96 protein-coding genes (2 of these 96 cut by a window edge) are annotated in these 115,343 nt (G+C 64.0%); 49 read left to right on the forward strand and 47 right to left on the reverse strand.

Annotated elements, in window-relative coordinates; all coding sequences use genetic code 11:
- The 4 genes from mdh to IPF85_RS01865 form a co-directional block, all read left to right on the forward strand.
- Positions 1-310, forward strand: partial view of a malate dehydrogenase gene (gene mdh / locus IPF85_RS01850; RefSeq protein ID WP_343406358.1) — the 3' end only. It extends 626 nt beyond the left edge of the window; the window shows 310 of its 936 coding nt (coding positions 627-936); the start codon falls outside the window, past its left edge; its stop codon occupies positions 308-310.
- Between the two features lie 214 nt (positions 311-524).
- Entirely contained in the window at positions 525-1,292 is a 768-nt protein-coding gene (locus IPF85_RS01855) for an SDR family oxidoreductase (RefSeq protein WP_343406359.1), read from the forward strand.
- Positions 1,293-1,427: 135 nt separating this feature from the next.
- On the forward strand, positions 1,428-1,685 hold the full coding sequence (locus tag IPF85_RS01860; protein ID WP_343406360.1) for a hypothetical protein: 258 nt from the start codon (positions 1,428-1,430) through the stop codon (positions 1,683-1,685).
- The gene (locus IPF85_RS01865; protein WP_343406361.1) at positions 1,682-2,191 is read left to right on the forward strand and encodes a dual specificity protein phosphatase family protein; all 510 of its coding nucleotides are present in this window, start codon (positions 1,682-1,684) and stop codon (positions 2,189-2,191) included. Before IPF85_RS01860 ends, IPF85_RS01865 begins: the two co-directional genes overlap by 4 nt.
- A gap of 1 nt (position 2,192) precedes the next feature.
- On the opposite strand, the gene argH is transcribed toward IPF85_RS01865, so the two are convergent.
- The 4 genes from argH to IPF85_RS01885 all read right to left on the reverse strand — a co-directional run bounded on the left by argH (position 2,193) and on the right by IPF85_RS01885 (position 7,269).
- Complete coding sequence (argH, locus tag IPF85_RS01870; RefSeq protein WP_343406362.1) at positions 2,193-3,605, reverse strand: argininosuccinate lyase; 1,413 nt, start codon at positions 3,603-3,605, stop codon at positions 2,193-2,195.
- Positions 3,602-4,636, reverse strand: coding sequence for an aldo/keto reductase (locus IPF85_RS01875; protein ID WP_343406363.1), 1,035 nt, complete (start codon positions 4,634-4,636; stop codon positions 3,602-3,604). Before IPF85_RS01875 ends, argH begins: the two co-directional genes overlap by 4 nt.
- Positions 4,637-4,681: 45 nt before the next feature.
- A complete protein-coding gene (argJ, locus tag IPF85_RS01880; RefSeq protein ID WP_343406364.1) occupies positions 4,682-5,899 on the reverse strand; it encodes a bifunctional glutamate N-acetyltransferase/amino-acid acetyltransferase ArgJ in 1,218 nt (405 codons plus the stop codon).
- A 104-nt stretch (positions 5,900-6,003) separates the two neighbouring features.
- Entirely contained in the window at positions 6,004-7,269 is a 1,266-nt protein-coding gene (locus tag IPF85_RS01885; protein WP_343406365.1) for an argininosuccinate synthase, read from the reverse strand.
- 390 nt (positions 7,270-7,659) lie between these two features.
- On the opposite strand from IPF85_RS01885, the gene IPF85_RS01890 reads away from it, so the two are divergent.
- The 7 genes from IPF85_RS01890 (at position 7,660) to IPF85_RS01920 (ending at position 13,757) form a co-directional block, all read left to right on the forward strand.
- Positions 7,660-7,800: a hypothetical protein gene (locus IPF85_RS01890; RefSeq protein WP_343406366.1), complete on the forward strand. Its 141-nt coding sequence runs from the start codon at positions 7,660-7,662 to the stop codon at positions 7,798-7,800.
- Between the two features lie 73 nt (positions 7,801-7,873).
- Positions 7,874-8,632, forward strand: a complete 759-nt coding sequence (locus IPF85_RS01895; protein ID WP_343406367.1) for a hypothetical protein — start codon at positions 7,874-7,876, stop codon at positions 8,630-8,632.
- 43 nt (positions 8,633-8,675) lie between these two features.
- The gene (locus IPF85_RS01900) at positions 8,676-8,891 is read left to right on the forward strand and encodes a hypothetical protein (RefSeq protein WP_343406368.1); all 216 of its coding nucleotides are present in this window, start codon (positions 8,676-8,678) and stop codon (positions 8,889-8,891) included.
- On the forward strand, positions 8,888-9,133 hold the full coding sequence (locus tag IPF85_RS01905; protein WP_343406369.1) for a PIN domain-containing protein: 246 nt from the start codon (positions 8,888-8,890) through the stop codon (positions 9,131-9,133). The genes IPF85_RS01900 and IPF85_RS01905 overlap by 4 nt, the downstream gene beginning before the upstream one ends.
- 501 nt (positions 9,134-9,634) lie before the next feature.
- A complete protein-coding gene (locus IPF85_RS01910; RefSeq protein WP_343406370.1) occupies positions 9,635-10,972 on the forward strand; it encodes an AAA family ATPase in 1,338 nt (445 codons plus the stop codon).
- A gap of 386 nt (positions 10,973-11,358) precedes the next feature.
- Positions 11,359-12,585, forward strand: coding sequence for an NAD(P)/FAD-dependent oxidoreductase (locus IPF85_RS01915; protein WP_343406371.1), 1,227 nt, complete (start codon positions 11,359-11,361; stop codon positions 12,583-12,585).
- 68 nt (positions 12,586-12,653) lie between these two features.
- On the forward strand, positions 12,654-13,757 hold the full coding sequence (locus IPF85_RS01920; RefSeq protein ID WP_343406372.1) for an LLM class flavin-dependent oxidoreductase: 1,104 nt from the start codon (positions 12,654-12,656) through the stop codon (positions 13,755-13,757).
- A gap of 33 nt (positions 13,758-13,790) precedes the next feature.
- On the opposite strand, the gene IPF85_RS01925 is transcribed toward IPF85_RS01920, so the two are convergent.
- Positions 13,791-14,198: a hypothetical protein gene (locus IPF85_RS01925; protein WP_343406373.1), complete on the reverse strand. Its 408-nt coding sequence runs from the start codon at positions 14,196-14,198 to the stop codon at positions 13,791-13,793.
- A gap of 270 nt (positions 14,199-14,468) precedes the next feature.
- Between IPF85_RS01925 and IPF85_RS01930 the strand changes: the two genes are divergently transcribed.
- The 5 genes from IPF85_RS01930 (at position 14,469) to IPF85_RS01950 (ending at position 18,569) form a co-directional block, all read left to right on the forward strand.
- Positions 14,469-14,699, forward strand: coding sequence for a DUF2249 domain-containing protein (locus IPF85_RS01930; protein ID WP_343406374.1), 231 nt, complete (start codon positions 14,469-14,471; stop codon positions 14,697-14,699).
- A 106-nt stretch (positions 14,700-14,805) separates the two neighbouring features.
- On the forward strand, positions 14,806-15,846 hold the full coding sequence (locus IPF85_RS01935; protein ID WP_343406375.1) for a hypothetical protein: 1,041 nt from the start codon (positions 14,806-14,808) through the stop codon (positions 15,844-15,846).
- On the forward strand, positions 15,755-16,735 hold the full coding sequence (locus IPF85_RS01940) for a hypothetical protein (RefSeq protein WP_343406376.1): 981 nt from the start codon (positions 15,755-15,757) through the stop codon (positions 16,733-16,735). Before IPF85_RS01935 ends, IPF85_RS01940 begins: the two co-directional genes overlap by 92 nt.
- A 7-nt stretch (positions 16,736-16,742) precedes the next feature.
- Positions 16,743-16,958 (forward strand): hypothetical protein, encoded by a 216-nt coding sequence (locus tag IPF85_RS01945; RefSeq protein WP_343406377.1) that lies wholly within the window; start codon positions 16,743-16,745, stop codon positions 16,956-16,958.
- Between the two features lie 240 nt (positions 16,959-17,198).
- Positions 17,199-18,569 (forward strand): DNRLRE domain-containing protein, encoded by a 1,371-nt coding sequence (locus tag IPF85_RS01950; RefSeq protein ID WP_343406378.1) that lies wholly within the window; start codon positions 17,199-17,201, stop codon positions 18,567-18,569.
- 733 nt (positions 18,570-19,302) lie between these two features.
- On the opposite strand, the gene IPF85_RS01955 is transcribed toward IPF85_RS01950, so the two are convergent.
- From IPF85_RS01955 to IPF85_RS01985, 7 genes are all read right to left on the reverse strand, one after another.
- Positions 19,303-20,541: a hypothetical protein gene (locus IPF85_RS01955; protein ID WP_343406379.1), complete on the reverse strand. Its 1,239-nt coding sequence runs from the start codon at positions 20,539-20,541 to the stop codon at positions 19,303-19,305.
- Between the two features lie 18 nt (positions 20,542-20,559).
- Positions 20,560-21,369 carry a cytochrome c gene (locus tag IPF85_RS01960; RefSeq protein ID WP_343406380.1) on the reverse strand — a complete coding sequence of 270 codons (810 nt, stop codon included), beginning with the start codon at positions 21,367-21,369 and terminating at the stop codon, positions 20,560-20,562.
- Between the two features lie 441 nt (positions 21,370-21,810).
- A complete protein-coding gene (locus IPF85_RS01965; RefSeq protein ID WP_343406381.1) occupies positions 21,811-22,119 on the reverse strand; it encodes a cupin domain-containing protein in 309 nt (102 codons plus the stop codon).
- A 190-nt stretch (positions 22,120-22,309) separates the two neighbouring features.
- Positions 22,310-22,993: a Crp/Fnr family transcriptional regulator gene (locus tag IPF85_RS01970; protein ID WP_343406382.1), complete on the reverse strand. Its 684-nt coding sequence runs from the start codon at positions 22,991-22,993 to the stop codon at positions 22,310-22,312.
- The gene (locus IPF85_RS01975; protein ID WP_343406383.1) at positions 22,963-23,271 is read right to left on the reverse strand and encodes a hypothetical protein; all 309 of its coding nucleotides are present in this window, start codon (positions 23,269-23,271) and stop codon (positions 22,963-22,965) included. Before IPF85_RS01975 ends, IPF85_RS01970 begins: the two co-directional genes overlap by 31 nt.
- A 39-nt stretch (positions 23,272-23,310) precedes the next feature.
- Positions 23,311-24,513, reverse strand: a complete 1,203-nt coding sequence (locus IPF85_RS01980) for an alanine--glyoxylate aminotransferase family protein (protein ID WP_343406384.1) — start codon at positions 24,511-24,513, stop codon at positions 23,311-23,313.
- 33 nt (positions 24,514-24,546) lie between these two features.
- Positions 24,547-25,938 carry a pitrilysin family protein gene (locus IPF85_RS01985; RefSeq protein WP_343406385.1) on the reverse strand — a complete coding sequence of 464 codons (1,392 nt, stop codon included), beginning with the start codon at positions 25,936-25,938 and terminating at the stop codon, positions 24,547-24,549.
- 277 nt (positions 25,939-26,215) lie between these two features.
- On the opposite strand from IPF85_RS01985, the gene IPF85_RS01990 reads away from it, so the two are divergent.
- Positions 26,216-27,484, forward strand: a complete 1,269-nt coding sequence (locus tag IPF85_RS01990; RefSeq protein WP_343406386.1) for an MFS transporter — start codon at positions 26,216-26,218, stop codon at positions 27,482-27,484.
- Positions 27,481-27,654 (forward strand): hypothetical protein, encoded by a 174-nt coding sequence (locus tag IPF85_RS01995; RefSeq protein ID WP_343406387.1) that lies wholly within the window; start codon positions 27,481-27,483, stop codon positions 27,652-27,654. Before IPF85_RS01990 ends, IPF85_RS01995 begins: the two co-directional genes overlap by 4 nt.
- A gap of 50 nt (positions 27,655-27,704) precedes the next feature.
- On the opposite strand, the gene IPF85_RS02000 is transcribed toward IPF85_RS01995, so the two are convergent.
- Positions 27,705-28,622 (reverse strand): LysR family transcriptional regulator, encoded by a 918-nt coding sequence (locus IPF85_RS02000; RefSeq protein WP_343406388.1) that lies wholly within the window; start codon positions 28,620-28,622, stop codon positions 27,705-27,707.
- Positions 28,623-28,734: 112 nt separating this feature from the next.
- On the opposite strand from IPF85_RS02000, the gene selD reads away from it, so the two are divergent.
- The 4 genes from selD (at position 28,735) to IPF85_RS02020 (ending at position 32,321) form a co-directional block, all read left to right on the forward strand.
- On the forward strand, positions 28,735-29,784 hold the full coding sequence (selD, locus tag IPF85_RS02005) for a selenide, water dikinase SelD (protein WP_343406389.1): 1,050 nt from the start codon (positions 28,735-28,737) through the stop codon (positions 29,782-29,784).
- A 42-nt stretch (positions 29,785-29,826) separates the two neighbouring features.
- Positions 29,827-30,072 carry a DsrE family protein gene (locus IPF85_RS02010; RefSeq protein WP_343406390.1) on the forward strand — a complete coding sequence of 82 codons (246 nt, stop codon included), beginning with the start codon at positions 29,827-29,829 and terminating at the stop codon, positions 30,070-30,072.
- Positions 30,073-30,211: 139 nt separating this feature from the next.
- Complete coding sequence (locus tag IPF85_RS02015; RefSeq protein ID WP_343406391.1) at positions 30,212-31,072, forward strand: nucleoside phosphorylase; 861 nt, start codon at positions 30,212-30,214, stop codon at positions 31,070-31,072.
- Positions 31,073-31,082: 10 nt separating this feature from the next.
- On the forward strand, positions 31,083-32,321 hold the full coding sequence (locus IPF85_RS02020) for an FAD/NAD(P)-binding oxidoreductase (protein ID WP_343406392.1): 1,239 nt from the start codon (positions 31,083-31,085) through the stop codon (positions 32,319-32,321).
- Between the two features lie 33 nt (positions 32,322-32,354).
- On the opposite strand, the gene IPF85_RS02025 is transcribed toward IPF85_RS02020, so the two are convergent.
- Positions 32,355-32,993 carry an NAD(P)-binding domain-containing protein gene (locus IPF85_RS02025; RefSeq protein WP_343406393.1) on the reverse strand — a complete coding sequence of 213 codons (639 nt, stop codon included), beginning with the start codon at positions 32,991-32,993 and terminating at the stop codon, positions 32,355-32,357.
- A 42-nt stretch (positions 32,994-33,035) separates the two neighbouring features.
- The gene (locus IPF85_RS02030; RefSeq protein ID WP_343406394.1) at positions 33,036-41,966 is read right to left on the reverse strand and encodes an isopeptide-forming domain-containing fimbrial protein; all 8,931 of its coding nucleotides are present in this window, start codon (positions 41,964-41,966) and stop codon (positions 33,036-33,038) included.
- Positions 41,967-42,293: 327 nt separating this feature from the next.
- On the opposite strand from IPF85_RS02030, the gene IPF85_RS02035 reads away from it, so the two are divergent.
- Positions 42,294-43,418, forward strand: coding sequence for a hypothetical protein (locus IPF85_RS02035; protein WP_343406395.1), 1,125 nt, complete (start codon positions 42,294-42,296; stop codon positions 43,416-43,418).
- Between the two features lie 226 nt (positions 43,419-43,644).
- Here the strand turns inward: IPF85_RS02035 and IPF85_RS02040 are convergent, their stop codons facing one another.
- Complete coding sequence (locus IPF85_RS02040; RefSeq protein ID WP_343406396.1) at positions 43,645-44,313, reverse strand: O-methyltransferase; 669 nt, start codon at positions 44,311-44,313, stop codon at positions 43,645-43,647.
- Between the two features lie 208 nt (positions 44,314-44,521).
- On the opposite strand from IPF85_RS02040, the gene IPF85_RS02045 reads away from it, so the two are divergent.
- Complete coding sequence (locus tag IPF85_RS02045) at positions 44,522-45,790, forward strand: ATP-grasp domain-containing protein (RefSeq protein ID WP_343406397.1); 1,269 nt, start codon at positions 44,522-44,524, stop codon at positions 45,788-45,790.
- 71 nt (positions 45,791-45,861) lie between these two features.
- Here the strand turns inward: IPF85_RS02045 and IPF85_RS02050 are convergent, their stop codons facing one another.
- Positions 45,862-46,206, reverse strand: coding sequence for an oxidative damage protection protein (locus tag IPF85_RS02050; RefSeq protein WP_343406398.1), 345 nt, complete (start codon positions 46,204-46,206; stop codon positions 45,862-45,864).
- Positions 46,207-46,252: 46 nt separating this feature from the next.
- Here IPF85_RS02050 and IPF85_RS02055 point away from each other — a divergent pair, with 46 nt between their 5' ends.
- Positions 46,253-47,140 (forward strand): methionyl-tRNA formyltransferase, encoded by an 888-nt coding sequence (locus tag IPF85_RS02055; RefSeq protein WP_343406399.1) that lies wholly within the window; start codon positions 46,253-46,255, stop codon positions 47,138-47,140.
- A 46-nt stretch (positions 47,141-47,186) separates the two neighbouring features.
- On the opposite strand, the gene IPF85_RS02060 is transcribed toward IPF85_RS02055, so the two are convergent.
- A complete protein-coding gene (locus tag IPF85_RS02060; protein WP_343406400.1) occupies positions 47,187-48,773 on the reverse strand; it encodes an alkaline phosphatase family protein in 1,587 nt (528 codons plus the stop codon).
- Positions 48,774-48,959: 186 nt separating this feature from the next.
- Here IPF85_RS02060 and IPF85_RS02065 point away from each other — a divergent pair, with 186 nt between their 5' ends.
- A complete protein-coding gene (locus tag IPF85_RS02065; RefSeq protein ID WP_343406401.1) occupies positions 48,960-49,913 on the forward strand; it encodes an aldo/keto reductase in 954 nt (317 codons plus the stop codon).
- Here IPF85_RS02065 and IPF85_RS02070 read toward each other — a convergent pair.
- Positions 49,879-50,298: an OsmC family protein gene (locus IPF85_RS02070; RefSeq protein WP_343406402.1), complete on the reverse strand. Its 420-nt coding sequence runs from the start codon at positions 50,296-50,298 to the stop codon at positions 49,879-49,881. The two genes, IPF85_RS02065 and IPF85_RS02070, sit on opposite strands and share 35 nt — an antisense overlap.
- Before the next feature lie 278 nt (positions 50,299-50,576).
- Here IPF85_RS02070 and IPF85_RS02075 point away from each other — a divergent pair, with 278 nt between their 5' ends.
- Positions 50,577-50,864 carry an AbrB/MazE/SpoVT family DNA-binding domain-containing protein gene (locus tag IPF85_RS02075; protein WP_343406403.1) on the forward strand — a complete coding sequence of 96 codons (288 nt, stop codon included), beginning with the start codon at positions 50,577-50,579 and terminating at the stop codon, positions 50,862-50,864.
- On the forward strand, positions 50,857-51,312 hold the full coding sequence (locus IPF85_RS02080) for a PIN domain-containing protein (protein WP_343406404.1): 456 nt from the start codon (positions 50,857-50,859) through the stop codon (positions 51,310-51,312). Before IPF85_RS02075 ends, IPF85_RS02080 begins: the two co-directional genes overlap by 8 nt.
- On the opposite strand, the gene IPF85_RS02085 is transcribed toward IPF85_RS02080, so the two are convergent.
- Entirely contained in the window at positions 51,304-52,914 is a 1,611-nt protein-coding gene (locus tag IPF85_RS02085; RefSeq protein ID WP_343406405.1) for a molybdopterin cofactor-binding domain-containing protein, read from the reverse strand. The genes IPF85_RS02080 and IPF85_RS02085 overlap by 9 nt on opposite strands.
- Positions 52,824-54,299 (reverse strand): 2Fe-2S iron-sulfur cluster-binding protein, encoded by a 1,476-nt coding sequence (locus tag IPF85_RS02090; RefSeq protein ID WP_343406406.1) that lies wholly within the window; start codon positions 54,297-54,299, stop codon positions 52,824-52,826. The genes IPF85_RS02085 and IPF85_RS02090 overlap by 91 nt, the downstream gene beginning before the upstream one ends.
- Before the next feature lie 203 nt (positions 54,300-54,502).
- Between IPF85_RS02090 and IPF85_RS02095 the strand changes: the two genes are divergently transcribed.
- From IPF85_RS02095 to IPF85_RS02150, 12 genes are all read left to right on the forward strand, one after another.
- A complete protein-coding gene (locus tag IPF85_RS02095) occupies positions 54,503-55,885 on the forward strand; it encodes a winged helix-turn-helix domain-containing protein (protein WP_343406407.1) in 1,383 nt (460 codons plus the stop codon).
- Between the two features lie 161 nt (positions 55,886-56,046).
- Complete coding sequence (locus tag IPF85_RS02100; protein WP_343406408.1) at positions 56,047-56,733, forward strand: PspA/IM30 family protein; 687 nt, start codon at positions 56,047-56,049, stop codon at positions 56,731-56,733.
- Between the two features lie 120 nt (positions 56,734-56,853).
- A complete protein-coding gene (locus IPF85_RS02105) occupies positions 56,854-57,351 on the forward strand; it encodes a hypothetical protein (protein WP_343406409.1) in 498 nt (165 codons plus the stop codon).
- A gap of 27 nt (positions 57,352-57,378) precedes the next feature.
- Positions 57,379-58,644, forward strand: a complete 1,266-nt coding sequence (locus IPF85_RS02110) for a hypothetical protein (RefSeq protein WP_343406410.1) — start codon at positions 57,379-57,381, stop codon at positions 58,642-58,644.
- A gap of 28 nt (positions 58,645-58,672) precedes the next feature.
- A complete protein-coding gene (locus IPF85_RS02115; RefSeq protein ID WP_343406411.1) occupies positions 58,673-60,397 on the forward strand; it encodes a vWA domain-containing protein in 1,725 nt (574 codons plus the stop codon).
- A gap of 15 nt (positions 60,398-60,412) precedes the next feature.
- Positions 60,413-61,291, forward strand: coding sequence for a hypothetical protein (locus tag IPF85_RS02120; RefSeq protein ID WP_343406412.1), 879 nt, complete (start codon positions 60,413-60,415; stop codon positions 61,289-61,291).
- Positions 61,292-61,317: 26 nt separating this feature from the next.
- Positions 61,318-62,448 carry a branched-chain amino acid ABC transporter substrate-binding protein gene (locus IPF85_RS02125; protein WP_343406413.1) on the forward strand — a complete coding sequence of 377 codons (1,131 nt, stop codon included), beginning with the start codon at positions 61,318-61,320 and terminating at the stop codon, positions 62,446-62,448.
- Between the two features lie 37 nt (positions 62,449-62,485).
- Positions 62,486-62,974, forward strand: a complete 489-nt coding sequence (locus IPF85_RS02130) for a hypothetical protein (RefSeq protein WP_343406414.1) — start codon at positions 62,486-62,488, stop codon at positions 62,972-62,974.
- 88 nt (positions 62,975-63,062) lie between these two features.
- On the forward strand, positions 63,063-65,006 hold the full coding sequence (locus IPF85_RS02135; protein WP_343406415.1) for an N-acetylmuramoyl-L-alanine amidase: 1,944 nt from the start codon (positions 63,063-63,065) through the stop codon (positions 65,004-65,006).
- Positions 65,000-65,275 carry a hypothetical protein gene (locus IPF85_RS02140; RefSeq protein ID WP_343406416.1) on the forward strand — a complete coding sequence of 92 codons (276 nt, stop codon included), beginning with the start codon at positions 65,000-65,002 and terminating at the stop codon, positions 65,273-65,275. The genes IPF85_RS02135 and IPF85_RS02140 overlap by 7 nt, the downstream gene beginning before the upstream one ends.
- Positions 65,233-65,700: a peptidoglycan recognition family protein gene (locus tag IPF85_RS02145; protein ID WP_343406417.1), complete on the forward strand. Its 468-nt coding sequence runs from the start codon at positions 65,233-65,235 to the stop codon at positions 65,698-65,700. Before IPF85_RS02140 ends, IPF85_RS02145 begins: the two co-directional genes overlap by 43 nt.
- A gap of 106 nt (positions 65,701-65,806) precedes the next feature.
- Entirely contained in the window at positions 65,807-66,610 is an 804-nt protein-coding gene (locus tag IPF85_RS02150) for a GNAT family N-acetyltransferase (protein WP_343406418.1), read from the forward strand.
- An 87-nt stretch (positions 66,611-66,697) separates the two neighbouring features.
- Here IPF85_RS02150 and IPF85_RS02155 read toward each other — a convergent pair whose 3' ends face one another.
- The 5 genes from IPF85_RS02155 to IPF85_RS02175 form a co-directional block, all read right to left on the reverse strand.
- On the reverse strand, positions 66,698-67,183 hold the full coding sequence (locus tag IPF85_RS02155) for a GNAT family N-acetyltransferase (protein WP_343406419.1): 486 nt from the start codon (positions 67,181-67,183) through the stop codon (positions 66,698-66,700).
- Positions 67,184-67,190: 7 nt separating this feature from the next.
- On the reverse strand, positions 67,191-68,888 hold the full coding sequence (locus IPF85_RS02160) for an AMP-binding protein (protein ID WP_343406420.1): 1,698 nt from the start codon (positions 68,886-68,888) through the stop codon (positions 67,191-67,193).
- A gap of 52 nt (positions 68,889-68,940) precedes the next feature.
- A complete protein-coding gene (locus IPF85_RS02165) occupies positions 68,941-69,522 on the reverse strand; it encodes a pseudouridine synthase (RefSeq protein WP_343406421.1) in 582 nt (193 codons plus the stop codon).
- Complete coding sequence (locus tag IPF85_RS02170) at positions 69,522-69,983, reverse strand: DUF3887 domain-containing protein (RefSeq protein ID WP_343406422.1); 462 nt, start codon at positions 69,981-69,983, stop codon at positions 69,522-69,524. Before IPF85_RS02170 ends, IPF85_RS02165 begins: the two co-directional genes overlap by 1 nt.
- Before the next feature lie 91 nt (positions 69,984-70,074).
- Positions 70,075-70,929 carry a 3-hydroxyacyl-CoA dehydrogenase family protein gene (locus IPF85_RS02175; RefSeq protein ID WP_343406423.1) on the reverse strand — a complete coding sequence of 285 codons (855 nt, stop codon included), beginning with the start codon at positions 70,927-70,929 and terminating at the stop codon, positions 70,075-70,077.
- 393 nt (positions 70,930-71,322) lie between these two features.
- Between IPF85_RS02175 and IPF85_RS02180 the strand changes: the two genes are divergently transcribed.
- A complete protein-coding gene (locus IPF85_RS02180; protein WP_343406424.1) occupies positions 71,323-72,159 on the forward strand; it encodes a YwiC-like family protein in 837 nt (278 codons plus the stop codon).
- Positions 72,160-72,193: 34 nt separating this feature from the next.
- Here the strand turns inward: IPF85_RS02180 and IPF85_RS02185 are convergent, their stop codons facing one another.
- Positions 72,194-73,078 carry a hypothetical protein gene (locus IPF85_RS02185; RefSeq protein WP_343406425.1) on the reverse strand — a complete coding sequence of 295 codons (885 nt, stop codon included), beginning with the start codon at positions 73,076-73,078 and terminating at the stop codon, positions 72,194-72,196.
- 257 nt (positions 73,079-73,335) lie between these two features.
- Here IPF85_RS02185 and IPF85_RS02190 point away from each other — a divergent pair, with 257 nt between their 5' ends.
- Complete coding sequence (locus tag IPF85_RS02190; RefSeq protein ID WP_343406426.1) at positions 73,336-73,755, forward strand: BON domain-containing protein; 420 nt, start codon at positions 73,336-73,338, stop codon at positions 73,753-73,755.
- Positions 73,756-73,812: 57 nt separating this feature from the next.
- Here IPF85_RS02190 and IPF85_RS02195 read toward each other — a convergent pair whose 3' ends face one another.
- Complete coding sequence (locus tag IPF85_RS02195) at positions 73,813-74,085, reverse strand: hypothetical protein (protein WP_343406427.1); 273 nt, start codon at positions 74,083-74,085, stop codon at positions 73,813-73,815.
- Between IPF85_RS02195 and IPF85_RS02200 the strand changes: the two genes are divergently transcribed.
- Positions 74,084-78,301, forward strand: coding sequence for a DNRLRE domain-containing protein (locus IPF85_RS02200; protein WP_343406428.1), 4,218 nt, complete (start codon positions 74,084-74,086; stop codon positions 78,299-78,301). The two genes, IPF85_RS02195 and IPF85_RS02200, sit on opposite strands and share 2 nt — an antisense overlap.
- A 106-nt stretch (positions 78,302-78,407) precedes the next feature.
- Here IPF85_RS02200 and IPF85_RS02205 read toward each other — a convergent pair whose 3' ends face one another.
- The 4 genes from IPF85_RS02205 to IPF85_RS02220 form a co-directional block, all read right to left on the reverse strand.
- Positions 78,408-81,614, reverse strand: coding sequence for a DNRLRE domain-containing protein (locus IPF85_RS02205; protein WP_343406429.1), 3,207 nt, complete (start codon positions 81,612-81,614; stop codon positions 78,408-78,410).
- Positions 81,611-83,770: a hypothetical protein gene (locus IPF85_RS02210; protein ID WP_343406430.1), complete on the reverse strand. Its 2,160-nt coding sequence runs from the start codon at positions 83,768-83,770 to the stop codon at positions 81,611-81,613. Before IPF85_RS02210 ends, IPF85_RS02205 begins: the two co-directional genes overlap by 4 nt.
- A 64-nt stretch (positions 83,771-83,834) precedes the next feature.
- Positions 83,835-84,617 carry a class I SAM-dependent methyltransferase gene (locus IPF85_RS02215; protein ID WP_343406431.1) on the reverse strand — a complete coding sequence of 261 codons (783 nt, stop codon included), beginning with the start codon at positions 84,615-84,617 and terminating at the stop codon, positions 83,835-83,837.
- A 5-nt stretch (positions 84,618-84,622) separates the two neighbouring features.
- Positions 84,623-85,753, reverse strand: coding sequence for a saccharopine dehydrogenase C-terminal domain-containing protein (locus tag IPF85_RS02220; protein WP_343406432.1), 1,131 nt, complete (start codon positions 85,751-85,753; stop codon positions 84,623-84,625).
- A gap of 230 nt (positions 85,754-85,983) precedes the next feature.
- Between IPF85_RS02220 and IPF85_RS02225 the strand changes: the two genes are divergently transcribed.
- Positions 85,984-87,510 (forward strand): AMP-binding protein, encoded by a 1,527-nt coding sequence (locus IPF85_RS02225; RefSeq protein WP_343406433.1) that lies wholly within the window; start codon positions 85,984-85,986, stop codon positions 87,508-87,510.
- On the forward strand, positions 87,510-90,665 hold the full coding sequence (locus IPF85_RS02230) for an AMP-binding protein (protein ID WP_343406582.1): 3,156 nt from the start codon (positions 87,510-87,512) through the stop codon (positions 90,663-90,665). Before IPF85_RS02225 ends, IPF85_RS02230 begins: the two co-directional genes overlap by 1 nt.
- Before the next feature lie 360 nt (positions 90,666-91,025).
- On the opposite strand, the gene IPF85_RS02235 is transcribed toward IPF85_RS02230, so the two are convergent.
- From IPF85_RS02235 to IPF85_RS02250, 4 genes are all read right to left on the reverse strand, one after another.
- Complete coding sequence (locus IPF85_RS02235; RefSeq protein ID WP_343406434.1) at positions 91,026-91,895, reverse strand: DinB family protein; 870 nt, start codon at positions 91,893-91,895, stop codon at positions 91,026-91,028.
- Between the two features lie 19 nt (positions 91,896-91,914).
- A complete protein-coding gene (locus IPF85_RS02240; RefSeq protein ID WP_343406435.1) occupies positions 91,915-93,048 on the reverse strand; it encodes a DNA gyrase C-terminal beta-propeller domain-containing protein in 1,134 nt (377 codons plus the stop codon).
- 117 nt (positions 93,049-93,165) lie between these two features.
- Positions 93,166-94,554 carry a DUF3048 domain-containing protein gene (locus tag IPF85_RS02245; RefSeq protein WP_343406436.1) on the reverse strand — a complete coding sequence of 463 codons (1,389 nt, stop codon included), beginning with the start codon at positions 94,552-94,554 and terminating at the stop codon, positions 93,166-93,168.
- 268 nt (positions 94,555-94,822) lie between these two features.
- Positions 94,823-96,049 (reverse strand): DUF3048 domain-containing protein, encoded by a 1,227-nt coding sequence (locus tag IPF85_RS02250; protein ID WP_343406437.1) that lies wholly within the window; start codon positions 96,047-96,049, stop codon positions 94,823-94,825.
- Positions 96,050-96,651: 602 nt separating this feature from the next.
- Here IPF85_RS02250 and IPF85_RS02255 point away from each other — a divergent pair.
- Positions 96,652-99,141 (forward strand): hypothetical protein, encoded by a 2,490-nt coding sequence (locus IPF85_RS02255; RefSeq protein ID WP_343406438.1) that lies wholly within the window; start codon positions 96,652-96,654, stop codon positions 99,139-99,141.
- Positions 99,142-99,213: 72 nt separating this feature from the next.
- Here IPF85_RS02255 and IPF85_RS02260 read toward each other — a convergent pair whose 3' ends face one another.
- From IPF85_RS02260 to IPF85_RS02280, 5 genes are all read right to left on the reverse strand, one after another.
- Positions 99,214-100,353: an ATP-binding protein gene (locus IPF85_RS02260; protein WP_343406439.1), complete on the reverse strand. Its 1,140-nt coding sequence runs from the start codon at positions 100,351-100,353 to the stop codon at positions 99,214-99,216.
- Positions 100,354-100,438: 85 nt separating this feature from the next.
- Positions 100,439-101,107, reverse strand: a complete 669-nt coding sequence (locus tag IPF85_RS02265) for a hypothetical protein (RefSeq protein WP_343406440.1) — start codon at positions 101,105-101,107, stop codon at positions 100,439-100,441.
- 456 nt (positions 101,108-101,563) lie between these two features.
- The gene (locus IPF85_RS02270; protein ID WP_343406441.1) at positions 101,564-102,013 is read right to left on the reverse strand and encodes an SRPBCC family protein; all 450 of its coding nucleotides are present in this window, start codon (positions 102,011-102,013) and stop codon (positions 101,564-101,566) included.
- A 99-nt stretch (positions 102,014-102,112) separates the two neighbouring features.
- A complete protein-coding gene (locus tag IPF85_RS02275) occupies positions 102,113-104,062 on the reverse strand; it encodes a cohesin domain-containing protein (RefSeq protein ID WP_343406442.1) in 1,950 nt (649 codons plus the stop codon).
- Positions 104,063-104,073: 11 nt separating this feature from the next.
- Positions 104,074-105,966, reverse strand: coding sequence for a hypothetical protein (locus tag IPF85_RS02280; protein WP_343406443.1), 1,893 nt, complete (start codon positions 105,964-105,966; stop codon positions 104,074-104,076).
- A 231-nt stretch (positions 105,967-106,197) separates the two neighbouring features.
- Here IPF85_RS02280 and IPF85_RS02285 point away from each other — a divergent pair, with 231 nt between their 5' ends.
- Positions 106,198-107,793, forward strand: coding sequence for an AAA-like domain-containing protein (locus tag IPF85_RS02285; RefSeq protein WP_343406444.1), 1,596 nt, complete (start codon positions 106,198-106,200; stop codon positions 107,791-107,793).
- A 26-nt stretch (positions 107,794-107,819) separates the two neighbouring features.
- On the opposite strand, the gene IPF85_RS02290 is transcribed toward IPF85_RS02285, so the two are convergent.
- The 6 genes from IPF85_RS02290 to IPF85_RS02315 form a co-directional block, all read right to left on the reverse strand.
- Complete coding sequence (locus IPF85_RS02290; RefSeq protein ID WP_343406445.1) at positions 107,820-108,479, reverse strand: response regulator transcription factor; 660 nt, start codon at positions 108,477-108,479, stop codon at positions 107,820-107,822.
- Complete coding sequence (locus IPF85_RS02295) at positions 108,466-109,524, reverse strand: PAS domain-containing sensor histidine kinase (protein ID WP_343406446.1); 1,059 nt, start codon at positions 109,522-109,524, stop codon at positions 108,466-108,468. The genes IPF85_RS02290 and IPF85_RS02295 overlap by 14 nt, the downstream gene beginning before the upstream one ends.
- Before the next feature lies 1 nt (position 109,525).
- On the reverse strand, positions 109,526-111,118 hold the full coding sequence (locus IPF85_RS02300) for an O-antigen ligase family protein (RefSeq protein ID WP_343406447.1): 1,593 nt from the start codon (positions 111,116-111,118) through the stop codon (positions 109,526-109,528).
- Positions 111,115-112,542: a pyruvate kinase gene (gene pyk / locus IPF85_RS02305; RefSeq protein ID WP_343406448.1), complete on the reverse strand. Its 1,428-nt coding sequence runs from the start codon at positions 112,540-112,542 to the stop codon at positions 111,115-111,117. Before pyk ends, IPF85_RS02300 begins: the two co-directional genes overlap by 4 nt.
- Positions 112,539-113,576 carry a hypothetical protein gene (locus IPF85_RS02310; protein ID WP_343406449.1) on the reverse strand — a complete coding sequence of 346 codons (1,038 nt, stop codon included), beginning with the start codon at positions 113,574-113,576 and terminating at the stop codon, positions 112,539-112,541. The genes pyk and IPF85_RS02310 overlap by 4 nt, the downstream gene beginning before the upstream one ends.
- A 94-nt stretch (positions 113,577-113,670) precedes the next feature.
- Positions 113,671-114,393 (reverse strand): hypothetical protein, encoded by a 723-nt coding sequence (locus tag IPF85_RS02315; protein WP_343406450.1) that lies wholly within the window; start codon positions 114,391-114,393, stop codon positions 113,671-113,673.
- 117 nt (positions 114,394-114,510) lie between these two features.
- On the opposite strand from IPF85_RS02315, the gene IPF85_RS02320 reads away from it, so the two are divergent.
- Positions 114,511-114,744 carry a 4Fe-4S binding protein gene (locus IPF85_RS02320; protein ID WP_343406451.1) on the forward strand — a complete coding sequence of 78 codons (234 nt, stop codon included), beginning with the start codon at positions 114,511-114,513 and terminating at the stop codon, positions 114,742-114,744.
- Positions 114,745-114,876: 132 nt separating this feature from the next.
- Positions 114,877-115,343, forward strand: the beginning of a protein-coding gene (nosZ, locus tag IPF85_RS02325; RefSeq protein ID WP_343406452.1) for a Sec-dependent nitrous-oxide reductase. It continues 1,543 nt past the right edge of the window; the window shows 467 of its 2,010 coding nt (coding positions 1-467); its start codon is at positions 114,877-114,879; its stop codon lies beyond the right edge, outside the window.

A 115,343-nucleotide genomic window follows, 5' to 3' on the forward strand; every position in this document is an offset into this window, starting at 1 on the left:
CCGCACGCGCAAGGGCGGCGGCGAAATCGTCAATCTGCTGAAGACCGGCAGCGCCTATTACGCTCCTGGCGCAGCCGCGGCCGAGATGGTGGAAGCCATTCTCAAGGACAAGAAGCTGATTCGCCCCTGCTCCGCATACCTGGATGGCGAGTACGGCCAGAAGGACATCTACTTCGGCGTGCCGGTCGTCCTGGGCCGCAACGGCGTGGAGAAGATCATCGAAGTGGCCTTGACCGATGATGAGAAGGCGATGCTGCAGAAGTCGGCCGATCTCATCCGCAGCACCATGAGCGTCGTGCCGCCCGCCTGACGCCGCGAACCTGTAGGTCCGGCCTCCTGGCCGGACGACGTTGGACGAGAGAAGCAGGCCCTGCGGCAGAGGGCGTCGTCACGCCGGAGGCGTGACCTACGGGCCGGGGGCTGCTGTAAACAAGAACGAACGAGCCGTGGGGGTCGCAGATGTGACCGCCGCGGCTCGTTTTGCGTCTATCTGGCAAGGCATTGAAGCAGGGAGAGCGAATAGGATGGACATTCAGGGCAAAGTGGCGCTGGTGACTGGCGGCGCGATCCGCGTGGGCAGGGCGATTGCGCTGGGCCTGGCGCAGGCGGGGGCGGATGTGGTCATCGCCTATCACACGTCGGTGACTGAGGCGCAGGCCACGGTGGCCGAGATCCATGCGCTGGGCGTGGCTGGCCTCGCCATCCAGGCCGATGTCTCGGATGTGAGCCAGGTGCAGGCGCTGGTGGAACAGATTGAGGCTGTATTTGGTCGCCTGGACATCGTGGTCAACAGCTCGTCGCGTTTCCAAACCACGCCGGTGATGACCACCACCATCGAGGAGTGGCGCCAGGTGCTTGGCGTTCTCCTGGATGGCCCCTTTTTCCTGGCCCAGGCCGCGGCCCCGCTCATGCAGGCGCAAGGCGCGGGCGTCATCATCAACATCCTGGACCTATCGGCCTTCGAGCCGTGGCCCAACTTCATCGCGCACAGCGTGGGCAAGAGCGGCCTGCTGGCACTGACGCGCGGACTGGCGCTGGAACTGGCGCCGGCGATTCGCGTCAACGCGGTGGCGCCGGGCGCGGTTCTCGCCCCGTCCCATTACGACCCGCAGAAGCTGCAGCAGGTGGCAGACCGCACGCTGCTCAAGCGCTGGGGGTCCCCGCAGGACGTGGCTGATGCCGTCGTCTTCCTGGCCCGCGCAGATTACATCACCGGCGAAACGCTTATCGTGGACGGCGGCGAACAGTGGGGTCGCCCTCACAAAGCGAGCGACTCTCAGCTGAACCAGTAAACGAAGATCGAGGTTTTGAATTTTCCGTACACGGTAGTAGAATCATGACAAGTGCTCTTGCCCTTATGGCACAGAGGGGCTTTCGGGCAGTCCGCGGCATTTCGATCGTGACGAGTGATTAAGGCGATGGGGCGTTTGAGCGACAGGCGTTTGCCTTCATTGCGACCACTGCATCCGGATCATCATCTAGTCGAGCTGAAACTTGATTTGTTTCGGCGCTTGACGACCGATGTGTTGATTGATTCGTTGCGCCCTGGTCAGGCCGGATCACTCAAAACCAGCATGGATGGCACGATTCTGGATGGTCATCATCGTCTAAAAGTGTTGCGTGAGCGAGGTGTTGATGTTGATGTCTTGCCCCGTGAAGTGATTGCCAAAGGTGGTGTTTTATGAATGCGATTTACTGGCTAGATGGTCCCTGGCCCGGTCGTTTGGCGATCGTTGGCCGGCCGCGCGGGGACGACTGGCTGTCCGATGAGATCGGCCACTGGCGACGAAACGGCATTGATGTCGTTGTTTCGCTGCTTACGCCCCATGAAAGCAGCGAATTGGGACTCAGCCAGGAAGCGACCATGAGTTCGCAGCAAGGAATCCAGTTCTTGTCCCTTCCCATTCGCGATCGCGCCGTGCCGTCATCGTTTGGCGAGATGCGGACATTCGTCGAAAGAACCGCCGCGCTGCTGTCCGAGGGCAAAACGGTCGCGATTCACTGCCGTCAGGGGATTGGGCGCTCCGCAGTTTTCGCCGCGAGTTTGTTGGTCAACGCGGGCGTCAATCTCGAGCGCGCCTTCCAGCAGATCGAAAGCGCAAGAGGCGCGGTGGTGCCAGACACGCCAGAACAGCGCCAATGGGTCGAGAAGTTTGCCGGAACGATTCAATCCGCCCTCTCACACCGCTAGATCAGCCGCCTGCCAGAATCTGCCGCGCCTGGCGTAACTGTGTCTCGACCGCGGCGGCGGCGGTGCCGCCGGGCGTGGCGCGCTGCTCCACCGAATGGTTGAAATCCCACAGCGCGGCCACATCCGCGCCAAACTGGGGCGAGATAGCCTGCAGCTCGGCCAGCGGCAGGGTGCTGAGGGTCAGGCCCAACGCCTCGGCCCGGCGCACCGCTTGCCCCACCAGGTGATGCGCCTGGCGAAAGGGCGTCCCCTGGCGCACCAGGTAATCGGCCAGGTCAGTCGCCAGCATGTCGCTGCTCAGCGCGGCCTGCATGCGCGCCGGATTGACCTGCAGGGTGCGCAGGACGCCGGCCGTGACCGGCAGCGCCAGCGTCAGGGTAGTCACCGTGTCGAACAGCGGCTCCTTGTCCTCCTGCAAATCCTTGTTGTAGGTCGAAGGCAGGCCCTTGAGCGTAGTCAGCAGGCTCACCAGGTTGCCCAGCAGGCGGCCGCTCTTGCCACGCACCAGCTCCATCGCGTCAGGATTGCGCTTCTGCGGCATCAAACTGGAACCGGTGCTGTAGGCATCAGCCACGCGCACGAAGCCGAACTGCGGGTTCGACCACAGGATCAGATCTTCGGCCAGACGGCTAAGGTGAATGCCGAGCAGCGCGGCCCAGGCCAGGAATTCCACGACAAAATCACGATCGCTGACCGCGTCCAGGGAGTTGGCGCTGATGGCGTCGAAGCCCAGCTCCGCGGCCAGCGCGACGCGATCCACGTTGAACGGCGTGCCGGCCAGCGCGCCCGAGCCAAGCGGGCAGACGTTGACCCGACGACGCACCTCGGTCAGGCGTTCATGGTCGCGCTGCCACATCCAGAAGAAGCTGAGCGCCCAATGGCTGAAGCGTATCGGCTGCGCGGGCTGCATGTGCGTCGTGCCGGGCATGAGCACAGCGAGATGCGCCTCAGCCAGCGCGATGACGGCCGCCTGCAGGTCGCACAGCGCCGCGGCCAACTGGTCAATTTGATCGCGCAGCCACAGGCGCACATCGGTGGCGACCTGGTCGTTGCGACTGCGGCCGGTGTGCAGTTTGCCCGCGACGCCGCCGATGATCTCGCCCAGGCGCCGTTCGACCGCGGTGTGGATGTCCTCATCGCCGGCATGAGGCGCGAAGACGCCCCGTGCCCACTCCTCCGCCACGGCATCCAGCCCGGCCAGGAGTTGGTCGCGCTCGGCCAGGCTGATCAACCCGGCGCGGGCCAGCGCCCGTGCATAGGCCTGGCTGCCCCGGATGTCCGCCGCCCACAGGGCTTGATCGAACGGCAGCGACGCGTTGAACTGCTCCATCAGGCTGTCAGGCGCAGCGTCGAAGCGGCCGCCCCACAGCTTGGGCGAAGATGCGGCGGGGTCCGGGTTTTGGTTCTCTATCATGTGCATGTCCTTATCAAACCTCCAGCCGGGACGGGCCGCCGCGCACCGTCTGGGAGCCACGCCAGACCCAGAGTTGCCCAGCTCGACAGGTCGTTGAGGCGTTTGATCTCGTCGTCGGCCAGGCCCAAGCCCACCGCACCCAGGCTTTCGTTGAGTTGTTCCACGCTGTTGGCGCCGATGATGGGCGAGGTGATGACCGGCTGCGCCAACTGCCAGGCCAGCGCGATCTGCGACACGGTCCTGCCGTGCGTCCGGGCCAGGCTCTCCATCGCCTCCAGCAAGACCCAGTTACGCTCGGTGAAGTAGCGGCGCACGCTGTTGGCGCGCGCGGACTCGGGCAGCGGCTGATCCTTGCGGTATTTGCCGGTCAGGAAACCGCCGGCCAGCGGGCTATAGGGGATGACGCCAAGCTGCTGCTCGCGGCAGAGATCGGCCATCTCACGCTCGAACTCAGCGCGGTGAACCAGGCTGTAGTGCGGCTGCAGGGCATCATAGCGCGCCAGGCCCAGCTTGTCGCTCTGCCAGAGAGCCGTGGTCAAGCGCCAGGCCGGGAGGTTCGAACAACCGATGTAACGCACCTTGCCAGTACGCACCAGGTCATCCAGGGCGCGTAAGGTTTCTTCGATTGGCGTCTCCGCGTCGTACCAATGAGTCTGATAGAGGTCAATCCAGTCGGTCTGCAGGCGGCGCAGCGAATCTTCACAGGCCTGGATGATGTGCGCCCGGCTCAGGCCTTCACCGTTGGGGCCGTCCCACATGCGCCCGCGCACTTTCGTGGCCAGCACCACCTGCCGCCGGTTGCCGCGCTGTTGTAGCCAGCGGCCGATGATTTCCTCAGAGATGCCGCCGGGATTGCCCGGATGCCAGCGTGAATAGACGTCTGCGGTATCAATGAAGTTGCCGCCGGCCGCCACAAAGGCGTCCATCACCTCGGCCGCCTGGGTTTCATCCGCGGTCCAGCCAAACTGCATCGTGCCCAGGCAAAGAGCCGAAACTTCGAGGCCCGTGCGTCCCAATTTACGATATTCCATGGTTTTTCCTTTCGTCGTTCTCTCTCGCGTCCCCGTCTTGTGATCCTACGTCCGATAATGCCCGTTGATGTCCACATACGCGTGGCTCAGGTCACACGTCCAGACCGTGGCCTGACCTGCGCCAAGCCCCAGCTCGATCAGCACTTCAATTTCTGGCTGCGTAAAGCGCGCCGTGGCTGCGGCTTCGTCATAAGGCAGCGGTTGCCCCGCGGCCACCACTTGCAGCGGCGTCAGGTTGAACGCGGCGCTGCCAAAGTGCAGCGCCACTCGATCGGGGTCAACCTGCGCGCCCGAATAGCCAACGGCGGCCAGGATGCGACCCCAGTTGGCGTCGCCGCCGTAGAGGGCCGTCTTGACCAGCGGTGAATGGGCGACCGCCTTTGCGGCCAGGCGAGCGTCTGCGTCCGAGGCCGCGCCGCTGACGGTGATGGCGGCGAACTTGGTGGCGCCCTCGCCATCGCGCACAATCTGCTGCGCCAGGCTGAGGCAGACGGCGGTCAGCGCCTGCTGAAAGGCCATGAAAGCGGCGGAATCTGGCGTCAAGGAGGCGTTGCCGGCCGCGCCATTGGCCAGCAGCGCCAGCGTGTCGTTGGTGCTCGTATCGCCATCCACCGTGACCGCGTTGAAGCTGCGGTCAACCGCGTGGCGCAGCGCCCGATCGAGCGCCGCCGGCGTGATCGCGGCGTCTGTTAAAACCACGCTGAGCATGGTCGCCATGTTGGGGTGGATCATGCCTGCGCCTTTGGCCATGCCCCAGAGGTGGACGGTTTCACCGCTCGCCAGGGTGAACTGGCCGCGGGCGGTCTTGGGCCGCGTGTCGGTGGTCATAATAGCCAGCGCGGCGCGGTCAAGCCCGTCAGCGGCCAGCGCGTTGACCGCGTCCGGCACGCCGCGCAGTAGTTTTTCCAGGGGCAGTTGCACGCCAATGACGCCGGTGGACATCACCAGGCAGGCCGTGGGCGGCAGTCCCAGCGCCTGCTCGGCCAGCTCGGCCATGCGCCGTGCGTTGGCCAGGCCCTCCACGCCGGTGCAGGCATTGGCGCAGCCGCTGTTGATGAGCACGGCCTGCATCGCGTCGCTGTTGACCGCCAGGATATGCCGGTCATACTCCACCGGCGCCGCGGCGAACTTGTTCTGCGTAAAGACCGCGGCCGCCGCGCACGGCAGTTCGGAAACGATCAACGCCAGATCGAGCGCGCCGGTCCTCTTGATGCCGGCCGCCACGCCGCTCGCCACAAAGCCGGGTATCGTCACATCACTCATCCAATCACCTCCGCGCGGCGCGTTCAGGGTTCGTTAGATTATTACTTCTCATGTTTTTCAGCGTTTTCTCGGCAAAATGCGGGAACTACGTCTTCTACGAACCCTTAGTCGCGCTTGAACTGCGAAAAGTCGGGCTGCCGGTACTTGCTGACGCCGCTGCCCTCGATGTCAATCATGGCCTGCACCTTCAGCGGCAGGCCGAACAGCTTGATGAAGCCTTCGGCATCCTGCTGGTTGTAGACATCGTCCTGATCGAAGGTGGCGTAATCCTCGCGGTAGAGGCTGTGCGGCGACTGGCGGCCGACCAGGATGGCCTGGCCCTTGTAGAGCTTGAAGCGCGCGCGGCCGCTGACGTTGTGCTGCGTGACGTTGACGAACGCGTCCAGCGCCTCGCGCAGCGGGGTGAACCACTGGCCGTTGTAGACCAGGTCCGCATACTTGAGCGCCACCTGCAGCTTGTAGTGCAGCGTCTCGCGGTCGAGCACCAGTTCTTCGATGCCCTGATGGGCCAGGTAGAGCAGAGTACCGCCAGGGGTTTCGTAGACGCCGTGCGACTTGATGCCGACCAGGCGATTCTCCACCAGGTCCACGCGGCCGATGCCGTGGCGGCCGCCGATAGCGTTGAGGGCCTCCATGATGCCGAGCGGGCCGTGCGCCACGCCGTTGACGCGCACCGGCAGCCCTTGCTTGAAGTCAATCTCCAGGTATTCAGGCTGATCGGGCGCCTGCTCTGGCGCGACCGAAAGCTGGTGCATGGCTTCTTCCGGCTCCAGCCAGGGATTTTCGAGCAGGCCGCCCTCATGGCTGATGTGCCAGAAGTTGCGGTCCCGGCTGTAGATGGACTTCTCCGTGGCGGTGACGGGCACGTTGTGCTTGGCCGCGTACTCCAGTGCATCTTTGCGGCTGCGAATCTCCCACTCGCGCCAGGGCGCGATGATGCGCAGCCGCGGGTTGAGCGCCATGACCGTCAGTTCGAAGCGCACCTGGTCATTGCCTTTGCCGGTCGCGCCATGCGCCACCGCGTCAGCGCCCTCCGCTTCGGCTACCTCCACCATGCGCTTGGCGATCAAAGGCCGGGCGAAGGAAGTGCCCAGCAGATATTTGCGTTCATAGATGGCGCCCGCGCGCAGGGTGGGAAAGACGAAATCGTTGAGGAATTCGAGGCGCAAGTCTTCGACATAGCACTTGCTGGCGCCGGAAGCGATGGCTTTGGCCTCCAGACCGCTCAGTTCTTCCGCCTGGCCCAGGTCAGCCGTGAAGCAGACGACTTCGCAGCCGTAATTTTCGCGCAACCAGGGAACGATGACCGACGTGTCAAGGCCGCCGCTGTAGGCCAGCACGCACTTTTTGATTTGGTGACGAACAGACATGATTGGATGAACTCCTTTGCTTGCTTGTATGGCACAAAAAAGCCACGCAGGGGACATTTCCCCTCGTGGCTTGGACGGCTACAGGTCAACGTGACCGCGTTGGTCAACGCCGCAGAGGCGTGCGACCAAACCGGTCATAACCGGCAGCCGTGCGCCTGGGCCTCCTGACGAGTCGAGCAGTCGTGATCGTAAACATGGATGTAATGTACACGAAGAAGGGGAGTTTGTCAAAGAGATGATGAGAGGGAATCCAGGTTTGACAGGGCCAAGGGATGGGCGTACACTTCCTGGAGTGACAGGGCCACAAGGGGTGACGTTTCTAGTGGAACCGATACTGTTTCCTGCTTCAGTAGAGAGGTTCAAATGATGAATTCCAATGGAGACAACACAATGGCGCTCTACGATCTCTCGCTGCTGATCGAAGAGCTGAACGACGGCAACGATTATCGCTATGTGGGCAGCAGTCCTGATCTACCGAACCTCATTGTGGTCGGTGATACTGTTGATGAAGTGCTATCACTGGCCCCTTAGGTGACTGCGGCGCTAATCGCTTCGATGAAAGCAGCGGGCGATCGTTTGTCGAATACCTTACAGAGCAAGAACAATGCCGAAGAAGCGTTTTGTACTTGACACCATGCCACCGCGACTGCTGGAAATCGCCTGGAAAGGTGGATGGTTTCGTGTCGAGTCAGACATCGTAATCAGGTGTGATGGAATCATGGTGGGTAGTAACCTCCAGCCCGATGATCTACTTACCGGCCATGATATTGTCGTTGCTGATGGCACGCCGCTGACGGTGCGTCTGATAGACCACCGAATCCAGGTCTTCTCTAACGAAGCAAGACTGGTAGAAAAGGAATCTCAGTGGGCCTTAGTCATGCTGTTCGGCCCTGGCCTGATCAGTCTCGTCATCGGTCTGCTAGCGATAATTCTTGGGGTTGAACCATTCGCCACGCCTCTCCGCTACCCGTCTTCCATCGCCTGGATCACCGTGCTGACGCAGTTCATGCATGATGGGTACGGTTATGTGCTCTTGGGTATTCTGGTCATTGCGATTGCCTGGCGAAACACTCGCCGGCGCAACGAGAAAATCCTGGCAATCTTCCTGCCATTGATGATCGTTTATGGTGTGATAGACGATGTAATCATTGATTCTCAGCAGAACGGACATCCCAACCTGGTGGGGGTCATTCTCTGGCTGGGGCTGGCCTGTTTTGGCCTGGCTATTTTTGTCAAGACGATCTCGGGGCCGAAAGATCGTCTCGAAGGGCAGCTGAAGCAGGAGGTGCGCGTGTTCAGCACGCAACGGCGCCTTCAGCGGGCGGCCCTGCCTGATCAGCGTTTTCGATCAGGTGGTGACTGACGTCATCTATAACCTGACAAGTTTTGTGAATGCGAGGAGAAACATGCAAACCTACCGTGCTGAGACAACTATTGCTAAAGATGGAACCCTTGCTATCAAGGACCTACCATTCTTGATAGGTGATAAGGTCGAGATTATCGTGCGCAGTTACAAGCGCGAACAAAAACACAGTCCGCGTTATCCTTTGCGTGGTAAACCGATCAAGTATACTGGCCCCTGTTGGAGTGTCGCCGAAGCTGAGTGGGAAATACTGCAATGATTGTCCTGGACACACATATATGGGTGTGGTGGGTACATGGCGATGAACGACTCAGCCAAACGCGAGCGGAGATTATTGAGACTCATGAGGCGGATGTTATTGGGGTCAGTGCCATTTCATGTTGGGAGATAGCGAAACTGGTCGAATATGGGCGGTTGGAACTCCCCTGTGCAGTAGATGAGATGAACAAGTATACTGCAAGCAGGCATGAATTGCGCCTGTTTCCTTGGGCGGAAAAGTGAAGTCTATTCCCACTTGCAGTATATCATCCCGCGCTGTAATGCGCCACGTGTAGGCGGCAATAGGGGCCGGCTCTGCACGGGTGATAGGGGGCCACTCGGGCTTGCCGATGAGGGGCAGTCGTCGAGTCCCTGCACCCTGGCACAACATGCGGATCAAGCCATTCCGTGCAGCCTTTCGCCAGGCTCAGGGAGCGCCGACTGGGGAGAAGCTGGGCTGATTGAGAGCGTTGACGGCCCCGGCGACTGACGGTTGCCGAATAACAAAGGCGCCGGTTGCAGCACGGAGCTGATCGGTGAACCAGACTTGATCCTGCGCTACCGGACAGGAGGTGTCCCAGAACCAACGCAAACGCTGCAGTCCCTTCCCCGAGAGACAGTGGTTGGGGCCGTCAATAGTTGGCAGCGGGTGCGGGCGAGTGGTACAATTTGCTCTCTACGCCCTCCATGTGGTGCATGTGGCGCCGCGCATGACCGAACTTCCCCGGGAGCGCAAACGCGACGATGACGGCCTACTACACCGGACGGCACGAAGACGTGGAAGGTTGGAAGTGGAGGCAAAATGACATGCTGACGCAGGTCACGATATCTGGTTACAAAAGCCTACAGGGTTCGACTGCAAAGTTTACGCCGTTTACTGTGATCGTCGGACGTAACAATACCGGCAAGAGCAACTTGTTCGACGCGCTGCGGCTGCTCTCGCATTTGGCCGAGATGCCAGTAGCAGGCGCCTTCAAACCCGAGCGGCATCGCGGCGACCCTGTGGAATCCTTCTTCACTGAAAGCCAACCACGATTGAGCCTGGTTTGTGAGTTCGACCTGACCGGTACGCCTCACCCGTTCTACGGAGATCAGCCGCTCACCCATCCGAACCTACATTATGAAGTCGAGATCGTCTTCCGCAACGGTCTGCTTGAGGTGGAGACGGAACAGCTCAGAGGCCGCACGGTGTCGGGAATCAAGTACCGTCCTTTCATCACGACAGGGAGAATCGGCAAACACCGCGACGCCAATAGCGGAACCGCGGATCGAGGTGGCAAGCGACAGGTCTCGGTCAATCGCGACACGGCGAAATCAGGCAAGTCTCGCCATTTTCCCTCTCCAGCATCGCGCTCTGTGCTAACAATGATTGATGATGCCGAACTGTATCCACACGTTGTCGCTGTGGCACGCGAATTAAGCTCATGGCGGTTTTTTCACTTCGAGCCGGAAGCCCTGCGAGAACCTTCTCCCGCGATGGATATCCTCGAATTGGAGCCGAGCGGACGTGGACTGTCCGGCTTCTACGATACGCTGAGCAGTCGAGATACGGCGCGCTTCGCGTCGGCTGAGCGTGCCCTCCGACGGGGCATTCCAGAAGCAAAGGGCATCCGTTTACTAGATACAGGCGACCGTCGTCGCCTGTTGGCAGTGATACGCGACGATGGGCGTGAGTTCACCGCCCGAGTGCTTTCGGATGGCACTCTGCGCTTTCTCGCGCTACTGGCATTGGCTTACGCGCCGCAGCCGCCCGGGCTGGTATGCTTCGAGGAACCGGAGAACGGCGTACATCCCGGACGGTTGCCCTTCATCGCAGACACCTTGCGCGGGATCAGTGAACGCGGCATGGACGGCGGCCGGCGCGCGCAAGTGCTGGTCAACTCGCATTCGCCCTACCTCGTTGATCTGCTCGATCCAGCCGAGATACTGCTGGCGTCGCTCACGGAACGCGGGCAGACGAGATTCGCATCAGTCGGCCAAGACCTGTTCACGAGTCATCCGATCCTCAAGAGCATTCTTGAAAGCGGTGAGCAAACACTGGGCGAACTATGGTCTCAGGGGAGCTTCGATGTCGAGTCTTAAGTTGGGCTTCGTGCTGGAGGGCAACAGCGATTATCCCGTCATTCCTTGCCTGGCGCGTCGGGTTGTGGCAGAGAGCTTCCCGGTGATCGCTCTGGCGTCGGATTCGGAAGCAATCCGCCTACCCGTGCTACGGCAGAGATGCCCCCATTTTGATGAGTTTGCGCGCAACTTGATCGTCTGCGTCCGAGAGTGGCAACGACTGCAACTCCAGGGCCTGAGCACCCCATGAATTACCGCATTGGCGATTCCGTTCGCGGCGGCTGGACCGCGGTAACCGTGGCCGTGGCCTGCGGGGGGCGCCCAGCGGCTAATCCGGGTAACAACCGGCACAGGCAAGACAATTCTCCAAGTTTGCGAACATCTCTCGTTGCACTACAATAGCGACCATGAACTCACAGACGAAGGTCGCCATCATCGGTGGCGGGGCCGCGGGGGTCATGGCCGCGATTACCTGCGCGGAGGCGAATCCGCAGGCGCAGGTGACGATCCTGGAAAAGGCCACGCAGCCGCTGGGCAAGGTGCGCATCTCCGGTGGGGGGCGCTGCAATGTCACCCACGCCTGCTTCGACCCGGCGCAACTGGTGACATTTTATCCGAGGGGCGGCAAGGCCTTGCGCGGGCCGTTCACGCGCTTTCAGCCGCGTGACACCATCGCCTGGTTTGCCGCGCGCGGGGCGCCGCTCAAGACCGAAGCGGACGGCCGCGTCTTTCCGGTGACCGATTCTTCCGCGACGATTGTGGCTTGCCTGCTGCACGCCGCGCACGCAGCCGGGGTGACGCTGCGAACCCAGGCGCAGGTGACGCGGGTGAGCCGGCCGGCGGATGGCTTTCAGATTGAGCTGGCGACCGGAGAGACGCTGGCGGCGGATGACGTGCTGCTGGCGACCGGCGCTGAACACCGGGCGTATGCCTGGGCGCAGGGCTTGGGGCACACCATTCAGCCGCCGGCGCCTTCACTGTTCACCTTCACCGTGCGCGACGCGCGGCTGGCCGGCCTGGCCGGGGTGTCGGCGCCGTTGGTGCATCTGCGCCTGGTGGACAGCGGACTCGCGCAATCTGGCCCGCTGCTCATCACGCACTGGGGGCTGAGCGGGCCGGCCGTGCTCAAGCTGTCGGCGTGGGGCGCGCGCGTGCTGCACGATCAGCACTACCAGGCGCAGTTGCGCATCAATTGGCTGCCGGCCTGGACGCGACTGGATGCCCACGATCATCTGCACGCGGTCAGAGTCGCACAGGCGCGCCGGACGCCGGGCAGCCAGGCGCTCTTCGATCTCCCGCTGCGCCTGTGGCAACGGCTGATTCTGGCGGCCGGGGTGAGCGAGGGCCAGCGCTGGGGCGATCTGACCAAGCTGCAACTACAGCGTCTGCTGGATGAGTTGACGGCCGGCGCCTACGCCATCGAGGGCAAGGGCGCGTTCAAGGAAGAATTCGTCACTTGCGGCGGCGTGACCCTGGACGAGGTCAATTTCAAGACCATGCAGAGCCGCCGCTGTCCTGGTCTCTATCTGGCCGGGGAAATCCTGGATGTGGATGGCGTGACCGGCGGCTTCAATTTTCAGAATGCGTGGACCACCGGCTGGCTGGCTGGAAACGCGCTCAGCCGTTGCGGGTAGCCCTGGACAGAGAAGAAAAACACCGAGTCGAGGATCTCACGCAAACAGGAGCAAACAGGAGCAAACATATGGAAGTCCAACTGTCCCCTCAGCCCGCTGCACGCAGCCGTGCGTTCGAACTGGGTATTTATTCTTTCGTTGAGCTGACACCTGACCCGCTCACCGGCGCCAGTGTGAATCCGGCCCAGCGCGTCCACAATCTGCTCGAAACCATTGAATTGGCGGATCAGGTCGGTCTGGACGTCTTTGGGATTGGCGAGCATCACCGGCTCGATTTTGTCTCTTCCTCGCCGGCGACGATTCTGGCTGCCGCGGCTGCGCGCACCAAGCGCATCCGCCTGACCAGCGCGGTCACGGTCCTCAGCTCTGACGACCCGGTGCGTGTCTTTCAGGACTTTGCCACGCTCGATCTGCTCTCCAACGGCCGCGCCGAGATCATGGCCGGCCGCGGTTCGTTCATTGAGTCGTTCCCGCTGTTCGGCTATGACTTGAAAGACTATGACAACCTCTTTAGCGAGAAGCTCGACCTGCTCTTGAGCCTGCGCGCCTCCGAACGCGTCACCTGGTCGGGCGTCCATCGGCCCCCATTGCGCGATCTTGGGGTCTATCCGCGGCCGGTGCAGCAGTCACTGCCGGTCTGGATTGCGGTTGGCGGCACACCGGAGTCCATTGCGCGCGCAGGCCGGCTTGGCTTGCCGGTGGCGCTCGCCATCATTGGCGGCGCGCCCGAACATTTTGTCCCGCTGGTGGAACACTATCGAGAAGCGGGCCGTCGCGCCGGCCATACCCAGCTCAGTCTTAGCATCAATTCGCATGGGTTTCTGGCCGACAACTCGCAACAGGCCGCGGACGATTACTTCCCCAGCTACGCCCTGATGATGAACAGGATCGGACGCGAGCGCGGTTGGGGCAACATCGGTCGCCAGCAATTCGAAGCGTCGCGGCGGCTGCGCGGCGCGGACTTCGTCGGCGCCCCAGAGGAAATCAGCGCGAAAATTCTCTTCCAGCACGAGCTGTTCGGTCATCAGCGGCTGCTCCTGCAGCTTGGCGTGGGGACCATCGCGCATGCAAAGGTGATGCGGGCCATCGAACTGCTCGGTACGCAGGTGGCGCCAGTGGTGCGTGAGGAGATTCAGCGCCGCACCGCGGCGCCGACCGCGATACCAGGTTAGGGCTTCGAGTGTCCTTCCACTTCTTGCGATACATCACTTGCGCTTGCGGCGCCAGATAAAGGCTGCACCCAGCACAGCCGCTGCGGCTGCCGGTAGGGCCGCCAACGGCAGGCCCAGCGGCGCAGGCATCCGATCTACACCGGCCGCCAGATCCGCCAACGTCGCAGCCGTCGGCGACTGCACGGTCACCGTGGCCACATCCGTTGCCGTCACCAGGTTGACCGGGCCGGCGTTATAGGCCGACCAGGTTCCCGTATTGACCGTGGTGACATTGATGATCGTGCTTGTGGTCATGAACGCCGATGCGGTGGGCGACAACGCGAAGGGAAAACCGTTGAGAATCGAACCCAGCTCACTGTCGTCGAGGTCGTGCAGATTGAGTTCCACGGTGCCGGTGTTCTCCACCGTGTAGCAGTAGGTCACCTCAGTGCCGGACGCCACGGTGATTTCATCAGTCAGGGCGCAGGTATTCGGGTCGGCGCCCACCGTCTTGTTCAGGGTGATGGCCGCCTCTTGCTGCCAAATCCAGGCGCAGGCCCCGGCGACTGCAAGTCGCTGCTACGGCTGCGAAGCCCACCTGCGTCGGCTGTGCATCAGGGCTGAAATGCGCGCTCCCGACCTGTAACGCTCTGCTTTGTCTCTACGGCCAAAACGTGTTATTATCTACCCCTACCTGACCCGACATCAACAACCATGAGGAGACAGTGCAACATGAGTAACGAAACCGTCCTGGATATTCGCCCGATTCACCCGGCTCAGCGCCACCCCTTGATCTTCGACCTGTTCGATGGACTGGAAGCGGGCGGAAGTTTTATCTTGGTCAATGACCACAATCCGAAGCCGCTGTACTATCAATTCCAGGCGGAGCTGACCGGTCAGTTCACCTGGGAATACCTGGAAGAAGGCCCCGCCATGTGGCGAGTACGCATCGGCCGCCGTTGAGTTGACGCCATTTACCACGCACCTGCGGCGCGACATGATGGCGCCATGAGGGTGGTGGCACTCGCAGACTGAGGACTGAACCCTAGTCGCTCCAGGAGGACGCCCAATGCAGAACCAACGCCGCTGGCTACCGATCCTGATCCTTATCCTGATCGTTCTGTGTCTTCTGCTCTATTTCCTGCTGCGTCCGCTCATCCCTATCATTCCTGGGACACCCACCCCCACGCCGACGAGCGTGCGTGACCTGCGCACGCCAACCGCCACCGCCACCCGCACACCCACCGCCACCCCCACACGTAACTACATCCTGGTGCGTCGGGATGAGACCGAATACATACCGCCGCCGCCGGCCGGTTTTCCCGCCCTCGCCTCTCACATTGATGTCATCTGGGATGACGTTCATTCCATAAATGGCGAGCTTGATTGGTCCGCAATTGAAACCCAAGTCGCTCAGATTGCGGCCCAGCACGTCACACTGGCTAACGGCACCGCGATTCCGCGTCCGGTCTGGCTGACCCTGCCTGTCTTCTGGACGCAAAGTGATATAGCAGGTGAGTGCGACTACAGCGGACCAGTGGATTATCTTCTGACCGTGGCCCCCCCGCTGGCGCCTGTCGGGCAAAAGGTGCCGGCCTTCAACCACAGCGGCTTCAAGGATCAATATCGCGACTTCGTCCTGGCCGCCGGCCGCCAGTGGAACAACGACCCGCGCATTGCTGGCGTCATCATCGCTGGCGGTTACGACAACGAGACGCAGATCGGCGCCAATTATTGTCATGTACTAGGCAACGACGATGACTTCCCGGTCACTAAGCAACAAATGACCGACTTTGTCACGAACGCTATCCAGGCTTTTCACGACGCCTTCCCTGACAAGCCAGTCTACCTCAACTTCGCGCCGGCGCCGACTGACCAAGCCCGTTGCGACTGGGTCAACCTGATGCTCTCCTACAACCCGCGCCACATCGGCGTTGGCTTCAACGGCATGAAGCCCGATGTGCCTGCCTTTTGTCGAACACCCGCCCGTCCTCACCACCACCCCTACGCCGTCGGGCATGGACTGCGGCTCGCTGGAGTTGATCAAACGCTACGCGGAAATCTTGCCGGTCAAGTTCGAGCCGGTAACGGGTTTCCCCAGCGGCAATAATTCAGAGCTGCAATGGCGCTACTGGTCCTGGCTGCTCGCGCTCAATGCACGCGTGGACTTCGTGGATGTCCAGGACCCCTGGTTCTGCAGCCCGACCGATGGCAACGACATATGCACCACCCCACCCACGCTCACCCTTAACGCCGTGCAAACGCCCAATCCCGCGACGGGCGATGCCGGCTTTCCCGTTCATTTTAGTGACTGGATCGAACGCCAACTCGGCAAGACCGCCGCCACCAATGACCAACTCTGGGTGGTCTTGCGCGAGACGGACCCGATCGTCACCCCCAATCCAACGCGCGATACCTACTGCAACGGTTTCTGCAGCGGCTGGCCCGGCGACTTCGAGCATTACATCAAGGTCATCGCGACATCGCCTGCGCCGCTTCACCTCAGCGCCTTCTGCGGGATCACCCCCACTGCTTCTAATCCTCTGCCCTGCAACACTCCCGGCTTGCCGTTCCCAGTCGCGTCCATCTACTCGCGCCACGCCAAGCAGATGCAGTCCGCGCTGCTGGGATTCGATGTGGTGGACACGGTCCACGCCGGGCGCCAACTGAGCAACGTGACGCTGCGCCTGGCGTATGTGGACAACGACCCTAGCGATTTCTATATCATCTATACGTCCGATGCGGATGGCACGCCCCAGCCGCTGACCATCAACCGTCAAGGCACCGGCGCCTGGCGCTGGTACACCTCGGCGCCGTTGACCCTCTTTGCCGGCAATCGGCTCGACAACGGAGCCGACATCCAGATCAAATACACCGGCTCAGGCGCCAAACCGATCCTGCACATGCTCTGGCTCGACCTGCGCAATGCCGGCACCCCGACCGTGACCCCCACCGCGCCGACGAACACCCCCACCGCGCCGACGCCTACGCGCACCTGACCCCACCATGGCGTACGCCGACCCTGACACCCACATCACGCCCACCGACCCGGACGCCGACCATCACGCCCACGCGCACCTGGACGCCGACTTCGACGGCTACCCCAACGCCGACGCCGACTATCACGCCGACGCGCACCTGACGCCGACTCGACGGCTACCCGGACGCCGACCCACACCACGCCGACGCCCACGACCACACGACACCCCGACCCCGACCTGACCATCACACCGACGCCGACGCACACGCCGACGCGACCGACGCCGACGCCGACAACACGCCACCGGACACCCCGACGCCACCGAACCAACCGTACGCCGACGGCTACGGACACCCCAACCGCAACCGATACGCCAACGGCTACGGACACCCCGACGCCGACCGATACCCCCACGGATACCCCGACGCCGACCGACACACCAACCGCCGACCGACACGCCGACCGCGACCGACACCCCAACCGTGACGCCGACATCCACGGACACCCCGACGGAGACGCCGACCACGGCGCCCACCGGCGTGGTCATCCTGCAGCAGGGGCGCGCCGGTTACGAAGGCAGCAACGATGCGGCCATCAAGGCCGATTCGCCGACAACCAACTTCAGCAAAGAACCGCTGCTGGCCGTGCAGGCTGGTGGCCGCTCGGCCGTGCTGCTGCGCTTTGACCTGTCCGATCTGCAGGGCTTCGCCGCTGTCTCTAAGGCCACGCTGGAGATTCATGCCCGTCAGCGCTCGGCCAGCACGCGCCTCTTCATCGCGGCCTACGAGGTGACGCAGGCCTGGGATCCGGCCACAGTGACCTGGCAGGAGGCGCGGACCGGCGTCGCCTGGAGGACGCCAGGCGGCGACAAACGCCAGGCGCCGGCAGCCACTGGCGTGCTGCTCAGCGACCACATCTGGTACCGCCTGGACATCACGCCGCTCGTGCAGCGTTGGCTCAGCGGGCAGAGGCCCAACTTCGGACTGCTGATCCGGGCCACCAGCGATGCGCCGGTGCGTTTCGATCTCGCCAGCAATGAGATCACCACGGGCGCCTTGCAGCCGCGCCTGGTGCTCAACTACCGCCCGGTGACGCCTACGCCCACACCAACGGATACGGATACGCCAACGCCGACCGACACGGTTACGCCAACGCCGACCGATACGGTTACGCCAACGCCGACGGCAACGGATACGGCCACCCCGACGCCGACCGACACGGCCACGCCTACTCCGACCGCCACGGCCACGCCAACTCCGACGCCGACCGACACGGTCACGCCACGATACAGCCACGCCAACCGCGACCGACACGGCCACGCCGACCGCGACCGACACGGCCACGCCGACGCCGACCGACACGCCTACTCCGACCGCGACCGATACAGCCACGCCAACCGCGACCGACACGGCCACGCCAACCGCGACCGATACCGCCACGCCGACCGCGACCGATACGGCCACGCCGACTGCGACCGAGACGGCCACACCGACGCCGACCGATACGGCTACGCCAACGCCGACCGCTACGGCCACGCCAACGGCGCTGACTCCGACCCCGACGCCGAGCGGGCCGGGTCAACCCACGGCCACGCCGGGCATTATCACCAGGCCAACCGGCACCCCCACTCCCGGCCTATCCCCTGCGCCGACCACCCTTGCGCCCGTGGCGACCACCACGCCCGTCGCCGGGATGCAGGCCAGGATCGAGATCGTGTGGCCGCACAACGGCGCGGCGGTCAGCCAGGCCGATCAAGCCAATGTCACGGCCTATCTGTTTGCGGATGGCAATCTGAACCCGGTGAGTTGCAGCGCCACGCCCACCGTGCGCCTGTGGATGGCGCAGAACAGTGAGCCAGCGACCTTCGTGGGCCGCGGGGACAAGCGCCTGGCCACCGATGCCGGCCGCACCTTCCCGGTGTGGGACTTCAACGATGTGGATGTCAGCGCGGCGCGCAACCCGGCCAACACGCTGCACTTTTTTGTGACCGTGGATGAGGAGAGCGCCGCGCACAACGTCTGGTCGCACGGCAGCAGCCCGCTGACCCGCCCGGCCGCGGTGCGGGCGCCGAGCGGGGCGGCGGCCGGACGGCCGTTGGCCCTCGATGCGCGCATCGTCTCGGTGCAGAGCGCCGGCAACCTGCCGGTGGCGCAGGCCACGCGGGGCATGCTGAGCGTCCATCTGTTCGTAGCCAACAGCCTGCAAGCCGTGGTGGGCGACCGCGCCTGGCAGCCTGACGTGCGCCTGCATTGGGCGGTCAACAGCGGCGTGGATCAAGCGCCGCAGGGCATCGCCGGCGCGCCGCGGCCGCTGACGGTCGGCAACGTCACCTTCACCGCCTGGGACTTCGCCGATTTCGACCTCAGCCTGGCGCGCGACCCGGCCAATCAGATTTACTTCTGGGTGGATGTGCCCGGCGTGCCCACCTTCAGCAACGTCTGGGTCTACGGCACAGACACACGCACCTATCATCCCCTGGCCGATGTGCCCGCAACCAACTGCCGCTGACACGCAAAAATCCCTGCGGGCCGTGACGATACTCACGGCCCGCAGGGACTGGGTTCAAAACGGGGGCAAACGATTCGTTTAGTTTGCGGCGCGGCCGCTTTCGGCAAACGGTGCGACGCTCTGACTTTCCAGGCGTGACCAGCCTTTGCGTGCGATGCGCCACAGATCAAGCACGATGGGAATCAGTGAAGCAGCCCACAGCGCGTAGGCTGTGCCGTGCAGGACCGTATACGAATCGGTGATGAAGATACTGGCCCAAAGAAACACGCCGCCCAGGTGAACGGTGAGCAGAGTAAACCAGTTGCCGCCTAACTTAGCCGGTTCGTTCGGCAAGAAAAAGCGCGTGAAGAGGTAGGGCAGCAGCGCGTAAGCGAACTGCAGCACCCAGCCGTAGATCAAGGCCTGCGGCGCATTCTGTTCGATGCCCGCGCCGGGGAAGCCGGGAACCTTCAGGATGATGAGCGGCGCCACCAGCACTGGCGCAATGATCCACACATAGGATGTGAGCAAGTGCCACAGGCCCGGCCCCCACGCGCTGCGCTCGCCTCTCAGCGGTTTGATCACATTGAGCAGCAGCCAGCCCGTGGCGCTGAGGTGCAGCAGAATGCCTGGCACCGTAAACCAGGTGGATTGCACCCACGGGCCGAGCACAAGGAGCAAGGCGCCCAGGGTCATCATCCAGAAGATCGGCTTGAGCGACTGCGGCCAGGCCAGACTGCGCCCCGCAAAATCGGGGTAGAGATCCACGATCAGCCCGGCGAAGACCAACGCCATGAAGCCCCAGTTGTTGGCGTGAATATGCACCTCGATTGGAACGGCGATGCGCAGCCACTCACCCCAGCCCAGCCACAGGCCGGTGCCAACGATAATTCCCAGCAGGAAATAGCTCAGTCCGGCCAGGTAGAAGATGCGCCCGCTGGGCGCCGTCCTCGCCGGTGTCACGGCCGCGCCGCGCAGTTCATGTACGTGCTGCACCAGCATGGATGTCGCCACAAAAACCAGCGTGCCGCCCACGAAGATCAGCGGGGTGTTGACCAGGGGAATCCCCACGAGCAGGGTAAGCAACCCTGCGTTGAGGATGAGCCAGATGTCCCAACGAATGCTGGGCCGCGGCCGCCCGCTGCGCGTCGCCACCAGGATGGGCAATAGTCCGAAGATGATCTCGGTCAGTGTGCCCAGGGTGATCAGGTGAACCCGCAGCCAGCGCAGGCCGTTGAACCAGGGGAGGAGATTCAGGCTTGCCAACGACGAATCCAACGCCGCCAGGACGGCCAGCATGATGTAGAGCAGGGCGAACAGAAAATAGGGATTCAACATGAGGTCTCTCCGATGCGGCTATTCGATCAAGCCGGCTGCGTGCAGCAGATCGTGCGTCTTGCTGAACATGTCAGCCTGGGCCTGCGTAATCGCGCCATCCTGCACCAGTTCGGCCAGCACCGCGGCCTGGCGTTCAGCCGGATTGCCGCTGCCCGAGTCATGCGGGGATGCAGCCATGTGATCCTCCAGCGCGGCATGCACGATGGTGAAGTTGTCTGCTTGCGCCTGTGTGATCTGGCCTTTGGCCACGGACTGCGCCAGAACCTCGGCGCGCTGCGCCGCCTCGGCCTGTGGATCGTATGCAGCGCCGCCCACTGCCTGGCCCGGCTTCACATCGCCGCGGCCCAGGGCGCGCACGTAGTTGATCACATCCCAGCGCTGCTGCTCAGTCAACGCCTCTTTCCAAACCGGCATGGCCGTGGTAAACGGGACGCCGCCCTCGCTGATGCGCCAGAACAGATAGTCATCGCCCATCATCTGACTGGTGTGGGCAACCGCCGCGGGCACAGGGTTCAGGCTGACGCCGGCCGGGCCATCGCCCATGCCGCCGTCGCCATGACAGGTGGCGCAGTTGGCCGTAAAAACGGCCGCGCCCCGCGTCAGCGATTCCGCATCAGCCTTCACCGGGCTGGATAATCCGGCATACGGCGCCGGAACCTGTGCGCGATGGCGCTCCATCATGCCGCTCGCCATGCCCATCCCCATGCCCATGCCTGCGCTGTTGCCTGGCGTCGAAGCGACCTGGGGCGCCGGCGCGCTGCACGCCGCAAGCAGCAGCAGGCTCAAGACTGATAACAGGGACAACCGAGAAAACGAGATACGATTCATGTTCAACCTCGGCGGAGGGATGGGGGAGGGCAAAGGGGGGGGCCCCCGCCCCCCCCCCGGGCGGGCCCCGGGGGCGGGGGGGGGGCGGGCGGGGGGGGCCCCGGGGGGGGGGGGGGGGGGGGGGGGGGGGGGGGGGCCCCCGCCGGGGGGGGGGGGGGGGGGGGGGGGGCGGGGGGGGGGGGGGGGGGGGGCCCCCCGGGGGGGGGGGGGGCCCCGGGGGGGGGGGGGGGAGCCGGGGGGGAGGGGGGGTGGGGGGGGGGGGCGGGGGGGGGGGGGGGGGGGGCGCGGCGGGGGGGCACCGGTGGGGGGCGCGGCCCCCCCCCCCGCCGCCGGGCCCCGCCGGGGGGGGGGGGCGGGGGGGGGGGGGGGGGGGGGGGGGGGGGGGGAAGAGAGGGTGCAGATTGGTCGGCATTCGAAGACTCCTCAATCCTGTGTGATTTCTTACGCCAGCCGCGTTGCCAGGAAGGCCAGCCGGCTGTCGGCTTCGATGCCGCGCTTCGCGCCTTCCGGGGTGAAAACCGTAGCGCCCGCCGCGACCGCGAAACGCTCATCGTCCACCTGCATCCAGCCGCTGCCGTCGAGGAAGTGATAGATGGCGGTTGCCTCTGGATGCGGGGGAATCTTCTGCCCAGGCTCCAGCCCGGCCATGATCGTCTTGAACTTGGCGCTCTCGGCCACAACCTGCGGCTGTGGGCCGGCCGGCGAGAATATCACCTTTTCCTGCCAATGGGGAACCAATACATGGGTCATGTCAACTCTCCTTGCTTCTGACTCATCGAGATGAGAGCAGGGGATGTCAGAGCATAGCATGGGAGGTCGGCCGTGTCGCCGACAAAAGTCGGTTTCTTGTGACGGGGGGGCGCCGCCGAATGAATTCGGGGCGAAGGGGCGTTCCCGCCGCCATGTCGGCCTGCGCCGACGGGCCTTGCGTCTCGCCTGCTTACGTTGCCAGCTTCTCAAGCGCGGCCCGATCGCAGATGCGAATGCTTTGCCGTTCGACGGCGATGACCCCTTCTGCTTCCAGGTTGCGCATGGCGCGCTGGATCACATCGGGCACCGTGCCCAGGCGCGAGGCGAGTTCGGCCTGGGTGAACCAGCGCGGGCGGTGCAGCGTATCCCCAATGGCCTCATCGAGCAAGAGCCGCGCCAGCCGGCCGGTGACGGGCCGCAGCGACAGGTCAGCCACGAGCGAGACCAGGTCAGCCACGCGACCCGCCATATTCTCCAGCACGCGTTCGGCGAAGTCGGGACGCTCGCTCAGCAGGCGCCGAATAGAATCGCGGCGCAGGAGCCACACCCCCGCCTCTTCGAGGGCAATGGCCGAAGCCGGGTTGGGGCGCCTGGCAAAAACCCCCGCCTCGTTGAAGGTCTCACCGGGGCCGATGAAGCGCAGGACCTGCTCCCGGCCCTCCGGTGATGTCTTGAGCACCTTCAGCCAGCCGCGCTGCAGCACATAGAGGCCCGGGGATGTCTCGCCTTCCAGGAAAACCACCTCGCCTGCCGCGTAGTCGCGCCACAGCGCGTCACGGGCCAGCGCAGCCAGGACCGAGTCGTCCAGGCCGGTCAGGAAGACGACTTTGCGGAGTTGTTCGATCAGGGAGGCAAGCGCGGCGCTAATAGCCATGCAGAATCCTTGTCTTGATAAACGAAGACCGAGTATCCCCGACGCGCGAGTAAATGGAAGGCTTCGGCTCGACGTAACATGGTGTACTCCGCCTCCTGCATCAAGCGCGTGAGTGTATCGTGTTCCGCTGCGGTCAGTGCGCGTTCTTCTTGCAGTTCCGCCAATGCTTCCAGCTCGGCTTGCTGACGTTCATCCATGATGCTGCCAGCCATGCCCCACAAAGCTGCATCACTCAACGATTGCATCCGGCTCAGTTCCCGGCGCCAGCCTGGCGGCATATCAGATTCCAAAGGCGGCATGGTCAGAGTAATGGGATGCTACGCGAACGGCGGATGCCCGGCCTGGCCTTGCATCACCCGCTGGCTGGCGGCCAGCCCGCTGCCGGCGTCGAAGCGATAGCCCACGCCGTGCAGGCCCTGTTCGATGGCGCCGACCGTGGCGAGGACATCCGCCGCGTTGACCGCGCCCATGTGACCGATGCGGAAGTAGCGCGTGCGCAGGGCCGGATGCAACCCGCCGGCCAGGATGACACCGGCCACGTTGATTTTGCCCAGCAGCGCCGCGCCGTCCACGCCTGCGGGGAAATAGGGCGCGCTGAGGGTGTGGGCAGCCACGGCCGGCCGCAGCGGCACCTGGCTCAACCCCAGCGCGGTCAGCGCCGCTTTGATCGCCTCGCTCAGGCGGGCATGGCGAGCGACGCGGGCCTCCATGCCTTCAGCGATGATCTGCGCCAGGCTGACATCCAGCGCCAGCACCAGGTTGACGGCCGGCGTGCCAAAATAGGCCGGCTTGCGCGCCTGATAGGCCTGCATGACCGGCAGCCAGTTGCTCCAGTCAGCGTAGTAGCTGGCGACGGGCCGGGTGCGGCGGCGGAAGGCTTCCAGGGCACGCGGTCGCGCCATGACCAACGCCAGGCCCGGCGGCGCGCCCAGCGCCTTCTGCGACGCGGTCAGCGCCACGTCCACATCCCAGTCGGCCATGGGCAGCGCTTCGCCGGCTACCGAGCAGACGCCATCCACCACGCTGAGCGCGCCGGCGGCGCGCGCCAGTTTCGCCAGGCCGGCCACGTCGGTCAACACCCCGGTGGAAGTGTCCACATGCGTGATGGTCATCAGTGTGAAACGATCTTGCTGCAGTGCCCGCTCCACCTCGGCCAGGCCAGGCGCATCGCCCACCGCAGGCGCGGGCACGTGCGTGACCAGCGCGCCCGAACGCTCGCAGATCGCGGCCATGCGGTCGCTAAAGTAGCCGGTGTTGATTTGCAGCACCCGGTCGCCTGGCTCCAACAGATTGGCGACCGCCGCTTCCATGGCCAGGGTGCCGGAACCGGCCATGACGAACGGCTGGCCGTCGGGCGCCTGAAAAACCGTGCGCAGATTGTCCAGCGCCCGGCCAAACACCTCGATGAAATCCGGCGCCACATGGCTGGGTGTCGGCTCCGCCAGGGCCGCCAGCACCGCCGGCTCGAATTCGATGGGGCCGGGGATCATGAGCAACTTGCGTGCTTTCTGGGTCTGCATGGTGTTCCTTGTCCCACTTTGGAGAAGATAGGCTCAGGCGTCGGGGGTCTGCTGCTTGCGCCGCAGGCGCGTGTAAACCACGGGCGCCAGGGCCAGCAGCGCGCCGCCCACCCCGATGGCCGCGTCGCGCAAGGTGAAGGCGGGGCGCGAGAGGGCCAGATAGCTGTTATCTGGCGTAAAATAGGTGCTTGCCACACGCTGCAGGTCGTGCAGGGTAACGGCTTCGATCTCGGCAAAAAAATCGGGCAGCGACTCGCCAGGGCGCAGGGTCAGCGCCGGCCCGGTAAAAACTTCGGCCAGACGATCATTGCTGTCCATGGAGAGCACATTGCGCCCGCGGATGGCGCGCTTGGCATAGTCCAGATCGGTCTGTTCCAGCGTGCCGCGCTTGACCCCAGCCAAAACCTGATCAATATATTCCAGAATGGCGTCCACCTTGTCGCCATCGGCATCGGTCTCGATGCTGAAGTAGCCGATATCGGTCATGGTATTGTTAGCCGCGCCCAGCCAGTAGACCAGGCCGCGTCGCTCGCGCATCTCCTCGCGCAGGCGGTCGCCGATGATCCAACTGAGCACCAGGATGGACGCCTGGTCCGGGTGATTGAGGCCCACGGTGCGCGCGCCGTACCACAGATAAGCCCGGTCAATCCAGTCGGGCCACTGCATGCGCACCTCCACAAAACGGGACGGGCTTGACCGTGGCCGCGGCAACGCTGGCGGCGTCGGTCCGACCTTGAAGTCGCCAAACCAGCGCGCCGCCTCAGCAAAGGCGGCCGGCGCCTGCACATCGCCCACGATGAGCAGGGTCATGTTGTTGGGAATGTAGAAGCGGTGATAGAAGGCCAACAGATCGGCGCGTGTGATGCGCTGCAGGGTGCGCTCGTAGCCGGTCACCTCACGCTCCAGCGCGGCGCCGGGAAACAACTGGCGCATGAGGCTCTTGTACAAATCGTATTCAATGTGCAGCCGGTCGGCCAGGTCTTCCAGCCAGTTGAAAAAGGCGCCCATGCGGCCGCCGCGCTCCTGGAAGATGACCCCTTTCTCCTTACGCACCTGCTCGTCGCTCAGGTTGCTGCGGAAGACGATCTCTGCCAGCCAGTCCAGCGCCAGGCCCAGGTGTTCGGCCAGCACTTCGACCTCATAGATGGTGCCTTCGTGGCCGGTGTAGCCGTTGAAGCTGCCGCCCACGCGCTCGATGACCTGGCGAATATCCTTCTCTTGCCAGCGCGGGGTGCCGTCGAAGATCAGATGCTCCAAAAAATGGGCGATGCCGTTCTGGCCTTCGGACTCGTAGCGGGCGCCTACGCGCACCACCAGCCGTAGAACCACCGAGCCACTGCCCGGGCGCTGCTTGCACCACAGCGCCAGCCCGTTGGGCAACGTGGTTTGTTCGATCTGTAATAGCGGATGAATCGGATTACTCAATGGTGTCTGGTTAGGAACGAGAATTTTTCATCTGTCTGGTTCAAGGGCCTACGGGTTGGCTACGTTCGGACACTTATTCAATTCTCGTTTCTTAGCTCCCTGATTGGATAGTATTCTGAGGGCTGATTATATCGTAAGACATGCGCTGTGTCTACATTTGATGCTTGTGATGTGATTCTTGCCCACTTGTGCTATCTATGCTAGGATGGGAACCCTAAGGGCCGGCCCGGCTTCGCAGCCAGGCCGGTTTTGTGTGCAAGGTTCATGTGAGAGGCGTATGAGCGTCATTCAATCCATCACCGCGGCCGCGCGGCGTCGCGATTTCAACCTGGGCGTGCTCAACGGTGTTCTGTTCGGCGGCGTTGACACCCTGTTCGATCCGAGTCTGGTGCTGGTGACGTTCGCCAGCTTCCTGACCGATTCGCCCATCCTGTTGGGCCTGGTCTACCCGATGAGCCAGGCGGGTTGGTTCTTGCCCCAACTGTGGGTGTCGGGCTGGTTTCAGAGCAAACCGACGGCGCTGCCCATCTATCGGGTCATGGCCGTCATCCGCACGATCTGCCTGGTCCTGCTGGCACTGACCGCTTACGCGGTCAAGGACAAAGGCTGGCAGTTGCTCCTCTTTTTCACGCTGCTGATGGCGAACCAACTGGCGGCTGGCTTCAGCGGCCTGTCTTTCATGGATGTGGTGGCAAAGGTCGTACCGCCCGGTCAGCGCGGGCTGTTCTTTGCCTGGCGTTTGTCGCTGGGCAGCCTGCTGGGCGTGGGCGCGGGCGTTTGGGTGCGCAGCCTGCTCAGCGAAACCAGCCCTATCCGTTTTCCCAACAATTTTGCGCTGATGTTTGCCGTGGCCAGCGTTCTGGCCGCGGCCGGCATGGCCGCGTTTGCGGCGCTGCGCGAGCCGATCAATCAAGCGTTGGTCCCGCGTGCCAGCTTGATCGGTCAGTTGCGGCGGGCGCGCACCGCCTTGCAGACCGACACGAACTTTCGCGGCTTCCTGGGGCTGCGCCTGGCCTTGATTGGCGGCAGCATGGCTACGCCTTTTTTCACCGTCTTTGCTGCGCAGCGTCTGCAGGTTGCGGCCGGCGCCGTGGGTATTTTCCTGTCGGCCAACATCGCGGCCAGCCTGGTGGCTTACATCGTTTGGGGTCAACTTTCGGCGCGGCGTGGTAATCGTTACGTGCTGCGCATTGGCGCCGGTCTGGGCGTGCTCGTCCTGGCCTTTGCGCTCATGGCCTGGCCGTTGAGCCGTCTCCTCGGCGCGCAGACGCTTATTGTCCTGATTTTCATCCTGGTCGGCGTGCGTGATGCGGCCGTAGGCGTCTCACTTGGCCCCCTGCTTCTCGACATGGCCCCGCCGGCCGCGCGTTCGCTCTACATCGGCTTCACCAACACCCTGGTCGGCATCACCGTCCTGCTGACCGGCATCGGCGGCTTCATCGTGGACGGCGCCGGTTTCCCCGCGCTCTTTGTCATCTCCCTGCTGGCCTACGCCGCAGCCACCTGGGCCATCTGGCGCTTTCGCGAGCAGCCGCTGCCAGGGTGATCAGCGGTATCGTGGCGGACATCGTGGTGTACGCCGCGCTGCCCATCGGCCTGGCCGCGCCACGATCGCTCGGCGTCAGCCTGGCTTTCCTGCCAGGAAACGATAGCAGAACGGGGCCTGGCGACCACGCGCCAAACGATGGCAATCTGCCCGCGCCGAACGGCCTATGAGCCTATCCGAATCATCTGCTTGGGCTGGTCTCCGACCGTGCCCGGCTCGGTCAGGAGACCGGCCGCGGCGGTTTTTCGGCGTGTGCCGTGGCCGCCTCCTGCAAGACCAGCGCCAGAAAGGCGAGGCTGGCTGCTGTGGGGCGCGCATCCTTGCGCGTCAGAGCGCACAGGTGACGGGAGATACGCAGGGTCGGGATGTCCGGCGCGCAGATCAGCCCGTACGCGATTTCCAGCGCAATGGCGCGGCGTGAGATCCACGCGATGCCCAGCCCGGCCGCCACCGCGCGTTTCACCGCTTCACACCCCGGCAACTCCAGCACCCGCTTGGGCCGTAACCCCAGACTTGCAAGGTGCCCCCCGACAAGCTGCCGCGTGCCTGAACCTGCTTCGCGCAGGATCAGGGTGGCTCCGGCGAAAATTTCCGGCGCGAGGGCGCGTTGTTGAACCAGCGCGTGGCCTGGCGGCACGATCAGGATGATCTCATCCTCCGCAAAGGGACGCACTTGCAACCCGGGCGCCGCAGCCGGCGCGCCGACGAAGCCGAGGTCGAACTCGGCATCGAGCACGCGGCGCGCAACATCCGCGCTGTTGGAGATCGCCAATGTGACCTCCACCCCCGGATAGCGCGCCTGGAAGCGGGCCAATATCTCGGGCAGCAGATAGAGCCCCGGCGTCGTGCTCGCCCCCAGCCGCAGATAGCCTCGCTGCAAGCCCGCCATCTCCGCCAGCACGCGCCGCGCCTCCTCCGTGAGCACCGCCACGCGTTCGGCGTAATCGGCCAGGATGCGGCCGGCGTCGGTCAGCTCCACGCGGCTGCCGAGCCGGTGAAAAAGCTGAACGCCCCATTCCGCCTCCAACAGCCGGATGTGCTTGGAGACGGCCGGTTGGCTGAGGTCCAGATCGTCGGCCGCGCGCGAAAAATGTTGACGCCGCGCGACGGCGCGAAAAACGGTGAGTCGGTAGTCCATAGTTATAACCTGAAGTTATCGCTCCGATAGATCATTGACTATTGCATTATCACCTCATCGGGCGTAGACTGTCAACTGTTGTTATCCGCCGTCATCGCATCGGAGTGCCTGCATGTCAACCTATCCTGGCGTCAAACTGACTTCACTTTCACATGGCGCGGGCTGAGCCTGTAAGATCGGCCCGGCCGATCTGGCGCAGGTGCTGCGTCATTTACCGCCCCCCACCGACCCCAATCTATTGAGCGGGTTCGCCCACGGCGCGGATGCCGCCGTCTACCGCTTGAGCGACGAGCTGGCGCTCGTCCAAACGGTGGACACCATCACGCCGATCGTGGACGACCCGTTTGCCTTCGGCGCGATCGCGGCCGCCAATGCGCTGTCCGACATCTACGCGGTCGGGGCCAGGCCCGTGCTGGCGCTCAACCTGGTGGGTTTTCCGGTCAAGACGTTGCCGCTGAGTATGCTCGACGAGATCCTGGCCGGCGGCGCGGCCAAACTGGCGGAGGCCGGCGTCGCCTTGGGCGGCGGTCATTCCATCGAAGACTTCGAGCCGAAGTACGGCCTCTCTGTCACCGGTATCGTGCATCCGGGGCGCATGGTCACGAATGCCGGCGCGCGGCCGGGCGACGTGCTGGTGCTCACCAAGCCGCTGGGTCTGGGCATCATCACGACCGGCATTGATCGGGGTCTCGTCACCGACGGCGCCATCGCGACCGTGATCGCGGTAATGAGCCAGCTCAACCGTGCGGCCAGCGCGGCCATGCTGGCGGTCGGGGTCCACGCCTGCACCGATATCAGCGGTTTTGGCCTGCTCGGCCACCTGCGCGAGATGGTCGAAGCCAGCGGGGTGGGCGCCAGGATCCACGCCGGGCAAGCGCCCGTCCTGCCGGAAGCCTGGGACCTGGCCCGGCAGGGCGCGATCCCGGACGGCTCGCGCAACAACGCCCGGTTCCTGGCCCGCTTCGTAGACTGGGCGCCGGGGATCTCGGCCGAGACGCAGGCCATCCTGTGCGATGCGCAAACCTCCGGCGGGCTGCTGATCGCCGCGCCGGCCGCCAAGAGCGCCGCGCTCCTGGCGCAGTTGCGCCAGGCCGGCATCACAGGATCAGTCATCGGCGAGATCACACCCGGAGCGCCGGGGCGGATCCAGGTCATACCCTGAGCGCGCGACGCGCGCCACACAGACACAAGAGGAGCGCAAACCATGACTGAGGACGGTAAACGGACCTATTTATTCATCATCAACGACGGGCCTTACGGCAACGAGCGTCCCTACAACGCGCTGCGCCTGGCGATGAACCTGGCCAAGCTGCCGGACGCCCACGTGCAGGTGTTCATGCTGGGGGACGGCGTCAACTGCGCGGTGGCCGGCCAGAAGACCCCGAACGGCTACTACAACATCGAGCGCATGCTGCAATCCATCGCCCGCCAGGGCCAGGTCGCCACCTGAGGGACCTGTTCAGAGGCCCGCGGGTTCGGGCCAGAGCGATTCTTCGAAGGTACGCAGCCGGGCAACATGCAGATGTTGGCGGCCTGGACGGCCGCCGCCGACCAGGTGTTGGTTTTCTAATTGCCGGAGGTTCGTAAACATGCAACAGCGCCGCGCGCCGATCCTCGAGCACAAAGCCTATGCTGCGCCTTCGGTCTTCCAGGTTGACAACCTGCTGCGCGAGGCCCGGCGCCAGCGCACAACGCCGGAGGGCGCCATCCCGGCCGTCTGCGTCCTCGACCCGGACGGCGACCTCGCCCAGCATCTCATCGCGACCGGGCAGGCCACGCCACATGCGCACTGGGCGTGCTACCATACCCAGCTCTATGCCTTCACCTGCGCGGGCATCGAGTGCGGCGTCGTGCCCTATGCCGTCGGCGGTTCGTTCGCCGTCCTGGTCGCCGAAGAGTTGTTTGCGTCCGGCTGCCGGTTGCTCATCAGCATCACATCAGCCGGCCAAATCATCCCGGCGGGACAGCCGCCCTATTTCGTACTGATCGAGCGGGCGCTGCGCGATGAAGGGACGAGCTATCACTACCGACCGCCCGCGGCCTACAGCGTCATCAGGCCCGCGCTGGCCGGGCGTTTGCAGGATGCCTTCACGGGCGCAGCGATCCGCGTGCTACGCGGCGCATCCTGGACTACCGATGCCCCTTTCCGCGAAACGGCCGAAGCCATCGAATTTGCCCGCGCCGAAGGCATCGCCGGGGTAGAGATGGAAGCGGCCGCGCTCTATGCCTTCGCCGAGGCCCAGGACAGAGACGTGGTGTGCTTCGCGCACATCACCAACCAGATGGCGGTCGCGGAAGGCGACTTCGAGAAGGGTCTGGATGGGGGCAGCCACGATGCGCTCCAGGTGATCGGCCTGACGGTGAGGGGGTTCATGAGCGGATCGAACCTCGGCCCGCCCGCGGGTGGCGCATGGGTCGAGAACGAAGCAATGGAAGACGACAGAAAGTGAGATGAGTGAGATGAACGGAAAAACGATCCTGATCCTGGGCGGCGGAATCGGCGGGCTGGTGGCCGCCAACGAGTTGCGGCGGCTCCTGCCGCGCGAGCATCGCATCGTGCTGGTCGAAAAGAACGCGCAGCACGCGTTCGCGCCCTCGTTCCTGTGGCTGATGACGGGCGACCGCCGGCCGGAGCAAATCACGCGCGACGTGCGCCAATTGGCGCGGCCCGGCGTCGAAGTCGTGCTGGCCGAGGCGCAAAGCATTGATCTGCCCAATCGCCGCGTGGTCACCACCGCGCAAACGCTGGCCTACGACACCCTGATCATCGCGCTGGGCGCGGAGCTGGCGCCGGAGGCCATCCCCGGCCTGGCCGCAGCGGCGCACACCTTCTACACCTTCGACGGCGCGGCCAGGCTGCGTGATGCGTTGCGGGAGTTCGGCGGCGGGACCGTGGCCGTCGTGGTCAGCGCGTTGCCCTATAAGTGCCCCGGCGCGCCGCACGAGGGGGCGATGCTCATCGCCAACACCCTGCGGCAGCGCGGGCTGCGCAACGTGGACGTTCACCTCTTCACGCCGGAAGCCCAGCCGATGCCGGTGGCCGGCCCGGCGCTCGGTGATGCGGTCAAGCAAATGCTGGAAGGGCAAGGCGTCGCCTTTCACCCGCTGCACAAACTGACGCAGGTGGCGGGGGCAACGCACGAGTTGTCGTTCGAGGGCCGGGACACCGTCAAGTACGATCTGCTGGTCGCCATCCCGCCGCATCGCGGCCCGCGCATCATGCGCGAACTGGGCCTGACCAACGAGGCAGGTTGGGCGCCGGTAGACCGCCACACGCTGGCGACGAAGCACGAGAACGTCTTCGCGTTGGGCGATGTCACGGCGGTCTCGATCCCCGGCCGCTGGAAACCCGACGTACCGATGCTGTTGCCCAAGGCCGGCGTCTTTGCCCACGCCCAAGCCGAGGTCGTCGCGCGCCGCATCGCCGCGGAGATCATGGGGACCGGCGCAGGGGGAACCTTCCCAGGGATCGGCTATTGTATGCTCGAAGCGGGCGAGAGCCTGGCCGGCTATGCGTTTGGCGACTTCTACGCCGAGCCGGCGCCGCAAGTCCAACTGCGCCGGATGGGCAAGACCTGGCACTGGGGCAAGGTGTTGTTCGAGCAGTGGTGGCTGGCGCCGTTTGGGCCGCGACGCGCGGCGTTGCAGTGGGCAATGACGCTGGGCGGCAAGGCGCTCGGCATCCCGGTTATCCTGTGAAAAGCCATGAAACTTCTGATGTTCCTCGCCGGCCTACCTCACGATCTTGAACTGGAAGTTGGCGTGGCCGAACATCATCATCAGGCGGACCCAGACCGGCAGCAGCTCTTCGGTGCCGCGGGCGGTGGTGATGTCGCCCAGGTCAATGATGTCGCGCCAGCCGAACCACTCGGCCAGCAGGCGGCTGACCTCGGCCTTCGCCGCGGCGTCGTTCCCGCTGACGAAAATGGTGTGCTCGCCGCCGCCCAGTCCGCCTGGGTTGACCATCAGGTTGGCGTTGAGGGTGTTGAGAGTCTTGACCACCTTCACCTGTGGGAAGGCCCGCTGAATCTGCTCGCCCAGCGAGTCGGTGTTGGACACCCACAGCGTGGGCGGCATCCCGCGTGAGAAGTCGAGCGGATTGGCGATGTCCATCAGAATTTTGCCGGCCAGATTGGCCTCGCCCGCGGCCCGCAGCGCGTCCACCGACGCATCACCTTTGGTCGCGTTGATCATGATCTCCCCGTGCGCAGCCGTTTCGCTGAGGGAACCGACCTTGACCCCCGCGTCCGCCGCCCACGCGGCTACCTTCTCCGGGCTGCGTGAGCTGACCATCACATCCTGCCCCTGCTCCGTCAGCTTCGCCGCCAACGCCTTCCCCACCATACCCGAACCGAGAATTCCGATCTTCATGTGCTTATCTCCCTTTTTGTGAAATCACTCAACTCGTTCAGTTCAATTTTTCAATTCTACATCAAATCTTTCGATATTGAAAAATACCGACTCGCGGCGATTGACTCCGTGAGTGCCCAGGACGATCGCCAACCCGACTGCAACGGCCAGCAGCGCCGCCAGCAGGGCGGGCTGCGACGTCCCTGCCTGCCACTCCCCAAGCGTCACAGCAGTTGGCTGCTGCAGCGTGGCGCTGACCGGCCCATGCAGCGTGGTGACGCCGCTCACGCTGATGTCCTCCAACCAGTACCAGTAGGTTTGTCCAATCTGTACGTCCAGATCATCGTAGGAGTAGGCGAAGCCCTGGGAGCTGCCAGGTCCCTGCGACGGCACAAAGGCCAACAGGTTCAGGGCGCCCGTCGCGCTGTCGCTGCGATAGAGGTTGAAGCCGATATTGTCCAGCTCGCTCACCGTCTCCCAGATGACCATGATGCGGTCGCCTTGCGCTTCGGCGCTAAAACTGTTCAGCGTTGCGGCCAACGGCGGGAAGGTGACCTGGTAGTCCTCCACCTCGCCGCCCGAGATCAGACCTGTTGGGCCAACCGGGACCGTGCATTGCCCGTTGCCGTCGGTTGGGCTGAGGCGGAAGCGGAAGTAGTAGCTGGTGCTGCCGCCCCCGAGCAGGCTGGTCGGAACAGAGAAAGTCACGTCGGTCACGCCGTTGGTCAGCAACTGGTTCTGCACGATGTGTTCCGAGAAACTCGAATAGGCGTCGTAACCGCCGGTCTTGGTGAAGTTGCCGTCGGCGAAACTGGCGCCAACCCCCGATCCGCTGTCGTTGGTAAAGTCCATCCAGGCGTTGAGGCAGCCAGGGCCGCCGCTGACCGTCACCAGGAAAGCCCCGGTTCCGCCGCCCCAGTTGGCCGAAGGGCTGCTGGCGCTGACGCCGTTCTCGTCCGCGCCGTCGCCGGTTGCGCTGGCGTTCGGCTGGCCGTTGGTTTCCTGGTCAATGCTGCTGCCCAGGGTCAGGCCGTTGGGGAGATGGCGAGCGCCGCCATTGGCGGTCGTCGTCCCGTAACTGTCGGGCAGATCGCCCATGTCCAGCGGCACGCTCAGGTTGCTGCTGCCAACGACTTCATAATCGTTCAGCGCGCCGCTGCCCAGCAGCTCAGCGCCGTCGGGGTTGCCGTCGCCCTCGCCGCGTTCGTCGGTGCTGGCGCCGGGCAGCGTGGTCCAGAGAGCATCGGCGCTATTGGTCACGGTGACATCAGCGTTGCCGTTGACCGTGGCCTGGTATTCGATCACCACGTTGCTGCCATCGTTCGGAATCGCGTCTACGCTGACGTCAATGGCATTGCCTGCCGAGTTGTTGACGGCGCCGGAGGCGCTGCCGTTGAGCGTCACGCTCACCGAACCGAGGTTGAGCGTCAGACCGGCGGGCAAGGCGTCGGTGATGCGCACGTCGTAGGCGGGCGCGGCGCTGCCCGCGCCGTGGGCCACAGTCACGCGGTAGGTGACGACGCTACCGACCTGCGCCGGTGTTGGCGCGACTGAGATCTGCTGCTTGGTCAGGGCCAGGATCGGTTCGACCACGGTGATGGTGGGATCGCCGCCGGTGCTGGTCACGGTGCGGTCGGCGATGGCGGGGTCGTCGAAACGCACGGTAGCGCTGTTCGTCCGGGTGACGCCATTCTGGTTGCCCAGGATGTTCAGAACAGTGGCCGTGACACGCAGGACAAAGGCGTTGTTGCCAGCAACGCCATCAGCGGTAGCGACGCTGTTGCCGAAACTGAAGGAAGCGGCGCCGGCGCCAGTCACAGGTAGGGCCGGGGAGACCGAGGGCGGGTTGTTGGTCAGCGTACCCACGAAGTCCTGGCTGAGCCGGCCGCTGCCGGAGGCCAGGGTGATCACGGCGTAGCTGTCCAGGCGCAAACCGTCGGGCAGTACGTCGCTGACGACCAGATCTGGCGTCGAGCCTTCGGGGAGGGTGACCAGGATGTCAAAAGTCGCCTGTTCTCCGATCGTCAGATTGGCGCCGGTGGTGGCAGCCAGGCTGGTATCGTCGTTGGTCAGAGTGCCGTCCTTGAAGGACTTGCTGACGCTGGGCCGATCGAGCGACGTGATGACGGTGGAGGCTACGCTGTAACTGTTGCGAATGGAGGCGCCGTAGTTAACTAGCGTGTTGTCCGTTGCCGTCACCCCGCTGCCGTTGCGCTCGCCGTACTGGCCGCCGGAAGCGTCCACCGAACTACTGGAAGTCGGATCAGTGCCGGTGGGGTTCGATGCTGTGCCCTTGTCCCCCGGCAGGCCCGTGTAGCTGAGCCGGGCGGTGTTGGCGATCTCCTGGCGGGCGGCAGCGGAGCTGCTGACGATGCCGTTGACGGTGATGGTCACATCCGTGGGCGTGCCGCTGATCTTCGACTCCGGCGCAAGCTTGTCCAGGTTGACGGTGATCGTGCCATTCGTATCAACCGTAGGAACGGTGACCGAGCCGCCGGTGAACGGGCCGCTGGCGGTGAAGGTCTGGCCGGCCGGCAGGTCCGGCGTGACGATGGTGACACTCTGGAACAGCACGCCAGGTGGCAGCGCGTCGGTTAGCACCAGATCGAAGGCGGTAACCTGATCAACGACAGTCCACCCCGGGACACTGCTGTTGATGGTGGTTACCGACACGGTCTGCGCAAACGTCCGGCCGCCGTTGTTGGTCCCCCCCACCACGTAGGTCTGGATTCCGACCGGGAACTCCGCAGCCGTGTCGAAGTCGCTGGCACGATCCCAGTTGTTGGCGTCTACCACCACGTACACCCCGCGCTGGACCTGCGCCGATGGCGCGGTACTGTTCTGGTCCTTGACGAGGATACGCGTGCCTGGAGACAAGGTCACACCGTCAATGGTCGTCGGCGCGGCGGCAGTCCAAGTGAGCCGGCCCGTGCCGCCTGTGCCACCCGTCGCGTTGAAGGTGTACGTGCCGGGCAGTACGCCGGTTGTCGCCGCCTGGACCGCTGGATTGGCGGACACTGCAGAGAAGCTGATCGCACTGGTGTTGATCGTGGTGACGGCAGCATCCAGAGCAAAAGTCCTGCCGCCGTTGGCCGTGCCCGAAGCAACGAAGGCGCGATAGCCGAGATTCATCTCAGCGGCGGCGTCGAAATCCGTTGCGCGATCCCAGATGCCGTTGAGACTGTCCACCACTTTGTAGATGCCGTTCTGACTCGCGCTCGACTGGTTATTGACCAACACGCGGTCGCCCTCGGCCAGCGTCACGCCGTCCACACTGGCGGGCGCGCCGGTGAAGCGACCCGCGCCGCCCATGCCGCCGGTGGGACTGAACGTGGCGCTGAACGCGGCCGTGGTCGCGGCCCGCACCTGCGGGGCGTACTGGGCCGGGTGCGCCGTGTTATTCGAGAACTCGATCTGGTAGGCGATCGGGTCGCCAGCATCCACCTGCGCCGTCGTGATGGCCTTGCTGAGATTGTTGATCTGCGGCTCGACGATGACGACGCGGCTGAAATCGTTGGCTGAGCTGGTGGACCCGACCTGAGTATTGCTTGTGCTGCTGTTGATGGCGGTCTGGAAGGTGTTGTCGAGACTGACGCCGGCCTGTTGAGCGCTGCCGTTGTCGGGTGAAGTGTTGTCGCGGTCGTTTGTGACCAAGGCATTGAACTCGATCACGACATACTCGGCATCGGCATCGTTGTCGCTGTTGACGAGCGTGCCGAGGCGGAAGATCGGATCCGTGCCGTCAATATAGGTATCGGCCGTCACGCGGGCGTCGGTGCGGCTGCTCGACACGGTGGAATCGAAACCCGTGCCTTCGCCGATGGGCAAGCCGTTGACGCTGCCGACGGCAAGGCTGAAGGAAGACACCGTGTCGCCGTTGCCGCTCAGGTTCAACGCCGTGCCGGTGTCGGTGACGGCTGGTACCGTCGCGTTGCCGGTTCCCGCAGTCGTCGAGGCGATGCCGCCGCCGTTGGCGACGAAAGCCACGCGCACGGTGCTGTCGTTGATGAAGCGCATGCCGGGCGGCAGGTTGTCCTGCACCATGAAATCGGGCGAAGTGCCCTCAGGTAATTCGACCGTTAGCCGATACCGCACGATCTCGCCGGGCACGGCCAGCGTGCGCAGGGCGACGATGCGGTCAATGTCCCAGCGGACGGCATTGTTGGCGCTCCCGGCCACTTGGATCGAGACGATCGCTTCGAGGTTGAGCACGCCGTTGCCGCCCGTCGGTGCGGCAGATGGCACCGTGAGGGCCACCGAGGTCAATTGCGTGAAACCGGGAGCGCCAACCGTCAGGCTCGACATGGTGACATCGAAGCGCGCCGTGGTGCCGTCGCTGTCGGTGAGCGTCAGTCGCATCGTGGTGGCGGCATTGCCGGCGGCCGCGCGGACGGCGACGCCGAGCGCGCTGTAGCCACGGAGGTCCTGAGCGGAACCGAAGGTGAGTGTGCCGCTGCCACCCGTGCCCGTGGCCGGGCTGTCGATGCGCACGAACTCCGGCAGAATCGTCTGCGCGGACGCCCAAGTGCCGGCCAAGCTGGTGAAGCCCGTGCCCGTGAAGTCCGCCAACACCTTGTTTTCGAGGGTGTGGCTTTCCGAAGTCGCGACGATCAACTTGCTGAGGATCGGGGCCGACGACACGGCGTTGGCGGAGCCTTTGGCCGCGTAGTCGTTCAACGCTCCGCCCACGCCGTCCGCGCCAGTGCGCTCGGTCGAACTGGCGTTGTGGACCGAACGCTGGGTTGGGGTATCGGCGCTGGACTTGTCGTCGTTGAGCGAAGTCCAGAGAACGGTGGCGATGTTGTCGAGGTTCTGCTGCGGGTTGACGCCGTTGGACAACGTGCCGGAGAGCACCAGTTCGACGGAACTGCCGGCGGGCATGTCGAAGGAAACCCCGGCCTTCGTGCGCAGGACGCCACCGACGATCTCGAAGTCGGCGAAGGTCGGCGCCGGCGTGGCGCCGAAGCCGGCGGTGGTCACAGGGTTGTTGAGTGCCACGGACGCGTAAACGGCCGGCAGCGGGTCGTTGAGCGTGACGTCGAACGCTGTCAGGGCGCCGGAAGTCATGCTGGTCCAGACGACCGCGTCGGTGTTCAGCGTGGCAACCGTGCTGGTCAACTCAAACACTTGTCCGCCGTTGGCCGTGCCGCTGCCGACCTTGACCAGGCGGCTGCGGTACAGTTCGGCGGCGGTGTCTGCGTCGGTGGCGCGGTTGAGCGTGAAGGTGCCGCTGGACGTCGCCGTGATGCTGTAGATGCCGTTCTGGCTGGCAGTGGTTTGGTTCTTCACGAGCACCCGTTGGCCAACGGCCAGCGCCACCCCGTCCATCGGCGATGGCACTGAGGTAAACCGGCCCGGGATCGACCCGCTCGAGGTGAAGTTGGCCAACTCCGCGGTGGTGGCGACGTCCGCGTTCGGGGCGAGCGCGGCGCCGCCGTTGCTAAGGCGAACACGGTAGTAGAGGGGCGCGGAAGCGTCGCCGGTGTTGAGGCTGGCGGACCAGGTTGTGCCGTCGTTCGAAACCTCCTTGCCGGCGAGGACGCGGGGTTCGACCAGGGTGACGTTGGCGGCCGTGGCGGGCAGGCTCGGGCCCGTGTCGTAACTGAACGTGGCGGCGTTGCCGAGCGTCGTGCCCGCTTGATTGCCTGCGAGGTTCAGGACGGCCGCACGGAAGACGATGACGATGGTCTCGGCGACGCCGTTGTCGGTGTTCGCGTTCGTGGTGTTGCCGAAGTTGACGGTGAACGAGCCGCCACCGCCGGCCACGGCGACGTTGGCCGGGTTGGCGCCCGTGCCGATGGCGTTGGCGGTGCTCACTCCCGGGGAGAGCGTGACGCTGGTGATATCGACGAACGCCAAACCGGTGGCGAGGGTGTCGGCGATTTGCGCTGAGGGCGTGACGCCTTCCGGGATCGTGACGGTGAGCTCGTAAGTGATCAGTTCGCCGATCACGGCTTGGGTGGCGCCGTTGTCGCCGTCGGTGACCTCAGTGCCGGTGAGCGCCTTGGCGAATGCCGGCGGCGAAATCTTGACCTGGGCGCTGTCGGTGCGATCGGTGGCGGTGAAATCGGCCCCCCCCTCCTGACCCGCGTACTTGAAGAGGGTGGCGGTGTTGTCTATGGCCTGATTGGGCCGCACCGAGCTGTCCAATTGCAGGTCGAAGGTCAAGATGACGATATTGCGACCATCGGTCACAGTCGTGCCATCGGCCAGTTTGCCGCGGTCGAGAGCGCCGGCCGCCGGGTTGGTCGGCCCGGGGTCAATCAACTCGATGCCTGTGCTCAGGAGGCCGCCGCCCAGGTCGGTGACGCTGAACAGGGCGCCCGTGCCGTCGGTGGCGCACAGATTGATGCCTCCTGCCGGCGCCACAAAACCGGCCGGCAGGTCGTCCTTGATGCGCACATCGAAGGCGCCGTTGGGACCGCGGCCGGTGTTTTCCACGACGATGACAAAGGTCGCCAAGTCGCCGGCATCCAGGCCGCTGAGGTCGCTGGTAAACGTTGTGCCCAGGTTACTTGAAGTGACCGGCAGGCCGCTGCCACTCAGACGCGGGCAGGCGGAACCGGGCGCCGAGACGGAAACGTTGGTAGGTGCAACGGTCGCTGGGCTGAACGTCGCGGTGGCCTTGTCCGTCGCAATGACGCCCTTGCGAATCCCAAGCACCGGCTCGAAGATCTGGAACTGCACGATGGCGTCAGCGGTGCGCACGGTGGTTTGCGTGGTGCCCTCAGTCGAGCGCGCCTGGTTGGTCAGGTACAGCCCGTCGGCGAAAGGATCGCCCTCGATCGTCACCGTGAACAGGATGTCCACAACGCTGGTGGGGTTGGTCGGATCGTCGAAATTGCCGTAAGTAAACTTGACCGTGTTGTTGGCCGCATTAGTGGTCATGGCGGGGGTCACCGCGCCGCTCAGGAGATGATAGGTGTCGGCTGGCCCCAGGCAGGCCGCGCCGGCCGCCGGCGTGCCGCAGACCGTGTTGCTTAAGGAGGTTACCTCTGTGGCGCTGAAGACCGGCAGCGGCACGAAGTCTTCCATGCTGAACTGCTCGAAGTCGCTGGTTGGATGTGTGTACCGCAGGCGATAGGTGATGGTATCGCCCGGCGTCCCCTGGACTGCACTGCACGGCTGCGGCGCACAGGCAACGCCGTTCTTGGCGTAGATCGTCTTTTCCAGGCTGCCCTGGGCGATGTTTAGCCCGGCCGCGCTGGTGTCGGCCTCGCTGTTGCCGGTGGGGATCAGGTTGGCGTTGTTCAACACATCGCCGCTGATGGTCACATCGTTGTTCAGGATATCGCCCTGGTCCACGCTCGGATCGCCGGAGGGGTAGTCGTCGGTGTAGGCGTCCAGGATGACGGTGCGGAATTTGAGCGTAGCTGTCGTCGCGCCGTTGTCGAAGGGATCGCAGTCGTAGTCGCTGCCGCCCGCCGTGGGGACACAGCCGCCCAGTAGCTTGCCATCCGGTCGGCCGCGCGTCACTTCGGCGGAGATGTCGAAGGCGATGGCGGTCGTGCCGTCGTTGGCGGCGCCGTTGTCGCTGTCGCACTCCGCGCCCGGCCCGCCGGTGTAGTTGCAGACGATGTTCACGTTGCCGCCGTCCATGCTCGCCGCGGCCAGCGTGAAGTCGTTGCCGTTTACCTGGAGGGTCGGCGCAAAGCTGGACTGGAAGTGCTGGCCGTCGGAGACCAGATCGTCAATGATGACGTTCTGGAAGGCGAAGAAGTCGGACACCTGGAAGTTGAGAGTGTACTCGAGCACATCGCCGGGCGAGTTGGTGCTGTCGGTGAGGTTGGCCACGCTCTTCTGGATGGCGATAGACTTGCAGCCCAGGATGTGTTCGGGCGGATCGCCGCTGCCGCCCGCTGACGCGTTATCCACTCCCCCCAGGTCGCGCGGATCGAGCGGCGTCCAATCGCCCAGCGCGCCGGCCTGATTGATGCACTGCACATCGTCGCCGGTGCTGGCGTTGATGACTGGATTGCTACCCGCATCGTTGAGAGGCACGTAGAAACGGAAACGCACCGTGGCGTCGGATGTGCCCGTCGTGCCGGTCACCGAAGCGAAGGTGCAAACCAGATTGCCGCCGGGCGTGGTGGTGCTGGGCAGCGTGCCGCAGGTGGCGGTCGGGCTGGTGCTGACCACCTGGACGAACTGTAAGTTGCCGGGCAGGTAGTCACTGATGTCCAGGTTGGTCACCGTTTGCCCATCGGCAATATCCACGGCCACCGTGTACTCGCGCGGGAAGTTGGGGCCGGTGGCGGTCTCATCCTCCGGGCCGTGGTAGGTTTTCATCAGCTTGATCAGGGTGGGCGTGACGTCGGCGCTGGTCAGGCTCGCCTGGATGATGGGCGGGTCGGTGGTTGGGTTGTCCAGCGGATCGGCGCCGTAGCGAAAGCCGCCGCGTGCCTGGATCGGCAGCGCCGTGCTCAGATCGGCGTAATTGCTGAGATTGACGGTCACTGTGATGTCTGCCGCCGGCTGGTCAGCCGCAAAGGAGCCGAAAGGCAGTTCCAGGTTGATAAACTGCCAGGTGAAAGAGGTATCGAAGTTACCCGGCAAGGCCGGGCAGGTCACCGAGAGGCCGGTCAGCGGGTGGGTGAGGGTTCCGTCCGGTGCGCAGGTCTGCGTGACAGAATTCACGGCTATACCCAGGTAGGTCGCGCTGGTGAACGTGACGCCATCGTTCGGCCCGCTGTTGCTGGTGGCGTCCACGCCGCCAATGGGCAGGAACAGGTCCACATAGGGGCCATAGCCAACCTCGGCGCCCGTACCGGTGTTATCGAAGGCGGCCGTGAAGCTGAAGCCTTCACTAATCATCGTGGTGGAGGGAACGGTCAGAGAGGCGGCGGGCGTAACGGCCTGCGGGGCCGCAAAACGTTCGGCGTTGGCAGTCGCCGCGAGGCCCGGTGCAGCCGGCGCGACGAGGGTCAACAAGACAACCAACAAAGACACAAGCACAAGGTAGGCCTGATTGGCCTGCATTCGGCGGTAAAACATTCTGGATGATCTCCTGTCTCTAGCTCAACGACCGAAAACCCGGGCGTCTTCACCAATCGTATCGCTGAGCGACAGTCGGGTAAAAATCGCCAAAAACAACGGACAGGCGTATGATAGCCGGCGTCCTGCTCGTTCTCGACGGCTATCATAGCACAGAGATGCGGGGATTGGCTTTACAGTTGGCTGACAATGTGAGATTGTCGCGCGCCGCGGGGGCCGATTCCAAAAACGACGTGAAGTTGTGCTATAATTCCCGACGATCATGAACAGGCCCTTGTCAAGGCTTTGAGTTTTCCGGACGTAATATGTGAGTCTCAGGAGGACACGATGAATCGTATGTATGTTTCCGTTGGAAGGCGGCTGCGTGCCGCCATCATGCTCTTGGTGGTGATCGCCTTAGGATTTGCTGGCTCTGGCCTGGCGCAGGCTGTGCAAATCGGCGATATTGATGTCTTGGCCACTGTACCCGCAACGCCAGGCTTTCCAGAAGGCGTCGTTGCGCATGGCAGCTCTGTCTTCGTATCAGGCCCGGCGCGCTTCGGCACGGCCGGCACCGGCCCTTCGGCGATCCAGGTCTTCGACCGACGAACGGGTACACTCAAGCAGACTATTCTGGTCACGGGCGAGAACCTGGCGTTCGAACACGCGTTGAGTAACATGGCATGGGGCGGCGCTGGCCGGCTCTTCGCCTTGAGCACGCAGCTTGGCTTGATCTATTTCACCAAGCAGGGCCTGGATTACGCCCAGGTAGGTTATGGCGATCCGGTCCCCGATCTGCCGATCTGCCCGTTCAGCGGCTCCTGTTCGCCGACCGCGTTCGACATGCCGCCCATTGTCAATGACGTTGTCTTCGATCCGCAAGGCTACGCGTACGTGACCGATTCGCTGCAGGCCACCATTTGGCGCTATGCGCCCGGCGGCGGCGCGGCGCAGATCTGGTTCCAGAGCGCGCAGTTCGAGGGCGGCGGCCCCATCCCCTTCGGCGCCAACGGCATCCGCCTGAATCGCGAGCGCACCCATGTCTACGTGGCGATCTCCTCCTCAGCGGCCAATCCAGCCCAGGGCACTATCTACCGGCTGCCGTTGGTGGATCAGCCCACTGAGGCCGACCTGGCAGTCATCCACACCTACATCGCCGGCGAGATGCCCGATCAACTGGCGTTCGACTCCGTGGGCAACCTGTATGTTTCGCTGGCGCTCTCGAATCAGATTTCGGTGCTGGCGGCGAACGGCACGGAGACGGTTCGATATGCCAGCGCGCCGGGCGACGCCATCCCGCTCGACAACCCGGCCGGCATCGCCTTCGACGCACGCACCCGCTCGCTGTTGATCGTCAATCACGCCTTGCTGAGCGGCGACCCCAATCATTTTGCCGTCCTGCGGATGTTCGTTGACGACCCCGGCACACAGCTTTTCGATCCGGATTCGTCTGAGACAGAATTCGGAGAGTAGACGTTTGCCTGCCCCCACGCAGGCATGAAGAAGCCTGGGCTGTATAGGCGACTCTGCCCACGGCCCAGGCTTCCTCTCAGTATGATCTGACCAATTCAATCCCAGGTGAATGCTCATGCCCCCAATCCGTGACGCTCTGGCCTGGCGCAGGCTTCGTAGCCAAAAGTTTTGACATAATGACTATCTCGGGATGAGGCGCAGAGGTCAATTCCTCATTCAGCATTCCTCATTCCCTTCCCCTCACAACCGTCACTGCCAGCCCATCCACGTAAGGCACAACCGTGCTGACGAGGCGTGGATCGGAGGCCAGCATGGTCATCGTACGCTGCATGGCCCGCACGTGCGGTAAATCCTGGGCTGCCTGATCCACCAGCCGGCCATGCAACTCAACGTTATCCAGCACAATCGCCGTTCCGGGTCGTGCCAGACGGATCGCCCACTCCAGGTAGTCAGGATAAGTTTCCTTGTCCGCGTCAATAAAGATCATATCAAAGGGGGCGGCCGGCGTCAGGGTGGGCAGCGTGGCGAGAGCCGGGCCGCTGATCACGGTCGCCGTGGCGCCCAGCCCCAGGCGGTTCCACTGACCCTGGGCAAACGCCGCGTGACGGGGGTTCATCTCCAGACTGATGAGCCGGCCAGCGGCCGGTAGCGCACGAGCGATCCAGGCGCCGCTGTAACCGCCCAGGGTGCCGATTTCCAGCACATGACGCGCGCCGGTCAGGGCCACCAGCAGTTGCAAGAACTTACCCTGCTCGGGGCCAATGCTGATCGCCGGCAGACCGGCCGCCTGCGCCTCGAGCTGCAATTGCACCAGGTCAGCGTCATCTTGATGAAAATGGGTGCGCAGATACCTCTGAAAAGGACTGAGTTGAGTCTCTTGTTCAAGCGTTGACATCGAATCACCTCGCCATAGATTTATGCCGCAAAGGCAGCCGCTATTGTAACACAAGCTTCGGCGCGGCGCCGACCGGTTTTGGCGGGCCGGCTTCTGTATGTTCCCTGCGCTCCTGGTGGTCGAGTGTACGCTGTATGCGGAATTGCTGACCGAGGCTGTCCAACCTTGGCGTGGTAGCCGCGGTTGTGGTAGAATCCGCCCCATCCGTATGGGCAAACAGATTCTTCTTCTCAGCGGCGCGCTTAGCTACCGCAACAACGCCTTCCTCGACGCGGCCGCTCGCCTGGGGCTGGACGTGATCGAGGTGGTTGACCTGCCGCGCGCGCTGGCCGATCTCTGGCACATGCCGTTGGCAGTGCCGTTTAGCCAGCCTGACCTTGCGCTGCCGATCATTGTTGACTATGCGCGCCAGTATCCGGTGCAGGCGGTGCTGGCAACCGATGACACCGGCAGCCTCCTGGCCGCGCAGGTCGCCGCGGCGCTGGGCCTGCAGCACAACTCACCGCAGGCCGCGTTGGCGGCGCGCAACAAACACCTCATGCGCCAACTCTTCGCCGCGGCCGGGACGCCTTCACCCCAGTCGGCGCGCTATGATCTGGACGCCGACCCTGTCGCGTTGGCGGCGCAGCTTCGCTACCCCGTGGTGCTGAAGCCGCTCTTGCTATCAGGCAGCCGGGGTGTCATTCGCGCCAACAACCCGGCCGGGTTTGCGGCAGCCTTTGCGCGTACCGCCGCCATCGTGAGCGACGCGTCGAGTCACGCCGGCGCGGATGGCCATGCGCTGCTCGTGGAAACGTACATTCCTGGCGTGGAAGTGGCGCTCGAAGGCTTGCTCTTCGATGGGCAACTGACCGTGCTGGCGCTGTTTGACAAGCCTGATCCGCTGGAGGGGCCGTTCTTCGAGGAGACAATCTACGTCACGCCGTCGCGACTGCCGTCCGCAGTGCAGGCGCAGATTGCCGAGGTGACTGCACAGGCCGCGGCGGCCCTGGGGCTGCGCGTGGGGCCAGTGCATGCGGAACTGCGCATCGACGCGGATGGCCCGTGGATGGTGGAGATGGCCGGGCGTTCGATCGGCGGCTACTGCTCGCAAACGCTGCGCTTTGACCTCGATCGCAGCCTGGAGGAGTTGATTCTGCGCCAGGCCGCCGGCCTTGACTTGGGACCGCTCAACCCGACCAGCCAGGCCAACGGCGTGATGATGATCCCCATCCCCAAAGCTGGCTTTCTGCGGCATGTCTCTGGCCTGGCGGCGGCGCGAGCCGTTCCTGGTATTGACGAAATCATCATCAGCGCGCCGCTGCACAACCCGATCGTGCCGCTGCCAGAGGGCGCCAGTTACCTCGGCTTCATCTTTGCGCGCGGGCCTGACCCAGCGTTCGTCGAAGGCGCGCTGCGCGCGGCGCACGCGTGCCTGCACTTTGACATCGAGGACGGTTTGCCTATCGCCAAGGGCGAGGCCAGGTTCCAGGGCTGATGGCCTAGTTCGTAGGTGGAGATGAGCAGGATGGATGGTGTTACTACAGGATGCCGCATTCACGCAAAATCCTACTTGCGTGCGGCGCCGCCTTTCTGTTTCTGTCCACCGCCCGGCGTCGTCCATCCCTCGGGCATCTGGCCTTCGTCGCTGAAGAAGAACTGCTCCATCTGCTGCAGAAGAAAATCCTGCGCATTTGGATCACCGAGGCTGAGTCCGTAATGGTTGATGAGCAGCGTCTGGTAAGACGGCCACATCTCCCACGCCTCCCGCGAAATGTCGTTGAAGATGCGCTCGCCCAGCTTGCCCTTGAACGGTGCTTTGTCCAAGCCCGGCAGCAGGCGACCCAGCTTGCGGCACATCACCATGCGCGTGTTGTCGGGGCTGAAACCAATGTTGGCGGCTGGATCGGCCATGTCGAATCTCCTGATCTGAATTTGTGGTGCGGGTGATTGTACACCAATGAGCATTGAGACCCAAAAGCTGCGCGTCGTATTCATGGGCATGGATGGCGTCTTTTCGGCCATTCCCATGCAGTATTTGCTGGCGCACGGCGTGCAGGTCTGCGCGGTGGTGACGCCAGGCTCCGCGCCGGAGGAATCCGCGCTGCTGCTCTCGGTCAACGCACACCCGCCATCCATCGTTGCGCAGGCGGCCGCGGCCGGGCTGCCGGTGATCTACGTCAAGCATCTGCGCGGCACGCCGGTGATTGCGCGTTTGGCCGCGCTGGCCCCTGATGTCATCCTGGTTGCATGTTTTTCGTTGATCTTGCCCGCCGAGCTGCTGCAGGCGCCGCGCCTGGGCTGTTTCAATCTGCACCCGTCGCTGCTGCCCGGCTACCGCGGCCCCGCGCCCCTCTTTTGGCAATGGCGCCTGGGCGAAGAGCAAACCGGCGTCACGCTGCACCGGATGACGCCAGCCGTGGATGCGGGCGAAGTCGTTGCACAGGCCGGCGTACCCTTGCCCGATGGCAGCAGCGGATTGCAGGCCGATGCGCTGATCGCTCAGGCCGGCGCCGCGTTGATGCTGCAAACGCTGACCCGCCTGGTGCAAGGGCCGCTCTCAGTCCGGCCGCAGGACGAGGCGCGCAGCACCTACTTTCCCTGGCCCAGCGATTCTGATTTCAAGCTTAGCCCCACCTGGTCGGCGCGGCGCGCCTTCAACTTCATGCGCGGCACGGCCGCATGGGGCTATCCATACCGGTTGACAGGTCACGACACCACGTTGTGGCTGCAAACCGCGCTCGATTTTGATCTCCAACAACAGCTTGACCGGCCACTGCTGCGAACCGGGCGCGAGGCGCTGATTCAATTTGCCCCCGGCGTCCTGCGTGCCACCGTGTTGTGGTAGAGACGCCGGAGGCGTGCCCTACGGTTGGGGGAGCGTCCTTGTCGGATCAATCTGGGCAGCGCCGCGCGCTCAACAGCAGCGGCGGCAAGGGCGCCTGGCGGAAATCGAAATTTTCCAGCAGGTCATTGGCACGGGCGTCGCGCTCGCTCAAGGGCGCCAGGCCGAAGTTGCGTTCGACAAAAGTAACCAGCGAGGTCAGCTCGGCCTGGTTATGGGAAATGAAACCGGGCCGGGCGTAGGGCGAGATGATGAGCAGCGGCACGCGTGGCCCCAGGCCAAACAGATCCACCTGCGGCGGCGGCAGATGATCGTAGAAGCCGCCGAAATGGCTCCAGACGACAAAAATGACGGTGCTGGCCCACAGGTCACTCTGCATCACGGCGTTGATCTGCTGCACGGTCCAGTTTTCACCCGCGCACAGGCTGGCGGTGGGGCGCTCGCTGAATTCGCCAGGGGGCGCCAGCCAACTGACGGCTGGGAGCTGCCGGCGCAGGACATCTACCAGGAATTGGCCGTCGCTGGTGACGTTGTTGTTCCACAGGTACGAGGTGCGAATCGTCTGAATGGCGTTCAGCACGACATTTTGATAGCCGTCTGCACCGGGCCGCGGCCCGTAGAAACGCCAGGACAGCGGCCGGGCCTGCAGTTGGTCAGGCAGATTGGGGATGTTGAAGCAGGGAAAAACCCATGTCGGATTGTCCGCGACTGGTTCTGTGCGCACACGCGCACCGGCCGGCGCGTCACAGCCCCAGGTGTCGGAGCTTTGCGTGGGGTTATCCGTGACAAGCGCCGACTGTGCAGCCACCAGGTGCAGCAGATTGGGAAAGGCGGGTCCGGCCGCCGCGGAGAAGGTGCGGTCGCTGAGTACGAACGTCTGCGCATAGCGCCAATAGTTGGGAATATCTTCGGGCCAGGCCTGGGTAAAGGGCAGCAGGAAGCCATCCGCCAGGGCCGCGCCCGGAATCAGATCGAACTGATTCATGCGGCCGCCGCCCATCGCGATCTGCGCCGACGCGCGGGACGTATCGGGGCTGCCGCCCAGGCGGTCCCCGGCCCGCGTCAGGTCAATGAGCGTGCCATCAGCCTTTTCCCCGCGCGTCGCGCCTTCCGCGCCCGGAAAGCGGCCAAAGAGCGCATCGAAGCTGCGCCCTTCCTTGATGATGATGACCACGTGCTGGATCGGCGTGCGGGTGATAGGCGTGGGCGTCGGCCCCTGGCTGGAGATGCCGGGGAAAAAGAGCTGGCGCGGCGTCAACGTGGGCAAGGGGACGGGCGTCGGCGGCGCCGTGGGCGTGGGCGCGGGGGTGTCGGTGGCAATGGTTGATGCTGGCGCGGGGGTGTCGGACGCAGGCAGAGTGGTTGGCGCGGCCGTGATCGTCACAGGCCGCACTGTGCCCGGCGCCAGGCCGGTGGCAATGGCGGTGCCAGGCGTGCTGAGCGGCGGCGGCGGCGGTGACGGCAGCGGCGGCAGAGTCGGCGGCGTCAAACTGGCGGCCGGCGTGGGCGTGACCAAGGCAGAGGGTGGGGTAGGCGGCAGCGGCGGTTGCGCGCACGCGGCCAGACCGAGGACCAGCAGCAGGCCCAAAGCCGGCAGAAGATAGCGTTTACTTGCAGGCTGTCGGTGGGGTTTCATGGCGGCGCCGCATGTGCTCCCTGGATTGGACTATTTCAGAAACCCGGTTTCTGTGAGAAACCGGGTTTCTCAACTCCTGACGATTATACACCCGGTAATGACAAAGGTGCGAACTTGACGTTCGCGCGTATGTGGGTTAAAAAGAGAAAGCAAACGAAGACGGAGAAACAAAAGGAATCTATGAACATGCAGACGATTCGAATCGGCGCCAGCGGTGTGGAGGCGCCGGCCCTGGGCGTTGGCACCTGGGCTTGGGGTGACAAGCTGACCTGGCAGTATGGTCGCAGTCACGGCAAAGAGGATGTGGTTGCGGCCTTTCACGCCAGCCTGAGCGCCGGCTTGCGGTTGTTCGATACCGCAGAGGTCTATGGCACCGGCACCTCAGAGCGCCTGCTGGGCGAACTGGTGTCCACGGTGCAAACGCCCATTCTTATCGCCTCCAAGTTTGCGCCGCTGCCCCATCGCTGGACGGCCGGCTCGATCCGGCGTGCCCTGCATGGCAGTCTGCGGCGCCTGCAGGTTGATTGCATTGATCTCTACCAGGTACACTGGTACCTGCCCACCATTCGCATCGAAACCCTGATGAATGTCCTGGCCGACGCGGTGGAGGAGGGCAAAATTCGCGCCATTGGGGTGAGCAACTACCGTGAGTCACGCATGCGCCTGGCGCACGAGGTGTTGGCCAAGCGCGGGCTGGCCCTGGCCTCCAACCAGGTGGAGTATCACCTGCTCAACCGGGAATGTGAACACAATGGCGTCCTCCAGGCCTGCCAGGAACTCGGCATCACCTTGATCGCCTATAGCCCGCTGGGCAAAGGACGACTGACCGGCAAGTACCGGCCCGGCACACCCGTATCAGGCGCGCGGCAGCGACTCAGGACCTTTTCCTCCGAACAATTGGCCGCGGCCATGCCCACGGTTGATCTGCTGACAGAGATCGGCGCTGCGCATGGCAAGACGGCCGGCCAGGTCGCGCTCAACTGGCTCGTGCGCCATCCGGGCGTTTTGCCCATCCCCGGCGCCAAAAACGCCCGTCAAGCGACCGAAAACGCCGGCGCCCTGGGATGGGAGATGACCGCTGAAGAAGCAGACGCGCTCGATCGGGTTAGTATTCCTGCTCGATCTCGTAACGATTCGTGATGTTGGCCGCTTTGCGCAGCATGGCCATGGCCGGGCAGTACCGTTCCTCAGATAGCTGAATCGCCCGTTCGAACGATGCCTGGTCAATGTTGTGGCCGCGCACTCTGTAAACGACCTCGATGTCGGTGTACACCTTGGGGTAATCGGTGGCGCGAGCGCCGTTGACCTCTACCTCGAAGTGAGTCACCTCCTGGCGCTTCTTGCGCAAGATCGAAATGACGTCCATGCCGGTGCAGCCGGCCAGGCCCGCGATCAGCAGGCGCACCGGCTGCGGCCCCGCGTCGATGCCGCCTACCTCGCTGGCTGCATCCACCATGAAATGATGACCGTCTACTTCGATGTCGAAGTGCATCGCATCTACCAGGGTTGCCTTTACTGTATCCATTGATTTACTCCATTTCTTTGTTGACTCAGGCTGAGGATCGTGACCTCATCCCGCAGCGTTGCAGCCGCCCTGGCCGACGACGGCGCCGGGTTAGCGCTACCAGCTCGAAAAAAGCGACGCAATCCAAAACTCATTGTACCTGCTTTCTTCGAGTTTGACGAGTTTGATCACTCAAGAGCCATTCCTGCATTGACACCGTCAATGTTCAATCGTATAATGCGATTGTACGAAAATCAGAATGGTATCCAAAACACGATGACGGAGGCACAGCAATGGACATGATGATGGAAACTGGCACTTACGCGGTACGTCTGCGTGAGCGAGGTCAAATGACCATCCCGCAGCCCCTGCGTACGGCCCTGGCTGCGCGGGATGGCGATATTCTCCTCCTGGTGCAAATTGGGGACATCGTGATGCTCACGCCAAAGCAGCCGCGCGTTCCACAGTTGAGTCAGCAGTTTGTCGCTATGATGCAGCGGGAAGGCGTCACCCTGGCGGACCTGCTAGACGGCTTGAGAGAAGAGAGAGAGTACATCTGGCGCGAGCGGCAACATCGAGATGCGTAGAATCTTCGTTGACGCGAACGTTTTGATCGCTGGCGCGGCCTCACCCACTGGCGCCAGCAACGCTGTCATGAGGATGGCCGAGATCGGGCTGTTCACCCTCGTGGTCTCGCGCCAGGTGCTGGATGAAGTAGAGCGCAACTTACGCAAGAAGCTGCCTCAGGCCCTCCCGACGTTTGCCGCGCTGCTCGCTACCATGCGTCTTGAGGTCGTTGCCGATCCATCGCCTGGCGAGACAGAGCGATGGGAACACCTGATCGAGACCAAAGACGCACCGATTCTGACAGCCGCGGTCAACGCTGCCGTGGATCGTTTTCTAACGCTCAATCCCAAGGACTTCACACCCAATGTGGCCGATCAGAGCGGTCTGCTGATCCAAGCACCGGGCGAGTTTGTAAGCCAGCTACGCGCGTTGATTGATGCCGGGCTGCAAACGCATAGCTCAGGCTGATGCGGCTTGCAGCGCGCGCCACACCCGCTCCGGGGTGCAGGGGAGTTGGCGGATGCGCACGCCGGTGGCGTCGTAAATGGCGTTGGCCAACGCCGGCGCCACGCCATCCTTCGGAATCTCAGCTATCGCTTTGGCGCCGTATGGCCCGCTCGGCTCGTAGGTCTGCACCAGGATGACATCGAGTTGGGGCATCTCGTCGGCCTGGTAGATGCGGTAAGGCCCGAAGCGCGGGTTTAGCAGGCGCCCTTCGTCGTCGTAGACCATCTCCTCGCAGTGGGCATAGCCGAGCGCCTGCACCATGCCGCCTTCCACCTGGCCGGCCGCGGTCAACGGGTTGATCGCCACGCCGCAGTCAACCGCCATCAACAGCCGGTTCACCGTCACCTGACCCGTTTCTGTATCCACATCGGCTTCGACAAACTGCGCGGCGAAGGGCGGCGGACTGACGTAACTCATGTGGCTGGCCGTCGCCATGATTTGATGCTGATCGGCCTGATGCGTGGCGTGCAGGGCTACTTTTTCCAGGCTGACCTTGCGCCCATCTGGCGCGCAGACGTGCTGATCCTCCAGCCACACTCGCTCGGCGTCCGCGCCCGGCAGCAGATGTTTGACCGCGTGCTCGATGATCTGGTCTCTGACCTGCTCGGCCGCCTTGAGCACCGCCCCGCCCGAAATGTAGGTGGTGCTGGACGCGTAGGCGCCGGTATCGAAGGGCGTAAAGTCGGTGTCGGACGAGAAGATGATGATGTCACGCAGCGGCACGCCCAACGTTTCGGCGCAAATTTGGGCCAGGACGGTGTCGGAGCCGGTGCCCAGGTCAGTGGCGCCGACGAGCAGGTTGAAACTGCCGTCGTCGTTGAGCTTGAGGCTGGCTGCGCCCATGTCCAGGCCGGCGATGCCGGTGCCGTGCATACAGAGCGCAACGCCCAGGCCGCGGCGAATGTGAGGACGATCAGGGTACGGGGTGTGGAAGCCCGGCAATGTCTTGCGTTCCCAGTCCATTGCCCGCATGCCCTCTTGCACGCATTCCTCCAGGCCGTTGCTGGTGACCCATTGCGCAAAGCCTTCGCGTCCCTCGCCCATTGCCCGCGCCATCATGATCTCATCGCCGGCGCGCACCCAATTCTTGCGCTTGAACTCGATGGGGTCCCAGCCGATGGCGGCCGCGATTTCCTCCAGGTGGCACTCCAATGCGAATAGGGCCTGCGGCGCGCCATAACCACGGTACGCGCCGGGCGTTGGTTTGTTGGTGTAAACCACGTCACAGTCGAACTCGGCCGCGCCCAGGCGATAGGTGCTGAGGCCGCGGAACCCGCTGACCATCTGTACGGTCAGGCCGTGCGTGCCGTACGCACCGGTGTCGGCCACGGTCTTGATGCGCATGGCGGCCAGGGTGCCATCCCTGCGCACGGCCGTCTTGACGCGGATGATCTGCGGATGGCGTGAGCGGGCGCTGCTGAACTCTTGGGCGCGCGTGTATTCGAAGCGCACCGGCCGGCCGGTGGCAATGGTCAGATGTGCGCAGAGGTCCTCCAGGAGCACTTCCTGTTTGCCGCCGAAGCCACCGCCGATGCGCGGCTTGATGACGCGGATGCGGCGCAAGGGCAGGCCAGCAGCGGCGCGATGATGCGGCGCACATGAAAAGGCACCTGCGTGCTCGTGCGCACCACCAGGCGATCGTCCTCGTCCCAATAGGTGATGCAGGCGTGCGGTTCGATGGCGGCCTGTTGCACCTGATGCACGCGGTATTCGTGCTCGAAGGTCCAGGCAGCTTCGGCAAAGCCTTTTTCCAGATCACCATGCTTGACATGGATGTGATGCGAGCGATTGTGCGCAGCGTCGTGGATGCCCACTGCGTCTGCTTCATCATGAATCTGCGGCGCGCCCTCTTGCATAGCGGCCAGGGGGTCAAGAACGGCCGGCAGCACATCGTAATCCACTTCGATCAACGCCAGCGCGCGCTGGGCGATCTCTGGTGTTTCGGCCGCCACCACCGCCACGCGGTCGCCGACATGACGCACCTTGCTGTCGAGCGACACCTGATCGTAGGGGTGGGGCTGCGGGTAGCTCTGCCCGCCGCTGGCGTACATCACGCGCGACACATCCTGATGGGTCAGCACCGCGTGGACGCCTTCCAACGCGCGCGCCGCGGCCACTTCGATGGAGCGGATACGGGCGTGGGCATGGGGGCTGGTCAGCAGGGCCGCGTGCAGCATCCCCGGCAGGGTCATGTCATCGGTGAAGACCGGACGGCCTTTCGCCAGCTTGACCGCATCCACCTTGGTCTCAGCCTTGTTGACCACGTGCGTTTCGGGCTGGGCAACGACCATCACCGGCAGGCGCGTGCGCGTCAGGGTGTCCACAGGGCGTCCGCCGAAGGAGTCATCCGGGAACTCCGGGGTGTCGTCTGGCGGCGCGTGCGGCTGTTGGTCGGCCAGGCCGCCCACGGTGATTGCGGGCATCTCAACCGGCGGCACAGGCTCACCGCGCAGTTGCGCGGCCGCGCGCAGCACGGCCTGCACGGGACGGGCGTAGCCGGTGCAACGACAGAGCACGCCGGCGATGGCCTCACGCACCTGGGCCTCGTCAGGCTCTGAATTTTGATCGAGCAGGGCCTTGGCGGCCAGCAGTTGGGCCGGGGTACAGAAGCCGCACTGGATGGCGCCTGTTTCAATGAAGGCGCGCTGCAGCGGGTGCAGCGTGGCCTGCGGAGATGGCGCGTGCAGGTCGTTGTCGCGCCGGCCGGGTTGATCAGGCGCCAGGTGTTCCAACGTTTCGATGGCGGCGCCGTGGGCTTGGACGGCCAGGCGGGTGCAGGTGTTGATCAGTTTGCCATCGAGGAGCACGGCGCAGGCGCCGCACTCGCCCGTCTCGCAGCCGTGCTTGACGCTCCACATGCCGGCCCGGCGCAGCGCGGTCAGGAGCAATTCATGGGGCGCCGTGTCCCAGGTCGTCTGTTCGCCATTGAGCGTAAGGTGGATGTGCATCGTTGCCTCCAGAAGATGTTGGTTCCTGGCTGAATTCTAACATACAAGCGCGGACGCTCAAAATGAGTTCAAATGAGTTGGCTGATGCGAACGCCAGGAAGTATAATCGAAGTTGGTCGGGCGGGCCGGATGTGCTACAATACTGTCATCACTGTCATCGGTCCTCGATTCTTCTGAAACCATAGACAAGGACGGGAGCACGTATGCCGGATCGCATGTTGCGTCGTGACGGCGCCTTTCTGCGCCGCGATGAATCACAAGTTGTCTGGCGTTATCTGAATGCCCAGGAATGCTGTTCCGTGGTGGGCATCAGCAACATCGGCAAATCGGCCCTGCTGCGCATGATTTGCCTGCCAGAATCCCAGCAGGGCATGGACGGCCCGGGTCGTGACGCCATTTTCGTCTATGTTGACTGCAATCGGATGCTGGGCCTGAACGACCAGGGTTTCTATGAGCTGGTCCTGCGTTGTCTGCAAGATACCCTGCGCAGACAGGCTGTGCCCGATACACTGCTGCGCACGCTGCGTAATGCATACGAAGCACTCATCAATCCCCACAGCCCGTTTCATGTGCCACTGAGCTTCAACCAGGGGCTGACCGCGGTTCTCGACGGGCTGGGACGCAAGCTGGTGATCGTTTTCGATGAGTTCGACGAAGTCCTGACCCGCGTCGAAGGCCGTGTCTTTCTCAATCTGCGCGCGCTGAAGGATCAATACCGGCGTGGACTGACCTTCATGACGGCCACCAACGAAAGCCTGCCTCTGCTGCGCCGCGACGAGGCGATTGACGAATTCATCGAGTTGTTTACGCATCACACCTACTACTTGCCGCCGCTCAACTCAACTGATGCAGCCGATATGATTCACCAGGTGGCCAAAGAGCTGAACGTGACGTTTAGCGGTCGCGATGTGGATTTCGTCCTCGACTGGGCCGGCGGTCACATCGGTTTGATCGAAGCGACCTGTGGCGTGCTCGGCAGCCTGACCGGCGCGCCCTTGCGCGATGCCAGCCAGGATTGGATCATTCAGCGCGAAGCGGCCCAACGCCTGCCGCGCAACATGACAGTGCAGACCGAGTGCGGCAAAATCTGGGCCGGCCTGAGCGAAATCGAACGTGGTGCGCTGATGGACTTGAGCACTCCAGGTGGAGAGGCGCCGCTGCCCGCGATTGCCGCCCTGCGCAGCAAGCATCTGTTGCTGGGGGACAATGACGAGGCGCCGCGCCCGTTTTGCCGCCTGTTCGGCCAGTTCCTGGCGCAGCAAAGCGCCCTGGTGCGCCCCGGCGCGCAGGGCGTTCGCGTGGACGTGGGAACCGGCGAGGTGACGGTGGATGGTCGCACCACGGAGGCGCTGACCAACCTGGAATATCGCCTGCTGCTCTTGCTCTACGGGCAGTTGGGCAAGATCTGTGACAAGTACCAGGTGGTGGAGGCGGTGTGGGGACAAGATTACATGGATACGGTGGACGATGCGCGTATCGAAAAACTGGTCAGTCGCCTGCGCGCCAAGATCGAACCGGATCCGACGAATCCACGTTACCTGATGACCCTGCGCGGACGCGGTTACAAGCTGGTGGGCGCCGTCTAGCCAAGGAACCCGACAGACCGTCAGTCACACGTCAGCGCGTCGTCTAGCGTAATTTGTAAATTGCGGGTAAAATCAAGCCGCACTTGAGGCTTTGCCGCTGGCCCGGGCAACGGCGAGGCTCACAAAAAACATTTGGACAGCACAAGGGAGGTAACTTACGCATGGCATCGTTGTTAGAAAAAATCGGCACTCTCATTTCGGCTAATTTGCATTACATGGTGGATGAGGCACTAAAATCCAATTCCATCGCCGTCTTCGATCAGTACATTCGCCAGGTTGATAACAACCTGGATGAGTTGGAAGATGCCGCGGCCACGGTGGGCGGCGAGGCGCGCATGTTGCGTCGTAAATACGATGAATTTGCGGCCAAGACTGCGGAACTCGACAGAAACATTGACATCTTCCTCAGCGAGGGTCGCGAGGAACTGGCTGCGGCCGCACAGACCAAATTCAATTCGACCAAGCGCCTGGCCGATTCGTACAAGGATCAGGCCGACCGCCAGCAGTCCGAGTATCAGAAACTGTTGGACGCACGCCTCAAGCTGGAAGCCAAGCTGACCACCGTCAAGCAGGAGCGTGAAGAACTGCAAGCCCTGCTCACTCTGGCCAAGTCCAAAGAGGTCAGCGTCAAGGCGATCAAGTCACTGGACGATTTGGTTGGCTCCGGCGATACCGACGTTGCACGCGTCGCCGATTCCATCCGCGCCCGCCTGGACAAGGCGCAGGCCGAAAGCGACATGGTTACCACCCGCCTCGATCGGCAGATGGACGACGTGCTGGAGCGCGAGACGCTCAATCGCCAGTTGGAAGAACGCAAACGCCGGCTGGGCATGAGCGCCGCGTCATAGCCTGCGGGTCAGGCCCCCGGCCGGACGGTTATCACGCCGTGACGAGACTGTCACACCGGAAGCATGACCGACGGGACTGCCTGTCAATGCCATTGCAGAGGGGGAAATTACACAACGGGTATGAACAACGCGATCATTTTTGAGCCACGCAGCATCAATGGAAAGTTCGCCACGGGTTTTGCCCTGCTGCTGGGCTGTTTCCTGGCCTGGATCAGCGGCCTGATTACCGAAGCGATGGGCATCTTGGTCCTGTCCATCGCGGGCTTCCTCGGTCTGTACGCCATCTTGGATGCCCTCTATGTGTCGAGCCGCAAGGTGATTGTGACCGATCAAGGACTCACCATCAGCAATCCGTTGCGCCTGTGGGGCACGCGGCAGGATTTTGGTTGGGACGAGGTCAAGCAGCTTGAGTTGAGCGTACGCGACGAGCAACGCAGCATGCGCATCAAGGCCGACAAGCTGCCCAATTACTACTATGAAGACGTACCATACGACCCTGAATTGCTGCAGGCTGTCGTCACCCGTGGCAAGCTCAAGCCGGTCAAGGGCGCAGAAGCGCCAACCTTGACCGCCCTACCGAATGAAGGCAAAGCCGTCTATCGGTGGGCCAAGAAGTAACAAAGGTAGCCATAAGAGACAAATCACATGAATCGCACTCGCATTATCTTCATTGCCATCATCGTATTGGCACTGGTGGTCATTGGCGTGTCCTGGGGCCTGGGCTATCTGCAGACCCGACCGCAGCAGCCTCTCGTGGTTGCACCAACCGGCCCAATCCAGATACGCGTCCTGACGGCCTTACCGGTGGAGCCGTGGGTGCGTGACGCCGCCAAACAGTTCAACGATGAAAAACGCAAGCTGACCGGCAGCAACGAGGTCATCCAGGTGGAAGTGATCGCTATGGATGGCCTGACCGCCCTGGGCAAATGGGACCGCGACGACTTTGGCATCCTCGGCGACCGCACGTTGGCTGACCTGACCGACGCCGAAAAGGACAAGCTGACCCAGTTCCCCACGGTTTGGATTCCCGATAGCCGCTACCTGGTGGAACTGGCCAACGTGACCTATAAGGAACGCCTGGGGCGCGATGTCTTCCTGACCGACGGCGAGTACCGGGCGCGGCCTATCGCCATCTCGCTCTTCGCCTGGGGCATCTATCAGACCCGTGCGCAGGTGTTGGAGCAGAAGTTTGGCGACATCAACTGGAAATCTATTCATGACGCGGCCGTCAGCAAAGGCGGCTGGCCGGAATTGGGCGGAGATCCGAGTTGGGGTTTCTTCAAGCTGGTGGTGCCCAACCCGCGCAAGAACGTGGGCGGGCTTGCGGCCATGATCGCCGCAGCCGGCGAGTTCTACAATCGCACCGACATCAGCGTGGCGGACGTCACCAATCCTGAATTTCAGACCTGGCTCAAGGAGCTGATGGGCGCGCTGACCGATGTCAGTGGTTCCAGTGCCTACACCGCCGAAGATTTCGCGCTGTTCGGCTATTCGGTGGGTGATGGCGGGCAGTTGCTGGAAAGCGACCTGCTGACCAATATGGCCGGCATCCAGACACGCTGGGCGGACCCGCTGCTCATCCGCTACCCCAACTATGTCAGTTGGTTCGACTTCCCGTTTACCGTCTGGGTGGGGCCGGAGACCACGGCGTTCGAGAAGAACGCGGCGCTGGAGTTTCAGAAATACCTGCTGTCAGCCGATGTGCAGAAGAAGGCTGTGGCTCGCGGCCTGCGCCCTGCCAATCCTGATGTGCCGGTTGCCCCTGCGGGTGAAGGCGACAGCCTGTTTGCCCGCTGGGAATCACAGGGCGCGCAGGCCATCGTGCCCCGCACCACGGCCATGCGTGCCCCGAATCGTGATGTGCTCCTGGCGCTGCTCCGCTGGTTTGACCTGAATGTCGCCCAGCGCTAAGGCTGACGCGCAAACAAAAGAGGCCACGATGTCAAGACAACGAGAAAAGCAGGGCGGTGTCCCGCCCGCGGCAACGTATACGATTATCGTCGGCGCCCTGGCGTTGCTCCTGTGCTGCGCCCTGGCCGCCATCGCCTGGAACGGCCTGCGGGGGCCGTTGACGCCGCTTGCCCAGCAGGCCGATAACACGGTGGGCTTTCGTAATGCCACCCTGACCCTGGCCTATTCCCCGGAAAAAGGGCAGATGCTGCAGATTCTGGTGGATCAGTTCAATCGCCAGAATCTGCGCACCGCCGACGGCCAGGCGATGCAGGTCAAGCTGGTGGAGATGAACCCGGAAGACATGGTCAGCGCGGCGCTGGAAGATCCAACCTTCCAGGCGCTGACGCCCGACTCCATGCTGTGGCTCGATCAGCTCGACCGCCAGTGGGCTTTGCGCCAACAGGTAGAAGCCGGGCAGATTGCGCCGCGCCGTGTCGGTGAGGCAACCCGTTACGCGGTCAGCCCCATCGTCATTGCCGCGTGGGAAACGGTGGCGCGTGACTTGGGCTGGCCGCAGCCGGTGGGTTGGAACACCATCCAAAAGCGCGCAGCCGACGACGCCAGTTTCAAATGGAACCACGCCTCCACCGGTCATGCCAGCGGTCTGCTGGCGACACTGGCCGAGTTCTATGCAGGCGCAGGCAAGACACGCGGGCTGACGGCCGACGATGCCACCGCGCAGACCACCCTGGACTATGTGCGCAACATCGAGCGCACGGTCAAGTATTACGGTGAAGGCGAGTTGACCGTCATCGAGCGCGCCCAAAAAGAGGGGCGGTCGTTCCTGGATGCCTTTGTGGTGCAGGAACAACTGGTGGTGCGTTTCAACCGTGATCAGCGCGGCGAGAAACTGGTGGCGCTCTACCCAACGGAAGGCACCCTGTGGGCCGATCATCCGTTGGCACTGCTCGAACTACCCAGCCTGGCCGCCAATCAACGCCGCACCTACCAGGCCCTGCGTGAGTTTCTGCTGAATGCAGATTCGCAAAAGCTGGTGCTCAGCTATGGCTATCGTCCGGCTGACCTGAGTATCGCGCTCGATAGCGCGGACTCGCCCTTGACCGCGGCCAATGGCGTTGACCCCAAACAGCCGCAAACCACCTTGCAGATGCCGCCCGCGGCCGTGGTGGAAGTCGTGCAAAACGTCTGGTACTACACCAAGCGCCTGACCAACGTCTTCCTGGTGGTGGACACCTCCGGTTCGATGCGCGGTGAAAAGCTGGATGCGGCCAAAACGGCGCTCGGCGCGTTCCTGGCCCAAATCAAAGGCAGCCAGGAACGGATTGGCCTGGTGGAATTCAGCGGTCAGGTCAACAACGTGATTGAGTTGGAGGAGCTGGGGCGCACGCGCGACACCCTTGACAGCGCCATCGCCGCGCTCAACGCCAACGGCGACACCGCCCTGCTCGATGGAGTGCGCACGGCTTACCAGCGTCTGCAGGAGCGCGGTGACAAAGAGCGCATCAACGCCATTGTGGCGATGACCGATGGCCGTGAAAACGCCTCCAGCGTCAGCCTGAACACCCTGGTGCGCGAGATTCAGCGCGGCAATCAAACCGGCGTACCGGTGGTGATTTTCTGCATCGCCTATGGCAGCGACGCCGACTACGATACGCTGCGCGCCGTGGCCGACGCGTCTGGAGGCCAGGTGCGCGAAGGCACCGAGCAGACGATTCGTGAGTTGTACAAGCTGCTGTCAAGCTATTTCTGAGCGTGTGAAGCCGTTATGCCCGACCAGTCCATTAGTCAGAAAATCGAGCGCCAGGCGCGCCAGGCCATCCTGGAACATGCGCTGTTGCGCGTGGAAAATGCCCTGATCGTGGCCGGCGTCCTGCTCGCCACCTACTTCGCGCCCCAGCCGTTTCCGTGGTGGCCGGCCTGGGGATGGGCGGCCCTGGGCCTCGCCGGCATCGCCGGCCTGGTCGTCAGCAGCCTGACCGACCCCGAGCACAACCGCCAGGTGGTGACGGGCCTGTTCCTGCAGGAATTCACCACGGCAGGCATTACCGACCGTACGATCAAGATGAAGTTGGAGCAGGCCCTCGACTATTTCCGGCGCATTCAGGCCGCTGTGCAGACGCAGAAGGGCGGCGTCATGCAGGACCGTCTGGGCGACACGGTGCAACAGATCAACGATTGGCTGGCGAACATGTTTCAACTGGCCCGCCGCCTGGACGCCTATCGCCGCGACGAGGTCATCAAACGTGACATGAGGTCGGTGCCCACTGAAATCTCCAATTATCGCCAGCGCCTCAACCTGGAGCGCGACGCGTCGGTGCGCCAACAAATGGAAGCCGCCATCAACGCGCGCACCACGCAAGGGGAGGCGCTCGACCGACTGGAAAACATGATGCAAAAGGCCGAGTTCCAGTTGGAGCAATCGTTGGCCGCGCTGGGCACCATCTATCCACAAATACAGTTGATCGGCGCCCGCGATGTGGACAGCAGCCGCACCCAACGCCTGCAGGCTGACATCTCCGGTCAAGTCAGTACCCTGAACGACATGATTACTTCGATCAACGAAGTGTACACGTACGATGCTGAGCATGATGTGGGAACCATGCAACCGCGGCAGCCGGTGCGCAAGACGTCGGCGGCCGGTTAATGGCTATCAGACAACAGGAGTTTGCCATGCGCAACTTGGTCTTGATTTTGTTAATGTTCAGTTTGCTCCTCGCCGGCTGCAACGCCAATCCGCAACCCACCCGTGGGGAGGTGACGGTCTTCGTGGCCGTGCCTTTGTCCGGTTTTCAGGCCAACGGCGGGCAGACCGTGCTGGGCGGTGTGCGCCTGGCGGCCGAAGAAATCAACCGCCAGGGCGGTCTGTTGGGCTACAAGGTCGTCGTCATCGGCCTCGACGATGAGTCTGATTCGGACGTGGCGCTCGCCGGCGCCGAGAAGGTCAAAGAAGCGCTGGCATCCGGTCAAAAGGTGCTCGGCGTCGTCGGTCACCTCAACAGCGGGCAGACCCTGGCCGCCATGGAAGTGTACAAGGACCTGCCGCTCATCATCATCACACCGACATCGTCCGAAACCTCGATCACGCAGAAGGGCTACCGTAACTTCTTTCGCGTCAACGCCAATGACACGGTGCAGGCTGCGGTGGACGCCGGGTTCCTGGTCAACAACCTGAAGGCCAAACGCATCGCCATTGTGCATAACGATACCCCTTATGGTATCGGTCTGCGCAACGAGATGCAGAAGGCGCTGGCTTCTGTCGGCGCCGAGGTGGTCCTGGCTCTGCAGGTCAAGGAAGGTCAGGCCCGCTACCTGGACGAGGTAGCTCAGATCAAGGCCGCCAATCCGGACGCCATCTTCTACGCCGGCTACGAGATCGAAGCGCCCTATCTGCGGGCTGATCTGGTTGAGAATGGTGTGACGACGCCGCTGCTGGCCAGCGATGGCGCCTTCCTGGCCGCGACCATTGACGAGGCCAACGGCACCGCTGAGGGCATGTACGTCAGTGCCTTTGCGCCCAGCCCGCAAGTTGCCGGGCAGCCCTGGATTCAGGCCTATCAGGCGGTGGAATCTCGCAACCCGGACACCTATTCTGTCAATGGCTACAGCGCCATGGCGGTGCTGGCCGAAGGTGTCAAGAAAGCAAACTCGCTCGATGTCACCAAAATATCCGACGCCATGCGTCAGATTGACTTTCGCGGTGTGATGGGCGAGCTGCAATTCGATGTCAATGGCGATGTGAAGAATCCCAAGGTCTTCATCTTCCAGGTCAGGGACAGCCAATTTGTGCAGGTAGCGCCGTAACGCCATCCCCCGGATGGCGCCAGCTCGTAGGAGTGGGATGGATAAGCGATCAGACAAACAGCAAGAAACGCTGGCGGTCGGCCTGACGCCCGTCGAGAAAAGCCTGATGGTCAACCTACGTCAAAAACGCACGCTGCTGACCATTTGCGAATACTATCAGCGCAATGCCGCCGCCGCCGAAGCGGAGATGGCGATCTGGATGGATGAACTGGCTGAGACGCTGCGCTCCGATATGGCGGACATCTCACGCATGCTGCGTCTGTACGATCTGTCTTCAGCCGACGTTTATGCCGTGCGCAGTCAAGTGGACGAGGCGCGTTACGTCAGAAGCCGGGAGGGTCGTCTGGACCTCCTGCGCGGCCGGTCGTATGCCACCATCCGCTGGTATCAGCAGGAGTTAGGCGCGCAACCGCCGGATGACGTAGCCGCACTGTGGAACGCCTTTCTGGCGAGCGAGCAGGAGCGGGTGCAGCAGATCGAACAGATGCTTACTGAGTCCACGAGCGCGACGCCAGCCCAAACATAACGATCAGACAGAAACCGGGTTCACGATGATCTTCGCTTGACGAACTTCTCTCGCTGAAACCCGGTTTCTTTTTTGGGGAGGAATCACCGTGAACAAACTGGGATTTTACATCGAAAACAGCACGGTGCCATTTATCCGTGAGGCATTGGCGTTGATCAAGCCGCCAGTCATTCTGTTTCACGCCGGCGATCGTGGCCTGCTGCGCGAGATTCGCACCAGCCTCTCGCCCGATTCGTTCATCATCGGCCGCCTGTTCGTCACCCTGGACGAGCAGGTGCGCTGGCTGGACGCCAATGATCCTGAGGGCGCCGGCGCCGCCTACGCCGATCGCATTTTGGAGTATGATTTTGGCTACGCCACCGAGCGCGTCAACGGCCGCTTGCTCATCAACGCGTGGATGGGGCCAAATGAAACGCTGCCAGGCCCGGCTTCCTTCAGAAATTACCAGTTAGGCACGCCCCTTGACCGTTACCCGGAGTTTGCCGAGTTTTATCAGCGGCGCAGCCAGGCGCTCGATCGCTTCCAAGCGGCGTTTCGCACGCGCCTGCAGACGGCCGCTATCGAGGCGGTGGCGTTCAACTTTGGCGCCGGCAACTACACAGACGCCTCCCACTACCTGGATTGGTTCCCGCGTACCCTGGAAACCTATCGCTATCTCGGCTTTCATGAGTACGGTTGGCCGGCCCTCATGCCACGCGCCGACACCTCCAGCGCGGCGCTGCTCTACCGCGGCGCGATGCGCGGGATCTGTCAGCGCTACAACAACCGCCACACCGCCATCATCACGGAAGCCGGTCTGGCGCGCATGTACAAAATAGGTGATGGCGGCGATGTGGGCTGGCTCTACTCACCAGACAGCGTGACCCAGGATTCATACTGGGAATCGCTGGACTGGTACAACGACCAGTTGTGCCGCGACACGTACGCGCTGGGCGCCTGTCTGTTCCAGGTGGGCCACGCCGGGCGCTGGGAAACCTTCCGTCACCTGGGCGTGGACAATCAGCAGCGACCGATTACGCTCAGTAACCGGATCGCCACGCTGAAAGACCGCCAGGCGCCGCCGCTCAACCCGGATTGCACAACGCCTGTTGAGTACCCGGCCGACGAATGGCGTCAGGCGCCCGGGTCGGTGACACGACCCGCCTGGACCGATGTTCATGCGTTGCTCCTGCGCAGCCCCACGGTTCGCTACGCCGTGCGTCCGTGGAACACGATCAGGCGTCTCATCATCCACCACACCGTCACCTCTGGCGACATCACGCCCGATCTGATCGCGCGTGCCCAGGTGCAGCAGGGCAAGCCTGGCATCACCTATCATTTCCTGATCCAGGCCAACGGCGCCATCTACCAAACCAACACCCTGCGCACCACGGCCACGCACTGCGGCGCTGACCCTGTCAATGCGGACAGTATCGGCGTCGCGCTGGCCGGCGATTTCAGCGCCGCGCCGCCGCCCGCCCGCCAACTGACCAGCGCCGCCAAACTGTGTGCCTTTCTTCTGCAAGAATTCAACCTGACGACCGACAACATCAACGGACGCAGCGAGGTTGACCCGGGCGTCGCTTCCCCCGGCGCATCATGGCTGCAGGGCGCGGCCTGGAAAAACACGCTGTTCAGCGAGGTGCGCAGCCAGTTCCCGCCGATCGGGCTTACCTGCGATGAGTTGTTGGCCCAGGCGCTCACGGATCTGACGCAGGCGCGTAGCGATTTGACCGCCGCCCTGGAGCGAGCACAGCGCGCCGAAGCCCAGGCCGCGCAGGTGTCCAGCCTCACAGCCGAGGTAACCCGTTTGCAGGCCGATAATCAAAACCTGCGCATGCAACTGACCGATGGCGAGTTGGCCCTGACGCAATATCAGGTGCAGGTTGAAGGTTTGCAGGACCTGACGGGCAATCTGCGCCGCCAGGTGGCAGAACAGCAGACCGCGATCATCGCCCTGCAGGCACAAATTACCGACTTACAGCAGCGGCTGACCGACTGCCTGGCCGGGCAACTCCCGCCAGATGGTGGAGAGCCGCCCAGGCGGTGGTGAGCCGCCAGGCGGTGGTGAGCCGCCAGGCGGTGGTGAGCCGCCAGGCGGTGGTGAGCCGCCAGGCGGTGGTGAGCCGCCAGGCGGTGGTGAGCCGCCAGGCGGTGGTGAGCCGCCAGGCGGTGGTGAGCCGCCAGGCGGTGGTGAGCCGCCAGGCGGTGGTGAGCCGCCAGGTGGTGGTGAGCCGCCAGGCGGCACGCGTCCTGACCTCCGGGATGTCAGCGCGCAGTTGCCCCGCCACGCCACGGCGCGCTATGCCACCCGCAGCCTGAACGCCATCCGGCGCGTGGTGGTACATCATACGGTGACGCGCGACAACGTGACGCCCGAACGCATTGCGCAGGTGCAGATCAGCCAGGGGCGCGCGGGCATCACCTATCACTTCCTGATCACAGGCGATGGTACGATTTTCCAAACGAACGCGCTGGACACCGTGAGCGAGCAGACGGTGACGCCGGCCGTCAACGCAGACGGGGTGGCGGTCGCCTTCGCGGGCAATTTCACCGACGTGCCGCCCACCGCAGCCCAAATCAGCAGCGGCGCGCGCCTGGTGGCCTGGCTGCTGCAAGAACTGAAGCTGACAGCAGACGTTGTCGTGGGCCGCAGTGAACTGGAAAATGTCGGTTCTCCGGGCAGACAGTGGCTTATGGGCGCCCGTTGGAAGGAAATCTTACTGCAAGCGATGCAACAGCTCTGATATACTGGGGTTGCATGACCGCTCACCGGCAACAAATGATTGTTGCGCCGCCCCGCACATGGTTGATGGTGACGAGACGTGCTGACAAACGACGAGGAGCCTGCTCATGCAACCTACCAGCGACGGCGCTATCAACATTCGCCCGATGGGCGACGATCTGGTGACTACGCTCTGTTTGCATCACGGCCCGCTGGCGGCCGCACAGTTGCGTCATTCACCCGACAATGGTGTGGATACGCGCCTGCTGCACCACCCGTGGCCTGATAGCCTGCTCGACGAACTAGCGCCGAGACTGGGCCAGAATTTGGTCTGCCCGCCTGGCGCCTCCAGCGAGCGGCGCGAATTCTTGCGCGAAGTCAACCACCGTTATGGCACCTGTGCCATTCAAGCCTGGCACGACGACAAGATCGTCGGTGTCATTCGTTTCTTTCCCAGCGCACTTTTGCTGCGCATGGGGCGTTATTCGGAAGGCCTACGCCACAGCTGGTTCTGGCCGGCGGTGGAAGCCGATGATCCCGCCAACACCCTCTTCATTCAATGCATCGAGATGGGCGCCCCCACGTTTCAGAGTGGCTTGCTCGCCTTGTCCGACGAAAACAATGAGGATGCCACGGCCTACCAGCGGCGCGGCATCGGCACAGCCTTAGCCCAGGCGCTGGTGACATGGGCCAGAGAACGGGGATGGGCGCGACTGCAAATCGGCGCCGGTCAGGACCTGGACATCATCTATGGCCTGGTAGGAAGCGGTGGACGCACCTTCTGGGAAAAGCTCGGCTTTCGTACACACAAAGAACTGCCGGCGCTGCCGTGGACTACCACGGAGTTGCCGGTGCTCTCGTATCAGGCCAGTAAGGCCCGCATAGGCCTGGACGAGGCCGCACGCCAGTGGTTGATGGTACTGGATCTGTGATTTGAGCAAAAACAAAAGAGGCGGGTCGAGTGACCCGCCTCTTTTTATGACGGTGTTCAGGTGTGCGACCGAGCACCCCGACTGCGGTCAGGAGACCTTGTCGAACGGCGAGTCTCCGTCCCAACGCATGGCCCGGATCGGCACGCCGCTCAGCCAGCGCACCAGGGTGTTGCCCAGGAGCCATTTCAGGCGCAAAACCCATGGGATTTCGCCAAAACCGGCCAGGCGAAAGCCAAAGCGCTCGTAGAAGCTGACCCGGTAGGCCGGGCACTCCAGGAACAGCGGCGGTGTGCCCTGGGCCAACAACGCCCGCATCAAGGCAGCGCCCACGCCGCGCTTACGATACGCCGACCGCACCACCATGCTACCCAATTCACGCAGCCCCGGATAGGGCCGAATCTGACCGCAACCCACCACCTGCCCATCCACCTCAGCCAGCAAGAAGTTCTGCCAGTGCAGATTCGTCGGGTCGAGCCGGGCCTTCGCCACCATGTGGCGGATCAGCGCCTGCTCGTCGGCGCGTGCGGGTCGCACCTGCATGACTGTGACGGACGGTTCGCTGGCGGGTGACATCAGCCGGCTACTTGTTCTTCTGTTTGTACTCTTCCACCAGGCTGCGTCGCAGGACCTTGCCGACCATCGTCTTGGGCAGGGTGTCGCGGAACTCGATGCGCGTAGGCACCTTGTACGCGGCCATGCGCTCCTTGCAGAAGGCCCGTATCTCATCCACGGTGGCGACCATACCGGCCTTGAGCACAATCCACGCGGCTACGGCTTCGCCCTTGTACGCGTCAGGGATACCGGCCACGGCCGCTTCCTGCACGGCCGGATGTTGGCTTAGAACCTCTTCCACCTCACGCGGCCACACCTGGTAGCCACTGGGCTTGATCAGGTCCTTCTTGCGGTCAACGATGAAGACATAGCCGTCCTCATCCAGGTAGCCCAAGTCACCGGTGTGCAGCCAGCGCTCACCGTCGTGCATCTGGATCATCTCGGCAGTGGCATCGGGGCGCCCCCAATAGCCCTTCATGATCTGCGGCGCCTGAAGAATGATCTCACCCACTTCGCCCGTCGGCAGACTGCCCTCGCCCGTCACCCCATCGGCGATGCGGACCGTCATGTCGGGCACTGGCATACCGACCGAGCCGAGCTTGAACTCGCCCTTGTACGGGTTGATGCAGCAGGCCATCATGGCTTCGGTCAGGCTATAGCCCTCGACGATGCGGCCGCCTGTCAGTTTCTCGAAGGCCATCTTGGTTTCGGCCAGCAGGGGCGCCGCGCCAGAGATGCATGCCTTCATCGAGCGGAAGTCAATCTTGCCTTCCTTGACCTCAGGGTTGTTGAGGAGCGCGATATAGAGTGTGGGTACGCCGATGAAGAAGGCCGGCTTGGTCTTGCCAATCGTCTCGGCCAGGTCCTTGACGTCACGCGGGTCGGGGACCAGCGCCAGCGGGAAATGTCCATACAGGCTAGTGCTGAGCGCGCCGCCATTGCCAAAGACATGAAACAGCGGCAACGGCAGGCAGAAGTAGCTATCCCAGTCCACGAGGGCATCCTTGAACCAGGTGCGGATCTGTTTGCCGGCCGCCAACAGGCCACCATGCGTGCCGATTGCCACCTTGGGGATGCCGGTGGTGCCACCGGTGCCCAGGAGCAGCGCGTCGTCATCTGGCGTTATCGGCACGTTCGGTCGCGGCTTGCCGACCTGCGCCGCCAACAATTCGGGAAGGTAGTGGTCGCCGGTTGCCGGTGTCACCTGGTGCCCGGCCTTCTTCTCACGGAGAGCGATGAACAGCAGGCGTAACACAAAGGGCAAATACTCGCGGATGCGGGTGGGAATGACGTATTCCAACTTCGTCTTGGACTGAATCGCCTTGACGCGTGCGTAGAAGGGCGTCAACACCAGCATGACGCGTGCGCCGCTGGTGTTGAGCAGCTCCTCCAGTTCACGTTCGGTGTAGAGTGGGTTCAGGGGTGCATAGACCGCGCCGACCTTCCAACAGCCCAACTGGGCAATGACAGCCTGGGGCGAATTGACGAGCAGTGAAGACACCGGCTCGCCCTTTTTCACGCCCATGGCGATCAGAGCATTGGCAAACTGATTGCTCAACTCGTCCATTTGTCCCCAGCTCAAGGTGGTACCCTTGAACCAGACTGCCGCGGCATCCGGGCGTTGCCTGACCGCCTCATCCAGCTTGTCCAAAAGGGTGCCGGAGTAGGGGGCCGCCGTCGCCGGAATGCCCTCATCATAGTGCGCTAACCAGGGTTTTTCGTTCACGTTGCCTCCTGAAGAAATCGTTCACGTCCAAGCCCCAACAGGGGCGGCGAACTTACACACGACTGCTGAGCAGCAGCCTGACCTGCGCGGGGGGCACTTCCTGCCACTGGCCTGGCTGCAAATCTCCAATTTCGAATGGCCCGATGCTCACGCGCACCAGGCGTAAGGTTGGAAAGCCCACGGCTGCTGTCATCTTGCGCACCTGCCGGTTACGTCCTTCGGTGAGCGTGATACGCAGCCAGGCTGTTGGCACCGACAGCCGAAAACGAATCGGTACGGGGCGTTCCCACAAGATCGGCGCTGCGTCGAGCAATTCCACCTGCGCCGGTTGCGTGCGCCGGCCCTCGATGACAACGCCCTGGCGCAGACTCAGCAGCGCGGCTGCATCGGGAATGCGTTCGACCTGCGCCAGGTAGGTCTTGGGCTGCTTGCACGCGGGCTGCGCCAGGCGATGAATCAGATCGCCATCGTTCGTCAGCAGCAAGAGTCCTTCGCTGTCTGTATCCAGGCGGCCGGCTGCGTACATAGCGGCCACCGGAAACCAATCGGCCAGGGTCGGGCGTCCGGCCGGATCTGTAAACTGACACAGCACGCCATAGGGCTTGTTCAGCAGAAAATAGCGTGCGCCCCTCATCACTTCTGGCGCAGTACCGGCGAATCGAACCACAGTCCGCTGACCAGATGATCGGGTGTGCCGTCGTTGAAAACCACGCGCACGGTCACACCGTCTTCGTTGGCAAAACTGGCCGTATAGGTGACACGGATGAACGCACCGGTATCTTCGACCAGGGCGACTTCCCGCGCCTGATACGCGCCGAGCTTAGCGCCGATGCTGCTAAGTATGCCCTGAAACGCGGCCTCGGTCATCGCCTTCTGCATCGGTTCGTCGAAGTGCCGCGCAAAGCGGGCGTAATCGGCTTCGTTCATGCCGGCCAGCAGGTTGTCGGTCATCGGCTCGCTGTAGGCCAGGACCGCCTCGCGGTCCTGGCCACTCAACGTCACGGTTTGCGCACCGCTGCAGGCGCTCAAACCAATGGCCATCACCAGCGCAAGCACCAGCCATGACCCGTGTCTCTTGCCATTCATGCAATTCATGTGATGTAAATATCCTACCTCCATTCCAGAATCGAATTCCCCGGAATCGCATTCACGTCATCGGAGGTCACCACAAGCCTGGCTTAACCGGCTAGCCGGGGTAGCGATAGAATCCTTCGCCCGACTTGCGTCCCAGCCGGCCGGCCTGCACCATCTTGCGCAGGAGGATGGGGGAGCGATAGCGGGCATCGCGATAGTTGTCATAGAGGGCGTCGAGCACATTCAGCATGACATCCAGGCCCACCAGGTCCGCCAATTCCAGTGGCCCCATCGGAAAGTTGTAACCCAGGCGCATGGCCTTGTCTAACGCGTCGCGTTCGGCCACGCCTTCCTGCAAGGCGAAGATGGCCTCGGCCACGTACATCAGCCCGATACGCGTGGTGATGAAGCCCGGATAGTCCTTGACGATGACCGGGTCTTTGCCGGCCTGGCGTGTGAACGCTTCCACCGCAGCGACAGTAGCCGGTGTCGTGTCCAGGCCGGGGATGATTTCGACGAGGGTCATCAACGGGGCAGGGTTGAAGAAATGAATACCAATGGCCCGGCCAGGATAGCCCAAAACACTCGCGATCTCGGTGATGGGCAGGGAACTCGTATTGCTACCCAAGATGGTTGTTGATGCGACCAGCGTCTCGATCTGACGAAACAACTCCTGTTTGAGGCTGATCTGTTCGGGCGCGGCCTCGATCACCAGATCGGCGCCGCGCGTCGCATCGGCCAATTGGTCATGATAAGACAGGCAGGCCTGGGCCGCGTCAGCCTCGGTCTGGGTCAAACGCTGTTTGGTCAGCGCCCGGCTGAGGGTGTGCGCATGGTAGTTCCGCGCCTTGTGCAGTGCGGAGGCAAACGGATCGTACAGACGCGTGTCTGCGCCGGCCAGGGCACTGACGTAGGCAATGCCGCTGCCCATGGTACCGGCGCCCACCACACTGACGACCTTGATCATCGCCCCGCACCCTTTCTGTCCTACGGACCTCAAACTGACCCCGTGAGGGCCTACCGTGTTCGTTTGATTACTGTAATCTTACTGTAATCTTACTGTAATCTTATTGTACACAGTTTTTTCCAAACAAGCAACCTGTCACGTCACAGCGCGTCATAAGTCAGTATGCTCGTGCAAAGATAACTGCTCAGGCGGCCCCCTGCCCCCCAATCCTGGGGGGGAAAGCGTTCGGCTCCCCCAAAATTGGGGGGCAGGGGGCACTTGCGACGTTGACCGAACGGCGTTCTGCCGGTACAATGCACGGTGCGGCCCTGACCGATGACCCAATGCACGGCGCCCTCGACCGGCGCCCGATGACGTGTGACGAATCAGTACATGCAGAGGAAAAAAGTCGTCTTGAAACAATCGCTGTGGCAAAAGCACATTGCTATCACGCAAGAACATGGTTCGTGGGTATTTCTCTTCAGCCCGCTGCTGATCGGACTGTTTGCCGGCGCCCGCTGGACGGCCGCCTCAGGCTGGCTGATCGTAGCCGCGTTGGCCGTCTTCCTGTTTCGCCAGCCGTTGACGGTCATCGTCAAGGTGTGGAGTAAGCGTCGTGGCCCGCAGGACCTGGCGCCGGCCTGTTTCTGGAGCGCATTCTACGGTTTGCTGGCCTTGATCGGCCTGGCAGGGCTGTGGTGGGAGGGCCAGGCGCAGCTTGCCATCCTGGCCCTGCCGGGTCTGCCTGTCTTTGTGTGGTATCTGTACCTGGTAGCCCGCCGCGCCGAGCGGCGTCAACTCGGCGTCGAGATCGTAGCCAGCGGTGTGCTGGCGCTTGCGGCCCCGGCTGCCTACTGGATTGGCCGCGGGGCGCCGGATCCGATGGGCTGGTGGCTTTGGGCGCTGGCCTGGTTTCAGTCGGCCGCTTCCATCGTCTATGCCGGCCTGCGTCTGGAGCAGCGCCCGTGGAAGACGCTGCCATCCGTGCGCCAGCGCCTGCGTGTGGCCGCTCGCGCCCTGGCCTATACCTGGTTCAACCTGGTGGCCGTGACCGCGCTGGTGCTGACCGACGTGCTCCCGACCTTGCTACCCCTGCCCTTTCTGCTGCAGGCGGTGGAGACCGTCTACGGCACGCTGCGGCCGGCAGCCGGGGTCAAACCGACACGCATCGGTGTGCGCCAGTTGATCGTCAGTACGCTCTTTACCGTGCTCTTCATCGTGGCCTGGCGCCTGTCAGCGGACGCTTCTTGACGCGCTGCCAAACTTCAGGCCACCGGTTGTTTGCCTAGCGGTTCGCGGCCGGTAAATCGCGACGATGTCCCTGCGGCGGTGTATTCAGGCCCTCGACCTGGGTGCTCTCGCCGCTCATCTGAGTGGTGCGGCCCTGCAACGCGCCAAATACATAGTCAAGGCTCTGCGTGGCCGTCGCGGAGTCCATCCCGGTGCGCTGCGCCAGCTCGCTGGCCAGACCAGATCGCTTCAGGTAGCCCGGTTCGATGCGCGTGCCTTGCTGGAACATGTCGCGCAGCGCGCCGCTGTCCGGGCGGGTTTGCTTGCGTGGCCGGCCGGTTTTTGTCTGTGATGCAGCGGCAGCCGCCTGACGTTTGCGTGACGAGGTAGTACTGGTCGCCGTGCTGCTGCCGCCGAGCAGTTTCTCCAGCACGAACGTCACGACCATCTGTGCAACGGCCGGAGGCAAACCGATCTTGGCGGCCAGGCCCTCGATGATGCCCGCAAATTCCCGGTTGCCACCCAGGACCTGAACCAGGACTTGCGCAAGGCCGCCCGCACCCGCACTTCCCGGCGTCTGCGAAACGCCAGGTGTGGCTCCCGCACCACCAAGCAGGCCGCCCAGAATGTCCTCCAGCCCGCCGCTGCCTGGCTGCTGCGCACCGCCCGCGCCGCCGAGCAAGCCGCCGAGAATCCCTGCGAGCGGATCATCACCCGCGGCGCCTGGTTGCTGCGCACCGCCCGCGCCGCCGAGCAAGCCACCGAGAATCCCTGCGAGCGGATCATCACCCGCGGCGCCTGGTTGCTGCGTAGCGCCCGCGCCGCCGAGTAAGCCGTCGAGAATCCCTGCGAGCGGATCATCGTTAGTCCCAGTCCCAGTTCCCGCGGGCTGATTGCCGCGCGGCGCCAACATTGCCTGTAAAAGGTCGTTTATGTTCATGACTCAGTCTCCTTTGATCCAAGTACAAACCATGATACCAGCATAACCTTACAGGTGCAATAACGCGCGACAAGAGATCGCAAATCGAACGCGGCTGAGGATGCAAAAAAAGCGGTTTGGCGCGATAATAAGGAACGAGAATTAAATAAGTGTCCGAACATAGCCACCCCGTGGGCCGTTAAACCAGATAATTGAAAAATTCTCGTTCCTAAGGACAACATTTGGACCACCCCCACACGACCATGAGGAGCAGGGGAATGACATCACCATCCACGATCGAACAGACGGCGGACGCGGTGCGTCGCGCACTGGCGAGCTATCCGCCGTTTCGACATGCGGCCGCGGAGACCGCCGTCAAGACCAGTGCAGACAGAATTGAGTTGTACGGCTTTGTGCGCAGCGAGGCGATTGCGAACAGCGCGCTGGCGCTGGCCCGTGCCACGGCCGGCAATGTCGCGGTGACGAGCAAGCTGATCGTTGACAACGTTCTGGAGATGGAAGCATCTCAGCGCCTGGCCGCCGACAGCCGCACGGCTGCATTTCCGCTGCGTGTCAACGCCTACCTGGGACGCATCACGATTGTGGGCGTCTTACCGGCGGCGGCACGCAAAACAGCTTTAGACATCGTGCAGGGCATCCCCGGGTGCGGGCCGTGGAGGAGGAGGAAATGCCTCTGACCCCGGTCGAACAACCGGTTGCCAGCCTGTTCAGCGCACTGACCTCACCTGCCTGATTCAGCGGGCATGGCCTTGCGCCCGCGCAGCATCAAGGTGACAGCCAAGTAAACAGGGCACAGGCCTGGAACCGATCCAGGTCATCTGTAAGCAAGAATCGAAAACGGAGGGCTGAACGCCCTCCGTTTTCTGTTGTTTTCTGACAGAATTGACACCTTGCCAGACGCCAGGTTCATGCACCCTTAATGTTGACCCGTTATCCTGATTATCTGTCATGGGGTCATCTATGTTGAAGAACAAACTATTCTTATCTTTTCTTGCTGTTTCGTTCATGCTGGCAGCCCTCCTGGCCGGCCTGACGACTTTCCCCAATTCCGTGTTAGCCGGTGCAGCCGCAGCGCATCAGCCGGAAAAAGACGTACTACCAGGCAGGGATGGGCCACAGCCCGCAGCCCATGCCATCTCTCCCGGCATCTACGCGTTCGAGGATTTCGGCCATCTCGATCCACGGCGTTTTCCCATCAAGGGCAGCAACATTATCTTCGAATGGAAATATCTCAACCCGGCGCCGGGCGTCTACGATTGGAGTAGTATTGACAGTTGGCTGCAGACCGAAGCCGGCTGGGGCCTGCCGGGCGGCATGGGCATCACGACCTATTCGGGCATTTGCTGCGGCGGCAACATGGTGCCGCACTGGGTCTATGTCGAACACCCCAGCGCCCGCCTGACCTGCGACCAGGGCTGGACCATTCCCAAGACCTGGGATGCCACCTACCAGGCCGCGTACGGTGAGTTCATCCAGGCGCTGGCCGCACGTTACGACGGCGATCCTCGCCTGGCCTGGGTGGAGATGGGCGTCGGCACGTTCGGTGAAACGCACCCAACCGACGCCGATTTTCAGGCCTGCGCCATCGCCGCCGGGCTGACCTCCGACCTGTGGGTGCATGCGGTTGAATCCATCACGGACCTCTACGCCAACGCCTTTCAGCGCACGCCCCTGCTGCTGCAAATGGCGTCTGTCTTTCAGCACGATACCGAACGACGCCAGTTTGCGGACTACGCGGCCAGCCGGGGCATCGGCCTGAAGCACAACGGCATGCTGCCCGACAACGACGGCGTGGTCTACGATAATCCCGCCTACAGCTTTTATCAGGCCGGCGCGTTCGACCTGATGAATAAATGGGGCGACCGCGTACCGATTGGCTGGGAAAGCTACGATTATCTGATCACCGGCTTGACCGGCACCACCTGGGGCATCTTCAACGGCCTGGACAAGCACGCCGACTACATGGTCCTGGCCAGCGACATCACCACCGACCCCGACCGCCGCGCCATTCTTGACTTCGCCAACGCGCACTTAGGCAGCAGCCTGCTGGATACGCCAGGCGTGTGGGTGGCTCTGCGCGAGACGGAACGAACCTGGTATCCCGATCGCGGCAACTACGAATTCTGGCTGTGGCAGAACGATGAGGCGCCCGGCGGCCGCAGCACGCCGCTTTGGAACAGCGGCCCCGCGCCGCAGGGGCGCTACACGCGGCGCACCGACGCACCGGCCAATCCCTATCTCTACTTCGACATCGCCGATGGCTACGTGGCCCTGCATGACGGCGAGGCGCTGGACATCAGCGTGACCTACCTGGATACGGGCGCCGACACCTGGGAGTTGGAATATCCCACCGCCGCCACCCTCTACCAGGGCGCAGGGCAGGTGCGCAAGACCAACACGGCCACCTGGAAGACCGTCACCTTCACCGCGACCGGCGCCAGATTCAATAATCAGCAGCCGGGCGGCGGCGAGCATCCCGGCAGCGATTTTCGCCTGCACAGCCGCGGCGACGGCAACGAAACCATCCATCTGGTGCAGGTCAAACCGCACAACGCCACAACGCCGCCGCAAACGGTATCGCTCACCTTGCAGCAGGGGCGGGTGTTGGACAACGGGCGGGCGTACGCGGGCAATCGCGACACGGCGCTGAGTGCAGCCTTTGCCACGCGTAACTTTGGCGCCAATGACGTGCTGGGTGTGCGCGGGAACAACGCCGGCGTCGTCCTGCTGGCCTTTGACTTGGAGACGCTGCCCAAAGAGGCGCCGGTGGTCGTGGCGACCCTGCGCCTGGCCGTGGCCGGACGCACAGCGCCGGGCGAAATCACGCTGAGCGCCAGCCGGCTGCTGCGCCCCTGGGCCGACCGCTACGCCACCTGGCAGCAGGCCGCGGCCGGCTCGCCCTGGACTGAGCCGGGCGCCAACGGCCTGGGCAGCGACCGCCGCGCTGCGCCGGAAAGCAGCGGCCCGGCCGGCGATACCGCCACCTGGGTTGAACTGGACGTCACCGCGGCGGTGCGCGCCTGGCAGGCCGATCCGTTGACCAATCGCGGGCTGGCGCTCTTCAGCGCAGACAGCAATGCGACCCAGGTCAATTTTGCCAGCGCCGAATGGCCCCAAATGGAACAGCGCCCGCAGTTGGTCATCCGCTATGTGCTGCCGGATGGGGCGCCTACCCCAACGCCGACGCCGACGGCCAGCCCCACCAGCACTGGCGTGGCGCCAACGGCCACGGCCACCGCCACGCCCACCCCACGCGTGCGCACCTTGCAGCAGGGCCTCAGCGGCTACAGCAGCGTCATTGACACGTACATCAGCAGTTGGAGCCCGAACGGCATTTTCGAGGGGCAAACCAAGCTGGTCGTACGCCATCCTGACGAATTTGCCGCCCTGATCTACTTCGACCTGGCGGGTCAACTGCCGGCCAACGCTCAGATTCGCAAGGCAGAGCTGAAGCTCTTTTCGACCGCGGCCACGGTTGACACCGGATTCTATCTGCGCGCTTATGACCTGTATCGTAACTGGTCAGTCTGGCAGGTCACGTGGCTGCAAGCGCACAGCGGAACGCCCTGGGGACTGCCTGGCGCCAACGACACCATGACCGATCGCTCGCCCGAAGCCGAAGACTGGGGCCACGTCTTCGGCGCCAACACCTGGGCGCGCCTGGAGCTGACCGAGATCGTGCAACGCTGGGCGCAAGATCCCGGCAACAACCGTGGCCTGGTGCTGAAGTCATTTGCCAATCGCAACGTGCAGTATGAATTCGCCAGCAGCGAATGGCCGGATATCACCTATCGCCCCTCGCTGCGTATCGAATACCTGCTGCCGGGCGACATGCCGACCGTGACGGCGACCGCCACGGCCTGTGTGGCCTGCACGCCCACCGCGACCCCAACCGCCACGCGTACCGCCACCCGCACCGTCACCCCGACGCGCACGCCGACGCCTGGCCCGACCGCGACGCCGACCGCCACGCCCACCGTTGGCCCCAGCGCGACGCCAACGCCGACGCCCAGCGTGACGCTGACGCCGACGCGCACACCCACGCCGACGCGGACGCCCACGCCACAACCGACCGCCGCCCCAACCACGGTCACGCTTCAGCAGGGCCTGGAAAACTATGGCGGCGCGGCCGATGCCACGCTGCACAGTTGGTATCCCAGCAGCAACTTTGGCGCGGCGCCGGCCTTGACTTTGCGCACGGGCGATGGCGCACACGCCGCGCTGCGCTTCGATCTCAGCGCCCTGTCCGGGCTGAACGCCGCAGCCGAGATCATCAGCGCCCGCCTGGAGATTTTCGCCAGCAGCCAGAGCAACAGCGCCGCGCAGACATTGACCGCCTACGCGCTTCTACGACCCTGGGACGAGGATGCCGTCACCTGGCTGGCGCCGCGTGCCGGGGAGACCTGGCAGACGTCTGGCGCCAGTGGTGCGGCCGACCGGGGCGTCACGCCGTTGGCCGTGGCGCAGACGGCCGGCGTGGGCGCCTGGGTCAACTTCGACCTGACCGCCGCGGTGGCGCAGTGGGCGGCCAATCCGGCGGGCAACTACGGTGTGCTGATCAGCGCCGGCGGCAGCACGCAGGTGGAGTGGGGCTACGCCAGCGCGCAGGCGGCGTCCGTCGCACAGCGCCCCAAGCTGACGATCACCTACCGCCCGCGGCTGACGGCGCCACAAACGGTCACAATCCAGACCGGCAGCGGCGCCAGTCTCAACCAGTGGTTCCCGGACACCAATTACGCCAGCGATGCCATGCTCAGTCTGCGCGCACCGGCCATCGCCAGCGTGCTCCTGCGCTTCGATCTCGCCGGCGCGCTGCCCGTTGGCAGTACGATTGTCAGCGCCACACTGGCCCTCTACGCGGACAGCAGTACGAACCAGTTTGCCCTGACCGGAGAGGTTTTTCAACTGCTGCGACCGTGGGTGAGCGCCGAGGCTACCTGGAATCGGGCCAGCGCGGCCGCGGCCTGGCAGCTGGCGGGTGCGCAGGGCGCCAGCGATCGCCTGACGCCCGCGCTGGCGAGCGCCGAGGTCAATGGGGTGGCGCGTTGGTTTACCTGGAATGTGACCGGCCTGGTGACCGCCTGGCAGGGGACGCCTGCATCCAACCTGGGACTGCTGCTGGAAGCCAGCGGTCAGGCGCAGGTGCAGTACAATCTCGCCTCGCCTCTGTGGGGCGTGCCGTCGCAGCGGCCCAAACTGACGATCGTGTACCTGGAGCCGTAGAAACCAGGCTGCCGAGGCTTTGCGGTAGATTTTCGCCACGAATTTCACGAATCCTTTGTCCCTGCGGGCCGTGACGATACTCACGGCCCGCAGGGATTTTTGCGTGTCAGCGGCAGCCGCGTGCGGGTACATCGGCCAGGGGATGATAGGTGCGTGTGTCTGTGCCGTAGACCCAGACGTTGCTGAAGGTGGGCACGCCGGGCACATCCACCCAGAAGTAGATCTGATTGGCCGGGTCGCGCGCCAGGCTGAGGTCGAAATCGGCGAAGTCCCAGGCGGTGAAGGTGACGTTGCCCACCGTCAGCGGCCGCGGCGCGCCGGCGATGCCCTGCGGTGCTTGATCCACGCCGCTGTTGACCGCCCAATGCAGGCGCACGTCAGGCTGCCAGGCGCGGTCGCCCACCACGGCTTGCAGGCTGTTGGCGACGAACAGATGGACGCTCAGCGTGCCCCGCGTGGCCTGCGCCACCGGCAGGTTGCCGGCGCTCTGCACCGAGACGATGCGCGCATCGAGGGCCAACGGCCGTCCGGCCGCCACCCCGCTTGGCGCCCGCACCGCGGCCGGGCGGGTCAGCGGGCTGCTGCCATGCGACCAGACGTTGTGCGCGGCGCTCTCCTCATCCACGGTCACAAAAAAGTGCAGCGTGTTGACCGCATTACGCGCCGCGCTGACATCCACATCGTTGAAGTCCCACACCGGGAAGGTGCGGCCGGCATCGGTGGCCAGGCGCTTGTCCCCGCGGCCCACGAAGGTCGCCGGCTCGCTGTTCTGCGCCATCCACAGGCGCACCGTGGGCGTGGCGCTGCAACTCACCGGGTTCAGGCTGCCGTCCGCAAACAGATACGCGGTGACATTGGCTTGATCGGCCTGGCTGACCGCCGCGCCGTTGTGCGGCCACACGATCTCGATCCTGGCCTGCATCCCGGCGACGGGCGCGGTGGTCGCCACGGGCGCAAGGGTGGTCGGCGCCGGGGTTGGGCCGGGAGTGGGCGTGACCGTCGGCAGGGTGATGATGCCCGGCGTGGCCGTGGGTGTGGGAGTGGGCGTCGCCAGCGCAGTTGGCGTAGCCGTGGCGGTCGGCGTCGGCGTGGCCGTATCGGTCGCGGTCGGCGTGGCTGTATCGGTAGCGGTCGGCGTGGCCGTGTCGGTCGCGGTCGGCGTGGCCGTCCCGGTCGGAGTAGGCGTGGCCGTCTCGGTCGGCGTTGGCGTCGCCGTGTCGGTCGGCGTCGGGGTGGCCGTATCCGTTGCGGTCGGCGTTGGCGTAACCGTGTCGGTCCCGGTCGGAGTAGGCGCGTCGGTCGGCGTCGGGGTGGCCGTATCCGTTGCGGTTGGCGTTGGCGTGGCCGTATCGGTCGGCGTTGGCGTAGCCGTATCGGTCGCGGTCGGCGTCGGGGTGGCCGTATCCGTTGCCGTCGGAGTGGGTGTGGCCGTGGCGGTCGGAGTAGGCGTGTCGGTCGGCGTCGAGGTGGCCGTATCCGTTGCCGTCGGCGTAGGCGTCACCGGGCGGTAGTTGAGCACCAGGCGCGGCTGCAAGGCGCCCGTGGTGATCTCGTTGCTGGCGAGATCGAAACGCACCGGGGCATCGCTGGTGGCCCGGATCAACAGCCCGAAGTTGGGCGTCTGCCCGCTGAGCCAACGCTGCACGAGCGGCGTGATGTCCAGGCGGTACCAGATGTGGTCGCTGAGCAGCACGCCGGTGGCTGCCGGCGCCTGGCGTTTGTCGCCGCCGGGCGTTCCCCAGGCGGTGCCCGCGGCCGCCTCCTGCCAGGTCACTGTGGCCGGATCCCAGGCCTGCGTCACCTCGTAGGCCGCGATGAAGAGGCGCGTGCTGGCCGAGCGTTGACGGGCGTGGATCTCCAGCGTGGCCTTCGAGACAGCGGCGAAGCCCTGCAGGTCGGGCAGGTCGAAGCGCAGCAGGACGGCCGAGCGGCCGCCGGACTGCACGGCCAGCAGTGGTTCTTTGCCGAAATTGGCCGTGGGGGCGTCGGCCCGGATAGCCGCATCGCCGCCGCCCTCGTAACCGGCGCGCCCCTGCTGCAGGATCACCACCCCGGTGGGCACCGTGGTCGGCGTTTCGGTGGGGGTGTCCGTAGCCGTCGGCGTAATGGTTGGGGTGTCGGTCGCGGTCGGCGTGTCGGTCGGCGTTGGTGTGTCGGTCGGCGTCGGGGTATCCGTGGGGGTATCGGTCGGCGTCGGGGTGTCCGTAGCCGTTGGCGTATCGGTTGCGGTTGGGGTGTCCGTAGCCGTTGGCGTAACGGTTGGTGTGTCGGTCGGCGTCGGGGTGTCCGTAGCCGTTGGCGTGTTAGTCGGCGTCGGCGTGTCGGTCGCGGTCGGTGTGTTCGTTGGCGTCGCCGTGTTCATCGGGGTATCGGTTGGCGTCGGAGTGTCCGTAGGCGTCGGCGTGTTCGTGGCCGTGGGCGTGTTGGTTGGCGTCGGTGTGCGCGTCCGGGTAGCCGTGGGCGTCGGCGTGTTGGTCGCGGTCGGGGTGCGCGTCGGCGTCGGCGTGTTGGTCGGGGTCGGCGTCCGGGTGTGCGTCGGCGTGATGGTCACAGTCGGCGTCGGTGTGTTGGTCGGGGTCGGCGTCCAGGTGCGCGTGGGCGTGATGGTCACAGTCGGCGTCCGGGTAGCCGTGGGCGTTGGTGTGATGGTCACAGTCGGCGTCGGTGTGTTGGTCGGGGTCGGCGTCCGGGTGTGCGTCGGCGTGATGGTCACAGTCGGCGTCGGGGTGTCCGTAGGCGTCGGCATGTTCGTGGCCGTGGGCGTGTTGGTTGGCGTCGGTGTGCGCGTCCGGGTAGCCGTGGGCGTTGGTGTGATGGTCGGGGTCGGGGTCGGGGTGCGCGTAGGCGTCGGCGTGACGGTCACAGTCGGCGTCCGGGTAGCCGTGAGCGTCGGTGTGATGGTCGGGGTCGGGGTCCAGGTGCGCGTCGGCGTGACGGTCACAGTTGGCGTCGGTGTGTTGGTCGGGGTCGGCGTCCGGGTGCGCGTAGGTGTGATGGTCACAGTCGGCGTCCGGGTAGCCGTGGGCGTCGGTGTGATGGTCGGGGTCGGGGTGTGCGTCGGCGTCGGCGTGATGGTCACAGTCGGCGTCCGGGTAGCCGTCGAAGTCGGCGTCCAGGTGCGCGTCGGCGTGATAGTCGGCGTCCAGGTGCGCGTAGGCGTAGGCGTCGGCGTGATGGTCACAGTCGGCGTCCGGGTAGCCGTCGAAGTCGGCGTCCAGGTGCGCGTAGGCGTAGGCGTCGGCGTGACGGTCACAGTCGGCGTCCGGGTAGCCGTCGAAGTCGGCGTCCAGGTGCGCGTCGGCGTGACGGTCACAGTCGGCGTCCGGGTAGCCGTCGAAGTCGGCGTCCAGGTGCGCGTGGGCGTGATGGTCGGCGTCGGCGTCGCTGTGGGCGTCCAGGTCTGGGGTACGCGTCGGCGTGTTCGTCGGTATAGACGTGGCCGTGGGAGTCCAGGTCGGCGTACGCGTCGGGGTCGGCGTGCGCGTCGGGGTGCGGGTGCGCGTGGGCGTCGACGCGGTGGGGGGTGTCGGTGGGCAGCGGTGGGATGATGACGGTCGGCGTCACTCCACCCGTGGTGACGTTGCGCAGGTCGAGCCAGAGCATGTGCAGGATCGGTTTGATGCCTGAGCCGGTGTATTCGATCTGGATGTCGGCCCCGTTGTCGAGCTGATTGCCGGCAAAGAGGTCCAACCCATCGAAGGTGGCCCAGCGCCAGGCGCCCGTGCCTTGACGGTTGATGGTCAGGCGACGGCGCGTGCCGGCCGCGTCCGACGCGTAGACGACGTCGAAATCGCTGGTGTCCCTGTCCACGTAGGCCAGGCGCAGGGTGACATTGCCCAGTTGGCGCCCGGCGTGGACCGTGTCCATCACGTCGAAGCCCAGCCGCGCGGACTGCATCTGCTTGGCGTGGCGCGAGTAAACAGATTCGATGGGAGACGGCAAGCCGGCCGTGCTGCACGAATTGCCGCCGCAGTAGGCGCTGAGATGAACCGACGCGGGTGAGGTCGCGATAACCTCGATGTAGTGTTCGAAGTCGCCAGGCCAGCCGCTGCAGAAAGATCCGCAGTAGGTGCCGCCAAGCGGGTACTCTGTCTCACGTAGGGCCACCCACAGTTGGTCATTGGTGGCAGCGGTCTTGCCGAGTTGGCGTTCGATCCAGTTGCCAAAATGCACGGGAAAACCGGCGTCGCCCGTGGTCGGATTGGGCGTCTGCACGGCGTTGAGGGTGCTGACGCTGCTGGTACATGCGCCGCTGTTACGATCAGCCGGGCAGAACCAGGCATCCTGCACATCCACAAAGTCGGCGCGGGCGTTGAGTGCGGCCAGCCAGGACCAGTAGCGCCATTGCATGTCCGCTTGATTGCCGCTTGGAAATGGCAATACCGGCTCGAACTTGGTCGGCAAAATCTCAGCGTAGTGCTTGATCAACTCGAGCGAGCCACAGTCAATGCCAGGCGGGGGCGTGGATCTGGGGTTTTCCACAAACTGGGGCACGTCCGGGCTCATGCCATTGAAGCCAACGCCGATGTGGCGCGGGTTGTAGGACATCATCAAGTTGACCCACGTGCAGCGACTCTCATCAGTGGGCGCCGGCGCGAAGTTGAGATAGACCGGCTTGTTGGGGAAGGCGTCGTGAAAGGCCTGGATGGCCCCGGTGACGAAGGCGGTCATTTGCCATTTTCTGACCGGGAAGTTGTCGTCATCGCCGTTGACGTAACACCAATTGGCGCCAATCTGCGTCTCGTTGTCGTAACCACCGGCAATGATGATGCCGGCGATGCGCGGGTCGTTGTTCCACTGGCGGCCGGCATCCATGACAAGGGTGCGATAGGCCGCCAGCAGATCGGGGTCATCGAAGGCCGGTACGTTGACGGTGTAAGGCGTCAGTGGGCGCGGCGGCTCATCCAGCGTCTGCGTGATCTGGATGACATGATCGGGCGCCAGGGCCTTGACTGAGTTGGGAACGTTGTTGTTGCAGAAGCGCTGGCCGCTGCGCTCAAGGCCCTGCGTCCAGAAGACGGGCAGGGTGAGCCAGACAGGACGGGAAATCCGGCGCCCGTCGGACAGGGTGATCTGCTGGGTCGCGATCTGGCTGACTTTGGCCTCGATAGCGGCCCAGTTGAAGGTGCTGCCCGTGGCCGAGATTTGATCCCAGTAGACATCAATGTGAGAGGCCAGGGCAGGAAGACTCGTCGGCAGCGGCGTTGTCGGCTGATAGTCGTCGCGACGCACCAGGATGTAGTTACCCGGCCCCCACACCGGCTTGGGCGCCAGCGTGGGCGTGGCGGTGGGCGTGCGGGTGGCGGTGGCGGTGGGCGTATGCAGGTCACGCACGCTCGTAGGCGTGGAGGTGCGGGTGGCCGTCCCCGGAATGATGGGGAGGAGCGGACGCAGCAGGAAATAGAGCACAAGACACAGAACGATCAGGATGAGGATCAGGATCGGTAGCCAGCGGCGTTGGTTCTGCATTGGGCGTTCTCCTGGCGCGTCTGGGGATGGCCTATTGTATCACATTTTGGAGTAGGGACAAGCGTCACTTGACGCTGGCGACCGCCATGACGGTGCCCATCACCGCGGCCAGGGGGGTTTCGCGCAGGAACGGCTCGACGTGGGCAAAGAAAGCATCCGCAAACCAACGCGGGAACATGGGCAGCGAAACCTCGCTGTTGAGCCACAAACGGGCGTTGGCCTGGAACAGCCCTTGCCCATGCAGACGTTCGATGGTCAGTCCGGCCCGCTCGAAAAAGTGCTTGAACTCCGGCGCCGAATAGTGCCACATGTAGCGCGGGGTGGTGGGCTGCTGCGCCAGGCCCAGCCGGCGGTAGAGCGCGCCGGGCGCTTCGCCCAACGCGTTCAGGCGCCAGCGGTTGGTCATGCTCAGGATGACTTTCCCGCCGGGCCGCGTCACCCGCGCCATCTCGTTCAGCAGACGCTGCGGATGCGGCACATGCATGATCGCTTCCATGCAGAGCGCCACATCGAAGGCCGCGTCAGGGAAAGGCAGTTGCTCGGCATCGGCCTGTAAGAACTGCACGCCCACGCCGTGCTCATCGGCCGCGTGCTGCGCCAGCGCCAGCATCTGCGGCGCAATGTCCAGCGCCGTCACCTCCGCGGCGAGCGCGGCCAGGTTGACGGCAAAACGCCCCTTGCCGGTGCTGATGTCCAGCACGCGCTGATCGCGCCACGTCTGCTGCGCCAGCACCCAGCGCAGTTGTTCGGCAAAATGCGCATAGAGCGGATGGGTGGGGTCTTCCGGAAACCACCAGTGCAGGACGGTGTCCGCCTGGCGAAAATAGGTCTTGGTTGCGTCAGTCATAGCTGTTATATCGTTTTCATGTCCATGCAGTGAACCCCGCGCGCAGCCAGGTGCGCCAGGACGCGCTCGAAACAATCGGCGTCCGCGCCCACGAACTCCGGCGGGCAGATGCCGGTGCGGCGGAAAGTCCCGTCCAGGAGCAGGCGTGCCACGCCGGTGCAGGTGTAGCCGGTGGTGCGGGCCATCGAAGAGGTGCCGCTCACCGCATCGGTTTCATCGTACAGATGGTAGCTGTAGGCGCAGGGCTGATCGTTTTCACGGCCACGAATCTGCACCCGCATGATGGTGAACTCCGGCTCGCCGGGCGTCAAGCGCCACTGCTCGAACAGCAGCGCCGCGGTCACCGCCAGCGGCTGCACCTCCGCGCCGGCAATGCGCCGCGGCGTCGCATCGAAGAAACCGCTCGCCTGCAGCACGCGAATCAGCTCGATGTGGCCGGGATAGCGCAGCGTCCTCTCACGCATGTGGGGCACAGAAACGGTGCGCAGCAGCGTGCGCAGCCCGTCGGTGTTGAAGGCTTCGAGTTCGCCGACCGGCGCCAGCGTCACCAGTTCTGCATCGGAGAGCGCCGGTTTGACCACGATCTCGCCGTTGACCACCAGCCGCGCCGGCCGGGTGTACTCCTCGATCACATCAATGGGCGAAAAGGGCGCTTTGTACTGCCAGGGATAAGGCCGCGCCGTGGGCAAACCGCCCACCATGCACTCGAACGAATCCACCGCCATGCGGCCATAGTGATAACCGAGGATGAGATTGCCCAGGCCCGGCGCCACGCCGCAATCAACCACCGCAGTGACCCCGGCCTGGCGCGCCAGTTCATCCAGGGCAAACGGGTCTTCAGGGAAAAATGAAATGTCCACGACGTTCTTGCCCGCGGCGATGACCGCGGCCAGCACCTGGAAACCCATGAAGCCGGGCACCGCGCCGATGACCAGGTCCGCCGGCGCCACGGCCGCGGCGATGGCCGCCGGCTGCATCAGGTCGGCCTGTTGAAAGGTCAGGCGATGGCGGCCGGCCAGGGCCTCCCCGCGGCCGCGGTCCGCGTCCACCACCACGACCTCGTACTCGGTGCAAAGATCGGCCGCCATGGCCCCGCCCACCATGCCCGCGCCCAAAACAACCACTTTTTTCATCATTCATGCCCCCACATGGTGAGTCATTTTACCACACCACAGAGGGGACTTCCAAGCGGTTGAGGGGCGCGCCAGCATTACGCCCATCACTACTGGCAATCTTGCCGACAGGCAGCCATCACAGTATACTCTGGGTAGTCCCCAAAATGCAGATCTACATTTTCTTACGTTTTCTTACGTTTTCTTACATTGTCTTACTTTGTCTTACTTTTTCTCGAAGGAGGGGCCGTTCCATGCATACGCTCAATGCCGCCATGTTCCTGGAGGACGCCGCACAGCGGGCCGGCGACAAACCTTTTCTGTTGACCGGACAGCAGCCCGTGACCTTTGGCCAGGTCGAAGAAAACGCGCGCCGCGCGGCGCGCATGTTCACCGACCTGGGCATTCAACCCGGCGAACGCATCGCGTTCCTGCTGGGCAATTCGCCCACGTTCATGGCCTGTTACTTCGGCGCGCTCAAGATGGGGGCCGTACCAGTACCCCTCAACCCGCAGTCGCCCGGCCCAGAAGTGGCCTACTATCTGACCGATTCCCATGCCGGCGCGTTCGTGGCCGCCGAGCCTTTCCTGGAAGCGGCCCAGGCCGGTTTTCAGGCGGCCGGCACCTGCCAGCACTTCCTGTTCGACAATCTGCCCGGCAGCACGGCCTGCCCGCCCGCGGCCCAACGCCTGGCGCCGCTGCTGAGCGCCGCCAGCAGCGACTTCACGACCGCGGTCACCCAACCGCAGGACGTAGCCGTCGTGCTTTACACCTCCGGCACCACCGGGCGCCCCAAAGGCGCGATGCTCAGCCATGCCAACCTGCACTTCTTCACCGAACTGCTCGCGCGCGATCAGTGGGAGCTTGGCCCCAGCGACGTCATCCTGATGACCGCGTCGGCCTCGCACATCTTCGGCCAGACCATCCTGCTCGTGGCCTGCGCCACCACCGCCGCGCTGAGCCTGGTCGGCCGCATTGACATCGCCACCCTGGCCGCCAACATCCAGCGCGACCGCGTGACCTACTTCGCGGGTGTGCCCATGCTGGCCAACCTGCTGCTCCACTCTCCGCAAGTGGCCGCCTTCGATCTCAGCTCCCTGCGCAAGGTGATGTTCGGCGGCGCCACCATTTCTTCCGAAGTCATGGCGCAGTTCAAGGCTCGCTTCCAGGTTGAAGTCATCACCGGTTACGGCATGACCGAGGCGGTGCCCCTGACCTTTGCCAACGCGGCCCTGATGCGCAGCGCGCCGCCCGGCTCGGTGGGCAAGCCGGTGTGGGGCACCTCCCTGCGCATCGTGGATGAGACGGACGCCGACATGCCGCCGGGCAGCGCTGGTGAAATTATCGTGCGCGGGCCGCAGGTTTTCAGCGGCTATCAGAATCGGCCAGAGGCCAACGCCGAAGCCCTGCGCGGGGGCTGGTTCCACACCGGGGACGCCGGCTACCTGGACGCCAACGGCTACCTCTTCATCGTAGACCGCCTGCGCGAGATGGTCAAGGTCAGCGGTTTTTCCGTTTTCCCTGCCGAGGTCGAGCGCGTACTGCAAGCGCACCCGGCCGTAGCCGAAGTCGCGGTCATCGGCCTGCAGCGCAAAAACCTGGATGAACGCCTGAAAGCCTTCGTCGTGCTCAAACCGGGCGCCGAAGCCGGCGCGCGCGAGCTGATCGCCTACTGCGAAGCGCAGTTGGCCGAGTACAAATGCCCGCGCCTGATCGAATTCCGCGCCAGCCTGCCCAAAAGCCCCACCGGCAAAATTGATAAAAAGAGCCTGGCCGAGTGATGGCAGCGCCTGAGGCCGACACCCTGGTTGATGTGCTGCGTTGGCGCGCTGCTCGACAGCCAGACCGCCCCGCCTACATCTACCTGACCGATGGCGAGACAGAGGAACAGCGCCTGACCTACAGCCAGTTGGACCGGCAAGCGCGACAGGTGGCGGCGGCGCTGCAGTGCGTGGCCCAACCGGGCGACCGCGTGCTCGTCCCCTTCCCCTCTGACCTGGCGTTCATGGCGGCCTTCCTGGGCTGCCTCTACGCGGGCATGATTGCCGTGCCCGCGCACCCGCCGGCCCTGCAGCGGGCGGGACGGCCGGCCACGCGGCTGCAATGGATCGTGCAGGACGCGGGCGCGACCGTGGCCCTGGCCGCGCCCGAGGTCATCGCCACTCTCGATCGCCGCATCGGCCAGACGCCCGGCCTGGCCGCGCTGCACTGGCTGGACCTCCAGCAGGCGTTGGCCGAACCAGGGCCGCCCTGGCAGCCGCGCCCGCTCACCCCGCAGATGATCGCTTTCTTGCAGTACACCTCCGGCTCCACCACCGACCCCAAAGGCGTGATGATCCCGCACAGCAGCATCCTGGCGAATGCCCGCTGCCTGCAAAGCGTCTGGGAGCAGGATGAAACGACGGTCGTCGTCAACTGGATGCCGCTGCAGCACGACGGCGGCCTGATCGGCATGGCCCTGCAAGCGATCTTCATCGGCGCGCCCTGCGTCCTGCTTTCGCCCACCGATTTTCTGCAAAATCCGGTGCGCTGGCTGCAGGCCATCAGCCGCTTCCGCGGGCACACCAGCGCCGCGCCCAACTTCGCCTACGACCTGTGCGCACAAAAGATCACGCCCGCGCAAAAGGCCGGCCTCGATCTCAGCAGTTGGCAGGTGGCGGTCAACAGCGCAGAACCGGTGCGCGCCGAAACGTTGGCCCGCTTCGACGCCGCGTTCGAGCCGTGCGGCTTTCGGCCGCAGAACTTCTATCACGCCTACGGGCTGGCCGAAGCGACCCTGTTCGTGGCGGGCAGCCGCAAAGCGACGGCGCCGTCCATCTTCACCTTCGACCCGCGCGGCCTAGAGCAGCAGCAGGTGCGCCCGGCCACGGGCGTGGATGGCTACGCCCTGGTGGGCTGTGGACGTCCGCTGAGTGCCCCTGACGTGGAACTGGTCATCGCCCAGCCTGAACAGCGCATCCTCTGCGGCCCCGACACGATCGGCGAAATCTGGTTCCGCAGCCCCAGCGTGGCCGCAGGCTACTGGAATCGCCCGGACGAGACGCAGCACACCTTTGGCGCCACCCTGGCCGACAGCGGCGCCGGCCCCTTCCTGCGCACGGGCGACCTGGGCTTCTGGCATGCAGGTGAGCTGATGATCCTGGGACGCATCAAGGACCTCATCATCGTCCAGGGGCGCAACTTCTACCCGCAGGACATCGAGCTGACCGTCGCGGCCAGTCACGCGGCCCTGCAAACCGATAGCTGTGCGGCCTTTGGCGTCACCGTCGCCGGCCAGGAGCGCCTGGTGATCGTGCAAGAGCTGCGTCGCGAGTTCCGCAAGCGCCAGGATCAGGCCGATGAAATCGTGCGCGCCATTCGCCTGGCCGTGGCGCGGCAGCACGGCATCCTGGCCTACAGTATCGCCCTGATCGCCCCGCTCAGCCTGCCCAAGACGAGCAGTGGCAAGGTGCAGCACCAGACCACCCGCCGCCTGTACCTCGACGGCGCGCTGGAGACCGTGGCCGCATGGACCGCGCCGCCGCCCACGGCCGCGGCCGCGGATCTGTCACGCGCAGCGGTGGAGCTGACGCTGCAGGAGCTTTTCCAGGCCGTCCTGGGCGCGGCCGTGCCCGATCGCAACACCAGTTTCTTCGACCTGGGCGGCGATTCCCTGGCCCTGGTGGAGCTGCACGTGCTGATCGAGGAGCATCTGCAACGCACCGTACCTGCGCAGACGCTCCTGCAGACGCCCAGCGTGGCCGGCATGGCCCAGGCGCTGGTGAGCGCAGAGCCTGGCGAGCCGCCCGCGGCTAAGCCAGTTTTGGAGAAAACCGCCCTTTCTACGCCGCCGCGGCCGCGCGTGCATACCATCCTGGCCCGGCCTGATCTGTCCACCCGCCAGAAGATCAGCGCGCTGGCGCAGGCGCTCATGCGCGGCGGACCGCAGGCCGTGGGCAGCCGGCTGCCCTACGCGACCGGCGCGCGCTTCCTGGCCTGGTTGAGCGGCCAGACCTGGCTGCAGCAGCGCGCGTTCCAGCCGCAGGTGGCCCTGCTGCGCCGCTGCCTGGCGCTGCTCGATCAGCCGGTCGCGGCGAAGGCGGTGATCCGCTTGAGCCTTTGCTCCAACCTGTGGCATGCCTGGCGCCTGGCCGCGCTGGCCCAGGCCACGCCGGCGGTCTTCGACGCGTACGTGCAGGTGCAGGGCCTGGAGATTTTGGCCGCGGCCCAAGCGCAGGGCCGCGGCGTCATCATCCTCAATCGCCATGCCGCCCTCAGCACACTCTCCCTGTTGATCCTGGCCCGCCAGGGTGCAGACGACTTGATGATCGTGGGCCGCGGGGGCGCCAAGCTCGATCTGCTCGGCCTGCACCGCTACAAGGGCCGTTTCCTGGTGGATGATGAGAGTCAGCGGGTGGATGAAAAGGTGGGGTTGGCCGCGCAGATGGTGGTGGGCCTGCAAACCCTGAACCGCGGCGGCGTGCTGAGCATCGCGGCGGATGGCTACCAGGTCAGTCAGGCGCTCACGCTGCCCTTCTACGGTCGCCAACGGCCGTTTGGCGTCGGTTTTGCCGAGCTGGCCGTGCGCAGCGGCGCGGCCGTGATTCCTGTCTTCGTGACGCTGAGCCTGTCCGGTCACGTGCAGATGCAGTGTACCGAGCCGCTGACGCCGCAGGGGCAGATGGCAGACGAACGGGTGCGCAGCCTGGTGCAGCAGTACGCGGCGCAGTACGCCGCCGCCTGGCCGCATGACCTGGGCAACTTCTACTGGGGACACTTGAGCAAGTACCTGGCGCTGCCGGAAATCGCGCTACTGCCCGCTCAAATTGCCTCTATGCAGGATCAAGCAGATGTCATTGCTCGTCGTCTATGCAGCAGTTCCAAATGTAGCCATCCATGTGACTGGCCAGCGCCAGGCCGTCCTGGTGGGCGCGACGCGTCCCGTAGGGACACCTGACCTTAGCCATCATCGCACGAGCCGTATCCGTCCCGTAGGGACGGTTGAATCCATCCCCCGCGGTCGTGGTATAGCGACGGATTGCGCTCGGGGCTCATTCAATCGTCCCTACGGGACGACGGGTGTGGGGGGGCATCGCTAAGGTCAGGGCGTCCCTACGGGACGACGGGTGTGGGGGGCATCGCTCGCTCAAGTCAAGGCGCCCCTACGGGGCGCCGCATTTCCAAATGTAGCTTTCCAACGCCCACAATCCCTCTTGCTGCCCACCTATCTCGGGGATCTTGGGCCAAAACCGCCCAAACGAGGAGCGCAGGCCCATTTACGGGCAGCCATTCCGTTCACATTTGGAATTCCTGTCGTCTATGACTTTAGGATGGCGGCGATCTCATGGGCGCGGCCGGCGATGGCGGCGGCGGTCTGACGGCGCAGATCGAGGCCCACAGCATCCGGCGCGCCGATCAACGCGCCTTCGACCTCGGCCAGTGCAGCGTAGATCAGGCGCAGCAGGCGCCGGGCTTCCGTGAGTTCGTGGCCGAGCGCCAGCAGCGTCTTGTCCACCTGGATGGTGTGCTGGCGCAGATGCGCGTCGAAGCGATGCAGGCGAAAGCGCAGCGGCATGTCGTACCCTTCCCAGTAGCGCGCGGGCCAGGCCAATTCCTCTTCTGTCACGTCGGCCAGTTCGGCCAGGACGCGATCGTGCCAAGCGGCGTCGAAAGCCAAAAGATCCGTAAACTCGCCTTCGAGCTGCGCGTTCAGCGCCTCGAAGCTGACGCCAGCCGTGGACTGCCAAAGCTCATCGGTCATGTCCGGCGGCTCTGCGACGCCGCCGCGCCGGCTGTCCAGCGCGCCGCGCACCACCGCGTAGAAACCGATCGTGGCCTTGGTCATGTGGGCCAGGGTTTGCTGCACGGACCATTCGCCCGCTGCAGGCGCCTGGGCGGCCAGGGCCGGCGACACACCCAGCAGCGCGGCCTGCAGATCACGATGCGCCAGGTGGTAGAGCGCCAGGATGCGCTGACCGGCCGTCGGCGCGCAGCCGGCGGCGCTGCGGGCGGTCAACAGGCGCACTTCCAGCTCTCGCAGTTCCTCGTAGGTGCGAAAGAAGGCAAAGCGCACACCTTCCTCGTCGTATGCACCCCACACCCAGGGACGTTCCAGGTCGGCGGCCGCAGCGCCCTGGGTAACGCGTGCAAACTCCTCCACAGCCTGGACAATGTTGATCTCTCCCATGTTGATTCTCCTTGATTCGTTAGCCCGGCGGCGTACAGACCGTGACCGCCGTGACGCGGTCGCCGCGCAGTTCCATCACATTGACTCCCTGCGCCACGCTGGTGCGGGGCGGCACCTCGGCCGCGTCGAAGCGGATCAGCTTGGCAAACGCGCTGATGCACAACATCTCATCCGCGGCGCGGACCGGCAGCGCGGCCACCAGGGATTCGGTCTTGATGGCGATCTTGCCTTGCCCGCCTGCGGATTTGCTGGCGGCAAAACTCTCCATCGGCCGGAACACCCCCTGTCCATCCGCGCTCACCAGGAGCACGCTGCCGTCAGCGGGCAGCGGCGCCATGCCCACCAGGCGCTCCTGCGGCGTCAGCCTGATGCCGCGGGTGCCTCGGTGCGACACCAGTTTCTCCTCGAAACGGATGCCCAGGCCGGTGTTGCTCGCCAGGAAAAGATCGCCATCGCCGCGGCTCAGACACATCACCGTCGGCGGGCCGCCATCCTTGGGCTCATACAGAATGGTGCCATCGGCCAGATTGGGGCCGACGAAGTTGCGGCGCATGCGGCGCACAGCGCCTGTGGCCGTGCCCAGCAGCACCCAGGGGCGATCGTTTTCATTGGCATCGTTGACGGCCAGCACTGCGCTGATCTTCTCGCCCTCAGTCAGGCGCAGGCGTTCGGCCAGGCCATCGCCCCGGTCACGCACCTCGCCCAGGTGCAGGCTGCTCACCGGTACGCGGTACGCGCGGCAGCGACTGGTGACCACCAGCAGCGTCTCGCTTTCCAACGCAATCAGGAGAAAGGCGGGCGCGTCATCGTCCTTCAGCTTGATGTCGTAAACGCCCATACCGCCCCGGCGCTGTTTGCCATACGCGTTGAGCGGCGTGCGCTTGACCATGCCCTGGCCGCTGATGCTGATGAGCATCGTAGCGGGCGAATACTGGATAGCCGGCAGATTGAGCGGCTCCGGCTCGGCCGCGGACGGCCGGGGAGCGCTGACCCGCGGCGCGGCCGCTCGTTCCACGCGGCGCACGCCCCTGGTCTGTTCCAACTCCGTGCGCAGGCTGCGATTTTCGGCCTGCAACATCTCGATGTACGCGCGCATGGCCGGGGCAAGCGTATTCAGGTCGGGAATAGGGGTGCTGTGAATGTCGTCAGGCATGGACTCTCCGTAGGCTGGTCAGGTTTCAGGCGGCGGGGGTACCCCCGCCGCCGGCTTTTTGCGGGCCCCCCCCGGAATGGCCTTCGGACCGGCCGCCGGGCCACCCCTCCCCCCCCTTTACGCTCGCCCCGGCTTTAACCAGCCCCCCCCGGCGCGGGGGGAGCGCCGGCCGACCGCCCCCCCCCCCCCCCCCCCCCCCGCCCCCGCCCGGGCGCCCCGGCCGCCGCCCGGCCGGGGCGCGGCGGGCCCGGGGCCCCGGCCCCCCTGCCCCCCCCCGGCCCCGCGGGGGCGCGCCTCCCCCCCCGCCCCACGCCCCAAGGCGCCACCCCCCCCCCCCCCCCCCCCTCCCCCCCGGCCCGCGCCTGGGCCGCCGCCCCCCCCCACCCCCCCCCCCCCCCCCCCCGCCCCCCCCCCCCCCGGGGCCGGGGGCCGGGGGGCGGCCGTCCCCCCCCTGTTCCCACTCCGGCACGCCGTCACTGTCATATCGGGCGGCACGAGTTGCATCCAGGTGTTGCCCGGCTTGAGCGGAATGACCTGGCCGTTGGCATCCAGGAAGGTCAAAGGCGATTGGCGCTCTGGCCGCACCCACTTGCCGGGGTAGGCCTTGCCGTCGCGGTAGACAGTCAACGCGCCCTCGCCCCACACCTGAATCTCAATCGAACGATTGATGCCCACATCCACCGTGCCGTGCTCCAAAATGGGCGTCGCCACATGAACGGCCGTGAGCACCACGACATTGGCCGCGCTCAACTGCGTGTTCGTCCCGGCGTCCTTGTGGATGGCGCCGCCCTGCCAGCGCAGCCAACGGCCCGCCTTGGAATCGTAGCGCCATTCGACGCGGTCGCTGCGGGTGGGATAGGGAATCTTGAGGTTGGACGCCGCGCTGCCGCCGGCTGGCGCGGCCGCGTCGAACGTCCAGCCGAGTTTCGGCTCAGGCGCTTTGTTCCAACCGCGCTTCTGCGCGACATTCCACAGAGTGGTCGTGCTGGCATACAAATTGTGTGGCACCGCGCGCTTGGGATCGCGGAAATAGGCCGGGCCGTTGAGCGCCTGCTCCAAAAGCCGCTCCTTGAAGTCCGATTCGTACAGCATCTTGCGCACTTCGGTGGACGCGCCGGAGAAGCAGAGCACAGCATCAAAAATCACCGGCCATTCCATGTCAGGCAGGCGTGCGCTGCGGATCGAACCGACGCGCTCCGCGCCCTGGCTGTGAAAGATGGCCGTCATGCGCGTCAGATTGTACTCGACGCGGTGCTCGATCACCACATCGGCCTTGCTCAAACCGCCTTGCGGCCGCACATTCACCGTATTAGCCACCTTGATCGCCAGCGGCCGCCGCGTCAGAATTTTTGAATCGCGCACCGGCAGCCCGGTAAACGGCGCAACTGCACCATCGGCCGGCGTCGTTCCCGCCGGCGCCGGACTTGCGGCCGCCGGGCTTAGCAAGCCCGTCAACAAAACCACCACCCCCATCAACACCCGCGCTACACCCCAAAGCCGTCGCATCCTCACCTTCCTCCCTCTTCCCCAAGTCAACCTTCTTCCTCAATCAACCTTCTTCCAATCAACACCCTCACCACCCGATCTCCGATCTCCGATCTCCGTTCTCCGTTCTCCGTTCTCCGTTCTCCGTTCTCCGTTCTCCGATCTCCGATCTCCGTTCTCCGTTCTCCGTTCTCTCTCCTCTTTCACCACCCGCTATTCATTGCGCACGAAGGCGTTCTCACTCAACAGGGCGAAGGATACTCTGCACTTTGTACTTTGTACTTTGTACTTACTGCGCCGTCACCGTCATATCGAGCGGCACGAGTTGCATCCAGGTGTTGCCCGGCTTGAGCGGGATCAGATTGCCATTGCCATCCACAAAGCGCAAGGGGTCCTGACGGCCGCCGCGAATCCACTTGCCCTGGTAGGCCTGGCCATCGCGATAGACGGTCACCGGGCCTTCGCCCCACACCTGAATTTCGATCGAGCGGTTGACGCCGCGATCCACGGTGTCGTGCTCCAGGATCAGGGTGGGCACATGATTGGCCGCCATGACCACGATGTTCGCGCTGCTCAACTGCGCGCCGATGCTGGCGTCGTTTTGCGCCACGCCGCCCTGCCAGCGCAGCCAGCGACCGCTGCCCGCGTCGTAGCGCCACTCCACGCGGTCAGTGCCGGTGGGATAGGGAATCTTGATACTGGTCACACTGCGGCCGTTGGCCGGCGGGTTGGCGCTGAAAACCCAGCCCAACGCCGGCTGCGGCCGCTTGTCCCAACCGCGGGCCGCGGTCACGTTCCACAGGGTGGTGGTGCTGGCAAACAGGTTGTTGGGCACCGCGATGTTGGGATCGCGGAAGTAGGCGCTGCCGTTGCGCGCCTGTTCCAGGATGCGGTCGGCAAAATCGGAGGCGTAGAGCTTCTGGCGCACCGGCTCGACGCCGCCGGAGAAGCAGAGCACCGCGTCGAACACCGCCGGCCATTCCAGATCAGGCAAGCGCGCGCTGCGAATCGAGCCGACGCGCTCCGCGCCCTGGCTGTAGTAAATCACCGTGAACCGGGTGAGGTTGTACTCGACGCGCTGCTCGATCACCACATCCGCCTTGCTCAGCCCGTCCTGCGGCCGCACGTTTTCGGTGTTCGCCACCTTGATCGCCAGGGGCCGCCGGTCACGCACGGTCGCGTCGGTCAACGGCAGGCCGGTGAACGGCGCCAGGTTGGGGTCTTTGGCCGGATCGAGATAATTGCCGGGCAGCGGCGCCGGCGTAGGCGTGTCAGTTGGGGCGGGGGTGTCGGCGGGCGGCGCCGGGGTGTCCGTTGCCGGCGGCGCCGGCGTATCGGTCGGCGGGACGGCTTTGGGCGCGTCGGTGGCCTGGGCCGCGGGCGCCTTCGGCGTCTTCGTTGGCGTGGGTGAAGGCGCGGGGGTGGGCTGGCCGCAGCTGGTCAGCAGCAGGATCGCAATCAGCAGCCAGGGTAGACCCCAGGCGCGGCGGTGATTCACAGTAGGTTTGATACGCATAGGACTCATTCTCGCAACAACAGGTTCAGAGTCACCGCCTGATACAACCAGAGCGGCGTAACGTGATTATAACATCGGGGTATCAGTGGCCCAAATGGCCGGGGGAGGCAGATAACGGATGGGCCAGTTGTGCCGCTCAGGGTTCACTTCTGCGCACGGCAGCCTCTGCTTGTGCCAGAACCACGCTGCCGCGCGCCGGCGGGCGTCTGGTCATGAGGTCAGCACATCTCCTGCAGACGGCCTGCGTCATCACAATGGGAAAACAGACGACTCTGGGCCTGGCCAGGTCGCCGTGTCCGCTGCCGGGTTGCCAGCACCTGGCTGGGCAACGGGTGGCAGCGATTCCCCTTGCGCAGGAGGATAGCATGAGATCCAAAACACTGATGCTCATCGGCGGCGCGCTGTTGGCCCTGTTCGTGCTTGCGAGCGTGGCCTCGGCGAGTCTGGGGCGCATTGCCCTCCCCAGGATCCCTGGTTCACTCTGACACCTCCCCCCGGTGGCCGACCAGTTGAGCCTCGGACGTTCTGGCTTTACCTACCCCTGTTTCAGTACAGCGTGCCCGCGGTTCCGCCGACGGCTACGCCGACGCCGACCGTGCAACATGCTGCACACGGCCACCCCCACACCCACACCCTCCGACTGCTCGAACATGCTGGTGAACGGCGGCTTCGAGACCAACGAGGCGTGGATCATTCGCACCAATCCGGTGCTGGCGGCCTATGTCAACGCGCCGGTCCACAGCGGTGATCGCGCCATGCGCACGGGCATCGCACAGGGTGGCGCCAATGTGGCGAGCTACTCGCCCGTCGAACAGGCCGTGGTCGTGGCAGGCTTAGGGAGGTCAGAGGTGCGCTTCTGGCGCATCAACGTGTGGGGTGACGGCGCCAGCGGCCAGGCAACGGCCGCGCCGCCCGATCCGAAGATGCTGCCACGCAGCGAGGCGGAACTTCGGCAGCTTCTCAACCGCGACGCCAGCGATCGCCCGTTGGCGCCGCTGGGCGCCGATTTCTTCTATGTCCTCGCCATCCGCAGCGACGGCAGCCTCGTCTGGCTGTTGACCGAGCGGATCAACAACCCAACCTGGCGTGAGGCCACGTCCCTTGACCTGACTCCGTACGCGGGCCAGACGCTGCGCTTGCAGTTCGGCACCTACAACAACGGCACGGGCGGCATCAGTCGCACGATCATTGACGACGCTTCGCTGAATATCTGCCCGCAAAATGCGACGCCATCCGCGACGCCGACGCGCACAGCGACACACACGGCGACCCCGACGCCGACGGGGGCAGGGGCAAGCCCTACTCCGACGGCGACGCGCACGGCTATCCCGACGGCCGCGCCCGGTGTCGTGAGGACACCCTACTGGGCCGGGCGGTTGAACCTGCCGGTCGGCAGCCGGCCGCACGGCGTGGCGGTCAACGCCTCGCACGATAGCGTCTACATGGACACTCGCGTCTACGTGGCGTTCCACGGCATAGACCACAGCGGTCACACGCTAGGGGTGGTCAACGAGTACCTGAGCCTGCAAGCGCAGATTGACTTAGGGTCAGCCACGCAGGGGCCTAACGGCGTGGCGCTCATCCCGTCCAGCGGCCGCGTGGTGGTCGCCAACCGGCAGACGAGCAATGCCACGGTGGTGGACCCCGTCTTGGGCGCTGTGGTCGGCACGATCCCAACCGGATCCATGCCTGATGGCGTGGTCATCGCGGGCAGCTATGGCTACATCGCCAACTACGGCAGCGACACGGTGACCGTGTTCGACCCGGTCACGCTGGCTGTGGTGCAGACGCTCAGCGGCGTCGGCCACGAACCGGCCATGTTCGCCAGCGATCCCGGGGGAGATGAAGTGTTCCTGACGGCCCACGGCTCGAACCAGGTGTATCACCTGCGCGGGACCAGCGTGCTGGGCCACTGGGACAACGTGCCGGCGCCGTACGGCATCGCCTATGACCCGGCCAGCCGGCGGCTGTACGTCGCCAACCGCGGGCCGGCGCACACGGTGACCGTGATTGACGTCTACCTGGATCAGATCGTGGGTGCGATCGAGGTTGGCAAAGAGCCTTACGTGCTGCTGGTCAACCCACGGACCGGGCGCCTGTTCGTGGCCTGCGGCGACGAGGTGAAGATCTACGATACCTTGAACTGGTCGTTGATCACCAGCATCCCCGTGCCGGCAGGTGCGGATGAGGGGATCGCCTCCGACCCGATGCTGACCAGGGTGTTCGTGACCAGTCAGGAGAGCGACGCGCTGACGGTAATTCAGGACGACGGGCAGCCGCAGGTGGTGTTCGCCAGCGATCGGGACGGCAACAGCGAGATCTATCGCATGTGGCCCGACGGCCGCAACCAGGTGCGCCTGACCTTCACCGCGGACGCCTTCGAGACCGCGCCGGCCGGCTCGCGCGACGGCCGCTGGATCGCCTACGAGCGTCATGACGCCGGCAGCCCGGCGACCAGTCAGATCTGGGTGATGAGCCGCGACGGTCGCGCGGCCACGATGCTAACCGAGGGGCCATTCAACCACCGCAACCCAGCCTGGTCGCCCGACAGCCAAAAGATCGCCTTCGAGTCGGACCGCGACGGCGACTGGGATATCTACATCTTCGATCTGACCACGCACACCATCAGCAAGGTGACGAATAACACCACCCACGAGATGCAGCCGAATTGGTCGTTCGACAGCGGCCGCATCGTCTACACCTCCGACCTGTATACGCCCAACGGCGAGATCTTCGTCATGCACGCCGACGGCAGCAACGCCCAGCGCCTGACGGTCAACTTCGGCGGCGACGGCGATCCAAGCTGGGAGCCTTCGTTCGGTCGCATCGTATTCTGGGGCAGCCGGCCGCAGGGGCAGGCGCTCTACACGATGAGGCCCGATGGGACAGACATCAGCCTGCTCGTGCCGCAGTTGCTGGGACCAGGCTCACCCGCCTGGGGCTTCGAGGGCGACGCCATCGTCTTCAGCGGCTACCGGCCCGGCAACGGCTACAGCGAGATCTTGCGCGTCCAGCCTGACGGCAGCGGCCTGGTGCTGCTGACCCACAATGAGGTGAATTTCGACTACGCACCGGGGTGGTTGGGAGGATAGCGGAAAGGTGTTGTTGACCGCTGCGGCTGCATTTTCACCAACCGCATCCGGTTGTGGGAACAGCCGCAGTGGTCACAACACGAAATCAAGGTAGTTTTCCGGTGTGATGACCGCGAATTCCGCCTCCGGATAGGTCGCCGTCCAGTTGCGCGGCGCTGGTCCCACCCGCTTGGGCGACCATTTGCATTCGTAGCCGAACAGTTTGCCGTCGCGTTCCTCCACCAGGTCAATCTCCTGCTGGTCATACGTGCGCCAGAAGTAGATATTTGCGTAGATCGCGGCGTAGGTGCGGTGCTTCATGCGCTCCACAAAGACGAAGTTCTCCCACAACTGCCCCACATCGTTGCGTTGATCGAGGCGGTTGAACTGGGCGATGAGGGCGTTACGGATGCCGTTGTCGAAGAAATAATACTTTGCCTTGCTCGTCACTTCGCCGCGCAGGTTGCGACTGAAACCACCCACGCGTATGATGACGAACGCTTTCTCCAGCAGGTCGAGGTAACGCTGCACCGTGCGGACATCCACACTGAGCTGCGTCGCGAGTTCATTGAGTGACACTTCCTGCCCCACTTGAAAAGCCAACAGCTTGAGCAGGCTCAGCAGCGTGCGCGAGCTTTTGACCCGGTCCCACGCCAGGATATCCTTCAGCAGATAGGAGTTGGCGATTTCGGTGATGACCTCGATTCTGGCATTGTCTGTGGGAGCCACGATCACTTCCGGATAGCTGCCATAGACCAGGTAGTCCTCCAGGCGCTGGCGCAGCTCGAAGCGGTTGACCTGTGAATGCAGCAGCTCAGCTTGCGAAACGGGATACAGCGTCAGGGTGTGTTTGCGCCCGGTGAGCGGCTCGCCCACCTGGCCGGCCAGTTCGAACGAGGATGATCCGGTTGCCAGCACCCGGATACCCGGCGCCTGGTCCACGATGATCTTGAGGGCCATCCCGATGTTGGGAATTCCCTGGGCTTCATCAATGGCTAACAGCTCATAGCCTTCGACGTAGGCCAAGATCTGACTGAAGTCCTGTGAACTGAGGAGCTGCTGCGTGCGGATATTGTCGCCAGAGTCGAGCTTGTAGCGAAGCGTGGTCTGATTGAGAAAATTGCGAAGCAGCGTCGTTTTGCCGGCGCGACGAGGTCCGTAGATGAGCAACACCTTGTTCGGCTGCAAGAAACGATCGAGCGGTTCATATGCGCGTGCTATCATGGCGCCCATGATAGTTCAACTCCACAAATTTGGCAAAATTTATGGAGCTCGACTCCACAAATTTAGCAGAATTTATGGATTCCATCTCCATGAACTAAGGAGTTTCGGCGCGATCCTCGATCTCCCAGAGATGATCGAGCAGATGCCAGGCTACGCGGCGCACGAAGGTGGCCGGCGCCCAGAGGGCGCCCCCGCGCGGGCCTTGCGCCGGGATTTCGCCCCGCCCCGCCGCGGCCAGCGCGGCCAGGATTGCCCGGCGGGTGCGATCCAGCTCTGTGCCTGGATCGGCCGCTTCGCTGCGCTTGGTCTTCCAGGCCAGCCGGCCAAGATAGGCCGCGTCCGCGTCCAGCACGTGTTTGACCATCGTTTCCAGGTCGCGACCACCGCCGCGCGGACCTTTGCGCAGGGTCTTGCCCGCGGCATCCTGCAGCACAGCATCGAAGGCAGACCAGCAGGCCCGCAGAAGGGCCTGGGCGTTTTGAACATCAGTCGTGGTGAATGGACGGGCGTCGTCGGAAGGAGGGATGTTGGGCGCACCAAAATCGGTGGTGGCATTGCCGATCAGCCGTTCGATCACCACGAACCCCGACGGGTCGGCCGGCGGCTGAAACTCAACCTGCGCGGCGTGTAGAACACGCGCGTAGCGCGGGCCGTAATCGCACAGCGCTTGCAGCGCCGCGCGCTCATCACGGCCCAACCGACACCAGCCCGGCCACGTCAACGCGCCGGCAAAGATGACCTTCTGCCCAATCTCAAGGTACACGTGGATTGGATTGGCAGGTTCTTTCCCCGAGAGATATGGTGTGCCCCCCCCGCCCCCCGGCCCCCCCAACAGCCGGGGGGCTCCCCCTTGTTTTCCCCCCCCCGGGGGGTTTTTTTTTTTTTGCCCCCCCCCGGGGGGGGGGGGCCCCCTTTTGTTTTCCCCCCCCCCCCTTTTTTTTCCCCCCCCTGGGCCCCCGGCCGGGCGGGGGGGGGGGTGGGGCCCCCCCCCCCCCCCCCCCCGCTCCCTCCGCGGGGGTGATTCAAACCCCCCCCTCCCCCCCCTCCCCCCCCCCCCCCCCCCCCCCCCCCGCGGGGGGGGGGGGAGGGGGCCCCCCCGCTCCCGCCGGGCCCCCCCCCGGGCCGGGCGGGGGGGGGGGGGGGGGGCCGCGTCAATCGCCCTCTGACTCCTGCCTACGAACATGATCTAGTCCCTCGTGTGTATTAGACACAGCACGGACTAGATTTTACCACGCGCGACAAGCACAGGCAAACGATCCATGATCTGCTTCAGCGCGAGGCAATTCTCTGTCAGTGCGCCTTCGAGCAGCGCCAGGGCTTCATCCGCCGGCAGTCCATCGGGCCGGAAGGTCACCGACCACGTCAGCTCGGCCTGGTTCGGACCCAAATCACGCACGGCCATGCTCGTCAGGCAGTCGCCAAAGGGGGTGTCGGTCAGCAAGGCATAGCTCAACCGCAGGGCGGTCTCGTCCAGTGTTTCCAGGCGCTCGACAATCGTGCTGCCATCGGCGCTGGTCAGCGTGCGCAGCGCACCTACTCCTGCGCCCGCCACCGCGCAGTTGACAACCATTGGGAGATAGCGGCAGGAGGCGCCAAAGTCGCGGATCACTTGCCAAATGGCGTCCGCCGGGGCATGAATGATGATGATCTTGCTCAACGCCAGGGTCATTTGACAGCCTTGATATGAATGGGGAGAGAACGCTGGCAGAGGGGGCCAAACTGAGCGTGGACGGCAGCCGGGAGTGCTGCCGTCCACCCTGTCAGGTCATTATCTCCGTCTCATCAGTGGCAGATAAACCTTGCCGCTGACTGACGCCGGCGCCACGGTAATCGTGCCGCTCTGCCGTGTGAGATTGTTGCTGGCAAAGCTGGTAATGAAGTCGCGACCGTAGTGGTCGTTCAAACGGGCGCTGCCCAATGTCAGCGGCGAGGCGCCCACGGTTGCATTGCTGCGCAGCTTGAATTCGATGATCACCAGGTTGCCGCTGCCGCTGATCTCCTCATCATCACCCAGGGCGATGGTGAGCAGGCCGCTGCCGCTGTCGCGGAAGGCCACGCTGAAGTTGGTGGCGAGACCGGTCTTGGTGACGTTCACCACACTCTCGACCACGCGCGTGTCATAGGTGATCCCAAAGAGACCGCCGGCGATCTGGCTCAGACTATCCGCACCGAGGGTGATGAGGACATTCGCCCCTTGCTGCGCCTGGATGCTGCTGAGACGCACGTTGGAAGTCACTTGAATGCCGCTGGCGCTCTCGAGCGCGATGGGAACCGGCCAGGCGAGCCTCGCCGCATAGTAGAGGATCATGCTGGCGTCGGCGCTATCGAGGACGCCGTTGCCATTGACATCACCGGCGCGCAGCTCACGTGAAGTGGGTGTCCGGAAACCGGTGGCCAGCCGCAAGGCCAGGGCGGCATCTGCGGCGCGGATCACGCCGTCCCCATCCACGTCGCCCAGGGTGTAAGGCTCTGTCGCTGCTCCCACGGTGAAGAGACCATCTGTCAACCGCAGAGGCACATCTTGTCCTGGATTGGAGATATCCTGGATGCTGGAGCCGCCGATGTTGGTGATGAACTCCTTGAGGTTGAGCAGACTGGTATTGCCCGGCTGTCCCCTCACCCTGAAGGTCAACCAAAACAGCGAGCCGTTTCCATTCAACCGATCCGGGTTAAGGTTGATATAGGAAATGATCAGCCGTTTCGTGGGTGGATTGCCGGTATCATGTACGGCTTTCTCCCACTGATAGCTCTCCGTCAGCGCCGTGCGCGAAATCGCCACAGATTCGATGACGTCGCCGTTGAACTCCATCCAGATGTCGCTGGAGGTGATTGCCAGTCCGTCGGCGTTGCGAATGTTGACAGGCACGATCACGAGCTCGCCTGGCCGGCCAATCGTGTCGGGCACGTAGAGATCGAGCGAGCCAAAGGCGACGCAGCTCACGTTGGAAGTCATGACCACGACGCCGTTGCTGCGGCGCGCTTCCACCCGATAGCAGTAGGTGGTGTTGGGTATGAGGTTGTTACCGGCGTCGTGATCCGAGTCGAAGTAGACCGTATCGAGCCAGTGTTCGGCGATGGGCTGGAAGATGCCATTGGCGCCTTCCGCACGCAGGATGCGATAGTCGGTCACGGTGGGATCGTTGGTGACGTTCCAACCCAACTGCATGGCCCGGTTGCCGGAGTCAACCGCGAGTGTGATCGGCAGCAAGGACCCGACAGGCGTAGCCGTCGGCGTGCTGGTTGGCGTCCAGGTCGGCGCCTGCGTTGGCGTGCGCGTTGGCGTGCGCGTGGGCGTCCAGGTCAGCGCCTGCGTCGGCGTGCGCGTTGGTGTCCGGGTCGGCGTCCAGGTCAGCGCCTGCGTCGGTGTGCGCGTTGGCGTCCAGGTCGGCGCCTGTGTTGGCGTCCGGGTCGGCGTCCGGGTCGGCGTCCAGGTCAGAACCTGTGTGGGCGTCCGGGTTGGCGTGGGCGTGGCGGTCGGCGTCGGAGCCTCGACATCACCCCAAAAACCGCCCTGCAAGGTGTAACTACCGCCAAGCAGCGCGGCTGCGTCGGGTTGGCCGATCGTGCCCTGCAACGTGTAAGCGCCGCCTGTGCTTGTCCCGCCGCCGCCATCAACCGTCGCCCAGCTCAAGTCGAATCCGTTACCGGATTGGGCCAGGACCGCGCTCGTGATGATCAACATCAGAACAGGTGCAAAGAAAATGCGCAATCGTTTCATAGCGCCGCCTCTCATTGCGGGTTCACGAGCACCCAGATCAGCCCCGCCTTGCTTGCATCCAGGTTTTCCAGGGCCATGCCGATCGTGGGCGCGCTTTCGGCCAGCCGCACGCCGCCAACCTCGACGGTCTCGAGACCGCGGGCTGCACCGCTGCTATCAACGGCGAGTTTGTTGCCCACTGTTATTGCCGCGCCCAGGGCGCTGGCCTTGACCTGCACCGGGCCATAGATGATGATGTGTACGTAGTCGCCCGTCTGGGCGGCGCCCTGCCGCGGGACAAGTTGCGTGACCGTCGTTCCATCAGGCCCGACGATGCTCACCAGTTCACCGCGACCGTAGACCACTCCCACCACGGGAGCGCCGGCTTGGGTGGCCTGGCCCACTTCCATGAACATTGGCTGACCGATCGTGTCGCCAGGGCGGGTACCCTGAACGGCCACGATATCACCTGGCGCCAATGCTGTGGCGCCAGTGTTGATGCCAAACGTGGCGATGAGACAACCGGTGCAGGAAGTCGAGGAGATGGGGCCGTTGAAGAATCCGGCCCAATTCGAGGGAGACCAGACCACAACGCCATCTCTGACGGATCCTATCTCGATACCGGCTGTCGCCGCATTGGAGACAGAAACACCCGCGCTGCCCGCGCTCTCCACCCTGAGGCCGTAGGTCGTTGTTGAGTCCACCTGCACGCCGCGAGTGACCGATTGCACATGCAGACCATTGATGGCCGAACGCACTTGCACGCCGTCGTCGGCCGCCGATACGATGTCAATGCCATCGCCGCCCGCCTGCCATACCTCCAGGCCGGTGTCGCCTGCATTATCAATGAACACGCCGTCGGCGCCCGCATTGGTCACCCACAAGCCGTAATGCTCGGCATTGGCGATCTCGACACCGTTGTGCAGGGAATTATTGGGGGCACAGGTCGTGAGGGAGCCGGTGGCGCACACGAATAAACCATCCTGACCCGCGGTGTTCACGGAGAAGCCGCTGTTGACCGCCGCGTCCACCTGCACGCCGTTTCCGCCTGCCGACTGCACCTGCAGGCCGTTGTTGCCCGCGGAGCCTACCTGCAGGCCGTTATTGCCCGCAGCGTTCACGAACACCCCGGCGCCACCCGCCGATTGCACGTCCACGCCGATGAGGTTCGCCGAGTCCACCCGCAGGCCCGTATTGGCCGAGAGCACTCGAATGCCGTTCAGCGCGGAGTTGACCTGCACACCGTTCTCCGTGGCTGTCTGTACGAGAAAGCCGTTCCTGGCGTTGACCACAAACACGCCGAGGTCCGCATTGTCCACCTGCATGCCGGCTATGCTTCCCGTCCCCACATACACGCCGCGGACGGCCGAGTTCACGGTAATGCCAGGGCCAGTGCCGTTGTTCGTCAAATTCAAGATACCAGACGCGGCATTTTGCACTTGCCCCACACTGCCGACTATGACGGCGCCTGGCTGTAGACTGAGCGCATAGGGCGACGCGGTCAGCGACTGCCGCGGCGAGAGCGTCGTGAAGCCGCCGACCCCGCTGGGACAACGCACAGCGATCTCCAACCAGCGAGCCTGGCCGTCGAACGCGCTGACGCCGAAATCGAGCTCACTTGCGAAGCGGCCCTGGCTCACGGGCTGCCCGTTGCGTGCTTGCGTCGCGCCGATCTGCGCGCCCCCGGCCGCCGCGCTAAACAGTTTGAACTGGAAATCGCAACTACCGCTGAACGGGGCGCTGTTCTGCTGTAATGAACCCTGGTAGGTGAAACTGCCGCTGACATCAACGGCTGGCGCCAGGACCGCGCCAGGCTGTTCTTCCTGCGCCCGGGCCTGGCTGTCGGGCAACTGCACGGCCAGGCCGGCCAACAGGATGACGCCCACCGCAACAAACAAGACGGTCAACAGATGCTTTCGAATCATGGAACTCTTTACCTTTCATACGTTGCGGGGAGTTGCGGGGAGTTGCGGGGATTGGTTGATTGAGGACAGTATCATCTTACGCTCATTCCCCGCGCAGCGATAGACATGAATCAATCTTCTTTTGGGGCAGTTTCGCTACAATAAATTGTAATTACTGGAATCTTCGGGTGATGCGGTGCGGGGCAATCTGCCTCATTATCAATAATGGGCGCCTTGTGCTAGAATGCGCCCATGCGCTACTTCAACACCCACGGGCCAGTCAACGTCCAGGAACACTATGTGGTGTCGCGCCGGGCATTGGTCGAAGAGTTGACGGCCCAGATCGAACAGGGCAAGTTTTTTACCATCTACGCGCCGCGGCAGATGGGCAAGACGACGCTGCTGCGCGCACTAGACGATGCATTGGACGCCCGTCCCGATTTCCTTGCCATTGCACTGAGCTTCGAAGCGTATGAAAGCTGGCCGTTAAGCGATTTTTGGGCCGATTTCAGCGAACGAATGGCGTATCAACTGAGCACTGCATTGCCCGGCAAGAATCATCCGAACAGCGAGGCCATCAATGCGCTGCTTGCCGGACAATTGGCAGTGGATGAACGCAGTTTCCAACGCTTTTTCCGCCAGCTTCATCAACTGGCGCCAACTCTCAAAGTGGTGTTGATTATTGACGAGTTCGATGCCACACCGCAGGATGTGCTCTCGCCGCTCTTGCAAACCTGGCGCACCATGTACTTGGACCGACAGCCGCCTCACAGCCTGCATAGCGTCGTACTGGTTGGCATTCAGAATATCGCCCGCCTGAACTTTGGCCGCAGCTCGCCCTTCAACATCGCCTACCAACATCGCCTGGAAGACTTCTCGCCGGACGAGGTGCGTGATTTATTGGGGCAATATACAACTGAAACCGGGCAGCCCTTTGCCGCCGGTGTGATCGAGAAACTGGTTGAGCAGACAGCGGGTCAGCCTTTCCTGGTCAACCGCGCCGCCGCGATCCTCACGCAAGAGGTGGTGAAAGAGCGCACGCGACCGATCACGATGACTGATTTGCGTGTTGCCCTGCAGAAGCTGACGCGTGAGAGCAATTACAACTTCGAGACTGTCATCCGCCGCGCGGCCGAATATGAAGAAGATGTGGTGCGCATTCTCTTTGGCGCCGATTATCCTTTTCGCCTCAATGATCCGCTCGTCAATTCACTGCATCTTTTTGGCATTATCAAAGAGGCGCCAGCACAACTTTGCCGGATTGCCAACCCGATCTACAAACAGGTGCTCATTGATGCCTTCCAACCACGCCAGGCGGGACTCCAGGGGGCGATGCTGGTCAATGGCTATGACTTCCGCCCCTATGTGGTGAATAACCATTTGCAGATGGATGCGATCCTCGCCCGCTTCCGCGAGTTCATCGAACGGCGCGGGCGCGAAGCCTTCAAGGTGACGCCCATGCCGCACGAAGCCACCGGGCAATATCTGCTCATGGCCTATCTCGACATCGTGGTCCGCCAGATCGGCGCGGCGCACTTCACTGAAATCAACAGCGGTGAAGGACGGCTGGATTTGATTGTGGTGCATCAGGGACGTCGGACGATCATCGAGACCAAAATCTGGCGTGGGCAGGCGCTCTATGAAGAAGGGTTGACCCAACTGGCCGATTACCTGGCGAGTGAGGGGCAAACGACGGGCTATTACGTGCTCTTTCACGCCCGCCCCACCGTCTATGGCAGATTACCCGACGATGCGCTGGAGTACACCACGCAGGTCGCCGGCAGGACGATCCATGTCTACCTGGTGCGCTTGGGGCATCTCTTTGCCGATGAACAGGTTGCGAGCTAAGAGCCAGGAGCGGAAGCCGTCGGCGTTTATTCCAGCGACTCGCCCAGCGCGGCCCAGCCCTGGCGCAGAGCGTAGAGCGCAGCCTGGGTGCGGTTAGTCACGTGCAGTTTCGCGTAGATGGTGCGCAGCCGATTGGCCACGGTGTAAACGGAGAAGTTGAGCAACTGGGCGATCTCATGGTTGTCCACACCCTTGGCTACCAGGCGCAGGACGACCATCTCGCTCTCCGTCAACGGCTCGACGTGCGGCAGTTTCGGCATCGCCAGGTGAAGTTCGCTCAACACACGGGCGGCGCTGATGGGGTCAATGAGGTAGTCGCCCCGATGCACGGCCTCGATGGCCTCGATCAGGTCGCGGGCGTCCACGGTCTTGAGCAGATAGCCGCGGGCGCCGGCGCGGATGGCGTCGAGCATGTACTGCTCCTGGCGATACATGGTCAGCGCGATGATGCGAGCCGCGGGGGTCTCAGCTATGATCTGGCGGATAGCCTCCACGCCATCCATGTCGGGCATGATGATGTCCATCAGGATCACGTCCGGCCGCGTCATGCATGCGAACGTCACCGCCTGCGCACCATCTTCGGCTTCGGCGACCACGGCGAACCCGCCCATCCCTTCGCAGAGCTGGCACAAGCCCTGGCGCACCAGGGTGTGGTCGTCGGCAATCAGAAGCCTAATCGGCGGCATGGTGACCCTTCTGGGCGATCGGTGGCAGGGTAATGACCAACTCCGCGCCCAGGCCGCGCGCGCTGTGAACGTCCAACGTGCCGTCGAAGTCCAGGATGCGCTCGCGCATCTGGCGCAGCCCAAAATGGCCGGAATGATCGGCCGGGCCGCGCTGGCTGGGGTCGAAGCCGCGGCCATTGTCACACACCGAGACGACCACGCCACCGGCGGCATCCACCGTCACGCACACCAACGCCGAGCTGGCACGGGCGTGCTGGCCGATATTGTTCAAGCCTTCCTGGATGATGCGGAAAATGGGTAGTTCGTAGACCGCGGGCAGGGTGTCCTGCGGTCCGGATATCTCGAGCCGGGCCGCCAGTTGGTTCTGGTCGCCAAAGTCATCTACCAGTTGTGTCAACGCCGGGAAGAATCCCAGCGCGTCCCAATCCAACGGGCGTAGGGCGAAGATGACGCGCCGGATGTCCACGATGGCCGCGGTGAGCACGGTATGCAGTTCGTCCAGCGCGTCGCGCATACCCGGGGGAGCCGCATCGGCCAGGTGCGACCACAGCGCCGACTTGAAGCGCAGTCCGGCCAGGTTTTGCGCCACGCCGTCGTGAATCTCGTGAGCGATGCGGCGGCGTTCGGCCTCGATGGCTTCGGCCTCGCTCCGACGCTGTTTTTCGGCGCTAATGTCTTCGACAGTGACGATCATGCGGCTGTCATCGGTCGGATCGGGCGCAGCGATGACACGCCCGGGAAAGCGCGTGTCATCCCGGCGCTGGCCGGCAATCTCGGCCGTCACCGTTTGGCCTTGCCGCACCCGCTGCACAAGGGTCAAGACGGCCGACCTGGCATCGTCGGGCGCCAGGTTGCCCACAGGCATGCCCACCATCTCGGCGGACGTATAGCCGTAGGCCAACTCTGCCCGCCGGTTGACCTCGATGATGGTCACCGGGGCCATGGTCAGGTCAGTCACCAGGATACAGATCGGCATGTGATCGAACAGGTGACGGTAGCGTTGCTCGCCGGCCTGGCTCGCGCTGTCAAAATGGCTGGTCTCCAAGCTACACCAATTCCTTGAAGCCCTCTGGAGCTGCTCCGCGATCCGCAATTTCCTGTCCGCTGTCGCGCTCAACCATGTTTGATTTCCCGGAGCGATCCCCCTGCGTTGCCGCGGCCGGAGCGGCTCGCTCTACCAGGGCCGCGGCTACGGCCAGGCCAATGTACAGCCACAAGAGGCTGCTCATGTGCGGATAGGTCAGGTTGAACAGATAGTGATCGAGGGTGGCGGCCGCGAGCGCGCCGGCCAGCGCGCCGCCCAGGCCCAGCAGCACGGCATCGCGCCCGACCGCCAGGCCGCCGCGCCAGGTGCGCCAGAGGAAGGCAAAAAAGCCCGCGAGCACGGTCAGGAACACCAGGAGCCCGGAGAGTCCCATCTCTTCGGCCATCAGCAGATAGGCGCTGCTCACGCCGATGTAAAGATCAATGTCAGGCGTGCCGCTGAAGCCGACGCCAAACCACGGATAGCGGCCGATGAGCAAGAGCGCGTCCTTGTATTCGCCAAAACGCATCTGCGTCGCCAGGTCTTCGCCGCGCAGGCCGGCCAGCAGACGGGCGACGTAAGCCTCGGTTTGCGGCAAGAGCAGCAGCAGGACCGCGCCCAGCAGCCCCAGCCAGAGCAGGCGGCGGTATTTCAGGCTGGCCAGGATGAAGAGCGAGATGCCCAGGCCCATCAGCGCGGAGCGCGAGTAGGTCAGATAGAGCGCCAGCACCTGCACCAGGAAAATAACGCTGGTCCAGAAGCGCGGCAGCAGCGGCGAACGGCTGAAGAACTGCGGCGCGGTCAGCCCGGCGGCCAGGATCATCATGCCGCCCAGCACATTGGGGTCCACGGCCAGGCCGATGGCGCGCATGGGGTTGTTCGGGTCGTCCTCGATGTAGCGCAGCGCGCCGTAGCCGCCGGGGTATTTCAGGCGCGCCAACGCATCCAGAATACGCACAGTCCAAACGTCGGGGATAACGTAGAAGATGATGGCGATCAGCGCGCACAGGCCGCCGCCGATGATCAGGACACGGGTCAGCCAGTCCACATCCTGACGGGTGCGAATCTCATTGACGGACACAAAAAAGAGGGCAATGCTGATCACCACTTCGATGAACTGGCGCAGGACTTGTTGCGTGGGCCGGGCGTGCGTGCTGCCCAACACGAAGGTAAACATCGCCAGGGCCATGAAGAGCAGCACCAGGCCGCCCAACGGCGAAAAGACAAAGGTGCGATCCTGCCCGGTGGCGATGCGCACCAGCCAGACGAAGAAGAGCGCCAGCAGGGCCGCATCGAGAAAGGTGGGCGTGAAGCCGAGTTTGAAGGGGAAGGCGGCAAAGGGCAAAATCCAGATGACCGCGGCGAGGAGGATGAAGCCCCAACGCGTGCTGCGCAAGACCAGGTAGGCCGCGGCCAGCCCCAGCGCGCCGGCGATGGCGTAGGTTGGCCCTAACAGCGCCACGTAGAGGCCGAGCAAGAGCGCGGCCGCGACGATTAGCAGCCACAGGGTACGGCGCGCCGCGCGGGAATCACCCTCCACCAGGGTCGTGGACAGGTGCTGCCAATGCCAACGTGGCGTCGTTTTGGCGTCCAGGTGAGAGGCACGCGCGCTCATACCACATGCACCTTCATCACGTCGGTGGCGCCAGGCTGACTGCCCACACTGCCGGCCGTGACCACCACGGTATCACCGAGACTGACGAAGCCCTGGTGCTGCGCCGTGCGGATGGCGCCGGCAAGCATGCGGTCAGTGGTGGTCTCGCGCTCGGCCAGCAAGGGATAGATGCCCCACGAGAGCATGAGCTGGCGCTGTGTCTGCGCGCTGGGCGTTACCGCGATGATCGGCGTCTGTGGCCGAAACCGCGCAACCAGCCGCGCCGTGCTGCCAGAGGCGGTCGGGGTGATGATCGCCCTGGCCCGGAGGTCGCGTGCGGTTTCGCAAGAGGCATGGGCCACGGCCTGCGCGACGGTTACTTTGGCCTCCGGCGCGTCAGTGAAGCGCACGCCCCAGGCCATGGCCCGTTCAGCCTGCTGAATGATGTGCGCCATCGTCTGCACGGCCGCGACCGGGTATTGACCGCTGGCCGTCTCGCCGCTAAGCATGACCGCGTCGGTGCCATCGAAAACAGCATTAGCCACGTCCGAGGCTTCGGCGCGGGTCGGGCGTGGGTTGCGGATCATCGAGTCGAGCATCTGCGTGGCGGTGATGACCGGCTTGCCAGCCTGATTGCACAGGCGAATGATGCGCTTTTGGATGACCGGCACCTCTTCGGTCAACATTTCGATGCCCAGGTCGCCACGCGCCACCATGATGCCATCGGCGTCGGCGATGATTTCCTCGATGGCGATGACCGCCTGGGGCTTCTCGATCTTGGCAATCACCAGCGCCGGTTGATCGAACGGATTGGCGGCTCGAACAAGCGCCTTCAGTTCCCGTACTTCCGCGGCGCTGCGCACGAAGGAGAGCGCAATCCAGTCCACGCCCTGGTTGAGGGCAAAGGCCAGATCGGCGCGGTCCTTGTCGGTGATGGCCGGAATGCTGAGGGAGGCATCCGGCAGATTCATACCTTTCTTGGAGGTCAGCAGGCCGCCGGTCAGCACCTGGCAGGTGATCTCCGGGCCGGAGATGCTGCGCACCTCCAGTTCCAGCAGGCCGTCATCGAGCAGGATGCGCTCGCCCCGACGCACGACGCGGGGCAGTTCTGTATATTGGATCGGCACCAACCCCGGTTGCCCCGTCAACGGCGCGGTGGTGAGCACCACCGTCTTGCCCGCTTCCAGCACAAGGCCGGCGCCCATGTCCCCCACCCGCAGCTTGGGGCCTTGCAGGTCGGCCAACAGGGCCACCGGCTTTGCGGCCGCCAACGCAGCCGCGCGCACGCGGGCGATGATGTCCGCGTGCGCGGGGTGATCGCCATGCGAAAAATTGATGCGCGCCACGTCCATGCCCGCGGCGATCAGATGGCTCAACACGGCTGGCTCGCGGCTGGCCGGGCCAATGGTGCAGATGATCTTGGTGCGCAAACGGATCTGGTTCATTGGGCAATCATCTCTCGTGTCGGTTCAAGAGCGGTATCATCCAGGGTGAGCAGCGACGGTTCTATATGTGGGAGCGGTGGGGGCGGCGGGAACGGCGATGCGGCGGCCTCGGTGGCAGCTTCGATCGCCGCTCTGATGGTGCGCGTGACCGCTTTGACGACCCGCGGCAAGGGGCGTTCACTGTGGCGCTGGGCAAAATGGGCCAACGCTGTCTGCAGGTCAATGTCCACGCCGTAGCGTTCGTGCAGGCGATCGCGGTGGTAGGAGATCCACAGGTACAGGTCGGCCTCGCTGCGCTTGGGAAAATCTGTGAGAATGTCACTGTCACGAATGATCTGCACGTTCGGCAGGTAAACATGGTCGTACCAGCTCGCCACCGCCTCGCCGTAGGGAATGTCACGCTTTTGTTCCAGACCCAGGTAATACTGATGCACATGGATGTGCTCCAGCAACTGCTGGTAGCGCCCCGGCTCGGTCAACTCGATCAGCGCACCAGGGCGGATGTCGTGCAGCTGCGTCTGATCGAGGAAGTGCGCATATTCGATCTTGATGATCATCTCATCGGGCTGCACAGCGGACGTCAGCTCGATCGGCACATCAATGACCGTAACCCATGCCTCGATGTGACTCAGGCCGTTGGCCCGCGCGACGGAGATTCGGTGATTGCCATCGCGCACAAAGTAGACCTCGGCCAGTTGATAGACCTCGATGGGCGGCAGGTCCTCCAGGCGGTTGAGGGCCATGTCGAGCCGCTTCCAGCGTTCGGCATTGGCGCCCCCCAGGGGCAAGAAGTAGCGGTCGAAGTCGCGGTAACGTCCCACACTGCCGACGATGCGGTCGAGCCGGATCATCTGCGTTTCGGGCATCTTGATCTGCCCGCGGGCCAGTAGCAGTTCCTTCACTTCATCGTAAGACAGGAGGCGCTGTGACTTGCCCGTCAGCGAGTTGAGGATCTGCCTGACAAGCGCCTGGCTCTGCACGCGATTGAAGCGTTCGAACGCGGCCGTGGGAGAATAAATTGCACTGCTTTTCATGAAATCAGCCTGTCTCGAAACCGGTTCATTGAGGAGTCGGTTCATCAAAAGAGTTTAGCACACATCAGGATGGTTGTCTAGCTCGCCGCCCGATTCACACGGCGAACGGATCCGCCGCATTGTCCATGAGTTGATCCAGGATGCGCAGCTCGCGGTGCTGGATGGTCTGCAAAAAATAATCGGCGCCCTGCATGTGTTTGAACGCGGCAAAACCCTGTTCGAGAAAGTCCTGCAGCTCGATCCAGCCGGCGCGGTGGGCGGGGCCGTGCGCCAGGCGTAAGGTCGGGCCAATGAGGAGCATCCGCGTGAGGCGATCAATGCCGCGGCCCACCTCACCGATCAGATCGATCTGATGGCGACGCACGTCCAGGTTGTCGCACAGTTGGTAGCCCTGGGCGTACTGCTGCGGGGTCAAGGTGTCAGTAACGCCCACCTGAGTGGTCAACACAGTCAGCAGTTGGGCATCCAGATCGCGCGTCAGATTGTTCAGCTCGATAGTCAGGGTCAAGGTGTGCAGCAGACGCTCCGGCAAGAAGCGCAGCATGAATTGATACATGCGCTCCACGTCGTGGTCGCGCTGGCTGAAATCGTGCGGGGCGTAGACATGATCCAAAAAGAAGCGACAGCCCGGACCGTAGCGCTCGCTGCTGAGCAGGTCGGCGTAGGCGCCTGCCAGGCGCTGCGCTTGCCAGGCGCGAAAGAACAGCTCCGCAGGCGACAGCGCGTTCCCGGCCAGGGGCTTGTGGACGGACTGCTGGTGGCGCTGCAACTGCGCCAGCAAACGGGCAGCATCGGTTGGCTTAGGTGCTTGATTCATGCGATCACCTCGTTGACTAATTATACAAAACAAGGGGCCGATGAGACAAAAGTCGCTGCCTGACGCGTAGGCCTTGCCTATACTTGTGCATGCAAGCACAAACGAGGCTGGTTCGAGATGAAATCTTCTGTGAGATTGCCAAAAGAGGATGACCTGCCACTCCCCAGGGTCATCGAAGAGAAATGTACCGGTTGCGGCCGTTGCATCGAAGCCTGCCCCACCAATGCCCTGGCCCGGGTGGGTGAGGTGGCGTGCCTGGTGCGACCCGATGCCTGTACTTACTGTACCATCTGTCAGGATCTGTGTCCAGAAAACGCCATCGAACTGCCATTTGTCATCGTTTTTGTTTGAGTGTCTTATGCGGATGGGCGTTTGTGTCACGAGGTCCGTGCAGCCCGTAGCCTGCACGCCCACGCGACGACGCCCTGAGTTCCAAAACCTATCTCGTAAGTGTCTGTTTTCGGAAAGGAGGACGAAAGTCCAATGAAGCGTATGGCGATCAAGCGCACCGTGTTCCTTGTCCTGCTCATCACCCTGCTCACGCTGACCGGCTGTAACCGGGCGCAGCAAACACCCACCCCACAGGCGGCCCTGCCAGCCGACGGCGGCCTGCCACAAAGCGCAGCGGCCATCGCCGCCGAGCGCGGCCTGACACCCGATGACGTTACCGCGGCCCTGAAGACCTATGTACCGACCGGCAAGTACGATGACTATGTCATGTTTGCCTCTGGCGGGCACGGTGGTCAGATCCTGGTCATCGGCCTGCCCTCCATGCGTATCTTGAAGATCATCGGCGTCTTCACGCCCGAACCGTGGCAAGGCTGGGGTTATGGCTCGATCGAATCGGAAGCGGTGCTGGACGGCGGTAATGTCGGTCCCAACAAGATTCGTTGGGGCGACACGCACCATCCGGCCCTCAGTGAAACCGCGGCCGAATACGACGGCAATTT

Source organism: Candidatus Amarolinea dominans, assembly GCF_016704685.1.
Lineage (GTDB): Bacteria > Chloroflexota > Anaerolineae > SSC4 > Amarolineaceae > Amarolinea > Amarolinea dominans.

What these genes read in the sequence shown, in the direction of transcription:
- IPF85_RS02270 (WP_343406441.1), bottom strand. Translation starts at nt 102,013, where the DNA reads ATGACCCTGGCGTTGAGCAAGATCATCATCATTCATGCCCCGGCGGAC.
- IPF85_RS02100 (WP_343406408.1), top strand. Translation starts at nt 56,047, where the DNA reads ATGGCATCGTTGTTAGAAAAAATCGGCACTCTCATTTCGGCTAATTTG.
- argJ (WP_343406364.1), bottom strand. Translation starts at nt 5,899, where the DNA reads ATGAGTGATGTGACGATACCCGGCTTTGTGGCGAGCGGCGTGGCGGCC.
- IPF85_RS01875 (WP_343406363.1), bottom strand. Translation starts at nt 4,636, where the DNA reads ATGGAATATCGTAAATTGGGACGCACGGGCCTCGAAGTTTCGGCTCTT.
- IPF85_RS02320 (WP_343406451.1), top strand. Translation starts at nt 114,511, where the DNA reads ATGAAATCTTCTGTGAGATTGCCAAAAGAGGATGACCTGCCACTCCCC.
- pyk (WP_343406448.1), bottom strand. Translation starts at nt 112,542, where the DNA reads ATGAACCAGATCCGTTTGCGCACCAAGATCATCTGCACCATTGGCCCG.
- IPF85_RS01955 (WP_343406379.1), bottom strand. Translation starts at nt 20,541, where the DNA reads ATGTTGAATCCCTATTTTCTGTTCGCCCTGCTCTACATCATGCTGGCC.
- IPF85_RS02310 (WP_343406449.1), bottom strand. Translation starts at nt 113,576, where the DNA reads ATGAAAAGCAGTGCAATTTATTCTCCCACGGCCGCGTTCGAACGCTTC.
- IPF85_RS01940 (WP_343406376.1), top strand. Translation starts at nt 15,755, where the DNA reads ATGGACTGCGGCTCGCTGGAGTTGATCAAACGCTACGCGGAAATCTTG.
- IPF85_RS02120 (WP_343406412.1), top strand. Translation starts at nt 60,413, where the DNA reads ATGCCCGACCAGTCCATTAGTCAGAAAATCGAGCGCCAGGCGCGCCAG.
- IPF85_RS02165 (WP_343406421.1), bottom strand. Translation starts at nt 69,522, where the DNA reads ATGAGGGGCGCACGCTATTTTCTGCTGAACAAGCCCTATGGCGTGCTG.
- IPF85_RS02070 (WP_343406402.1), bottom strand. Translation starts at nt 50,298, where the DNA reads ATGGATACAGTAAAGGCAACCCTGGTAGATGCGATGCACTTCGACATC.
- IPF85_RS02110 (WP_343406410.1), top strand. Translation starts at nt 57,379, where the DNA reads ATGAATCGCACTCGCATTATCTTCATTGCCATCATCGTATTGGCACTG.
- IPF85_RS02040 (WP_343406396.1), bottom strand. Translation starts at nt 44,313, where the DNA reads ATGTCAACGCTTGAACAAGAGACTCAACTCAGTCCTTTTCAGAGGTAT.
- IPF85_RS02095 (WP_343406407.1), top strand. Translation starts at nt 54,503, where the DNA reads ATGCCGGATCGCATGTTGCGTCGTGACGGCGCCTTTCTGCGCCGCGAT.
- IPF85_RS02170 (WP_343406422.1), bottom strand. Translation starts at nt 69,983, where the DNA reads ATGAATTGCATGAATGGCAAGAGACACGGGTCATGGCTGGTGCTTGCG.
- IPF85_RS01920 (WP_343406372.1), top strand. Translation starts at nt 12,654, where the DNA reads ATGGAAGTCCAACTGTCCCCTCAGCCCGCTGCACGCAGCCGTGCGTTC.
- IPF85_RS02105 (WP_343406409.1), top strand. Translation starts at nt 56,854, where the DNA reads ATGAACAACGCGATCATTTTTGAGCCACGCAGCATCAATGGAAAGTTC.
- IPF85_RS02250 (WP_343406437.1), bottom strand. Translation starts at nt 96,049, where the DNA reads ATGCGTATCAAACCTACTGTGAATCACCGCCGCGCCTGGGGTCTACCC.
- IPF85_RS02210 (WP_343406430.1), bottom strand. Translation starts at nt 83,770, where the DNA reads ATGCAGAACCAACGCCGCTGGCTACCGATCCTGATCCTCATCCTGATC.
- IPF85_RS02115 (WP_343406411.1), top strand. Translation starts at nt 58,673, where the DNA reads ATGTCAAGACAACGAGAAAAGCAGGGCGGTGTCCCGCCCGCGGCAACG.
- IPF85_RS02050 (WP_343406398.1), bottom strand. Translation starts at nt 46,206, where the DNA reads ATGGCCGATCCAGCCGCCAACATTGGTTTCAGCCCCGACAACACGCGC.
- IPF85_RS02230 (WP_343406582.1), top strand. Translation starts at nt 87,510, where the DNA reads ATGGCAGCGCCTGAGGCCGACACCCTGGTTGATGTGCTGCGTTGGCGC.
- IPF85_RS02015 (WP_343406391.1), top strand. Translation starts at nt 30,212, where the DNA reads ATGCAACAGCGCCGCGCGCCGATCCTCGAGCACAAAGCCTATGCTGCG.
- IPF85_RS02280 (WP_343406443.1), bottom strand. Translation starts at nt 105,966, where the DNA reads ATGATTCGAAAGCATCTGTTGACCGTCTTGTTTGTTGCGGTGGGCGTC.
- IPF85_RS01905 (WP_343406369.1), top strand. Translation starts at nt 8,888, where the DNA reads ATGATTGTCCTGGACACACATATATGGGTGTGGTGGGTACATGGCGAT.
- IPF85_RS02175 (WP_343406423.1), bottom strand. Translation starts at nt 70,929, where the DNA reads ATGATCAAGGTCGTCAGTGTGGTGGGCGCCGGTACCATGGGCAGCGGC.
- IPF85_RS02090 (WP_343406406.1), bottom strand. Translation starts at nt 54,299, where the DNA reads ATGCACATCCACCTTACGCTCAATGGCGAACAGACGACCTGGGACACG.
- IPF85_RS01965 (WP_343406381.1), bottom strand. Translation starts at nt 22,119, where the DNA reads ATGACCCATGTATTGGTTCCCCATTGGCAGGAAAAGGTGATATTCTCG.
- IPF85_RS02220 (WP_343406432.1), bottom strand. Translation starts at nt 85,753, where the DNA reads ATGATGAAAAAAGTGGTTGTTTTGGGCGCGGGCATGGTGGGCGGGGCC.
- IPF85_RS02045 (WP_343406397.1), top strand. Translation starts at nt 44,522, where the DNA reads ATGGGCAAACAGATTCTTCTTCTCAGCGGCGCGCTTAGCTACCGCAAC.
- IPF85_RS01890 (WP_343406366.1), top strand. Translation starts at nt 7,660, where the DNA reads ATGGCGCTCTACGATCTCTCGCTGCTGATCGAAGAGCTGAACGACGGC.
- IPF85_RS02300 (WP_343406447.1), bottom strand. Translation starts at nt 111,118, where the DNA reads ATGAGCGCGCGTGCCTCTCACCTGGACGCCAAAACGACGCCACGTTGG.
- IPF85_RS02055 (WP_343406399.1), top strand. Translation starts at nt 46,253, where the DNA reads ATGAGCATTGAGACCCAAAAGCTGCGCGTCGTATTCATGGGCATGGAT.
- IPF85_RS02290 (WP_343406445.1), bottom strand. Translation starts at nt 108,479, where the DNA reads ATGCCGCCGATTAGGCTTCTGATTGCCGACGACCACACCCTGGTGCGC.
- IPF85_RS02035 (WP_343406395.1), top strand. Translation starts at nt 42,294, where the DNA reads ATGAATCGTATGTATGTTTCCGTTGGAAGGCGGCTGCGTGCCGCCATC.
- IPF85_RS01885 (WP_343406365.1), bottom strand. Translation starts at nt 7,269, where the DNA reads ATGTCTGTTCGTCACCAAATCAAAAAGTGCGTGCTGGCCTACAGCGGC.
- IPF85_RS01935 (WP_343406375.1), top strand. Translation starts at nt 14,806, where the DNA reads ATGCAGAACCAACGCCGCTGGCTACCGATCCTGATCCTTATCCTGATC.
- IPF85_RS01980 (WP_343406384.1), bottom strand. Translation starts at nt 24,513, where the DNA reads ATGCAGACCCAGAAAGCACGCAAGTTGCTCATGATCCCCGGCCCCATC.
- IPF85_RS01900 (WP_343406368.1), top strand. Translation starts at nt 8,676, where the DNA reads ATGCAAACCTACCGTGCTGAGACAACTATTGCTAAAGATGGAACCCTT.
- IPF85_RS01895 (WP_343406367.1), top strand. Translation starts at nt 7,874, where the DNA reads ATGCCGAAGAAGCGTTTTGTACTTGACACCATGCCACCGCGACTGCTG.
- IPF85_RS02125 (WP_343406413.1), top strand. Translation starts at nt 61,318, where the DNA reads ATGCGCAACTTGGTCTTGATTTTGTTAATGTTCAGTTTGCTCCTCGCC.
- IPF85_RS02315 (WP_343406450.1), bottom strand. Translation starts at nt 114,393, where the DNA reads ATGAATCAAGCACCTAAGCCAACCGATGCTGCCCGTTTGCTGGCGCAG.
- IPF85_RS02235 (WP_343406434.1), bottom strand. Translation starts at nt 91,895, where the DNA reads ATGGGAGAGATCAACATTGTCCAGGCTGTGGAGGAGTTTGCACGCGTT.
- IPF85_RS02225 (WP_343406433.1), top strand. Translation starts at nt 85,984, where the DNA reads ATGCATACGCTCAATGCCGCCATGTTCCTGGAGGACGCCGCACAGCGG.
- IPF85_RS02080 (WP_343406404.1), top strand. Translation starts at nt 50,857, where the DNA reads ATGCGTAGAATCTTCGTTGACGCGAACGTTTTGATCGCTGGCGCGGCC.
- IPF85_RS02155 (WP_343406419.1), bottom strand. Translation starts at nt 67,183, where the DNA reads ATGTCACCCGCCAGCGAACCGTCCGTCACAGTCATGCAGGTGCGACCC.
- IPF85_RS02275 (WP_343406442.1), bottom strand. Translation starts at nt 104,062, where the DNA reads ATGAAACGATTGCGCATTTTCTTTGCACCTGTTCTGATGTTGATCATC.
- IPF85_RS02025 (WP_343406393.1), bottom strand. Translation starts at nt 32,993, where the DNA reads ATGAAGATCGGAATTCTCGGTTCGGGTATGGTGGGGAAGGCGTTGGCG.
- IPF85_RS01865 (WP_343406361.1), top strand. Translation starts at nt 1,682, where the DNA reads ATGAATGCGATTTACTGGCTAGATGGTCCCTGGCCCGGTCGTTTGGCG.
- IPF85_RS01855 (WP_343406359.1), top strand. Translation starts at nt 525, where the DNA reads ATGGACATTCAGGGCAAAGTGGCGCTGGTGACTGGCGGCGCGATCCGC.
- IPF85_RS02260 (WP_343406439.1), bottom strand. Translation starts at nt 100,353, where the DNA reads ATGGGCGCCATGATAGCACGCGCATATGAACCGCTCGATCGTTTCTTG.
- IPF85_RS02030 (WP_343406394.1), bottom strand. Translation starts at nt 41,966, where the DNA reads ATGTTTTACCGCCGAATGCAGGCCAATCAGGCCTACCTTGTGCTTGTG.
- IPF85_RS01960 (WP_343406380.1), bottom strand. Translation starts at nt 21,369, where the DNA reads ATGAATCGTATCTCGTTTTCTCGGTTGTCCCTGTTATCAGTCTTGAGC.
- IPF85_RS01915 (WP_343406371.1), top strand. Translation starts at nt 11,359, where the DNA reads ATGAACTCACAGACGAAGGTCGCCATCATCGGTGGCGGGGCCGCGGGG.
- IPF85_RS01975 (WP_343406383.1), bottom strand. Translation starts at nt 23,271, where the DNA reads ATGCCGCCAGGCTGGCGCCGGGAACTGAGCCGGATGCAATCGTTGAGT.
- IPF85_RS02150 (WP_343406418.1), top strand. Translation starts at nt 65,807, where the DNA reads ATGCAACCTACCAGCGACGGCGCTATCAACATTCGCCCGATGGGCGAC.
- IPF85_RS02130 (WP_343406414.1), top strand. Translation starts at nt 62,486, where the DNA reads ATGGATAAGCGATCAGACAAACAGCAAGAAACGCTGGCGGTCGGCCTG.
- IPF85_RS02190 (WP_343406426.1), top strand. Translation starts at nt 73,336, where the DNA reads ATGACATCACCATCCACGATCGAACAGACGGCGGACGCGGTGCGTCGC.
- IPF85_RS02000 (WP_343406388.1), bottom strand. Translation starts at nt 28,622, where the DNA reads ATGGACTACCGACTCACCGTTTTTCGCGCCGTCGCGCGGCGTCAACAT.
- IPF85_RS02185 (WP_343406425.1), bottom strand. Translation starts at nt 73,078, where the DNA reads ATGAACATAAACGACCTTTTACAGGCAATGTTGGCGCCGCGCGGCAAT.
- IPF85_RS02240 (WP_343406435.1), bottom strand. Translation starts at nt 93,048, where the DNA reads ATGCCTGACGACATTCACAGCACCCCTATTCCCGACCTGAATACGCTT.
- IPF85_RS01930 (WP_343406374.1), top strand. Translation starts at nt 14,469, where the DNA reads ATGAGTAACGAAACCGTCCTGGATATTCGCCCGATTCACCCGGCTCAG.
- IPF85_RS02255 (WP_343406438.1), top strand. Translation starts at nt 96,652, where the DNA reads ATGCTGCACACGGCCACCCCCACACCCACACCCTCCGACTGCTCGAAC.
- IPF85_RS02020 (WP_343406392.1), top strand. Translation starts at nt 31,083, where the DNA reads ATGAACGGAAAAACGATCCTGATCCTGGGCGGCGGAATCGGCGGGCTG.
- IPF85_RS01990 (WP_343406386.1), top strand. Translation starts at nt 26,216, where the DNA reads ATGAGCGTCATTCAATCCATCACCGCGGCCGCGCGGCGTCGCGATTTC.
- IPF85_RS02195 (WP_343406427.1), bottom strand. Translation starts at nt 74,085, where the DNA reads ATGAACGAAACAGCAAGAAAAGATAAGAATAGTTTGTTCTTCAACATA.
- IPF85_RS01910 (WP_343406370.1), top strand. Translation starts at nt 9,635, where the DNA reads ATGACGGCCTACTACACCGGACGGCACGAAGACGTGGAAGGTTGGAAG.
- IPF85_RS02065 (WP_343406401.1), top strand. Translation starts at nt 48,960, where the DNA reads ATGCAGACGATTCGAATCGGCGCCAGCGGTGTGGAGGCGCCGGCCCTG.
- IPF85_RS02060 (WP_343406400.1), bottom strand. Translation starts at nt 48,773, where the DNA reads ATGAAACCCCACCGACAGCCTGCAAGTAAACGCTATCTTCTGCCGGCT.
- IPF85_RS02200 (WP_343406428.1), top strand. Translation starts at nt 74,084, where the DNA reads ATGCTGGCAGCCCTCCTGGCCGGCCTGACGACTTTCCCCAATTCCGTG.
- IPF85_RS01970 (WP_343406382.1), bottom strand. Translation starts at nt 22,993, where the DNA reads ATGGCTATTAGCGCCGCGCTTGCCTCCCTGATCGAACAACTCCGCAAA.
- IPF85_RS02010 (WP_343406390.1), top strand. Translation starts at nt 29,827, where the DNA reads ATGACTGAGGACGGTAAACGGACCTATTTATTCATCATCAACGACGGG.
- IPF85_RS02215 (WP_343406431.1), bottom strand. Translation starts at nt 84,617, where the DNA reads ATGACTGACGCAACCAAGACCTATTTTCGCCAGGCGGACACCGTCCTG.
- IPF85_RS01945 (WP_343406377.1), top strand. Translation starts at nt 16,743, where the DNA reads ATGGCGTACGCCGACCCTGACACCCACATCACGCCCACCGACCCGGAC.
- argH (WP_343406362.1), bottom strand. Translation starts at nt 3,605, where the DNA reads ATGATAGAGAACCAAAACCCGGACCCCGCCGCATCTTCGCCCAAGCTG.
- IPF85_RS02285 (WP_343406444.1), top strand. Translation starts at nt 106,198, where the DNA reads ATGCGCTACTTCAACACCCACGGGCCAGTCAACGTCCAGGAACACTAT.
- IPF85_RS02075 (WP_343406403.1), top strand. Translation starts at nt 50,577, where the DNA reads ATGATGATGGAAACTGGCACTTACGCGGTACGTCTGCGTGAGCGAGGT.
- IPF85_RS02245 (WP_343406436.1), bottom strand. Translation starts at nt 94,554, where the DNA reads ATGCGACGGCTTTGGGGTGTAGCGCGGGTGTTGATGGGGGTGGTGGTT.